The organism is Virgibacillus necropolis (genome assembly GCF_044793635.1).
In the GTDB taxonomy this organism is placed as follows: Bacteria; Bacillota; Bacilli; order Bacillales; family Amphibacillaceae; genus Virgibacillus_F; species Virgibacillus_F necropolis_A.
Map to the genome: position 1 here is coordinate 1,499,458 of NZ_CP084992.1, position 115,343 is coordinate 1,614,800.

The 115,343-nt window shown below is 37.1% G+C and carries 100 protein-coding genes (2 of these 100 only partly in view); 5 read left to right on the forward strand and 95 right to left on the reverse strand.

Annotation, left to right across the window (positions count from 1 at the left end; translation table 11 throughout):
* Both LG329_RS07235 and LG329_RS07240 read right to left on the reverse strand, forming a co-directional pair.
* Nucleotides 1–358, reverse strand: partial view of a LutB/LldF family L-lactate oxidation iron-sulfur protein gene (locus LG329_RS07235; RefSeq protein WP_404455268.1) — the start only. 1,073 nt of this gene lie to the left of the window's left edge; only the first 358 of its 1,431 coding nucleotides appear in the window; the start codon lies at nucleotides 356–358; the stop codon falls past the left edge of the window.
* A gap of 15 nt (nucleotides 359–373) precedes the next feature.
* Complete coding sequence (locus tag LG329_RS07240; protein ID WP_404455271.1) at nucleotides 374–1,093, reverse strand: (Fe-S)-binding protein; 720 nt, start codon at nucleotides 1,091–1,093, stop codon at nucleotides 374–376.
* A 352-nt stretch (nucleotides 1,094–1,445) separates the two neighbouring features.
* Here LG329_RS07240 and LG329_RS07245 point away from each other — a divergent pair, with 352 nt between their 5' ends.
* The gene (locus LG329_RS07245) at nucleotides 1,446–1,724 is read left to right on the forward strand and encodes a hypothetical protein (protein WP_404455274.1); all 279 of its coding nucleotides are present in this window, start codon (nucleotides 1,446–1,448) and stop codon (nucleotides 1,722–1,724) included.
* 217 nt (nucleotides 1,725–1,941) lie between these two features.
* Here the strand turns inward: LG329_RS07245 and LG329_RS07250 are convergent, their stop codons facing one another.
* The 25 genes from LG329_RS07250 to LG329_RS07370 form a co-directional block, all read right to left on the reverse strand.
* On the reverse strand, nucleotides 1,942–3,321 hold the full coding sequence (locus LG329_RS07250; protein ID WP_404455276.1) for a VWA domain-containing protein: 1,380 nt from the start codon (nucleotides 3,319–3,321) through the stop codon (nucleotides 1,942–1,944).
* Between the two features lie 178 nt (nucleotides 3,322–3,499).
* Nucleotides 3,500–4,804, reverse strand: coding sequence for a PTS ascorbate transporter subunit IIC (locus LG329_RS07255; RefSeq protein ID WP_404456472.1), 1,305 nt, complete (start codon nucleotides 4,802–4,804; stop codon nucleotides 3,500–3,502).
* Nucleotides 4,805–4,910: 106 nt separating this feature from the next.
* Nucleotides 4,911–5,186, reverse strand: a complete 276-nt coding sequence (locus tag LG329_RS07260; RefSeq protein WP_404455279.1) for a PTS sugar transporter subunit IIB — start codon at nucleotides 5,184–5,186, stop codon at nucleotides 4,911–4,913.
* Between the two features lie 12 nt (nucleotides 5,187–5,198).
* Nucleotides 5,199–7,322 (reverse strand): BglG family transcription antiterminator, encoded by a 2,124-nt coding sequence (locus LG329_RS07265; RefSeq protein ID WP_404455282.1) that lies wholly within the window; start codon nucleotides 7,320–7,322, stop codon nucleotides 5,199–5,201.
* Between the two features lie 226 nt (nucleotides 7,323–7,548).
* Nucleotides 7,549–10,059, reverse strand: a complete 2,511-nt coding sequence (locus LG329_RS07270) for an NEW3 domain-containing protein (protein ID WP_404455284.1) — start codon at nucleotides 10,057–10,059, stop codon at nucleotides 7,549–7,551.
* 108 nt (nucleotides 10,060–10,167) lie between these two features.
* Nucleotides 10,168–11,565 (reverse strand): argininosuccinate lyase, encoded by a 1,398-nt coding sequence (gene argH, locus LG329_RS07275; protein ID WP_404455286.1) that lies wholly within the window; start codon nucleotides 11,563–11,565, stop codon nucleotides 10,168–10,170.
* Between the two features lie 27 nt (nucleotides 11,566–11,592).
* Nucleotides 11,593–13,278 carry an ABC transporter permease gene (locus LG329_RS07280; RefSeq protein ID WP_404455289.1) on the reverse strand — a complete coding sequence of 562 codons (1,686 nt, stop codon included), beginning with the start codon at nucleotides 13,276–13,278 and terminating at the stop codon, nucleotides 11,593–11,595.
* A gap of 7 nt (nucleotides 13,279–13,285) precedes the next feature.
* Complete coding sequence (locus LG329_RS07285) at nucleotides 13,286–14,386, reverse strand: ABC transporter ATP-binding protein (RefSeq protein WP_404455292.1); 1,101 nt, start codon at nucleotides 14,384–14,386, stop codon at nucleotides 13,286–13,288.
* A 30-nt stretch (nucleotides 14,387–14,416) separates the two neighbouring features.
* Complete coding sequence (locus LG329_RS07290) at nucleotides 14,417–15,520, reverse strand: extracellular solute-binding protein (protein ID WP_404455295.1); 1,104 nt, start codon at nucleotides 15,518–15,520, stop codon at nucleotides 14,417–14,419.
* A 20-nt stretch (nucleotides 15,521–15,540) separates the two neighbouring features.
* Complete coding sequence (locus LG329_RS07295) at nucleotides 15,541–16,704, reverse strand: ROK family protein (protein WP_404455298.1); 1,164 nt, start codon at nucleotides 16,702–16,704, stop codon at nucleotides 15,541–15,543.
* 324 nt (nucleotides 16,705–17,028) lie between these two features.
* Entirely contained in the window at nucleotides 17,029–17,979 is a 951-nt protein-coding gene (locus LG329_RS07300) for an LCP family protein (protein WP_404455301.1), read from the reverse strand.
* 435 nt (nucleotides 17,980–18,414) lie between these two features.
* On the reverse strand, nucleotides 18,415–19,545 hold the full coding sequence (gene solA / locus LG329_RS07305) for an N-methyl-L-tryptophan oxidase (protein WP_404455304.1): 1,131 nt from the start codon (nucleotides 19,543–19,545) through the stop codon (nucleotides 18,415–18,417).
* Nucleotides 19,546–19,585: 40 nt separating this feature from the next.
* Nucleotides 19,586–21,013: a sodium:solute symporter gene (locus tag LG329_RS07310; RefSeq protein WP_404455307.1), complete on the reverse strand. Its 1,428-nt coding sequence runs from the start codon at nucleotides 21,011–21,013 to the stop codon at nucleotides 19,586–19,588.
* Between the two features lie 79 nt (nucleotides 21,014–21,092).
* Nucleotides 21,093–22,184 (reverse strand): NAD(P)/FAD-dependent oxidoreductase, encoded by a 1,092-nt coding sequence (locus LG329_RS07315; RefSeq protein WP_404455310.1) that lies wholly within the window; start codon nucleotides 22,182–22,184, stop codon nucleotides 21,093–21,095.
* A complete protein-coding gene (locus LG329_RS07320; RefSeq protein ID WP_404455313.1) occupies nucleotides 22,177–22,509 on the reverse strand; it encodes a (2Fe-2S)-binding protein in 333 nt (110 codons plus the stop codon). Before LG329_RS07320 ends, LG329_RS07315 begins: the two co-directional genes overlap by 8 nt.
* Complete coding sequence (locus tag LG329_RS07325) at nucleotides 22,510–23,622, reverse strand: NAD(P)/FAD-dependent oxidoreductase (RefSeq protein WP_404455316.1); 1,113 nt, start codon at nucleotides 23,620–23,622, stop codon at nucleotides 22,510–22,512. It abuts the gene before it with no gap.
* Nucleotides 23,612–23,935, reverse strand: a complete 324-nt coding sequence (locus LG329_RS07330; protein WP_404455319.1) for a (2Fe-2S)-binding protein — start codon at nucleotides 23,933–23,935, stop codon at nucleotides 23,612–23,614. Before LG329_RS07330 ends, LG329_RS07325 begins: the two co-directional genes overlap by 11 nt.
* Before the next feature lie 109 nt (nucleotides 23,936–24,044).
* The gene (locus tag LG329_RS07335; RefSeq protein ID WP_404455322.1) at nucleotides 24,045–25,157 is read right to left on the reverse strand and encodes an NAD(P)/FAD-dependent oxidoreductase; all 1,113 of its coding nucleotides are present in this window, start codon (nucleotides 25,155–25,157) and stop codon (nucleotides 24,045–24,047) included.
* 62 nt (nucleotides 25,158–25,219) lie between these two features.
* Complete coding sequence (locus tag LG329_RS07340; protein WP_404455325.1) at nucleotides 25,220–25,942, reverse strand: GntR family transcriptional regulator; 723 nt, start codon at nucleotides 25,940–25,942, stop codon at nucleotides 25,220–25,222.
* Nucleotides 25,943–26,045: 103 nt separating this feature from the next.
* The gene (locus LG329_RS07345) at nucleotides 26,046–27,074 is read right to left on the reverse strand and encodes an ABC transporter ATP-binding protein (RefSeq protein WP_404455327.1); all 1,029 of its coding nucleotides are present in this window, start codon (nucleotides 27,072–27,074) and stop codon (nucleotides 26,046–26,048) included.
* Nucleotides 27,074–28,063, reverse strand: a complete 990-nt coding sequence (locus LG329_RS07350) for an ABC transporter ATP-binding protein (protein ID WP_404455330.1) — start codon at nucleotides 28,061–28,063, stop codon at nucleotides 27,074–27,076. The genes LG329_RS07345 and LG329_RS07350 overlap by 1 nt, the downstream gene beginning before the upstream one ends.
* 21 nt (nucleotides 28,064–28,084) lie before the next feature.
* Nucleotides 28,085–29,005, reverse strand: coding sequence for an ABC transporter permease (locus LG329_RS07355; RefSeq protein WP_404455333.1), 921 nt, complete (start codon nucleotides 29,003–29,005; stop codon nucleotides 28,085–28,087).
* A gap of 34 nt (nucleotides 29,006–29,039) precedes the next feature.
* The gene (locus LG329_RS07360) at nucleotides 29,040–29,957 is read right to left on the reverse strand and encodes an ABC transporter permease (RefSeq protein WP_404455336.1); all 918 of its coding nucleotides are present in this window, start codon (nucleotides 29,955–29,957) and stop codon (nucleotides 29,040–29,042) included.
* An 81-nt stretch (nucleotides 29,958–30,038) separates the two neighbouring features.
* Entirely contained in the window at nucleotides 30,039–31,601 is a 1,563-nt protein-coding gene (locus tag LG329_RS07365; RefSeq protein WP_404455339.1) for an ABC transporter substrate-binding protein, read from the reverse strand.
* Between the two features lie 58 nt (nucleotides 31,602–31,659).
* Complete coding sequence (locus LG329_RS07370) at nucleotides 31,660–33,003, reverse strand: M20/M25/M40 family metallo-hydrolase (protein ID WP_404455342.1); 1,344 nt, start codon at nucleotides 33,001–33,003, stop codon at nucleotides 31,660–31,662.
* Nucleotides 33,004–33,607: 604 nt separating this feature from the next.
* Between LG329_RS07370 and LG329_RS07375 the strand changes: the two genes are divergently transcribed.
* Nucleotides 33,608–33,742, forward strand: a complete 135-nt coding sequence (locus tag LG329_RS07375; protein ID WP_404455345.1) for an asparaginase — start codon at nucleotides 33,608–33,610, stop codon at nucleotides 33,740–33,742.
* 52 nt (nucleotides 33,743–33,794) lie between these two features.
* On the forward strand, nucleotides 33,795–33,890 hold the full coding sequence (locus LG329_RS07380) for a hypothetical protein (protein WP_404456475.1): 96 nt from the start codon (nucleotides 33,795–33,797) through the stop codon (nucleotides 33,888–33,890).
* 109 nt (nucleotides 33,891–33,999) lie between these two features.
* On the opposite strand, the gene LG329_RS07385 is transcribed toward LG329_RS07380, so the two are convergent.
* From LG329_RS07385 to LG329_RS07525, 29 genes are all read right to left on the reverse strand, one after another.
* On the reverse strand, nucleotides 34,000–34,410 hold the full coding sequence (locus LG329_RS07385; protein WP_404455348.1) for a VanZ family protein: 411 nt from the start codon (nucleotides 34,408–34,410) through the stop codon (nucleotides 34,000–34,002).
* Nucleotides 34,411–34,505: 95 nt separating this feature from the next.
* On the reverse strand, nucleotides 34,506–35,045 hold the full coding sequence (locus LG329_RS07390; RefSeq protein ID WP_404455351.1) for an RNA polymerase sigma factor: 540 nt from the start codon (nucleotides 35,043–35,045) through the stop codon (nucleotides 34,506–34,508).
* 140 nt (nucleotides 35,046–35,185) lie between these two features.
* Entirely contained in the window at nucleotides 35,186–36,028 is an 843-nt protein-coding gene (locus LG329_RS07395) for a DnaD domain-containing protein (RefSeq protein ID WP_404455354.1), read from the reverse strand.
* A 531-nt stretch (nucleotides 36,029–36,559) separates the two neighbouring features.
* Nucleotides 36,560–38,335 (reverse strand): aminopeptidase, encoded by a 1,776-nt coding sequence (locus tag LG329_RS07400; protein WP_404455357.1) that lies wholly within the window; start codon nucleotides 38,333–38,335, stop codon nucleotides 36,560–36,562.
* Between the two features lie 47 nt (nucleotides 38,336–38,382).
* Nucleotides 38,383–39,051, reverse strand: coding sequence for an AroM family protein (locus LG329_RS07405; protein ID WP_404455359.1), 669 nt, complete (start codon nucleotides 39,049–39,051; stop codon nucleotides 38,383–38,385).
* A gap of 2 nt (nucleotides 39,052–39,053) precedes the next feature.
* A complete protein-coding gene (locus LG329_RS07410; protein ID WP_404455362.1) occupies nucleotides 39,054–39,989 on the reverse strand; it encodes a DUF1177 domain-containing protein in 936 nt (311 codons plus the stop codon).
* Between the two features lie 12 nt (nucleotides 39,990–40,001).
* The gene (locus tag LG329_RS07415) at nucleotides 40,002–41,051 is read right to left on the reverse strand and encodes a DUF917 domain-containing protein (protein WP_404455364.1); all 1,050 of its coding nucleotides are present in this window, start codon (nucleotides 41,049–41,051) and stop codon (nucleotides 40,002–40,004) included.
* A 14-nt stretch (nucleotides 41,052–41,065) separates the two neighbouring features.
* A complete protein-coding gene (locus tag LG329_RS07420; protein ID WP_404455366.1) occupies nucleotides 41,066–42,631 on the reverse strand; it encodes an OPT/YSL family transporter in 1,566 nt (521 codons plus the stop codon).
* Nucleotides 42,628–43,275 (reverse strand): aspartate/glutamate racemase family protein, encoded by a 648-nt coding sequence (locus LG329_RS07425; protein WP_404455369.1) that lies wholly within the window; start codon nucleotides 43,273–43,275, stop codon nucleotides 42,628–42,630. The genes LG329_RS07420 and LG329_RS07425 overlap by 4 nt, the downstream gene beginning before the upstream one ends.
* Nucleotides 43,276–43,400: 125 nt before the next feature.
* Nucleotides 43,401–44,990: a PucR family transcriptional regulator gene (locus LG329_RS07430; RefSeq protein WP_404455372.1), complete on the reverse strand. Its 1,590-nt coding sequence runs from the start codon at nucleotides 44,988–44,990 to the stop codon at nucleotides 43,401–43,403.
* A 317-nt stretch (nucleotides 44,991–45,307) separates the two neighbouring features.
* Nucleotides 45,308–46,072 carry a cyclase family protein gene (locus LG329_RS07435; RefSeq protein WP_404455375.1) on the reverse strand — a complete coding sequence of 255 codons (765 nt, stop codon included), beginning with the start codon at nucleotides 46,070–46,072 and terminating at the stop codon, nucleotides 45,308–45,310.
* 1,166 nt (nucleotides 46,073–47,238) lie between these two features.
* Nucleotides 47,239–48,042 carry a 3'(2'),5'-bisphosphate nucleotidase CysQ gene (gene cysQ, locus LG329_RS07440; protein ID WP_404455378.1) on the reverse strand — a complete coding sequence of 268 codons (804 nt, stop codon included), beginning with the start codon at nucleotides 48,040–48,042 and terminating at the stop codon, nucleotides 47,239–47,241.
* Nucleotides 48,039–48,644: an adenylyl-sulfate kinase gene (gene cysC / locus LG329_RS07445; RefSeq protein WP_404455380.1), complete on the reverse strand. Its 606-nt coding sequence runs from the start codon at nucleotides 48,642–48,644 to the stop codon at nucleotides 48,039–48,041. Before cysC ends, cysQ begins: the two co-directional genes overlap by 4 nt.
* Before the next feature lie 12 nt (nucleotides 48,645–48,656).
* Nucleotides 48,657–50,435 (reverse strand): SLC13 family permease, encoded by a 1,779-nt coding sequence (locus tag LG329_RS07450; protein WP_404455383.1) that lies wholly within the window; start codon nucleotides 50,433–50,435, stop codon nucleotides 48,657–48,659.
* Nucleotides 50,436–50,514: 79 nt separating this feature from the next.
* Nucleotides 50,515–51,678: a sulfate adenylyltransferase gene (gene sat, locus LG329_RS07455; protein WP_404455386.1), complete on the reverse strand. Its 1,164-nt coding sequence runs from the start codon at nucleotides 51,676–51,678 to the stop codon at nucleotides 50,515–50,517.
* Nucleotides 51,679–51,784: 106 nt separating this feature from the next.
* Nucleotides 51,785–52,921 (reverse strand): DegT/DnrJ/EryC1/StrS family aminotransferase, encoded by a 1,137-nt coding sequence (locus LG329_RS07460; RefSeq protein ID WP_404455389.1) that lies wholly within the window; start codon nucleotides 52,919–52,921, stop codon nucleotides 51,785–51,787.
* A 43-nt stretch (nucleotides 52,922–52,964) separates the two neighbouring features.
* Nucleotides 52,965–53,570: a sugar transferase gene (locus LG329_RS07465; RefSeq protein WP_404455392.1), complete on the reverse strand. Its 606-nt coding sequence runs from the start codon at nucleotides 53,568–53,570 to the stop codon at nucleotides 52,965–52,967.
* On the reverse strand, nucleotides 53,542–54,426 hold the full coding sequence (locus tag LG329_RS07470) for a sulfotransferase family protein (RefSeq protein ID WP_404455394.1): 885 nt from the start codon (nucleotides 54,424–54,426) through the stop codon (nucleotides 53,542–53,544). The genes LG329_RS07465 and LG329_RS07470 overlap by 29 nt, the downstream gene beginning before the upstream one ends.
* On the reverse strand, nucleotides 54,427–55,680 hold the full coding sequence (locus LG329_RS07475; RefSeq protein ID WP_404456478.1) for a glycosyltransferase family 4 protein: 1,254 nt from the start codon (nucleotides 55,678–55,680) through the stop codon (nucleotides 54,427–54,429).
* A 94-nt stretch (nucleotides 55,681–55,774) separates the two neighbouring features.
* The gene (locus LG329_RS07480; RefSeq protein WP_404456481.1) at nucleotides 55,775–56,986 is read right to left on the reverse strand and encodes a polysaccharide biosynthesis C-terminal domain-containing protein; all 1,212 of its coding nucleotides are present in this window, start codon (nucleotides 56,984–56,986) and stop codon (nucleotides 55,775–55,777) included.
* 79 nt (nucleotides 56,987–57,065) lie between these two features.
* Nucleotides 57,066–58,253 carry a hypothetical protein gene (locus tag LG329_RS07485; protein WP_404455396.1) on the reverse strand — a complete coding sequence of 396 codons (1,188 nt, stop codon included), beginning with the start codon at nucleotides 58,251–58,253 and terminating at the stop codon, nucleotides 57,066–57,068.
* Nucleotides 58,254–58,291: 38 nt separating this feature from the next.
* Nucleotides 58,292–59,206 (reverse strand): sulfotransferase family protein, encoded by a 915-nt coding sequence (locus LG329_RS07490; protein ID WP_404455398.1) that lies wholly within the window; start codon nucleotides 59,204–59,206, stop codon nucleotides 58,292–58,294.
* Nucleotides 59,207–59,242: 36 nt separating this feature from the next.
* Nucleotides 59,243–60,373 (reverse strand): non-hydrolyzing UDP-N-acetylglucosamine 2-epimerase, encoded by a 1,131-nt coding sequence (wecB, locus tag LG329_RS07495; RefSeq protein ID WP_404455401.1) that lies wholly within the window; start codon nucleotides 60,371–60,373, stop codon nucleotides 59,243–59,245.
* Nucleotides 60,374–60,376: 3 nt separating this feature from the next.
* A complete protein-coding gene (locus tag LG329_RS07500) occupies nucleotides 60,377–61,489 on the reverse strand; it encodes an NAD-dependent epimerase/dehydratase family protein (protein ID WP_404455404.1) in 1,113 nt (370 codons plus the stop codon).
* The gene (locus LG329_RS07505; RefSeq protein ID WP_404455407.1) at nucleotides 61,486–62,508 is read right to left on the reverse strand and encodes a polysaccharide biosynthesis protein; all 1,023 of its coding nucleotides are present in this window, start codon (nucleotides 62,506–62,508) and stop codon (nucleotides 61,486–61,488) included. The genes LG329_RS07500 and LG329_RS07505 overlap by 4 nt, the downstream gene beginning before the upstream one ends.
* Before the next feature lie 82 nt (nucleotides 62,509–62,590).
* The gene (locus tag LG329_RS07510; RefSeq protein WP_404455410.1) at nucleotides 62,591–64,411 is read right to left on the reverse strand and encodes a polysaccharide biosynthesis protein; all 1,821 of its coding nucleotides are present in this window, start codon (nucleotides 64,409–64,411) and stop codon (nucleotides 62,591–62,593) included.
* A 316-nt stretch (nucleotides 64,412–64,727) separates the two neighbouring features.
* Nucleotides 64,728–65,492, reverse strand: a complete 765-nt coding sequence (locus LG329_RS07515) for a tyrosine-protein phosphatase (protein ID WP_404455413.1) — start codon at nucleotides 65,490–65,492, stop codon at nucleotides 64,728–64,730.
* A gap of 258 nt (nucleotides 65,493–65,750) precedes the next feature.
* Complete coding sequence (locus LG329_RS07520) at nucleotides 65,751–66,449, reverse strand: CpsD/CapB family tyrosine-protein kinase (RefSeq protein WP_404455416.1); 699 nt, start codon at nucleotides 66,447–66,449, stop codon at nucleotides 65,751–65,753.
* Nucleotides 66,424–67,188, reverse strand: coding sequence for a YveK family protein (locus LG329_RS07525; RefSeq protein WP_404455419.1), 765 nt, complete (start codon nucleotides 67,186–67,188; stop codon nucleotides 66,424–66,426). Before LG329_RS07525 ends, LG329_RS07520 begins: the two co-directional genes overlap by 26 nt.
* Before the next feature lie 303 nt (nucleotides 67,189–67,491).
* On the opposite strand from LG329_RS07525, the gene LG329_RS07530 reads away from it, so the two are divergent.
* Together LG329_RS07530 and LG329_RS07535 are read left to right on the forward strand one after the other, a co-directional pair.
* Nucleotides 67,492–68,538 (forward strand): LysM peptidoglycan-binding domain-containing protein, encoded by a 1,047-nt coding sequence (locus LG329_RS07530; RefSeq protein ID WP_404455422.1) that lies wholly within the window; start codon nucleotides 67,492–67,494, stop codon nucleotides 68,536–68,538.
* Nucleotides 68,539–68,912: 374 nt separating this feature from the next.
* On the forward strand, nucleotides 68,913–69,683 hold the full coding sequence (locus tag LG329_RS07535; RefSeq protein ID WP_404455425.1) for a glycerophosphodiester phosphodiesterase: 771 nt from the start codon (nucleotides 68,913–68,915) through the stop codon (nucleotides 69,681–69,683).
* A 152-nt stretch (nucleotides 69,684–69,835) separates the two neighbouring features.
* On the opposite strand, the gene LG329_RS07540 is transcribed toward LG329_RS07535, so the two are convergent.
* From LG329_RS07540 to LG329_RS07730, 39 genes are all read right to left on the reverse strand, one after another.
* Nucleotides 69,836–70,636: an alpha/beta fold hydrolase gene (locus LG329_RS07540; protein ID WP_404455427.1), complete on the reverse strand. Its 801-nt coding sequence runs from the start codon at nucleotides 70,634–70,636 to the stop codon at nucleotides 69,836–69,838.
* A 138-nt stretch (nucleotides 70,637–70,774) separates the two neighbouring features.
* Complete coding sequence (locus LG329_RS07545) at nucleotides 70,775–70,912, reverse strand: YvrJ family protein (protein ID WP_089530719.1); 138 nt, start codon at nucleotides 70,910–70,912, stop codon at nucleotides 70,775–70,777.
* Nucleotides 70,913–70,984: 72 nt separating this feature from the next.
* Complete coding sequence (locus LG329_RS07550) at nucleotides 70,985–71,203, reverse strand: DUF2922 domain-containing protein (protein WP_404455430.1); 219 nt, start codon at nucleotides 71,201–71,203, stop codon at nucleotides 70,985–70,987.
* Between the two features lie 36 nt (nucleotides 71,204–71,239).
* Nucleotides 71,240–71,464, reverse strand: a complete 225-nt coding sequence (locus LG329_RS07555; protein WP_404455433.1) for a DUF1659 domain-containing protein — start codon at nucleotides 71,462–71,464, stop codon at nucleotides 71,240–71,242.
* A gap of 160 nt (nucleotides 71,465–71,624) precedes the next feature.
* Complete coding sequence (locus LG329_RS07560) at nucleotides 71,625–72,230, reverse strand: YesL family protein (RefSeq protein WP_404455436.1); 606 nt, start codon at nucleotides 72,228–72,230, stop codon at nucleotides 71,625–71,627.
* Between the two features lie 269 nt (nucleotides 72,231–72,499).
* Nucleotides 72,500–73,846 (reverse strand): GH1 family beta-glucosidase, encoded by a 1,347-nt coding sequence (locus LG329_RS07565; protein ID WP_404455438.1) that lies wholly within the window; start codon nucleotides 73,844–73,846, stop codon nucleotides 72,500–72,502.
* Between the two features lie 27 nt (nucleotides 73,847–73,873).
* Entirely contained in the window at nucleotides 73,874–74,908 is a 1,035-nt protein-coding gene (locus LG329_RS07570) for a LacI family DNA-binding transcriptional regulator (protein ID WP_404455441.1), read from the reverse strand.
* A gap of 96 nt (nucleotides 74,909–75,004) precedes the next feature.
* On the reverse strand, nucleotides 75,005–75,847 hold the full coding sequence (locus LG329_RS07575; RefSeq protein WP_404455444.1) for a carbohydrate ABC transporter permease: 843 nt from the start codon (nucleotides 75,845–75,847) through the stop codon (nucleotides 75,005–75,007).
* Nucleotides 75,844–76,794, reverse strand: coding sequence for a carbohydrate ABC transporter permease (locus LG329_RS07580; RefSeq protein WP_404455447.1), 951 nt, complete (start codon nucleotides 76,792–76,794; stop codon nucleotides 75,844–75,846). Before LG329_RS07580 ends, LG329_RS07575 begins: the two co-directional genes overlap by 4 nt.
* 84 nt (nucleotides 76,795–76,878) lie before the next feature.
* The gene (locus tag LG329_RS07585) at nucleotides 76,879–78,159 is read right to left on the reverse strand and encodes an ABC transporter substrate-binding protein (RefSeq protein WP_404455450.1); all 1,281 of its coding nucleotides are present in this window, start codon (nucleotides 78,157–78,159) and stop codon (nucleotides 76,879–76,881) included.
* Between the two features lie 794 nt (nucleotides 78,160–78,953).
* Nucleotides 78,954–79,493, reverse strand: a complete 540-nt coding sequence (locus tag LG329_RS07590) for a GNAT family N-acetyltransferase (RefSeq protein WP_404456484.1) — start codon at nucleotides 79,491–79,493, stop codon at nucleotides 78,954–78,956.
* A 313-nt stretch (nucleotides 79,494–79,806) separates the two neighbouring features.
* Nucleotides 79,807–79,914 carry a putative holin-like toxin gene (locus LG329_RS07595; protein WP_404455453.1) on the reverse strand — a complete coding sequence of 36 codons (108 nt, stop codon included), beginning with the start codon at nucleotides 79,912–79,914 and terminating at the stop codon, nucleotides 79,807–79,809.
* 373 nt (nucleotides 79,915–80,287) lie between these two features.
* The gene (locus LG329_RS07600; protein ID WP_404455456.1) at nucleotides 80,288–80,461 is read right to left on the reverse strand and encodes a putative holin-like toxin; all 174 of its coding nucleotides are present in this window, start codon (nucleotides 80,459–80,461) and stop codon (nucleotides 80,288–80,290) included.
* A 79-nt stretch (nucleotides 80,462–80,540) separates the two neighbouring features.
* Nucleotides 80,541–81,701, reverse strand: a complete 1,161-nt coding sequence (locus tag LG329_RS07605) for a mannitol-1-phosphate 5-dehydrogenase (protein WP_404455459.1) — start codon at nucleotides 81,699–81,701, stop codon at nucleotides 80,541–80,543.
* A complete protein-coding gene (locus LG329_RS07610) occupies nucleotides 81,702–82,139 on the reverse strand; it encodes a PTS sugar transporter subunit IIA (protein WP_404455462.1) in 438 nt (145 codons plus the stop codon). It lies immediately after the preceding gene.
* Nucleotides 82,140–82,154: 15 nt separating this feature from the next.
* Nucleotides 82,155–84,263 (reverse strand): BglG family transcription antiterminator, encoded by a 2,109-nt coding sequence (locus tag LG329_RS07615; protein WP_404455464.1) that lies wholly within the window; start codon nucleotides 84,261–84,263, stop codon nucleotides 82,155–82,157.
* A 466-nt stretch (nucleotides 84,264–84,729) separates the two neighbouring features.
* A complete protein-coding gene (locus tag LG329_RS07620) occupies nucleotides 84,730–86,148 on the reverse strand; it encodes a PTS mannitol transporter subunit IICB (RefSeq protein WP_404455467.1) in 1,419 nt (472 codons plus the stop codon).
* A gap of 750 nt (nucleotides 86,149–86,898) precedes the next feature.
* Nucleotides 86,899–88,200 carry an alpha-glucosidase/alpha-galactosidase gene (locus LG329_RS07625; protein ID WP_404455470.1) on the reverse strand — a complete coding sequence of 434 codons (1,302 nt, stop codon included), beginning with the start codon at nucleotides 88,198–88,200 and terminating at the stop codon, nucleotides 86,899–86,901.
* Nucleotides 88,201–88,223: 23 nt separating this feature from the next.
* Nucleotides 88,224–89,384, reverse strand: coding sequence for a family 43 glycosylhydrolase (locus LG329_RS07630; protein ID WP_404455473.1), 1,161 nt, complete (start codon nucleotides 89,382–89,384; stop codon nucleotides 88,224–88,226).
* Between the two features lie 21 nt (nucleotides 89,385–89,405).
* Nucleotides 89,406–90,608 (reverse strand): sn-glycerol-1-phosphate dehydrogenase, encoded by a 1,203-nt coding sequence (locus LG329_RS07635; protein ID WP_404455475.1) that lies wholly within the window; start codon nucleotides 90,606–90,608, stop codon nucleotides 89,406–89,408.
* Nucleotides 90,609–90,633: 25 nt separating this feature from the next.
* Complete coding sequence (locus LG329_RS07640; protein WP_404455477.1) at nucleotides 90,634–92,121, reverse strand: alpha-N-arabinofuranosidase; 1,488 nt, start codon at nucleotides 92,119–92,121, stop codon at nucleotides 90,634–90,636.
* A 2-nt stretch (nucleotides 92,122–92,123) separates the two neighbouring features.
* The gene (locus LG329_RS07645; RefSeq protein WP_404455479.1) at nucleotides 92,124–94,415 is read right to left on the reverse strand and encodes a beta-L-arabinofuranosidase domain-containing protein; all 2,292 of its coding nucleotides are present in this window, start codon (nucleotides 94,413–94,415) and stop codon (nucleotides 92,124–92,126) included.
* Nucleotides 94,416–94,458: 43 nt separating this feature from the next.
* Nucleotides 94,459–97,002 (reverse strand): LamG-like jellyroll fold domain-containing protein, encoded by a 2,544-nt coding sequence (locus LG329_RS07650; protein WP_404455482.1) that lies wholly within the window; start codon nucleotides 97,000–97,002, stop codon nucleotides 94,459–94,461.
* Between the two features lie 68 nt (nucleotides 97,003–97,070).
* Entirely contained in the window at nucleotides 97,071–97,691 is a 621-nt protein-coding gene (locus LG329_RS07655) for a YesL family protein (protein WP_404455485.1), read from the reverse strand.
* Nucleotides 97,692–97,727: 36 nt separating this feature from the next.
* Nucleotides 97,728–98,567, reverse strand: a complete 840-nt coding sequence (locus LG329_RS07660; protein ID WP_404455487.1) for a carbohydrate ABC transporter permease — start codon at nucleotides 98,565–98,567, stop codon at nucleotides 97,728–97,730.
* A 3-nt stretch (nucleotides 98,568–98,570) separates the two neighbouring features.
* Entirely contained in the window at nucleotides 98,571–99,482 is a 912-nt protein-coding gene (locus LG329_RS07665; RefSeq protein WP_404456487.1) for a carbohydrate ABC transporter permease, read from the reverse strand.
* A gap of 102 nt (nucleotides 99,483–99,584) precedes the next feature.
* A complete protein-coding gene (locus LG329_RS07670; RefSeq protein WP_404455490.1) occupies nucleotides 99,585–101,102 on the reverse strand; it encodes an alpha-N-arabinofuranosidase in 1,518 nt (505 codons plus the stop codon).
* A gap of 511 nt (nucleotides 101,103–101,613) precedes the next feature.
* Complete coding sequence (locus LG329_RS07675) at nucleotides 101,614–102,951, reverse strand: ABC transporter substrate-binding protein (RefSeq protein ID WP_404455492.1); 1,338 nt, start codon at nucleotides 102,949–102,951, stop codon at nucleotides 101,614–101,616.
* A gap of 469 nt (nucleotides 102,952–103,420) precedes the next feature.
* A complete protein-coding gene (locus LG329_RS07680; protein WP_404456489.1) occupies nucleotides 103,421–104,536 on the reverse strand; it encodes a GntR family transcriptional regulator in 1,116 nt (371 codons plus the stop codon).
* Between the two features lie 390 nt (nucleotides 104,537–104,926).
* Nucleotides 104,927–106,411: an L-arabinose isomerase gene (araA, locus tag LG329_RS07685; protein WP_404455495.1), complete on the reverse strand. Its 1,485-nt coding sequence runs from the start codon at nucleotides 106,409–106,411 to the stop codon at nucleotides 104,927–104,929.
* A 30-nt stretch (nucleotides 106,412–106,441) separates the two neighbouring features.
* Nucleotides 106,442–108,112, reverse strand: coding sequence for a ribulokinase (locus LG329_RS07690; RefSeq protein WP_404455498.1), 1,671 nt, complete (start codon nucleotides 108,110–108,112; stop codon nucleotides 106,442–106,444).
* Between the two features lie 13 nt (nucleotides 108,113–108,125).
* The gene (gene araD, locus LG329_RS07695; protein ID WP_404455500.1) at nucleotides 108,126–108,818 is read right to left on the reverse strand and encodes an L-ribulose-5-phosphate 4-epimerase; all 693 of its coding nucleotides are present in this window, start codon (nucleotides 108,816–108,818) and stop codon (nucleotides 108,126–108,128) included.
* 495 nt (nucleotides 108,819–109,313) lie between these two features.
* A complete protein-coding gene (locus tag LG329_RS07700; protein WP_404455503.1) occupies nucleotides 109,314–109,421 on the reverse strand; it encodes a putative holin-like toxin in 108 nt (35 codons plus the stop codon).
* Nucleotides 109,422–109,481: 60 nt separating this feature from the next.
* Complete coding sequence (locus LG329_RS07705; RefSeq protein ID WP_404455505.1) at nucleotides 109,482–110,270, reverse strand: SDR family oxidoreductase; 789 nt, start codon at nucleotides 110,268–110,270, stop codon at nucleotides 109,482–109,484.
* A 146-nt stretch (nucleotides 110,271–110,416) separates the two neighbouring features.
* Nucleotides 110,417–111,403, reverse strand: coding sequence for a tagatose 1,6-diphosphate aldolase (locus LG329_RS07710; RefSeq protein ID WP_404455508.1), 987 nt, complete (start codon nucleotides 111,401–111,403; stop codon nucleotides 110,417–110,419).
* Nucleotides 111,404–111,407: 4 nt separating this feature from the next.
* On the reverse strand, nucleotides 111,408–112,337 hold the full coding sequence (gene pfkB / locus LG329_RS07715) for a 1-phosphofructokinase (RefSeq protein ID WP_404455511.1): 930 nt from the start codon (nucleotides 112,335–112,337) through the stop codon (nucleotides 111,408–111,410).
* A gap of 5 nt (nucleotides 112,338–112,342) precedes the next feature.
* Nucleotides 112,343–113,503: an N-acetylglucosamine-6-phosphate deacetylase gene (gene nagA / locus LG329_RS07720; protein WP_404455514.1), complete on the reverse strand. Its 1,161-nt coding sequence runs from the start codon at nucleotides 113,501–113,503 to the stop codon at nucleotides 112,343–112,345.
* Nucleotides 113,490–114,662, reverse strand: a complete 1,173-nt coding sequence (locus LG329_RS07725; RefSeq protein ID WP_404455517.1) for an SIS domain-containing protein — start codon at nucleotides 114,660–114,662, stop codon at nucleotides 113,490–113,492. Before LG329_RS07725 ends, nagA begins: the two co-directional genes overlap by 14 nt.
* A gap of 141 nt (nucleotides 114,663–114,803) precedes the next feature.
* Nucleotides 114,804–115,343 carry the 3' portion of a GntR family transcriptional regulator gene (locus LG329_RS07730; RefSeq protein ID WP_404455520.1) on the reverse strand. The gene runs 177 nt beyond the window's last position, so 540 of the gene's 717 nt are visible here — the last part of the coding sequence; the start codon falls outside the window, past its right edge; it ends in the stop codon at nucleotides 114,804–114,806.

A 115,343-nucleotide genomic window follows, 5' to 3' on the forward strand; every position in this document is an offset into this window, starting at 1 on the left:
TAACCATTGATTTCGCTTTGGTCACATGTTTCGCATCTTTTTTCTTTGCAACTTCCTGAATATAGCGGTTAGCGTCTTCCGCCGTTTTAGCGAAATATACATGGCCGCCTTTCTTTGCAAAGTTTTCACTTAACTGATCAAGATAAAAGTCAAGGTTTTCCAAGGTATGCCGACGAATTTCTTCTCCAGCCTTTCGCCACTCTTCCCAATCACCAATCTGATCATCTCTTTCCGTAGCATCAAGCTTTTTATCACGCAATCTATCCTGAGCCGAAGCCATAGCATTACGCATAAAGTCATCATCCAACGCATCATCCACCCTATCGAAAAATGGCTTTTCCCCAATTTTCATTGGCATTCGTAATACCTCCCTTTACGCTCGCGAATTTAATATTTGAGCGATATGCTTCACTTCAATTGGTTTTCCCTTGCGATCAATCCGTCCTTTTATATTCATGAGACATCCGCCATCAGCTGCAATTAACACCTCTGCTGAAGATTCCTCAACATGCCTGACTTTTTCGTCCACCATCCGTTCGGAAATCGGTGCCATTTTCACTGCAAATGTCCCACCAAACCCACAACAATCATAGCTATTTTCAAGTGGAAGCAATTCAAGACCTTTTACATTTTTTAAAAGTTTAAATGGTGCTTCTGACTCTTGTAACAATCGAGTCATGTGACACGATGTATGGTAAGTTGCTCTCGTTGGATAAACTGCTCCTACATCCTCAACCCCCAAAACATTGACAATGAATTGGGTAAACTCGTATGTATTATCCGCGACCGCTTGGGCTCTTTTCCGCCATTCCTGATCTTCTTTAAACAGAGCAGGGTATTCCCTGAACATTGCTGCACAAGAACCGGAAGGGGTAACAATATACGTAGAGTCTTCAAAACTTGTAATCATCTGTTTTGCGGCTTTTTGTGCATCTTTTCTATAACCACTGTTATATGCTGGTTGTCCACAACATATCTGTCCTTTTGGTAAATCAATTTCACAGCCAAGTCTCTCCAGAATTTCCACAACATCTTTCGCAACGTCCTGATAAAATATTTCCCCGAGGCAAGTGACAAATAAGGATACTTTCATTATCATTCACACTTTCATTGTGTATTGGTATTTCACCCTATAAATCTATTAAAGAACAGGTTATTATATGTCTAGTTAAAAAAATGTAATTGGTTTAAATCCCACACGTTGTCCTCTTCAACTCACATAATCTTAATCTTTATTCTAATTCAAATAAACAGAATTTAAAAGATTGAAGTGTGGTAACTGACGTAAAGCTACCTATTTGTAAATGCAAAAGAGACCTATACATTACCAAATTGGTTTGTAGTAGGTTTTTTTAGGATTTAATCTAAAAGCCATTTCATATAAGGGCATGAGTTAATAAATGTTACCTGCTTTCTGTTAAAATAATCTAGGGAGGGGAGTTTTGATGAAGAAAACCTATTACATTTTACTAGGGATATGGGGCACTATCCTAGCATATGCAATCTACAAATACTCTCAGGGAATGGGGTATTGGGGAAACCCTTTAATGCTGTCAGTGGTATTTTATGTGTTAGCCATTATAGTGAATAAAAGATTCAATGTATTACTCATATTTATCGCTGTTTCTTATTTTTTAATGGCGATCTATATTGTTTATGATATGTTCATTATTCAATTCCCTTCATCACCAAGTAATAACTGCAACAATAAACCATGCGCCTAGCTTTCTTTATTGGTAAGAAGTGCATGTAATGTCTAGTGGTCACGGCATTGAAATACTAAAGTACAATGAAAAGTCAGACCCATGCGAACATTTATTTAGTTCGCATGGGTCATAAATCATTATAATTCTATCAATCTTATCAGTAGCCAAAATAAATAAGAGGCCGACCAAAGCAAGCTTTTTAGCGTACTTCCTGACAGCCTCAAATAATATTTATCTAATTATCATATTTATCCTTCATCTCATCGCCTTTTTCATTAATTTTCTCTTTTAATTTGTCCCCTTCAGTTTCAACGGTATCGAGAAGTGTATTGAATTCCTCCTCAAATGACGCCAGTATTTCTTGACGTTGCTCAATCATGCTAATGACTTCTTCGCTTACCTCATCACTGATCTGTTCATTACTTTCCAAGTAATAAACAGCATCTTTAAGATTGCCCTCTTCATCATAGGAAAGATTCATGAAATCCGTTCGTTCTCCGTACAATTCGTTCATTTTATCTGTTTGTTCACCGGATACTTCATTATAATTTTCAGCATTCCAAGAGCTCCACTCGTTGTACAAACGAACGCGTTCATCTTCCCATACTTCTTTAAAGTCATCTCCAGAGTCGACGGTTTTAAATTCTCCACCGCCCGCTTCGGCTACTTCCAATAGCTGTTTCTGTCCATTACTGTCTACATCAAAGCCAATAACATTCACAACGGCCTTGATATTGGAATCATGTAGACTTTTCGCAGCTTTAACTGGATTTCCACCACACGTTTCCACACCGTCACTTACAATATAAATAATGTTCTGGCTGGAGCTGTCCGCATTCTCAAAGTCCTTCTTCGCTTCAGTTATCGAGTTAGCTATCGGTGTCCATCCAGTCGGTTCAAATTTGCCCAAAGCATCTTTGAATTTGCCTTTGTTATACGGCTGGAGATCATAGACCAATTCTGTACTACCGCACGAAACTTTCTTATCACTGTCAGAGTTGCTCCCTTTATGTCCGTACACTCTCAAGGCAACATTTGCCCCTTCCGGCATAGAAGCAACGAAATTATTAACAGCTTCTTTTGCCAGCTCCATTTTTGTTTTGCCACCGACCTTTTGGGCCATACTTCCACTAGAATCAAGCAGAATCGCAATATTAGCAGTACCATTTACTTTCTTGCCGTCTTCAAGCTTCATACCCCCAGGCGCATCAGATACTGCCGTTTCAATGTGCGGATTGAACGCTTCGACAAATTTATAATATTCCTTGTACTGTCCCGACTCGCTCATCAAATCTAGTAAATTTGCATAGACTTGAAAACTGTCTTTATCTTGAAAGTTTTTTTCATCCAATGCACGATGGACAACGGCTTCATTATACGCAGCACCAGCATATTCCCCTGGTTCCTGCTCAATAATTTTTTCCATCGTCGTAGCAACTTCAAAATCTTTCTCAGGGCTTTCCTCTTTGGATGTTGCCTGTTCTTCCGTTTTTTCAGATTCTTTATCACTGGAGGCTTCCTTGTTCTTCGATGATGTTTTTTCATCTGAACTGCAAGCAACCAACATACCACATAGAAAAATTGTTAATAACACCAAATAAAAAATTCTTTTCATAAAAATTCTTCCCTTCCTGTTCTAAAAACGTATAATTTCAGTTAATTTAGCTTATTATTTTATACTACCAAACCAAGGAAACTTTTCAATAGGAAACATCCTTTTCTACTCTTCAGATTTTCCAGAAAAAAACCCATCAACCAAATGGTTAATGGGGCTTAATGTTTAATTATAAAACTTATTCACTTTCCTGTGCTTGTGCTTTTTTATCTTTAATCGAAACATAGCTTGCCAGGGTGATAAAAAGTCCAGAAACAATGATAACTGCTGCGTACATTCCACCAACACCTAGTTTAGCTATATAGCCCATAATAACTCCTACCCAAGCAAAATCACTGTCACCGAAAGTTGTGTTCGAGAGACCTAAAGATCCCAGAAATGACAATAAAATTGCCGGAAGTACGGTAATCAATATACCATTAATGAATGAACCAATAATGGCACCGCGTCTGCCACCAGTTGCATTTCCGAATACACCGGATGTTCCACCATCAAAGAAGTGAGGAACCATACCAGGAATAATCAATACTAATCCAAGAGGACCCATAATCGTCATACTAATTAGACCACCAATTAAACTCGATATAAATCCAACCAACACTGCAGTCGGAGCAAAAGTAAAAGTTGTTGGGGCATCAAGTGCTGGAAGTGCATTTGGTACAATTTTCGCAGCAATTCCCTGAAATGCAGGTACAATCTCTGCCAAAATCATTCGTACTCCCATCAAGATGATAGCAAGCCCTGCCCCAAAGGTCATCGCCTGAACGATCGCATACATAATATAATTGCTGCCACCTGCGAATTCCTTAAGCGACTCTGGACCCGCAACAATTGCAAGAATGACATACATGATAATCATTGTTAACGTGGTCATTACAATTGAGTCACGCAGAAAGTCTAGCTTCGGTGAAATTTTAATGTCTTCAGTAGACTTTTCTTTATTTCCAACTGTTTTTCCAGTTAATGATGAAACAATATAACCCAATGAATTAAAATGCCCTAATGCAAAGGGAGCATTACCCGTAATTTTTCTCATGAATGGATGTACCAAAGCTGGCATCATTGTAGCAATTGTTCCAAGAAGAACCCCACCTAAAATGGCTTGGTTTGTTCCTGTTACACCTGCACTTCCCAGTACCACCGCTAACAAGGTTGCCATAAAAAATAAATGATGTCCTGTTAAAAAGATAAATTTAGCGGGGGTTAAACGGGCTAAAATGATGTTTACTACAAATCCCAATGCCATAATGATTGCTGTTTGAGCACCAAATGCATCCTGTGCCACAGCGACAATTGCTTCATTTGTCGGAACTACCCCATGAAGGTTAAATCCATCTTTAACCATGGCGCTGAGGGGATCGAGAGCACCGACAAGGATACCGGCACCCCCAGTTAAAATTAGAAATCCTACAATCGTTTTTAACGTTCCGGATACGATATCAGTCAGTTCTTTCTTCAATGCTACTAGGCCAATGAGCGCCATCAAACCAACTAAAAAGGCAGGTTTGCTTAAGATCTCATCAACGATAAAATGTAATACAAACAAAGTTTATTCTCCTTCCCCGAACTAGATGAAACACTGCTCTCTATTAAAGATTTGCTAGAACAGGTTCAAGCTTTTCTTTCATTTCATCACGATCTACATAATTTTTCACTGTTACAATTGGTGCATCTACATTACCGGTCAACATATTTGAAAATTGTTCCGAGGTGACGATAATGTCCGTCTGTTCTGATTTAGCTGACCCAATATCGGCAGTTTTCACACTTGCTTTCATACCCAAATCTTTTAATACGGCTTCTGCTGTCATTTTTAATACCATGCTACTTCCTAATCCATTTCCACATACTGCTAAAATTTTCATATTAATTTCCTCCTAGATTGATACTTGATTTATCAAGTTTATTATGGTTTTTTTATCGGTAGCTTGAATTATCTCATCCACCCTGTTTTGATCTGAAATCAACTCTGTTAATTGCGACAATGCTTTTAAGTGAGTGTCATTATCCACTGCCGCAAGAACTATTACCATTTGCACAAAATGGTCTTCACTATCTGAAAAATAGACTCCCTCTTCAATTGTTAATAAACTCATAGCCATCTTCTGAACGCCTGCCTCAGGCCGGGCGTGTGGCACGGCTATTTTAGGGGCAATTACAATATAGGGTCCGCTTTCTTCCACATTTTCAATCATCGCTTTGATATAGGTGTCTTCAATATATTTCTGTTCTTTCAAAGGCTGTGCAGCAATTCTAATCGCGTCTTTCCAACTCTGTACCTTCTTCGTTTGTTGAATGCTATTTTCTGATAGAACTTCGTTAAGCATTGGCTTTCTGAACTCCCTTACACTTGTGTGATTGTGATTCAAAATTTGTTTTAAATCGAATGTTAATCCTTCTAAATTTTTTATATCTGCATGTTGTTGGACAACAGCTATTAAGTCCTCTGGTGAAAGAGGATAACTTCTCTTCTGGTCAGATTCCTGTTGAATCTGTTTAAATAATCGTTCTTTTTCTGCATCATCCAATATCGGGCTAACAGGAATTACTTTAGGATTGTCTGGTATCGGCTTTGTTGAAAAAACATAATCAATATCATCAAAGTTACCATTGATATAATTTCTATAAGAAACGCTTTGTACAATCTCAATTGATGAAAACAGCGTATCCAATTGGGATCTTAAGATATTAGAAGTACCCACACCGTTTTCGCAGACTACAATGCCTTTTTTCTTTGGAGTGATTTCTGTATTATGTTTTCTTAACCATCCCCCAAAGTGCATAGCAATGTAGGCTGTTTCATCATTATTCAACGATTGACCTACTAGTTTTTCAATGTGATGAACTACTTTTTTCGTAATATCAAAAACTTCCCCATAGTTTTGCCTGATTTCCGGAGTAAGCAGATTTTCCACAAAAACACCGTATTTCATTCGATAATACGTGGGTTTCAAATGGATAAACAACTGCTCTTCCATTTGGCTTCTATCCTCGAAGATGACGTAAGCGCGATTTTGAAATTCGGAAACCATTGCTCGGATAACCTGTTTTAATTGTCCGAGTTCCTGAACAGTATCGTCTGGCAATTTTGACGTATTTACTTTTGCACCCAACAAATTCATTGTTAAAAAACAAATTTCATCTTCCGGCCATGCAATGTCCATATGGATACTAAGCCGGTTTGCAATATGTCGGGCAACTTTATATTCCTCGGTTTGGCTCAGCACTTCCTTTTCCTCATCCTCAAGGGTAATCTGATCACCATTTTTTAACCGCTTACAAATAATCACCGATTTAATCGCTAAATTATCGTGCATTTCATCCGTATAGCTAACATGAATCAGTTTTTCCGCTTCTGTCACCCACTGCTTCACAATTGGGAACAAGAAAGGTAATGTGCCTGTAACCACCTGGATGTTGTTATCAATGGTCGGTCCATCCAACGATTCAACCACTTCAGATGACAGCCGCTCCCAACCCTGAAGCGTATACAATTCAGAATAATAACGTACGAATGCCTGCCGTTTGTCTTTCTCGCTTCCGGTGATCGTGTAGCCATCCCTCTTTGTAGACAACACATCGAGGCCAAGCGGCGAAAGCTCTTTTCTAAGTCTGGCAATGTCATGAGTAACAGTGCTTCTGCTAACCTCTAGCGTTTCTGCGAAGTCATTTGCAAAATACGTTTTCTTGTGGCTAAGCAATAAAACGGTAATCCATGCTAGACGCTCATCTGTCGACAGATGGTAATGCCGCCCCTCGATTTCGTAGAGAAAACGAGGCAACTGTTTTTTTGTTTTTTCATCAAGACTAATACCTTTACCGTAATGGTTAGTTATCGGATCCAACTGATGGTCTTCCAACCAGTCATTGATTTGCTGTACATCATAATAAACCGTCCGTTTGGATACCTGCAATTTAGTTTGCAGTTCCTCAGGGGTTACATGTGAAGGCGCATTCAACAGTTGGTTAAGGATAAAGATGCTTCTTTTACTTAAAGTCATTGGCATGCGCTCCTTAGTTTTTGCAAAAACTGAACACTTAAAGTATGTGCCTAACCTCATTTATTATAATAAACTCCTTAATTGAAGTTGTGAAGGCGTTTCCTTGTGTAGTTATTGTTAAATATAAATTTGCAAAACATTGCCTGACAAAAAATAACCCCTAAAGAAATTTCGCAAATAAAAAATCCCATAGATAGTAACTACCTATGGGATTGAATTTGCTATTTTATTCTTCATACAGTGGATAGCTTACTAGATTGCTGAAAATACGATATCCACCAGGTACTTGATTTTGAATTTGTCGGTACCAAACGAGATTTGTATACAAGTATGTTCCCTCGCCATAATCAGCCATCAAAATACCGCCGTTAAATGGCTCTTCATTCGGATCGGCCATGCTTACAAATGTTTCAAACCTGTCATCCCATTCCATTGGGAAATATAAACCACGTTCCTGAACCCAATTGGACCAGTCCTTTTCGGTTATATTGTTTGGATAATTAAACAATGGATGATTTGGCTTCAGTACGTTGACCTCGGCATCTTCCTGCGTTACCCGCCATTTTATGGAAGGCTGGCCAATGACGAGATTGTACGGGCTAGTCTTCTCAGGATCCCAATTGTCCCAAGGTTTATTATATTGAACAACAAGGTGTCCCCCATCTTCAACGTATTGTAATAAACGTTCATTATTGTTTCTCAAATCCTCACGAGAAAGATACGCTCTTACTCCGGTCACAATGGTATCGTATTTAGAGAGATCACCGGATTGGAGGTCTTCTTGCTCTAATTTAGTAACGTCCATTCCAATTCCCTGCAATCGTCCAGCCACTTTATCAAATCCACTATCGATATATCCTACCTTCAACGTTTCAGGCAAGTTTAAATCAAATGCAACCCCCTCAACTTTTGCAGGGTAGAGATAGTAGGAATTATCGATATGGTCATATTGAATTTTCTGTACGTAAGTGCTCAATGATTTTCCATTTGCATTTACGATTGGGTTGAGAGAAAATTCACCTTTGCTGACATCAGTTCCAGGAGACACAGTAAACGAAACGGTTTTGGTTTCACCCTCATTCTCAAATGTAACAGGTGCTGATTCCGGCTCAACCGTCCATCCTTCTGGAACATCAAGACTGACAGATGCATCAAGCTCTCCACTCGTGTTATTTTGGACCTCAGAATCTACGGTAATTTGTTTTGGTACATCTAACGTGTTAACTACTAATTTATTCGGTTGAACTTGTACGGAAACGTCCGGCATTACCGCAACAGTAGAATCAGTTTGATAACGCTGTTTAACCGCTGTTGGCCCTACCGAATAAGTTACTTCTGAATGAATTACAGGCTCATCATATGGTTTATAATAATCGGCATCAGCAGGAACATTAACTGTAAATTCAATGGTCCTTTTCTCCCCATCATTTAAACGAAATGGTTTTAGTGTATCGTCCGTTGTCCATCCTTCTGGAAGACTTAACATCACACTAACATCTTTCAGGGAATGCTTACCCTTATTTTCAAGCGAAACGGTAACCTTTGTTTGTCCATTTTGAACTAGTGTAGCGTCTTCTACTACAGTCTCAACTTTCAGGTTAGAAGCAACTTTACTTACATCAGTAAGTTGTTGTTGTTTTACATCTATCCGAAACAGAATGTCTTCTTTTACCTTCTCCTGTAATTCACTATGCGTTATTGTAGATTCCAGTTTTCTTGCTTCGTTAAGCGCTATATGTGCTTTTTTCATCGCCTTATCGCGACTTGGATATTGATCGATAACCTTCTCGAGTGTCTTTTGAAAATGATTAAGTTTTGCCCTTAATGGGTTAGAATTTAATTGACTTGCAATTTCCGTGAAATCATAAGCTAGTCCATCAAAAAGGTCTTCTTCGGCTGGAATGTCCTTAACTGACTTTGCAAGTCTTAAGTTAATTGCCTCAGGTCCTGCTGGAATGTCATTTCCCATTCCTTGACTTTTATGAAGATAGCGGGACTTTTCGCCAAGTTGCGGGTATGTCATTCCATAAATAGGATCATATATGCCAATTTCTATCGATGTAGTTGCATTTTCTGCTTCAGCTGGGAGGTACAATTTTTTCACTTGCCAAGTAGAAAGGCCTTCTTCTTCAAGCTGTTCTGGAAATACGGTTGGATCTGCCGCGTCTTCAAAAGCTTTTCTTGTAAGTTGATTAATTGCTCTGTGGTGTCCATGTTGTGTATCAACATCTAAAAAAGATGTAAAGAGGATATCAGGCTTATTAGTTCGTATCCTGTGAATAAAACGTTTGTAGGTAAGCTCCCTACCCCACTTTTCTAACGTTTCATCAGGGCTTTTTGAAAAACCAAAGTCATAAATTGGATCGCTGGTTATTTGGCTTAAGTGAAATACTTCTACACCAGTAACTTTTGACGCCTCAATCATTTCATTTGAGCGAATGATTCCCAGCGCATTTCCAAGTTCTTTCCCTATTTCATTTTGTCCACCCTCCCCGCGGTTTGCAATAAGACTTGCGGTTCTTATTCCAAGACCTCTTGAAAGGTATGCAAGCAGATGACTACGTTCATCATCGGGATGGGCACCTGTGTTTAAAAAACTTAAAGTAGTGTCAAGTGGTTGTAACGTGTTCCAAAGATCAACATCTTGCTCAACCTTTTCTTGTTTTTCAGGTTGCGCAGACGTCATTATTGGTACAAGCAAAAGTAGAACGAGAAACAAATACATAATTTTCTTCATGGTATTTCTCCCTTCCTAGTAGTTTAGTACAGTGACAGGATTGTTTACCAGAAACTATTTATAAGAATAGTCATATCCTTATTACGCTCACCTCCCTATAAGAACTTTCTACCTTCTAGCCTGAATCATCCTCCTAACAACATCCGGATTTGGACCGCCTGTGATGGTTCTTCTTTCTACAAAACATACTGGATCAATAATACGCTTCCAATCATGCTCTGTTAATTCCACATCACCTAGCCACAAATTAATTTGTTCAAAAGAAATGTCGTAAAGCTCTTTTTCCTTTTCAATTACCTTTCTTGCTATCACACTTGCTTTATGATGAGCTTTTCTGAAAGATACACCATAGTCTCTAGCGAGAACATCAGCTAGTTCAGTAATTGTGATCATATTCTCTCTTGCCTGCTGATGTGCCCTTTCTTTATTGAAATCCATGGTTATAATGACAGCTCGCATTAAACGTAAGACACGTATTCCTTTTCGATACCCTTCATAAATATGAGGCTGTAAGTCATCTTCTGTATCATTTATATCTCCATACGGTGTATTGTGAATCATGTGCAGTACAGCCATTCCTTCTGCGGCTGCACTACTAGCAATTGCTCTTGAATGTTCAATGGATACAGGATTTCTTTTTTGTGGCATAATACTACTAATTTGCACGTAAGCATCGGAAACCCTTAACAAACCTACTTCCTTTGATGCCATACGCAAGAATTCCTGAATCCATCTACCCATGTTAGTTGTCAGGCTTATTAGTGCTTGAGCTGCCTCCATCAAGTAATCACCAGCACCGATTGCGTCATAAGAATTTTCTACTAGACCATCAAACTCAAGCAACTCTACCATTCTTTCACGATTAATAGGAAACCCTGTAGTCGTAATTGCTGCAGCACCCATTGGTGATTGATTAACAGTTTTATAAGCCTGATCCAGCCTTTTTATATCGCGTTGCAAATTGTCATAGATGGCAACTAAATAGTGACCAAAAGTCGTTGGTTGGGCAGGTTGCGTGTGTGTATGTGCAGGCATAATTGACTCGACATGCTGTTCAGCCTGGGAAAGAATTGCTTCACTTAACTGCTTTGCATCACTTATCGCCTGTGTTATATACGCTCGTATCACTATTCGATACATAGCCTCGCCCATATCATTCCTGCTTTTAGCAATGTGCATCTTCCCAGCCAATTCCTCGCCAATGAGTTCTCCTATTTGAGATTCTACAAGGAAAAATAAATCCTCGTATTCTGTTGAATATTCGAGTTGCTTTCGATCAAGCAATTCCACCTGTTTAACACCAGCCAAGATTTGATCAGCTTCACCTTTGTTAAGAATCCCTTGTTCGGCCAACATAGTAGTATGTGCTTTATGAATCGTAAACATTGCGTCAAATAAATGTTCTTTTTGATCGTAAAACACTGGTTTCAACAATGATTCAACATAGGTTTTGCCAGGAAAACTGGCACCATCACTTGCCTCGTACTTTTCTTTATCAATTGTCATCAGAAACCCACCTTCATCCACTTTTGTCTACAATGTATTCTCCGTTTTAACACCGAAAAACTTGTATGCAATATACATAACTATTGCTATAAGACCAACCTGTATCATTCCAAATGCAGCCGCTTGACCAATGTTAAACATCCGTAGTTGATTCATGATTTCAATAGAAATCGGTCTGTTACCAATTGTATAAAGTAATACAGAGGTAGGGAATTCTCCTACAGCCTGAACAAAAGCGAGCAATGTACCACTTAACACCCCAGGCATGATTATTGGGATAACAACTCTTCTAAAAGTATAAAACCACTTCGCTCCCAGATTTTGTGCTGCTTCTTCGATAGAATCATCCATTTGTTCCAAAACAGCTGATGTAGACCTAACAACTAATGGAATAAACCGGATAAAGTAAGCTAATGGTAATATCCAGAATGTACCGACTAAAACTTGCCCAAATGAAAATGGAGAAGGTTTATTAAATGCTAAAATTAAATTCATTCCAACTACTGTAGCCGGTAATGCCCAAGGGATCATTACTAATATGTCTAATAGGTTTTTACCTATGAAACTACGCTTAACAAGTGCGTAGGATGTGATGATTCCAAATACAAATACACCAGCACAGGCGAGGACTGACATGATTAAACTATTTTTAACTGGGTCCCAAATATTTGGATCCTCAAACAATAACCTAAAGTTTTCTAGACTAAACGCTTGTGGATACGTTTGCCATGTCCAACCTCCTTCAGGAACCAACGATAATATGAGTAAAGTGAGATGCGGCAATAACAAGATAATCATCGCAATGATACCAAGCGTAACCATTACCCATTTCAATAACGGGTTATTCACTTCACTTCGATGAGCCCCTATACCTTTACTTGCCATGCGATAGTCTTTTCGCCCTTGGTACCAGCGCATAAACAGCAAGAAGGATATAGATACAACAGACAAGATAACAGACTGTGTTGCGGCCATCTCTAAATCACCATTAATTTTAGAAAAGTAAATTTGCAGACTTAGCACACGATATCCACCTGCGAGTAAAAATGGTGCACTGAACGATGCCATTGATACCATAAACACTAATAAGGATGCTGCAACCAGTCCTGGAGTTAATAAGGGGAACGTTACCTTCCAAAATACCTTTGATTTGCTGGAGCCCAAATTATAAGCTGCTTCTTCTAGTGATGGGTCAATATTGTTCAGTGCAGAAGATGTTGTCATATAGAAGTATGGGTACATCGTATAAGCGTGAACCAATAAGATCCCGGAAACACCACCAATGCTAAAAGGAACCTCAGAAAGATGTAAAACATCCTTAATAAAATTTGGTACTAACCCAGCTTCCCCATAGAGAAACATGAAGGCCATAACACCAACTAAAGATGGTAGAACAATTGGCATGATTGCAATATTAGAGAAAAACTGGCGCCCTGGAAAATCATAACGATTGAAAATATACGCCAGTGGAACACCTATTAAAGCGCTAAAGAAAACAGATAATAGTGATATATAAACCGAGTTCCATAAAGCCTGTAAATTTGCAGCAGCTTTAGAACCAAAAAAATCTGTATAATTATGAACCGAAAATCCACCATTCTTTTTGAAGCTTTCCAGTATCGTTTCAATTGAGGGATACAATACATAACCAATCAGCACCAACAAAACTGGTAGTAGTAGTAATAACGTTTTTCTTTTTTCTGCATTTAACATAAGCTTGTCACTCCCTTGCCTTTGGGATCACGCGTATTTGATCTTCTGGCATGTACACACTAACTTCTGTACCTTCTTTAAAATATGTACTTGGGCCACGGTTTAAATCGGTAGCTCTAATCGTTACATCTTCATTAATGGTTATATAGGTATGAACAGATGCACCAGTAAATTGCACGAGTGAAACGTGACCCTTACAGACATTTTTTTCACTGGTGATCTGATTATGATCAATTTGGATTGCTTCTGGTCTAATAGACATGACCAAATCATCATTTTCATCGTAGCTAGCTATGTTAAGTTCAGTATCTTTAACGTAAATGGAATCTCCCAATGTCTCTGAACGAAAAACCAGCTCATCCTCCGAAGTTTTGTCATACGTAATAGGCAACAATGTTGTCTCCCCTATAAATTCCGCGACAAAATCATTCAAAGGTTTATTATATATTTCTGTTGGGGTGCCTACCTGTTGGCACACACCATGGTTAAACACGGCGATTCGATCGCTCATGGTTAGGGCTTCCACCTGATCATGTGTAACGTAAATGGTTGTAATTCCATACTCGCGTTGTAACCGCAAGATTTCCGTACGCATTTCATCTCGTAATCTAGCATCTAAATTACTTAAGGGCTCATCCAAAAGTAAGATATCAGGTTCAATAACAAGCGCTCTTGCTAGAGCAACCCGTTGCTGTTGTCCACCACTTAACTGACTAACCTGCCGATCTATGTACTGATCCAGCCGAACTTTCTTAAGTACATCCCAAACCCTCTTCTTGGTATCTGATTTACTAATTTTTCTTACCTTTAATCCAAAGGCAACATTCTCAAATACCGTCATATGTGGAAAAAGGGCATAGTTTTGAAAAACCATGCCCGTATTCCTTTTTTCAGGTGGTACTGTTGTCATATCTTTTTCATTAAATTTAACTTTACCTTTAGTAGGGTAATAGAAACCGGCAATCATTCTAAGAGTTGTTGTTTTACCACATCCACTTGGACCTAAAAATGTAAAAAACTCGCCTTCTTCAATTAATAAATCTAAATCATTGACTGCCGTAACATTACCAAAACGCTTCGTTATTGTTGATAAGTTCACTGTTGACATGAGACAACAACTCCTCTTATGAAAAAAATTCTATTCTTCGCTCTTATCTTTTTCTGTGTTTTTAATTTTGTTATCCCAATACTCCATCCATTTTGGAGATTTCTCCTGGAATAAAGTCCAATCTATTTCCATTGGTTTAATCTCTGTTTCTGTAATCCATTCTGGTAGATCCTCAATATCCTCACGAGTAGGAATACGATAATACTTTTCGGCTAATAGTTTTGCAGCTTTCTTCGTATTTACAAACTCATAAAAGGCTTCTGCTGCCTTTGGATGTGGAGCATCTTTAACAATTGCAATACCCTCTGTTAGGACTGGTGTTCCGCTTTCCGGAATTACATAGTCAAAAGGATATCCCTTTTCTTCCGCCAACATTACGGTATCCGGCATATTCCAAACGGATAATGAGCCAACTCCTTTTGCTACCTGATTATACATAATTTCAGGATTTGCAGAGTATTCCTTGGTATTTTCATCAAGCTTTTGTAGCCACTCGTAACCTTCTTTAGGACTTTGTGTGTCTTGATATGTTCGATAAATCATAGATGAAAAGATAGTACGCATTGTTCCTGAAGCTAATGGATAACGAATAATAATTTCATCTTTCCATTTAGGATCAAGAAGGTCATCCCAGTCCTTCGGTGCTTCTTCGGCTGAAATTTCCTTTGTATTATAAAGGATTACTTCAGGTGTGATAGATGTTCCTGACCACATCCAGTCCTCATCATGATACATGTCATCTAATGCATCCGCATAAGTTGGTTTATACTCTGCAAGCAGGCCATCTTCCTTTGCCTGATCAAAGTTTACTTGAGGAGCTCCCCACCACACATCGGCCTGCGTATTATTTTTCTCTGAGCGTATACGATCCAATATCTCTTGAGAACCCATGTCTAAAAATTGCATGTCGACATCGTATTCTGCTTCAAATTGTTTTTCAAATTCGCTTAAAATGTCTTTACCATGCGGAGAATATACAACTACCTTTTCTTCCAGATCCTTACCGGAATCTGAATTCGAGGCACCATCACTGCCCTCTTCATCGGAACCACCTGCCATACACCCTGCCAGCGTAATACTTGCCAATGTAACTAGTAATAGTGAAAGTACCCATGATTTTTTAATAAAACGCATAAATCCTTTACCCCCTTGTTTTAAATATCAATTAATGTATCAAACTCCTTTAAAAATAATGCCACTGCCCCGATAACCCCTGCTTCCTTCTCAAACGTTGTTGGTACTACTTCACATTCTTTTGGAGTATATCTTTTCATGATGTCTACCATTTGTTTACGGAAAATGGAATATGACCCGCTGACACCACCCCCTAAAATAATTAGTTCAGGATCAAAAAGTGAAACATAATTCGCAATGCCTAAAGCCAAGTTTTCAATCGCGAAATTAACTACCTCCATAGCAGCTTGATCCTGTTGTTGATACAAATCAAAAGCCTCTTTTGCAGAGACATTTCTTCCTAATCGCTCTGATAACTGGTTTCCAATCGATGAACCACTAGCAACACTTTCCAGGAACCCATACCCAGCATAGACAGGATGATAATCCTTAGCATGAACCCTATCTGTTACGAGATAACCAATCTCACCAGCACTATAATTACTGCCACGATACAATTTCCCGTTTATCATAATTCCGCTGCCTATTCCCGTACCAATCGCAATGTAAATTAAATTCTTTTTATCTCTCCCTACACCTCTCCAATGTTCACCCAGTGCATTGATGTTCACATCATTATCGATGTATATTGGCAGATCAAAGATTTCTTTTAACCTTTCACGTATGGGAAAGTCCTTCCACTTTAATGCCGGTGCTTCTTTGACAGTTCCTTCCTTAACGTTTGTTATACCAGGAACCCCAGCACCCACACCCAAAATTTGTGAATCATCAATCCCTATTTCCCATTTCATAGACTCAACACTTTGTTTAATTTCCTCAAATAAATGATGTTCTAAATTTACTTGTGTTGGAAAATCTCGATAGGCATAGACCTTACCATTCAAATCAGTAATTCCTAATGCTACATTTGTGCCACCAATATCTATTCCGATAATATATCCTTTTTGAGGGTTAAACATTAAGTTAACAGGTTTCCTTCCACCACTCGTGGATGCTTCACCATTCCCAGTTTCAAATATCCAATTTTCTTCCAACAACTGATCAACAAGTGTGGAAACTGTCGGCTTACTAAGTGCTAGCTTTTTAGAAATAGTAGCACGCGAGGTAGATTGTTCATTCATAACGCATTTAAGTATCAACTTTTGATTCATTTTTTTTATGTAAGCAGCATTCCCTTTCTGCATTGAACAGGCCCCTTAATGTTATTTAACCATTTTATTTTTAAAGAAAAGTAGTAGAACGGATTAAGTTAGTAAAGTTTACTTACTAATCAAACATTTAATACAACATAATTGAAAGCCCTTTCATTGTAAACTCCAGAAATATACTGAATTTATAATTTTTCACTGGATTATCTTGTGTATTCTCGTTTATTCTTTAATTTTTATTGTTTTTTGATTTTTTAATATATTTATTTATACCTTTCAAAATAGAAAAAAGACCTGAACCAAAGTCCAGATCTTCCAAGAAAACACTTTAAATAACGCCCTTCAGTGCCTCCGTATATCTTATGATTTAACTTCCGATATCATCCCATGCACCTTCGCAACTTCCTCATCAGAAACAAGCAAATAGTACACGCCATCTATCTTCGTTCCATTACCTTTCATCATATAACTAACAACATTCTTACGAACATCGGCATAATTGAATAAAAGATTTTTCATATCATCAAAGTCCATATTTGTTGCCATATTATCGCCTAGCACGTCTATCATGCTATCAATCTTGTTAACAGATGCTACACTTGCACCTTTATCTATGACTGCTTGGATAACTTGACGCTGGCGTTTTGTTCGACCAAAGTCGCCATTTGGATCTAGATGGCGCATGCGTACATATCCCATTGTTTTAGGGCCATTAAGTTTTATCTCACCCTTTTGATAATGATAGCCCTTCTTATAGAACCCTTCATCATACCAATCAAGACTGTTATTTACGGTAATTCCGCCAACAGCATCTACCATTTCGGATAAGCCCTGCATGTTCATTTCAATATAGTAATCTAAATCTATATTTAGTAGATTCTCTACACTGGCTATAGACATATCAGTACCTCCAAATGCGTACGCGTGATTAATCTTATCCTTATAACCCTTACCAACCATCAGCGTACGTGTATCTCTAGGAATACTAATTATTTTCATTTTATTTTCTTTGGGATCTAGAGAAAGTACCATTAATGCATCGGAACGTCCACCATCCCCGGGGCGTTGGTCAACACCAAGCAACAAAATGTTAAGTGGTTTTTGTTCACTAATCTTTTTCTTACCAATTTCAGAATCTATAGTAGAAACCTTCTGATGGATTTCCTTATTAACTGTTTGTTTTGCATTATTATATATAGAAAACGCATAAGCTCCAACGCTGAGTGCCAGCACTAAAATTACTGCTATGCTTATCTTTAAGCCTAGTCGTTTTGGCTTTTTACGTTTATCTGATCGCTTTTGTACTGTCATTTTCACATACCTCAATCCGCATTAATCAATACTAAATACCTATGTAGTATAACATAAAATAACAGCGAATAAAGTCGTAGAATCAAATATTAACAGGAATGTAATCGAACGGAAATCATGACAATTTATATAACAGGATTTCGAATCTTACCAATTTCAGCAATTTCATTTCATCTCCCGTCTTTCATCATTTCAGCGCCAAGCGGACTGCCAGTTTCGCCCGGTTAGTGTCAACACGCCGTATAAGTATGCATTTAAAAATGACAGTATTAATAAATTTTATTTATAAAAACTGGGCGTTAAAAAAAACCGCCCAGTCCTTTTTTGCTAAGGAATCATCCAAAACTAATAGAAGGGTATCCATTTACAACTCCTAAAAATACGGTTCTCTATTACTATTTCGATTTTCTTGGTATGGGAATAAGTAGTATAACTTTAATGATTCGTAAACCTCTTTGGATTGAGATGTTCAATCTCATGGAACGTTTCCCCATCTATAATAAGATCTGCTGCAATCGATCCGATAATAGGGGCCATTTTAAATCCATGCCCAGAAAAGCCACTTATTAATAATGTATTTTCCATTCCTGGTGCAGCCCCAACAATTGAATGGTCATCTTGTGTGTAACCATCCATATAAACACTGGCTCGAACAGGATCAGGTATAAGATCAGGAATTAATTCCTTGACAGCATCACTAACTTCTATCATTTCTTCTAGAGAAACATCACGGTCAAGACTATCTGGTTCTGGGACAATCCCTGGATTCTTCGTATTTGAAGCTTTTACCATCGTTCCATCTAGTGTGGGCGCACCGGTCAATCTAAATTCTTTTCGCATGCGAGCAAATATCGGGAAATTATCAGGTTTAAAATCATCGATATTTTTTGCTGCAAACCATGTTAACACTAAACGTCTTGCCTTTATTTTGTTTTTCAATTTCGGAATAAGTTTTCCAGTCCATGCTCCTGTAGTAATCAATACTTTACCTACTCGATACTTTTTTCCATCAGCTAAGATAGTGACACCATTGTTATCTGGTAGGATCTCTTCTACTTTTGAATATCTGTGAATTTTTGCGCCATGAGCCTCTGCTTGATTCGCAGCAGAAATAGTTGCTAACTCAGGTCGTAAAAAACCTGCATTCTTATCTAGGATCATTATATCCTCAGGAAATAATCGGTGTTGAGGGTATCGATTTTTAGCCTCATTTCCCTGAATAACCTCATGTTCTAAACGAAAATCTTCTATCGACTTAAGCACATTCTTTATCACTTCCGTATTTGGATCACCAATCATTAATCCTCCATTAAGTGTTAATAAACTATTATGTGTTTCCTCTTCTAATTGTCTCCATAATTGACGGGCTTCTTGTAATAATGGCACATATTCCTTTCCTTCCATATACGCTGTTCGAAACAGACGCGATTCTCCACCGACAGCTGACCGATCATTCCCAACTCCAAATTGTTCAAATCCTAAAACAGAAACACCCCTTTTAGCTAGCTGCCAAAGGGCCATGCTTCCCATTGCCCCTACGCCAATAACTGCTACATCAGAATCCATACTCTCACCTCGAATTTTTTATTTATTCCGTTAATTTAGACTATGCCTCTTTCGTATTTCTTTCTAAATCATTTACTCGATTTTTATCTCTATACAAATAATTAAACAAAAAGAAGCCTACTAATGAACCGAGTATACCGAAAGCTACATAAGGTATATTGGTACCAATAATTTGTGCACCAGCTGCACAGGATATCCCTGATAACATACTTCCAATAGCACCTTTAGCATTTAATAGATTTGATTTTCTCATAATAAAACCTCCGAAAATCGGTACTAATAATCCCGATGCAGAATAGGCATACGTTGCAACCAACCACCCTAAAGCCTTCGGATAATATAACGCTAAAAGGACTGCCAATATTATTACGATAACGGACATCATTCGTGATAACTTCAATAACTTATTCTCACTAACCTTTGGGTTAATGTAGGATTGATAAATATCCGTTGTTATATTAACTACAACTGATTGAACAGCACTACTAACGGTTGACATAATAGTTGCAATAATAAATGATGCATAGATAGCCATAAACCAAAGTGGAATTTGAGTTAGGAACCACCCTGAAGCCATTTCCGGATCAGTTAAATTAGGATTCATAGAAAAAATGGCAATCCCCATAAATGATGCCCAAAAACCGCTGATTACTCCCACTATTGCAGCAATGATAAAACCCTTCTTAGCAACACTAGGACTACTTGCAGCATATATACGCTGGTAGGACATCTGATTCGTCAATGCCCCAGGGAAAATAGCCAAAACCCAAAAGATAATCGTCATCGTTCCAACTGCTCCGAATCCTTCTGGGAAACTAATCATAGATTCCGGTACTTTCGTTGTTATTTCAGACCAGCCTCCAGCAAGATCTAAAACATAAAATCCACTTACTATTGTCATGACTACCATTAAACAGCCAAAAATAAAATCAGTCCACGCAACAGAAGTCAATCCACCAGGCAATACAAATAATAGACTAATAGCAGCAAAGATTACTATCAGTGTGGTAAAACCAATACCTGTAATCTCTGAAAACAGACTTCCAAAAGCAACTAATTGTGTACATAACCATCCAAATGGAACAACAATAGCTAAAAAGGTAACGATACTCATCATTATTTTATGCTCACCGTATAGTTTTTTAAAAATATCCGGCATCGTAGTAAACTTATGCTCTTTTAGCCAATTAGCAAGTAATACTAGAATTACGATACCTATGGAATACAGCACATTATAGGTTACAGCCGACCAACCAGCACTATAGCCTATTCCTATATGAGCAACTAATACGCCGCCCCCCATACCTGTAGCAAATTGAGTTCCAGCTACTACATAAATAGGTAACGATCTACCCCCGACTGTCCAGTTTTCACTGCTTTTATCCCTTCTGCCGATCCAAAATGAGAAAATAGCTGCACATGATAAAACCACAATTGAACTTAAAACAATTACCAAAGTAGCGTTCATTTTTTACCTCCTAATAATTTATTAACCTATCTTTATAAATAATTAGTTTTAGTAAAAATCATGTTGTTTTATATCTTCTTTATACAGAAGCCTTAAATTCATTAAATCTATCGATTCTTAAACGCTTTAAATCGATAGATGTTTCCCCTTCCATTAAAAGTTCCGTCATTAGCGTTCCAACTAAAGGAGACAGTGTAATCCCACTATGCATAACCGCAAGAAATGCATTATCAACTGTAGGAATCTCACCTAATATTGGGAACCCATCATCTGGTATTACCCGAATCCCTGAAAAACAGCGTACTATATTTGCTTTTGCTAGATCAGGTAAATAGTCGACAGCCATTTTTGCTGTATCCTGAATTACATCCAGTGTAGTTCTTCGGTCATAGCCCACCTCTTCTTTTGAATATCCAATCAAAATTTCTCCATTGTCAGTTTGTCGCATCCCCCCTATTGTATGTTTGATTAGTGGTGCCAATGGTTCTGTAACTATTATTTGCCCTCGAACCTGCTTCACGGGGATATCTACACCTAAAAGCTCCCCCAACTCTTTCGTCCAAGGACCACCAGCTAAAATCAATTGTTCTGCAAAAAATGTACCTTCCTTAGTTTTGATCTTAAATTTTCCATTCTGTTTTTCAATATCAACAACCGGATTATAAAAAGAGAATTCAACATAATTTTTTTTTGCCGCTTTAATATAAAGTTCGACCAAGCGAAATGGATTCACATTTCCATCAATTTTGCTATACGTTGCCCCGGCAATATTTGGAGATAATGCAGGTTCTTTTTCTAATACTTGTTCGCGGTTTAATACTTCAATCTCAATTCCAACTTCCGCCTGCTTTTCCGCAAGCCTTAGTGCTTTCTCTCGGTCCGCTTCATTAAAAAATGGGGCGATACCTCCAGTACGTTTATATTCTACATCCCCAATTTTTCTTTCCAGAAAGGGATATAGTTCTGCACTATACATACTCAGTTCGCCATACCATGATGGTGTTTTATTATGAACCCAAACCCAAGCTTGAGTGGAGCCCGATGTTCCAGATAAAGGGAACCCTTTATCAATTACCAATATCTCTTTTTGCCTGCTTTCAGATAGGTGGTAAGCAATACTACTCCCTATTACGCCACTTCCAATAACTACAATATCGTACTGATTAGTCATTATTCGCTTCACCTTCTTTTGGGGCTGACTCATTAAAAACTGAAATTACACTTGAGGATTCCTTACCTCCGGCTAATGCACCGATACGTGTTATTCTTAACGGCATTCGCATTTTAGATGGCCCAATATCACTCAGCGGTTTGTTTGTTAATTCATTGATTATTCGTTGCATCAAATTTGTACATACCTTCGCTTGGCATGGTCCCATGCCACATCTAGTTATTCTTTTAATGTCGTCAAAAGTATGTGCTCCCATTTTTATCGCTGATTCGATTTCATCAATATTAATTTCTTCACATCTACAAACGATTGTTGACTTATCCATTTAAGATCCCTCCAAGCTCAAATCAAATAAAGATGATGATGGTAGGTTATTTTCTTCATGAAAACCTCTAACTAGATTCATTCGCGCACTATATGTCTCCTGTGTATTCACTGTTTCCAAATAATAAAGTTCCTTCCATAAAGATGCTCTTCTCTCTGTTGCTTGTTCCTCGCATAAAACACCTAAGGATTCTACCACACTGACTGCTGCAATTTCTCCCGTTAGTAAAATGGCACCTATAGTGGCGATTCCGGCTGCATTTCCAGCCACATAAATAGAAGGTTTGCTTGTTTCCATTAATATGGAATACTGGGGCACCCATCCCCCAAGGCCCGTTTGGTATGTAAAACTACAATTCATTATTTCAAAAGGTTCTAGAATTGGTGTCACACCTTTACCAATACAAACCAAGTCGATATCCATTTGTTCCTCCACACCGTTATGATTAAGAATTATCTTTTGCACCTCACCAACACCTGTTGCACTTACAATAAAACTATTCAAATAGATAGGGATATCGTATTCCTTTAATAATTGAATAGCTTTTTCATCATTACTATTTAATTCACTATCACTTTCAACAATTCCTTGTACAGATACACCAATTTCTATTAATTGTTTAACAACTTCTAACGAAAAAGTGTTCGATCCTAATATAAGTGCATTTTCCCCTGGTAGTACATATTCACGATTCATTAATATTTGGGCAGCTCCTATAGTCATAACCCCTGGTAATGTCCAACCTGGAAATACACTTGCCTCCTCGGCCGCACCAGTTGTAATAATAACTTTCTTAGCAGTGATGGGGATCGTTTTCATCCCATTTGAAACGCCAATTCGCCCATCCTTATAAGTTCCTATCATAGTATGCCTTAGTAAAAGCGTTACGTTTAAAGGTAAGAGTTTTTCAATTAATGACTGGGCAAGTGTTGTACCTCTTTGTTTTTCAAATTGCTTTGGAAGGTTATCCAAAATTTGCGTTTGTTGTCTTAATTGGCCACCAAGTGAAAATGATTCATCAACGACTACCGTTTTAACACCATTTGATGCCGCTTCATATGCAGCATTTAAACCTGCTGGGCCACCGCCAATTATTAATAAATCAGTCTCCACTTTTCACCCTCCTAACATTGGGGTCACTATTATTTGAATCAACATTCATGCCTTCTTTTACAAGATTCATGCAGCTAAGCACATGATCTAAACCATCTACAGATACAAAACAGCTACAACATCTACCGTTTGCACAAAACAATCCTCTAGACTGTTGCAGCTTTCTACTAACCCCAAATTTCTTAATACCATTTGCCATTAATGCAGCGGCTATCGTTTGACCTTTCTTAGCTTTAAGCAAATTTCCATTAAAATAAAAAGATACTTCCTTTTCAATGCGCTTCCCTAGAATCGGATGGTTGAAAGTGTTCACTCTAAAAAAACCTCCAAACATTATAATGTTATAATATTATAGAATTAAATCTACAAATTTGTTTGTTCTATTTTTGGGTGAATTTCGTATTCGGTTTAATAGTCATTTCTTATTTAATAGCACGATTTGGATTATATGCCACCAAATCTAGCCCTACTTCTTCGTCTTTTAAAATAGACGCAGCTAATTTTCCAACATACGGTCCCATTGTCAGTCCGGAAGCTCCTAAGCCTGTTGCTAATACGATACCCTTTAAACAATCCAGCCTTCCTAGTATAGGTAAAATATCGGGGCCCATCGGACGAAATCCAATTCGAACTTCCTGTATAGTTCCTTCAGCGAGACCAGGCGCAACGTTTAATGCCTCTGTTATAACTTCATTAACACCCCCAACAGTAGTCCGATAGTTGAATCCCGTTCCCGTTTCTCTTGTCGCACCAGCAACAACTCGGGAATCATCAAACGCTAGCATGTAATGACTACTTCCTGGCAACACTACTGGCCAATTAGAGGTGTCAGTATTTGGTAAATTAATGTGCGCAATTTGTCCACGTTGTGGCTCCACTTTAAGTTCAATACCAATAGGGGCTAATAATTCAGGCGACCAAGCTCCTGCTGTTATAAGAACCGTATCGGCATAAATTTTTTCATCATTAATCTTAACACCTGTTATCTTGTCACCCTCATGAATCAATGCCACCTCTCCATTCAAGAGTTTGGCCCCATGTTTTTGTGCGGCGCGTTTCATCGCATCCCTTAGTAATCTACCATCTACACGTGCAGCACCCGAAACGAAGACAGCTTCCCGTCCCTCTTTTAACGGAGGGAAAAGTTGACGGGCTTTTTCTGTAGATAATCTTTCAATATCACCTAATTCCGGCGCATCTATCTGTTTTGTACCTACTTCTTTTTCAATTCTTTCTAATTCTTCGGAATTAGCACCTAAACATATTGCTCCCACTTTTTTATAACCAACATTTTCTTCATTATCATTCTTTAATTGCGAAATTAACTCAGGGTAATATTGCGCGCCGCCTTTTGCAATTCTATACCAATCATCATCATCTACACTGGAAATCCATGGACAAACAATTCCTGCCCCAGCAGACGTTGCAGCCCCATGATGATCCTTATCAATCATAATTACTTCTGTATTATTTTTAACCAGATGATATGCAGCACTGGCCCCGACTATGCCACTACCAATTACTATAATCTTCATATCATAACTCCTTGTAAGTATATTTAGGCTCTAATTTTTTTGCCTACAATTTTTTACTATTTCTAAAGCTGAATTTCGAGAAAGTACCTAGATTGGTCTTGTTTAAGAATAAACTTAGAGTATTCAATCGTCTTATTGTTCGTTGCCACTGTGTATCTTTCAAGTACAAATAACTGTTCACCCTTTGGAATATTCAATAATTTTGCTTCATAATCATCCGCAATGATCGTTGAGAAAAAAATCTTTGACTTTTTTAATTTCTCACCATACTTTTTCACGAAAATATTATATAGCAAATCATCTTCAAAATCTGTGAGCTGTAAATCAGGAAATATTGTACTTGGTATGAACGAATGCTCAATTACTACCGGTCTATCATTCTCAATTTTCAGCCTTTTTATTTCGTAAACTTGACCATTAGGGTTAACTCCCAAGTGTGACCCAATTTTTTTACCAGCATAAATTTTATTAAAACTCAATGTCTTATGGGGATGAGCTTGATAATCAACTGTTTCATTTTGAAGAGACACCAATTTAGAAATATCTTGTTCTACCTTCTTTATAACAAATGTACCCTTACCACTTTGTCGGTGTAAAGCACCCTCACTAACAAGTTCAAGAATTGCTCTTTTCACTGTAATACTACTAACACCAAATTGAGATGCTAATTCCTTTTCAGGTTCTAACCTATACCCTGGTTCCCATTCACCAAGTGTGATCTTCTCCTTTAAATAATCCTTTACTTGATGATATAAAGGTGTAGATAAATTTTTATTAACTTTCATTCTCTTCTCCTTATCCGTCGAAACTTTTTATTTATTAAGTAAATGAACTATAACTTCATATTATTACTTCATCTAGTTATACTCAATACAAAAGGTAATACGACTACAAATTTCTATTATTATTTAAAGGATAATGACAAGAAACTTGATGGCCTGACTCTAGCTCTGTTAATTGTGGTTCTACCAATTTGCATTTCTCTGTGGCATAAGGACACCTTGTATGAAATCTACAACCCGAAGGCGGATCCACAGGACTTGGCATATCCCCCTCAAGAATTACTCTATTTTTATTACCTCTTAAGGTAGGATCGGGTATCGGTACAGCTGAAATAAGTCCCTCTGTATATGGGTGATGTGGATGTTGAAATAGTTGCTCTTTAGTCGCAACTTCAACTACCTTTCCTAAATACATTACTGCAATACGGTCACTAATGTACCTAATTGCAGGTATTCCATGGGCAATGAAAATATAGGTTAAGTCAAACTTTTTTTGTAAACGTGATAATAGGTTTAAAACTTGTGATTGTATTGATACGTCCAATGCGGAAACCGGCTCATCACAAATAATCAACTTCGGGTTTAAAGCAAGAGCCCTTGCTATACCAATACGTTGTCTTTGCCCCCCGCTAAATTCATGCGGGAATCTTTTTGAATAACTTCTATCTAGTTCAACGTTATCCATAAGTTCATATACACGTTTCTTCAACTCCCACCCCGTGGCAACATTATGTGTGCGTAGTGGCTCCGCGATAATATCAAAAACCCTCATTCTAGGATTTAAAGAAGAAACGGGGTCCTGGAAGATCATCTGTATATCGCTACGCTTCCTATGCATTTCTTTTTCAGTTAATTGGGTTATATCAACTCCCTCAAAAATTATCTTTCCTTGGGTTGATTCTAATAAACGCACTATTAAGTTTCCCGTTGTTGATTTTCCGCAACCTGACTCCCCAACTATCCCTAAGGTTTCACCCGCTTTCAATTTCAAGTCAATACCGTCTACAGCTCGCAAAAATTTTTTTTCTTTATTAAACCAACCTGATGAAACCGGAAAGTACTTTTTCAGCCCATCTAACTCCAATAAATATTCCGGCTTTTCCTTTATACCAATGCTTCCCTGATCAGTCGCCATTACCGAATCACCTCGTTTTCCTCGTATAACCAGCAACGAACTTCGTAATCATCTGTCTGTTTAATTAAAGGAGGCTCTTCATTTTCACACTTTTTCATCGCATACGGACAACGCGGATGGAACCGGCATCCTTTAGGCATGTTAAAAGGCGTTGGTACTGTTCCACTAATTGATTCCAATTGTTCATTTGTCCCCTGGATATTTGGTGTACTCTTTAATAACGCTTGTGTATATGGATGTTTAGCTTCCTCAAAAAGTCGAAACACGTCTCCTTGCTCTACCACCTGCCCTGCGTACATAACAATCACACGGTCAACCATCTCCGCTATTACTCCCAAGTCATGAGTAATTAACATGATCGCTGTATTATACTCATGACTTAATTCTTTCATTAATTTAAGAATTTGAACTTGGATTGTTACATCTAAGGCTGTCGTAGGCTCGTCAGCAATCAGAAGTTTTGGACTACATGATAAAGCCATAGCTATCATCACTCGCTGTCTCATGCCTCCACTTAACATATGAGGAAAGGATGAGTATACCTTATCCGCTCGCGGTATTCCCACCTTCTTAAATAAATTTATTGCTTTTTGTTTTGCCTCATCTTTTTTTTCTTTCTGATGCAAACGAATAGATTCAGCCACCTGATTACCTACAGTAAAAACTGGATTTAACGAGGTTAATGGCTCTTGAAAAATCATTGCTATTTCATTACCTCTTATTTTTCTCATCTCTTTGTTAGAAACTTTCATTAAGTCATTTCCATCAAACTGTATTTGACCGTCAATAATTTTACCACTGGCTCCAATCAATTGAAGAAGTGAAAGAGAGGTAACGCTTTTACCGCTTCCAGATTCTCCAACTATTCCAACAGTTTCTCCTTTATTAACCCGGAAGGAGACACCATTGACCGACTTGACAATGCCATCTTCGGTATAAAAATAAGTTTTTAAATCATTTACGTCTAACAATGTTGATTTTTCTTGCATAGTTCTTCCCCCCTTATTTTTTTAACTTCTACCTTGAAGCTTCGGATCCAAGACGTCACGCAACCAATCACCTAAAAATATAATACCTAGAACTGTAACTGTTATTGCAATCCCAGGGAATGTTGCAATCCACCAGTTCGTAGCCAGATAGTCCCTTCCTTCTGAAAGCATTCCTCCCCATGATACGGTTGGAGGCTGAATACCCAATCCAAGAAAACTTAGTGATGCCTCTAAGATAATCGCTGTTGCTACGCTCAAAGTTGAGATAACAATAAAGGAAGATATCACATTCGGTAATAGATGACGAATCATAACGGTTGTCTTTGAAGTACCAATTGTTTTAGCTGCCTTTACAAATTCAAGTTGTTTTAAACTTAATACTTCACCTCGAATAACGCGTGCATAAGTTATCCAATTTGTTACACCAATAACTAGTATCAGAGTAAGAATTCCCGGATCAAATACAGTTAACATAACCAAAATAAGTAAAATACTTGGCACAGCCAAAAATGTATCAACAATCCGCATAAAAATGTTGTCTATTAGACCACCGTAATAACCGGATACAATCCCGATAAACATTCCTATTATTCCAGCTACAACTACCGAGCATGCACCTACCAAAAGGGATATTCTTGTACCATATATGATTCTACTTAATATATCTCGACCTAAACTATCTGTACCTAAAAAGTGGTTGACTGTACCATTCCCAATCCACGCAGGAGGTTGCAAAGCTTTAAGCGGATTCATCTTCACCGGGTCATGCGGCGCCAAAAGTGGAGCAAAAATTGCAATAAGAACTACACTGGTAACAATCAATAATCCGACAGTTCCCGTTCTACTTCGTAATAATAACTTAAACCATTTTAATATAACTTTATTCCGGCTATCTCTAGTTTCTGGTTCAATAAATACAGTTGAATCAGTATTGGTGTTCATTTTGCCCTACCCCCATTTAAGCTTTGTCACCTTCTTATGAATATTTAATCCTTGGATCAAGAAAACGATACAACAGATCAGTTATTAAATTAATGAAAATCACTAAAACGGCGACTACAATTACCGTAGCTTGCACGATAGCCATATCTCTAGCATTTACCGCCTGAACAAGTAATTGACCTAAACCCGGCCAAGAAAAAACTGTTTCCGTAACAACGGCACCTCCAACAAGATAAGCCGTTTGTAGGGTCATAATCGTAACAACAGGGATGAGTGAATTACGAAAAGCATGTTTATATATTACAATACTCTCTTTTAACCCTTTACTCTCAGCTGTACGGATATAATCTTGATTCAATACTTCAAGCATGCTTGAACGCACTAACCGTGCCATTTCAGCTGCAACACCTGTGCCCAAGGTAATTGCTGGCAAGACTAAGTGGCTTAAAGTTCCACGCCCTGAAACAGGAAAAATTTGATTGTTAACAGCTAAGACTAAAATCAGCATAATTCCTAACCAGAAGTTCGGCATAGCTTTTCCAAGCCCTGCACCACCCGTTATAAAAATATCGATAAAAGAGTCCTTCTTTCTTGCTGACCATATACCCAAAGGTATTGAAATGATAATTGCTACTACCATTGAAGCAGCTACCAATTCCAATGTCGCCGGTAAATGATTTAGCACAATCGGTAAAGCTTCCCTATTGAAACGGTAGGATTCGCCAAAGTTTCCTTGCACTAAATCCAACATGAAATTGCCATATTGAACGATAAAGGATTCGTCCAAATGAAGCGCCTCTCGTAAAACCTGCCTATCTTCCTCTGAAGCACTTGGAGGAAGCATAAGATTAACAGGGTCACCAGCTACATAAACTAAAGCAAAAACGAAAGAAGAAATAATAATTAAAACTGGGATAATCTGCAGTAGTCGCTTAATTAGGTACTTTCTCATTTCCATCTCCCCCCTACCCTTTTATATCAAAAGAGATTAGAAGATATACTAATCTCTTTTGATTAATTAATAGAATCAATTTTACTTTCTAGTAATGGATGGAACATAAATTTGTTGATCAATTCTTGGTGAAAAATTGATGTCGTCGCTTATACCATAAATTGATTTTACTTGATACAGGTTGATATGTGGTCTTTCTTCAGCTACTATTTCCTGGATTTTTTGTAGCTGTTTTATACGTTCTTTTTTATTCATGTTATGGAGGGCCTCTTCATAAAGCTTCTGGACTTTAGGATTATAGTAATCTGTCTGCCCCTCTGCTCTCTCTTTCGTGTAATGTACAAGTGAGTAAGATGCATCCAAAAGTCCATCAGCTAAACCAATTAACAGTAGCTCTTTGTTTGAGTTGGAATTATACGTATTCAGGAAGTTACTCCATTCTGCTAAATCTAGATTAACTTTAATCCCAACCTTATCCAACATCCCTACAAGGGTTTGTGCAACTTCACTGTCCATTAAATATCTTCCGTTTGGAGCTGTCAAAGTTATATTCAACCCATCCTCGTATCCTGCCTCAGCTAAAAGTTTTTTTGCCTTTTCAGGATCGTAAACATACGTATTATATAAATCAGGATTATAACCTATAACTCCTTTGGGAGCCCGTGACCTTACTGGAACTCCTGCACCTTTAAGGAGTCCTTCAGCTAAAGCCTGATCATTGATTGCTAAATCAATTGCTTCTCGGACCCGAGGGTCGGAAGTTACTGACCCTTCCGTTGTACGAACAACGAGCAACATAACTCTCGTAGTATTCCCTTTAACGATTGATACACCTTTAGCATTATTTACACGTTCCCACTCATTCGGGGGAATTTGTTTTGCTATATCCACCCCTCCCGTCAACAACTCACCAACACGTGTTGAGGTTTCGGGAATCGGACGAAAAACAACCTTTTTCCATTCTTCAACTTTACCTTCAAAATAATTTTCAAAGGGTTCTAGTACAACACGAGAATTTGGTTTCCACTCTACAAATTTATATGGGCCTGAGCCGATTGGTTTTTTTAAAAAATGGTCCCAACCGTTTTCTTTAATATAATCTTTCGGCAAAATATCGGATCCAGATTTTGCAAGAAGCCGTGGCAATGTCGGTAATGGACCTTCTGTAACAATTTTAAAATGTAATTCATCAACTACCTTAACGCCTTTAATTGCTTTAAAATAAGGATATTCTTTTAATTTTTCATTTGTGGAAACCCTCTCAATGCTAAATTTAACATCTTCAGCTGTTAACGATTCACCATTATGAAATTTTATGCCTTCCTTTAATGTGAATTCCCAAGTAGTATCATTTACTATTTTATAATCTTGTAGCAACTCTGTTTCTGTTTCCATATTCGCACCACGTTTAAATAATCGATTATACGTGTTTCGAAATATATTTTCAGAAGGTGTTGCTAATGCATCTTGCGGATCCATCGTTGTTAAATCTGCTTTTTGTGCAATTACCAATACATCATCCTTTTTATCTTTTTCTTGCCCACTATCTCCTTCTTTTGTTGTTCCAGTTTCATTGCTGCAAGCAACCAACATCAATGAAAACAATAAGGTTATAGCAATAATCATATAGGGAAAACGTTTCATCTAAGAACCTCCAGTATTTTATAGATTTAAATATAATGCTTTGAAAAATTTAATTAAACTAAGACTTAACCTTAGCAAATTCATGCATTACAGTAGCTGTCATTTTTATACCGTCCATATAATCTTTTACAAAGATATTTTCATTCGGTGCATGGTAGTTAGATTGATCATTTGCTACACCTATTTGTACAGCAGGTATATTATCTTTTTTACAAAGTTTATACATAGGGCTTGAACCAGCCAAATTCACTAATACCTTTGGAGGCTTGTCATATACTTTTTGAACATTATTTAACACCGTTTCCGCCAAAGGATCACCTGGATCTGTTTTAAATGGTTGTATACCATTTAGAAAATCAATTTCAATATCCTCATAACCTTGTTGGTTAAGATGGTTGCGAAGCAATTGGAGAATCTCTTCAGGTTCTTGGTCGGGAACTAATCTAAAATCAAGTTTAACTTTTGCTATTGAAGGCAGAACGGTTTTCGATCCAACATCGGTATATCCTGAATCGATCCCACAGATCGTGCAAGTCGGTTGAAATAATAATTTATTTTTTAGTTCTTGGCCTGATAGGTTAAGTAAAAAATTTTTAAGCCCATACTTTTCTAATAGTTCTTCTTCTTTATAATCCATCAGGTTCAGGTACTCATTTTCCAAAATTGATGACGGTTTAATGTTGTCGTAAAAGCCATCAATCAAGATCACTTCGTCATCATTTTTTATTGTGTTTAATGCCCATATCAGACGCCAAGCTGGATTTTCTATAACAGCCGCTTCGGAAGAGTGTAAATCACTATTCGCACCCTTTGCGGTTAGTTCGACGTAACACATTCCCTTCACCCCCAAACCGACATGTAGCTTACCATCGAAAACCCCCTTCGTTCCACCTTCCCAGATAATTCCGTCGGTGCTCATTTTTTCTGGATGTTGGTCTGCGAATTGCTCTAGATGAGGACTACCAATTTCCTCCTCCCCTTCAAATATGAATTTAATATTCAGTGGCAAGTTACCATAGACCTGTTGATAGGCGTGTATAGCACAAATACGAGCCATTAGGTTCCCTTTATTATCAGCAACTCCCCGTGCGAAGATTAAACCATCTCTAAATTCTGTTTTAAAAGGATCGCTCTCCCATAGATCAATCGGATCCTCTGGTTGTACATCATAATGATTGTAAAAAGTTAAGGTTCTTTCCCTTCTCCCATCAATCTCTCCAAATATAACAGGGTACCCATCCGTTTCTATCTCTACTATTTCGGCACTAGTTGTTTTTAAATGCTTCTTAACTAATTCAATCATTTCTTTCATTCCACGGTTTTGTGTAGAAACACTAGGTTGATTACATACTTCTTGTAACCAACTCAAATACATAGACTTATTTTTTTTCAATATAATCATAAACTTTATCCACTGGTTTCCTCCTTTTAAGAATAATTTATTTTACTCAACTAGCTCCACTGTCCGGACTGGATTTTAAATGCTTAATAAGACTGAAATCGAAGTAAAGATTATAATGTTATAATCTTTACTTTTAAAAAAAGAAATCTTTAACTTTTTTTACCAACCCCTCGTTGAATTAATTCTTTATTTAACCCTTAGCCGTTTTATACAGCGAAGAAGTTTTTGAGTTTTGTGATTTATTTAAAAACATGTTACACCCTTCTAAATTTAAAGTCAATGGTGAAATTTTAGAATTTTCCGTCTTAACACATGCAGAAAGTTTTAAATTAAAACAAGTCTTTGAAAAAGAGGATCTGCTTCCAAGTTAGAAGATAATCGTCTGATCGTGCGTTGTCCTTCCCTAGTTTAAATGAATCTCATGCAGTATCTATATTACAATGGGTCATCTTTTATTACATTTATTAGTTTTATTAACCTCTCTATATAATTTCAGGATATCGTTCGACAATAATAGACATGAATCAGGCAAGAACCCCAAAACTAGGAGTGGGACGATAGAAGAGCCAAAAATGAAAAACTTTCTAGAACATATAGTAATGCATTGGTAAATTTCCCTGAGAAGGTTGCAGGTACAGATCGATTTGACATCGATTTAATGAGAGAATACCAAGGTAGAATAGTAGCAAAAGGAGGGGCAGAAGGGGTTCGCTGTTTTGGTGATAGAATGACGTGGTAGTTATACGAAAACAAATAAAGAGGTTCTGTATTTAGTCATTAATAATTATGAGATTGTAACACTCAGAAAGATCATCGAAGATATTGATGCGAATGCTTATGTTACAGAGCATAACGTACTGGGGGAATTTAGGAAAGGGTATATATAAGGGAAGATGATTTGGATTCAAATTGGTATATGAAAAAGCTCAACATTGAGGTTTCTCGAATTGAAAGTTGAGCTACATTTCATATCTATTATTTATATAATATTTTAAACTATTTAAACGGTAGGGGCCGATTCCAAAGTCTCACCATCCCGTACAACACCACACATAAAAAAATACCCAACCCGTTTGCCAACACATCGTAAAAATCCGCACCTCTACCAAAATAAGGCTGGAAGAATTCAATCGTTATTCCAATTAAAAATGCAATCACAACAGGGCCTACTATTCTTTTACATGCAATAATTAAAAGTCCAGATAATATAAAAAACAATATAAAATGACCAACAAATTCAAGTTTACTTATCTCACTCACTGTGGATATAAATGTAAAAAAATCAGTTTCTCTATAAGGACGGGGTGTTATAACAAAGTCAAACTCCCCAATCAATGTCTGATAAACATTATTTGTGCACGTTAATATGAAAATAAGAATAACCCATGATACTATGAAAAACCCCATCCTGACCACCACCTACTTTTCTCAATATAGTGTGGTCAGGCTGGAGTAACTTAATACTTTCTCACACACGGAGAAGGAGGGAGGCATTCAACCACTCATCCTTCCCCTAGTATTGCCCGCAGCTTCTTCCTAGCCTCACGTCCCCAGCCCTTCACTGCGTCACACGTTACCCCTTCTTGTTCAGCGATCTCCTTGATTGACTTCCCTTCTACAATATAAAGCTGCAGCCATTTCCGTTGACTGTCTGACAATAGTGATTTTCCCCTTTCCAACAGATCATTGTAATCCGGTGAATTCTCAGCAATCATAATTGGATAAGAGGTTTCACTTCTAATATAGTAATTACCGTCTTCAAGCTTCTCCCTTTGCACCTTGATATAGGACTTCTCGACATTTTCTATCCTTTTTTGCTTTCGCATTTGATCAATTAGTCGATTACGAATCGAGTAATTAAAGTACGTTGCAAGTGGCCCCTTATCAGGTTGATAATTTTCATAGGCGTTCCACATAGCAAATAATCCCTCGTAAAAATACTCTTTGTGCGGATCTCGCAAATTCAATTTATGGATGTAATAGTGAATCCGACGCTCGTTTTGTTTAACAATTTCATCAAATGATACCATCTCTTTGTTCATCATTTTCCTCCTGATTAACCACTAAAATCTATTAAATTTCGCTAATGGTTAAAATGATTATAGAATTTTAGTTGGATAAAGTAAAGCGGTTTCATCCGACAAAGTTCGACAGATGCCCGTCCTTCCCGTATTTTGTGCCGTTATTTCACTCGTAATCCTGCCAACATCCGCTCCATATCTTCTTTCTCAGCAACAAGACAATCCGGCACTTCAGTCACAGCTGCGGTTTGATTTCGCTTCAACTTTTCCTTTCGCTTTTGTTCCCTGAACCAATCTGGAATCACTTCTCCAGTTACAGTCCCACCGCTAAACGGCCGTACTTTCTTTTCTCTACTAACACGGAATTCCGCCCCTTCTGCCTGTGCCGCTTCAACCCCAGTAATTCCCTTTTTTGCCCAAGCCTGCAGAATGCCTTTCACATATCCCCAATTTCCTTTCCCCTGTTCCAAAGCCCGCTTCATCGCATGCAAAACTAAAGGTTCACCTAAATCGGTAATCCAATGAATAATGTCATCAGCAACATAAGAATTGATCACACCAAAATTATCCTGAAAAAATGCAATCGCGTCTGTAGTAGTTGTTTTATTGTTTTGTTTACTTTTTTGTTTCTGTTTAATTAATGGGTCCACATTGTCGTCCATTTTGTGGGTCACTTTTTGCGCATGCTGTTGATCAGAATCATGCTTTTTATCAACTACATTCGAATACAAGCAAACCATCTTGTACATCGCAGACTGATTTCCACCCCTAGAAGTCACAATAATAAACCCATTCTCCACTAATTCCGTACGTGCACGTTTAAAACCACTATCCGTTAGTCCAGCTTTATCAGTCAATTTTGACGCTGCAACCGTAAATTCTTCGCGCCAGCATAATTTGTTATTGATATCCGTTAACGTATACCAAAGCGATCGTGCATTTACAGAAATCGGCTCCAAATCAATTTTAAAATGAAATTCGTTCAGTTGTTTAATATAATTCATCGTCATCCACCCTTAAGGTTAAAATTTATCTCTACAACTTATAATCGAATAAAGTTTCTATTTGGTGGCATGAAAATAAAAAAAATTAAAAAATATTTTTTTAGGAAAAACGCTCACGTAAAATTCCGTACGAGGTCTCCCCCTACTGTCCTAATTATGTAGAAAACCGCATACAAATTAATCAGAGGTGATATTATTATTGAACCATTAAAAAACAACCGTGTTACAACTAATCGTTATTAAGGCAGCTAAAGAAACACCCAAAAGAAACAATGTTAGGTTAATTGACCGTGAAGGAATAGTATTACTAATAAGATTTTAACAACAATACTGAAACAAAAAATAAGTAACTATCCCCTTTACAAAGGAATAATTACTTACTTATTTATTATTATCAAAACCTCTAAGTTATCGAATAATGGTAAGCACCGGAATTTCATAAAAAGTAAATGAAAAATGCAAACATTTGAATCTTATCCTGGTTTATTAACTAAATCCTCGGAATATCTATCACCCTCTTTCCTTAAGCACTCAGTACTCCCACTCTACTATCGGCTCTTTTGTTACACAATCAATATGTACATCGGTTTTAATATTACCGCCAAATGTGTGGTTCGAGCCAAACGCAATGTGAATTGTGTTATATGCTTTTTCATCCTCTAAAATATTTCCGGTTAAACGTGCGGCGTGATTGGTTCCAATACCAAGTTCACAAAGAAGCCTTCCGTCTCCATCACCAAGAATGGATAATAGTTTTTCCCCCATTACCCCAGTAGCATCTATTAACCTTCCTTGTTCAATCGTTAAAATTACTGGTTCATCTACTAATCCAATACCAGCAATAGATCCACTAATTTCTATTTTTCCTTCTGACTTACTTTCGATTGGTGCGATGTATGCCTCGCCAGAAGGAAGGTTCCCAGATGCTGCTCTATCATGAAATACACCTGTACTAGGGATCCCTTCTCTACTCTCAATTGGAATTGTTAGCATGTAACCATCGCCTGTACTAATTCTTACTTTCATGGCCTTAGTAAGTTTATCTGTCATTTCATTAGTTTCCTTCTCAACAATTCTGTAGTCTGCACTCATCGCGCCATTTAAAAACATATCCTCCGTTATGCCTGGCATTGTTATGACACTAACCCCATTAGCGTTTGCTTTTTTTCGAGCGACTGTATGTGTTAAAGAATGTTTTGTAAGGCAGAATACTAGGTTATAGTTAAGCATTTCCTCAGCTGATTCTGCCGGAGGCTCTTCTCCAGATTTTGTTCGATCTTCCATTAGGTATATATCTGTATTCCATCCCTCTTTTTCTAAAGCACTTCTAAATTTCCTACCTAACTTTTCTGTACTAGAATCTGTTAGAACAAGAATCGTAACAGACTTATCTACAGAAAAATTATTCTTCATTAATTTAGCAACAACATTTTGAAATTTATCCATTTTACTTCCTCCCTTTTTCTGTGTGAAATAAACACTTGTTAAAACAAATATCAATGCGACTATAGTTCCGAATCCCAATGATTCATCTAACAGCAAAACTCCTAATAATATTGTCGTTATTGGCATTAGATAGGTTATTAGAAGCGCGAAGATGGCTCCTCCAGATTTCACTAAATAAAAATAGAGGACATTCCCTAGACCCGAATTGAACATACCTAACATGATAAACCATCCAATATTTTTAAAGTTATCCATTGACTGAAAGCTTAAAGGATCAAACCAAAGCATCATGATTCCTGAGAAAGCACTTCCTACTAACATAGTAGTGAAGGACAGCGTAAAAACGGAAACATGATTTAAAAACTTTCCTGCTAATACCGCTGATAAAGCATACAAACTCACCGCAAAAAGCAATAACCCAGCGCTGGTTAAACGGAATCCTACTTCTGAAGAAAAGCCCATGATAAATGATAAAAGAATACCTGAAAAACCTAAAAATACACTAACCAATTCCTGTTTAGTTACCCTTAACTTTAATAAAACGATGCTATATATAAGCCCGAAAATTGGCCCGGTTGCGTTTAATACAGCACCAATTGTTGTATCTAAGCCTCGCAAACTCAAACTCATAAACACCCACGGAATTCCTGCACTCAATAAGGTAATTAAAATTAATGATGGTATTTTCTCAAAGTCTTTCTTCGTCTTTTTCCAAAGAAAAAAAGGGAATAGAATAATACCACCAAAAAGGCATCGATAAAAAACGATTGCTACAGGATGAAAATCAGGCAACAACATTTTTGTGAAATAAAAGGTAGATCCCCAAAGTAAACTCAAGCCAAATAAAGCAAGTACAGGCATGTTACATCCCCCTGTTCAAAAAACAGATCCGGAAAATCCCGGATCCGTTAAAATAGGTATTCTGCAGCAATACGAGCCGTTAAAGTTCGTGGAAGGATTACTGGCAAGTTACTTCCTTTGATTGCCTTTTGCTTGTGCAGTTCGTTATACCCCATGCAATCTAATACAATCAAATCGGCTCCCTGGTTTTTTAAAGACTTCGCTGCCCCGGTTACATCACTTTCTTCGTACGGAGAAGCTACCTCTGTTATTATTTGCAAATTTGGGTGATCCCATTTTTCAACCAATGTGTCCCGTTGTTCTTCCAAAGGGATAATCAATCCTAGTGCACCCGATGGAAGAATTGCTTTAACAGTATTGTTCAAAACCTTATCAGGATAAATAATTGGCATTCCCGTTTCTAATGTGGGGAAATCCCCAGTACATAGCATAATAACAACTTCTACTTTTTCTTCTAATTTCTTCAATTCCTTTTGTAACAAGGGAAGAAGCTTACTTTTGCCAATCTTGATTGAATTGCCGCTTCTTAGTTTAGAAATATATGTCGTCTCATCGTCTTCTGGAGCGATAAAACCAATCTTCTCATCGGCAATACTATCCAACCCTCCACTTTCAATAATAACAATCTCTTTCCCCAATATTGACTGTATGGAAGGTGTTACATCAGTACGCGGGGACTGTCCAATTGTTAAGACACCAACACTACTCCTTACCATACTTACGCATTTCCTAACGTTTGTAAGTGTTTCATAGATCCATACAACTTTTCTAGACGTTTAAATTCATCCTCATCATAGAATTTGAACTGGTTTTGTGTGTATTCCTTTGCAACTTCTATGGAAAAACGGACTGCTTGCGCAACATCAACCTCATGACTTGCTCCTGTGCCACTGCCAGGGACTGCAGTTCTGGCGGTTATTGCAACTCCAATTACCGGTGCATCGGTTGCTACTGCGGGCTGTAGAATGCTATTTATATGGAAAACATCATTTCCATATGGCGTAATGTCTTGTGTAGTTACGGTAAATGTAAAAGGCAATTCTCCTGTGGTCATTTCCATGATTCTTAACATGTCATCATTGAATTTTAAAACATAACCTGATTTGACCGTAGGAGATAAAGCAATTCCACGATGATTAAATACTTTATTACCTTTTGTAGTGTCAATTGATAAAACTGCATCCATTTCAGGCACTACCTCGTACTCATTCATAGTCAAAATATCTACAGGTGAACCCATAAAATCAACAGGTTCATGTGGCTGGGTTGGAGCAGTTGGACAAATATGCGTCGTCACGTAAACGTCCCCGGGAAGTCGGTCCCCTTTCGCAGCCATTTTCGCTAATTTTAAAGCAACAGTTACTGCCGCTGCAGCACCATCACCATCTGATACAAATCCAATACGATTTGGTCGTGCCCCTAATCCTCCAAGTCTACCAACTATTCCGAGTGAAGGTGCCTTCCCACCACTAATCTTACCTTGTGTACCCTTAATTACTATTTTCACAAAATCTGTAGATCCTTGTTCACCTTTAACTGTTTCGTACGTCGCTTCACAATGATCAATATCTTTAAATAATTGTGTTACACATTCTCCATTTGCATTTGCATCATCAAGCAGTTCCATAACTTCTATAGTATATTTTAAAGACATCTAAACCATCTCCTAAATTATTTTCTTTTGAATAATAGGTTCTATTGCTTTTAAAAGTTTTTTATTGGACATTGTAGTACTTAATTTCAAGTTTTCCTTTGGGACCGATATAACAGCAATCTTAAGACCTTCTTTAATTTCTGCACTCACAATTGGATCACCGGTCTCAGCATCGAAAGTCATAATAAGATCAGGGAATGTTCCTTTCCTTTGTCCATTAACTGCGGCAGTCATATACTCATTCCAGAAACTTAATTCCAAATCATCTATACGAACACATCCAACATCAAAACCACCAGTCTCATTTAACTCGAAATGATTTACCTTTCCAGAGTGAATTACTCTTCCTTTTAAATAAGAGGCAACAGCTTCAATACGTTCGGGTCCTTCTGAAATGGAGAAAAATACATCCCCCAATTCAATTGCCTGTGTAATTCCTCCAACAGCTGCATTTTTTTTAACATAGTTCATATTGACCGGATTTCTGCAAACCCCAACCATTCCTCCAGCTTGAACTGAAGCAAATCTTACTGCGTCTGATGAAAGGTCAAGAGTAGCTGAAATAGAACCTTCTACCTTCTTACGACCGTATCCACCAGCAAAGGTTTGAATGGAATTATAACTATCAATTTCAGATAAATTCATAGAACCCATTGAACCAGTAGGGTGAGCCCTTCCATTGGACGGTGCGTCTAGAACAGGCAGGCCGGTTGCCGCAGATTGTAGCCAACCATTTACCGTTGTTTCAGCTCCATTTTCATTTGTCATTAATGCTTTAATTGGTTTATTAAATTCCTTTTGCATACGCTTTACTGTATCGATTAAATGTTGTGATTCCACATAAGCATCCTTGGCAGAAGGCGCCCCAACTAAAGAAACACACGCTACGAAGTCTTCTGCTTGTAAATCATCAACCGAGGCTAACTTAGGACTCCCTATCGAAAAGGCTTGTTTATAATTTTCAATTCCCTTTTCAATCCAACCGCCACCGCCTCCTCCTAATATGCAGCCACCATACACTGCTTTTTTTGCATCCTCCAACGTTAAAATTCTTGCCGTCATCTTATTACCCCCTGTTATCTTGCTTTCCAAATAGATGTAAAGAAACTATATAATGCATCACCAGCAATGAACCCTGCAGCTGTTGTATACATTGTGCTCTCTGCTTCAGGACCCCTCACTTTAAGAATTATTACTCGGATTAATATACCTGAAAGTACAGCCCATCCGGCAATCGGATTAATTATTAATAGGCCGGTTGCGAAAAGAATTCCCATTTGCCTTTTAGGTCCCCCGATAAGTTGGATAAGGGCACCAGGAATAGCCCACAACAATATAAGCAACCCTACATTTCCAGCTAGTCCAGATTCAATGGTTGTTGCATATACTTTATCCACCGGAGGAATTAAGTCTCTTTCAAAAAAGTTATTGGCAAAAAGGAATACCATTACAATTGCAACACCAAACCCAATGAAAGCACTTTTTAACTGTTGTTTTCGTCCAAATAATTCTTGTGTTATTGTTGAACCATTTCGAATAATTACGCCCGATTTGAAATCATAACCTAAATCAGCAAATGCTGGCCCTGTTGCCGCTGTGTAACCAGTTAACAAAGCAAGTGCAACTGGAGGAAAACCAAGCAACATACCAATCAATAATGAAATGAGGGTAACCGCAAATGCTGGAAACCAACCAGAGTGCATAGCTGCAATACCAACAATAATTTCACTCACTAAAGCTGCAAAGGCTGCAAATAATACAAACAATATCAATTGCCATATTGGCATATCACCAAGGATGCCCCCGACTACAGCCACAATCACAGCTCCAATTGAGTAGAATAAGTAACCGTACCCAAATGCACTTTTTATATCTTTATCTGTTCTGGTGTATTCACGTTCTGTACTCTTTACCTTTTTTGCATTTTCCTTTTTGGATTTTCTTAAGGTTATTATAAATTGCAATAAGGCTACCATTCCTGCACCAATCATCATGCCATGAGGAACATAGTATTGATTTAAATCCATTCCAAATAACTGGACCGAATAACCTCTTAATAACAACCCTATTCCAAACATTGATAGAGCCCAGATATTACCTATAAAAGCTACCCCGAAAGCTGACATTGAAATGCCAAGGTGTGATCCAATCATTCCTCCAAAAATACCGAGTCCTAAAAATTTCGCTTTTGAACCACCTTCGTCACCAGCCTTTAAAGCCTCTGCAGTAGCAACTCCGGGTGGCCATGTTTCATCAGCACCGAAAAGTTTTGTGTCAAATACTTTATAAAGAATCAATGAATCGATTAGCAATGCTATTCCTGCACCAATCAGCATCGGTATAATAAGTTCTGGCATACCCATTACGTAAGGAAGTCCTATTGGAATCAATAAGCTATTTGCTGCACCAAACGTCGCAGCAGAAATGGTTGTCTGAACTAAGTTCTGATTTTCCAATGAACGATATTTATAAAACATCTGCATTGGAATTCTGGCAATTAAAATGGCGACTAGTGCACCAATAATAGATGTATTTGGTGTAATTCCCAGTGTAGTAATAAGTTGCATTCCAATAATCGCACCAAATATCGCTATTAAAATGGAAAAAATAATAAACGCTGGATCAAATGTTTTATTTTTCATCGCTGTTTTCTCCCTTCTATCAACTGATACGCAATAGCCTGCGCTTCTACCAAGTCAATAACAGGAACATCAATTTTCCCTACAAAAAAATCCTTAAGCCGTATAGTTGAAAACCCCGTACAGGCAAATAAAATCACATCTGCGCCCGATTGTTTGACTTTATTAGCGATCTCTAGCAACTCAACTTTTGCCCCTTCTGAAAACAAGTCAGTCGTTTTTCTCAAATTCGGTGAAAAAGAATAGGAGTGGAACCGGTTCCCAAGCTCCTCTTTCAACCGAATTGGAGGTTCTCCACCAATTCCAATAACGCCAACGCTATTTCCTACCATACTTGCTGCATGAGCCCCAGACACTCCCGCACCCAAAACAGGAACTCCAACCACTTCACGAGCTTCGTTCAGAGCTGGATCTGCAGCACAACTTATTGTAATAGCATCTAATGATTCGCCTTTCACCATTTCCTGAACTAGATTGACTATCTTAGGAATCGCTTTTTTTTCAGATTCAGCATCATAGATACCATTTGGTTGTGCAGGTATACATCTTGTAATTGACTTGATTTGATAAGACTCCTCCATTTTCTTACTGTGTTCTTGCAAAATGTTATCCTGTTCCGTCGTTAATACTCGAATAATTCCTAACATCTGCTCACCCCTTTTTTTGAGTATAAGTATTTTTATAATTCTTGAGAATGCAAAAAGTGTGAAATATATATTAACTAAAATTTCTCACTTTATTTTACATAAAAAAAAAGACGGATATCCGCCATCTAAGAAAGATCTTTTATCTTCAAACAAAACCTCAAGATAAATCGATTATTAGAATCATTTAAATCCATATTTAACAATTCTTGAATTCTTTGTATTCTGTAAGTCATTGTGCGTCGGTGGACAAACAGCTTTTCTGAAGCCTTTGACACATTACCGTTTTCATTTAAATAAACTTCAAGAGTGTCCATTAAATCATTCGATTCAACTTGAGACAGGGGGAACAATACATTTTCAGTATATTTATTAACGAATTCATTTGATGTTAAATTTATAAGAATTTCATATATACCTAATTTGTCATCGGTATAAACAGTTTCTTCAGGTTTTACTCTACACCCTATTTTCATAGTTTTTGTAGCAGATTGAACTCTACTCTCGAAGGATTTTGCATTGTTCATATCCGAGCTTATAGCAACTCGAAGAAGATCGGGATTAGTTCCATTATAATTATTAATTAACTCATGCCACTTTCTAACTACTGATGGATAATCCTGTCTATTACAATACATAAAAGCATAGAAATTATGTTGCTTTTCGAAAATAAGTGTTTTACAAATACTAAACTGTTTGACAACATCATTTAATTTCCTTCTGATTATAGATGAATGATCAATTAAATAAAGAGATGAACAATTGGATATATCCAACCATTTTGCCCTGAAATGAACAACAGTCACAACTTTATTTGTTTCCATGTTTTCTAATTCTCCTAAATACTGTTCCATTGATTCCATATCATCAAGTCGTTGCTTTTGAAGAAGTAATTGTTCATTTATGAAAAGTTCACTTAACTTATTTCCTATTTTTATCATATGAGAAGTAGATATATCTTTGTATTTTAGATCCTTATTTTGAATATGGACAACGGCAAAAACTTTATCCTTGGAAATAAGAGGAAGAATAATTCGATCCCGAAAGCCCTGCATCTTAAATACAGTATAACTTTGATTTAAAAACTCGGTTTTCCATTCCTCAAGCTTCTCTGTAAAAGAAGGATAGTCTGGTTTTGAAAAGAGCGACGATGATTTCCTCCAGCCATCAGATTGGAAGCTTTCGGACACATACAGGAGTCTTCCTTCTGAATCCTCAATGTATACTGGAGAATCTGCAATCTCGCTTATTTTTTCAATTGCGTCTGATAAAAAGGGGAAATTTGATTTTTCAAATTCATAAAAAGGATGATGAATCCCTTTCTTACCTTTTTCCTTCTCCTCATATAAGTTTTCATATAGTGGTGTTAATACATTAATATAAGAAACATTCTTGGGTAAAGTTATGATAGGAAATGCATGTTTATTAGCAAGTTCAATCATTTCATCGGGTATGGTATTAATAAATCTCCCTAGTTTAATAACAATCCCTGAAGCATCTTTATCTATCAATGTTTGAACAATATTAGTTTGTTTATTAGGGTCATCCTTAATTGAATAAAAGACAGTCATTACTAGAATACCTGGCGTCACCCAACTTAATACTTCAGGAACCTCCATAACTTCTATAGAAGATATTTCACGGGTTATGCCTTTGTTGCCAGCTATGACTTTTCCAGCTTTTAAATCTCCTATCATTAAAGCTTCTTTTATATTCATTAATAAACCTCCTAGGGGATAAATTATCTGCATTTACTTATAAAGGGTTCAAAGTCTATTTTTTTATTTCGTACAGTATACCACTCTTTCATAATTCCAATGAACTATTTCCTATATTGGATTATTTTACTTCAGATATATCAGGTAAGTCCTTTACGATCACATAAGACATGTCGGATTCCACCGAATGCCACCTATGCTTTCTTATCAGCAAATTCCTTGCCAATAATAAAAACCCACGCATCCCAAATTGGTCTGCGTAGGTTCTATGAACTATCATATTAATAAACACCGATTTATAACTCATCAATATCCCATTATTCTATAATTGCTACAGGCCTAGCCCAGCCAGCACTTGCCTTTTCAACTTTCACTGGAAAACAAGCTACCTTAAACCCGTAAGGCTTCGGAATTTGATCAAGGTTAGCTAACTTCTCTATTTGACAATATTCCTTTTCCTGTCCCACAAAGTGGGCTGCCCATAAAACACCATCTCTTGGATTCTTTTTATAATCTTCGGCTTGTAAATAGATAGGTATGTCCCAACCCCACCCGTCAATTCCCATAACTTTTATCCCTTGATCTATTAACCAATGGGTAGCTTCAGCGGAAACTCCTGCATGAGCATTGAAATACCCCTCTTCAAAAATCTTTTTGTCTGCGTCAGTTCGAATTAAAACAATATCATACGGCTTTAGCTCATAATCCATCTCTTTAAGTTTTTGCTTTAGGTCTTCAGTCGTAATCTCATAACCTGGCGCCTTGTCATGAAAATCAAACAAAACGCCAGACCCGTAAAACCATTCAAGTGGAAGTTCATCAATTGTTCTCGATGGTTTTCCTCCTGATGTGGGCCAATAATGCCATGGTGCATCAACATGTGTACCTGAATGCGTACTTAATGTTACGGTTTCTACTGCCCATGCTTTACTTTCCGGAAAGTCTTCTGGTTTTAAATCAAGCAACCCCGCAGCTTGCTTAGCTCCTTGTTCATGTTTATAATAATCAACTTTAGCAGGAAGTGGTTCTTTAACCCTCTCAGTTATCGGTACACTTAAATCAATGATTTGAAAACTACTCATTAGACGTCCTCCTAAATTTTAGTTAAGCCCTAGGATTTTTTGCGTTTCAATTAAATCTACTAGCCCCTCCTATTTCTTCAGAAATACAAACAATTCTATCGAAAATTAGTCTCTAATTCATTATCCTCTTTTAAGCTGTCTACTCCTCGTTTTGTTTTCACACAATTGACTGAGTATTGCGGATAGATTGAGCCAGCAGTGCGAAGTTTTGAGCCACTGTTTGCGGATGTCTGAGCCAGTAGTGACAAAGGTGATCCAATCCACAGCTATATCCACTTCTTAACCACAGCTTTAGCTGCTTGCCCTTGACCGCCGTGCCACTTCTTAGTGATCGCTGGAAGGGGTCGGGGCCCCACCAGCGGAACTTAGAAGTGATTGTCTGTGGTACGCTATTGATGCGAATGAGCCTCAAAGGCTTAACTTTTGCCATTCGCCCTCAAAACCACTACCACGGACACAAACAAGGTCAAGGGTGGTGGCGGTTGTTGCTAAACACAAAAGTATGTATACTGGTCCTCACTTGGCAATGGTGGATCAAAATTGTGTCCTAAGCGGGTCAAAAACATGGCAGAGGTGGAGCTAACCTATGTCTTTCTCCAAAATACAAATTTAAGAAACTTTGAAAAACAATTTATCAAGTGCTGCCAACAATTTACTACATAGTAAAAGAGCCACTCTACCTTTCCTAAAGCAGTGCATATTCAGTAGTCCGCACCATTGACTTAACTTTGTCAGTGTTGTGGAACTATCGCAGGTTCGTCCTAAATAATGCCTAAGAGACACACCTGCTCACTCAAACATGATAAACACGGACAAATCGATTCTAAGCATTCAATGGCAAACAGCTTCGCTGTGGCTCTGGCTCTATTCCATAAAAGGAGTAGTTCTACTAGTGATTGTAGTTCGCAATGAATGGCTCAATTCATCCGCAATAATCAATTTGACCTCTAAATTTATTTATACTACCCTGGTAGTTATTTAGAACTTCACCTTAACAATAATAGAGTTTTAAACCTTAAAAATAACAAATTACAAATAAAAAGATCCACGCGAACATTTATTTCAAGTTCGCGTAGATCTTAAATCATCTTTTTGGCTATTATCATATGAATCTTTCTCAATCATCAATAAACAACAATTCATGAATGTATTGTTTTGTATAGGCCTTAACCTCTTTCTACCAAAAACCAACCATTTTTCAAGTTCTCTCTATTGTAATAGAATCGTTCTTTATCCTCATGGCGTATTACCTTCCCACCAGCGGCTTCAACAAGTGCTTGGCCCGCACCAGTATCCCATTCCATGGTAGGCGCAAAACGTGGATAGTAGTCCGCTTTTCCTTCAGCGACAAGGCAAAACTTCAATGAGCTTCCTGCTGATACTACATCAACCGGTTGACCATTCATTTGAAGACCATCGATAAACGCTTGTGTATCATCAGACATATGTGAACGACTTGCAACGACATTTATTGTTTCACTTTTTTTCTCAATGGGAAGCTTGGTACTTTTATCGATTAAATCTGATTCGTCATTAATTTCAGATTTGGATGCCTGCTCCAACCTGTATGCACCCGAATCCTTACTTCCAAAATAGAACACATCCAAATCTGGTGCATAAATAACGCCCATCACTGGGTAATGGTCCTCGATTACTGCGATATTTACTGTGAATTCACCATTTTTCTTGATGAATTCCTTCGTTCCGTCTAATGGATCAACTAAAAAGAACTGATTCCACGCTTTACGTTCTTCGTAAGAAATATCTCTTCCTTCTTCACTTAGTACAGAAATGTCAGGATATTGCTTAGACAACCCATCCATTATTACGTTGTGGGAACGTTGGTCCGCAATGGTTAACGGAGAATCATCCTGTTTTGTTTCCACTTCAATGTCTTTACTGTATACGTCCATTATTTCTTTTCCAGCGGCTAATGAGATGTCAAATAACTTTTTCAGGTCTATATTCATTTCTCAAGATATCCTTTTTCTTTTAGGTACGTAACAATAGCTTGTACAGATTCTTCTAGGGAAAGCTTATCTGTATCCACAACTACCTCTGCCTCATTTGGCTCTTCATATGGCGCATCTATTCCTGTGAATCCTTTGATTTCACCAGCACGCGCTTTTTTGTAAAGCCCTTTTGGATCACGTGATTCACATGTCGCAACACTTGCCTTTACATATACTTCAATGAATTCACCTTCATCAAGAATCGCGCGTACTTTATCGCGGTCCGCACGATAAGGTGAAATAAACGCAGTCAATGTAAACAAGCCTGCATCAACCATTAATTTTGATACTTCGCCAATGCGACGAATGTTTTCTGTACGATCTTCCGGGCTAAACCCAAGGTTATTGTTTAAACCATGGCGTACATTATCACCATCTAAACGGTACGTATGAATGCCCATTGTATGAAGTTCTTTTTCAAGCTCAACAGAAACAGTTGATTTACCTGATCCAGATAATCCAGTAAACCACAGAACTGCACTCTTATGTTTGTTTAAATCCTGTCTATTTTTTTTTGATACTTTTGAATCGTGCCATACGATGTTTGTTGATTTTGTCATGTTAAATTCCTCCTAGAACCATATCGTGTTTATTAATGTAACTGCTGTAATCATAACTAAAATACTGAGTGGTGTTCCAACCTTTATATAATCGGAAAACTTGTACCCACCTGGGCCATAAACAATTAAATTCGTCTGATAGCCTATTGGTGTGATGAAACTTGAAGATGCCGCAATTGCGACAAGTGCCGCAAAGCCCATCGGATCCAGCTCCAATGCTTGGGCCATCGATAGGCCAATCGGCAACATTAAAGCTGCGGCTGCACTATTGGTGATTAATTCGGTAAAGATATTGGTTAAAATATACATGATAACTAAAATGGCAATGAGCCCGATTGGTTGTCCAAACGCCATTAACTGATCAGCAATCCAGCTTGCTAATCCCGTTTTTGTCATTGCAGTTCCGATACCAAGTGAACTAGCAATCAATAAAAGAACATTAAATTGCACATACTGTTTTGCCTCGGTAACCGAAATAAGTCGTGCTATTAACATAATCATAACGGCTAAAGTCATTGCCTTAAACATGCTCAATACACCAAATGTAACGAGTAGTATCATCGAAACCAATATTCCAACAGAGAAAAAACCCTTTTTGGCATCTTGACTTAATGACTCAGGCGCATCAAGTGATGATACAACATAAAAATCATTCGATAGTTTGTTCTTCTCAATAAAATCGGAACCAGCGAGCAACAGTAATGTATCACCAGGTCTAAGGGTAATATCGCCTACTTTACTTTTAATTCGTTCATTATTTCGATGTACGGCAATAACACCTGCATCATACTTCGAACGAAACTGGCTTTGCTTAATTGATTTGGTTAGTAAGGATGATTGATGGGATACGACGGCTTCAACTAGATCCGTTGTTCCATTTTTCAAGTGATCCAATTTTAAATCGGTTCCCGTTTCCAAGCTTAGGCCTTTAATTTTCTGTAGATCTGCAATCGTAGAAATTAATCCTGTAAATATTAACCTGTCCCCTGCAAAAATCTTGGTTGTGGAACGAACAGGTGATATTCTTTCTTTTTCACGAATGATTTCAATTAAATACAACCCTTTCAGATCACGGAGACCTGCATCTTTTACACTCGCATTAACATGTTTAAATGTTTCTTCTACTTGCATTTCCGCAATGTACTCTTTTGAGTTTTCCTGCATTTGTTGACTAAACCCTTTATTATCGGGGAGTAGATGGCGACCGATGAAAAAGATATAGAGTAAACCGACAATAGCTACTGGAATCCCTACAGGCGCTAGTGTGAACAAAGAAAATCCTTCGTACCCCGAATCCAACAACAAACCATGAACTACTAAATTTGTTGAAGTACCCATTAAGGTTATCGTCCCACCTAGAATGGTCACGTACGATAATGGGATTAAAAACTTGGAAGGAGCGATATTTCTTTCCTCACACCACTTTTTAATAATTGGGGTAAACGTAACAACGATTGGTGTATTATTCAAAAACGCTGAAAATGCGGATGTCGGAATATAAAATCGTATCATTGATCCAAGTTGCGAATTACTGTTACGTAACCATTTCGTCATTAACTGATCAACCAATCCGCTTTTCTGGACTGCTCCTGCGACAATAAATAACAGCGCAACGGTCAGCATCCCTTGGTTGGAAAAGCCACTTAATGCTTCATCAGTCGTTAATATACCCGACAGTAAAAAAATCACTAATACTGAAAAAACAACCATGTCTGGTCGGGCTACTTCAAAAAGTAACCCAATCAGCATGGCTATAATCATGACTAACACAAAAATCATTTCAAATGACATGGGAATATATCCCCTTTTTAGTTATCTACCTTCAACGCCTAGTCCCGTGGGGTTTTAAGGTCGGGGCTGATCAAGGCGCTTACGCTTTTTCTAGTTTTTGTTGCATGCCTTTGATGAGAATATCTGCCACTTCTGGACGTGAAAATTCTTTTGGAGGACGTTCTCCATTACGTAATTTTTCACGAACTTTTGTACCACTCAAATGTACATGAAATTCTTTATCGTGCGGGCACGTTTTTGCAGTACCCATGTTGCCACATTCGGTACAGAAGAACGCATGTTCAAATTTAAAGATTTGAATACCTAACTCACCTTCAAATTGTGAAATGAATTCTTGTGCTTCGTACGTTCCATAATAATCACCAACACCTGCGTGGTCACGACCAACAATGAAGTGTGTACAGCCAAAGTTTTTACGTACAATCGCATGCAGTACAGATTCCTTTGGTCCAGCATAGCGCATCGCTGCAGGATAAATTGCAAGACGTGTACGATCTTCAGGATAATAATGCTTCAAGATTGTTTGATAGCTTTCCATGCGAATATCTGCAGGAATATCATCCGATTTTGTTTCCCCTACCAATGGATTTAAAAGCAATCCATCAACAGCTTCTAGCGCACATTTTTGAATGTATTCGTGTGCACGGTGAACTGGATTACGCGTTTGGAATCCTACAACTGTTTTCCATCCTAAGTCAGCAAACATTTTTCTTGTTTCACTTGGATCCATATAAAATTTATTAAACTCTCCATGATCCGGACGCTGTAACAACGTAATCGGACCAGCAAGATAAACGTCGCCACGTTCGTATAACTTTTTAACGCCTGGGTGTTTGTCTTCTGTCGTACCGTAGATATTTTGTGCTTCCAATTCTTTATCATAGGTGTACTTTTCTTTTAATTCTAACGTTCCATAAGTAATTCCATCTTCTCCTTGAAGTGCAATTTCTTCACCAATTTGATACTTGTCCGCTTGTTCGTTAGATACAGATAATGTAATTGGAATGCTCCAGATTGTACCATCTGCAAGACGGTAGTTATTTACAACACTATCATAATCAGCTTGTCCCATGAAACCTGTAAGTGGGCTGAATCCACCAATACCGATTAGTTCTATATCAGAAATACCCCACGCATTCAATGTAAGTGTATTTAAGGATTTTACTTCATTTAGTTTATTTTCTTTCTCTTTACCTGTTAGCTCACGATTAACTAGTTCGCCACCGTGTGGTTGGTTTGACATTTTATTACCTCCAAGTTCTGTTTTCTTACACCTTAATAGTATAGCTTTGTATTTCGACATTTTCTAACATATATAAATTACATAACTAAAAAGCAAGTAATTCTCCTTATTTCAACAAATTTTTAATAATACGTATAACATTCTCTTGCTGTTCAACACTCATATTTGACCCACTTGGCAAGCATAGCCCATATTCAAATAAATAGTCAGATACACTATTTCCTTCTTCATGTGGATAATAGTGTGCTTTTTCATACAGTGGTTGTAAATGCATAGGCTTCCATACGGGGCGAGCTTCAATGTTATATTTACCAAGTTCTGCAATGATTTCATGATGAGTTATACCAGTTTGAGCTGGATTGATTGTTAATGCAGTTAACCATCGATTAGACTTTGTGTCTTTTAATTCGGGTTGGAAATCTATACCTTTAATGCTTCCAAAAGCTTCATAATAACGTTCGAAAACAGCGCGTCGTTGTTGCACACGATCATTCAACACTTCTAATTGTCCCCGTCCGATTCCTGCGACCACATTGCTCATTCGATAATTATAGCCTAACTCACTATGTTGATAATGAACTGCTTGATCACGAGCCTGTGTAGATAAGAATCTGGCTTTTTGCAATGCATCTTCATCATTGGAAACTAAGGCGCCTCCACCCGAAGTGGTAATAATCTTATTCCCATTAAATGAATAAATTCCGTAATTACCAAATGTACCACTCTTTTTACCTTTGTATAGACTACCCAAAGATTCAGCTGCATCTTCAATAACTGGCACATCATTACGATTACATATAGCAACTAATTCATCTATTTTGGCACTTTGTCCATATAAATTAACAATAATTACAGCTTTTGGCATCTTAGTATTTAATTTTGCATCTTCTAAAGCACGCTCTAAAGCTTTTGGTGACATGTTCCAGGTATCCAATTCTGAATCAATCAAGACTGGCTGAGCATCTTGATACAATATCGGATTCGCACTTGCAACAAATGTCAATGAGGAACATAAAACTGAGTCCCCTGCACCTACTCCTAATAAATTTAGTGCCAAATGAATAGCGGCCGTTCCTGATGTTACAACAGTTGCCCCACCAATATTGTTATAAGTAGCCAGTTCTTTTTCTAGACCATCAACATTATTCCCTAGCGGTGCTATCCAGTTTAAATCAAATGCCTCTTGTATATATTTCTGTTCATTTCCACTCATGTGGGGTGATGATAAATATAATCGTTCCATTCTATGAACCTCTTCCTTTCACAGGTAATAGTGTAAAAATCTATTAAAATATAGTTCTAAAAATATATACAATATCCTTTAAAAATGAATAATTATATATATAATTTTTATTCATCACTGTTTTGTGTGGGAAAATCACTTCCCGATTATATCTCTCTGGATTTTGTTGTTTAGCTAAGATTTCTTCCTCATTTTTATAATGCAGTGTAGCTGGTCCAGTTATTCCGGGTCTGATAGTTAAGACAATTTGATCTTCATTTTTTAGTTTATCGGCAAATCCAGCTACATCAGGTCTTGGACCAACAAAGCTCATATCTCCCTTTAATACATTTATTAACTGAGGAAGTTCATCCATTTTTAGTTTCCGTAATATCTTTCCGCTTTTTGTTATTCTTATATCATTTGACGCTGTAACAGTGGAGTTGAACTTCGATACTGTTTTCATGGTTTTAATTTTTATTACCGAAAATTGCTTACCCCATCTACCAATTCTTTTTTGTAAAAAGAATCCATTACTTTTTGTATCAATACTAGCAATAATAAAAGCTATGAGGATTAACCAGCTAAAGACTATTAGACCAATTAGTGAAAATAAGAAATCAAAAGCTCTTTTTATTACTCTATTTAGTAATGGTATCTTCGGTTTCATAATGATGTTTCTCCATTGTATTTTTGATAATCGAATTTACTTTATCTAGTATATTTCTTTCACTTAATTTGCTCTTACCTTTACCTACGCTTTTGTTATTAATTTCACTTGTAATACTACTCAAAAGTTCATTTGTATAATCAATATTTAAAAAGTCACAAATAGACTTTAGGTACCTAATAGGTTCCTTTGTCAAATCTTCATAGTAGACTGTATAGACTTGATCTTTCGGGATAGTTTCAAAAGCCTCGGTTGCTCTATCAACAGATTGTTTCCATTGATGTGCACACACTTCCTCCAATGTAACATTTTGCCTTAATAGCTCTTCTAAGCCATTAAAATTTGGACCCCAATACGCTAATCGGTTTTCTTTTGAAAATAATTTGTAGATTCTATTTGTAAAATACTTAAAACCATAATAGGGTAGATCACTCTTTGGAACATATTTTACCTTTTGTGAAATGTATGAAGGTTCTAGTGATGCTGTCCATCTTTTTTTGGCTGATTCTACCACATCTCTCCCATCGCGAATGATGTGTATATACTTAGCGCTAGGATAGATTTCATGAACGAACCCAGCTCTCAATGAATTAGCACAGGTTTTTTCAAGAAGATGACTAGTATTCGATTCACTTGCCATTTTATCAAACTCATGTTGGATGTAGTTCTTAACTTTCTTTGTAGCCATTTCTCTCGTGAACTCATCAGTTGGATGACTAACGTTGTAATGACGCCAAATATAATTAATTTCATCACATGGCCATGTATTAACTCCATCAATCTTCGTCAGAGTATCCCGTAGCATATTGGTACCTGAACGACCAGCACCAATAATAATAACTGGAGTATACGTCATTTATTTCACTCCTACTTTTTCTTCATGTAATTTCTCAAACAAACTTATTATTTGGGATGTAGTTTCTTGTCTTGAAATATTATTTTCTACATATTTCAATCCATTCCGACCCATTTCTTCTATAAGTGTTCTGTTGTTATAAATTTCTAGGATGGCAGTCTTTAAAGATTGACTATCTTCAGGAGGAACTGCAATACCTGCATCGTGATCTCTTATTATATCAGTCAGCTCACTATCGAAATCAAAAGAACTTACAACTGGTCTTGATGCAGACATAATGCTCCAAGTTTTACTTGGGAACCCATTCTCAGACGTTCCTTTTTGTCCGATCACTATACTTACGTCACCTATACTATAAGCCAACGATGCTTTATCTAATGGAACAAGAGGATGCATTTTTACATTCTTGGCATCTAACTTTTCTCTATAATTTTGGATGGCAGTCTTTCTAGAACCATCCCCGAAAATCAGGAATTCAATGTCATTATACTCCTCCAGCTTTTTGGCTGTGTCGATTAATGTTTCTAAATTGTGAGGATATCCTATATTTCCACAATAGGTTACATAAAACTTATTTTTATCTAGCTTTAAGTCCTGAAACAATTTATTACTTTCCCTAGGAATATAGTTAACTTGACTTGAATCAATCCAATTATAAATGGTAGATATCTTACTTGGATCTAAATTATCATCTTTAAGGTGATAGTTTCTAAATTTATTAGAAATAGTAACTGTGTGCGTGCTTTTTCTCACTGATATTGTCTCAAGTATTTTTATTACCTTTTTCATCAAACTTTTAACAATCCGGTTTCCCATTTTACTATTCTTTTTAATAGACTTCGATATAATATCTTGTTCCCAATAAACTACAGGCACTTTCTTAATTTTGCTTAATATTGAACCTAATGGACCAATAAAAGGAGGCATAGAAATAGTCATAATTAGATCCACTTCTTTAGAAGACAGCCCCTTTCGAAACATACCTACTAATACGAACACAGATTTTACTATTCTCAACAAAAAGTTCTTTTCTTCAATCGGAACATAGATCCTTCTAATGACTAAAGAACCGTCTTGATCACTTTCGTTTTTTTTCGTTTTATATTCTTTTTTCACGTGGTCTTCTACCTTAACGGGAAACGGAGTAATCATTTCGACTTTGTGACCAACCTTAATCAAATCGTCAACTAAATCTTTTGCAAGCCTAGTTCCTCCAGCAATTTCAGGATAATAATTCGGTCTTAACACGAGCACTTTCAATTTTATCTTCCTTCCTATAAAGTACTATTAATAATACACTCATTTACCATCCTGATAAAAGAATAAAATAATTAGAAGCAATTTGTAATTAAATATATCTGAAAACCTTAACGTTAAATTTTTTACTAACAATTGAATATCCTACAAGGTTAGTAAAAATAATAGTTATCATACTAGCAAAAGCTGCACCATCAATTCCATACTTTGGAATTAGTATAAAGTTTAATATTATATTAATAAAAAAGGCTACCACATGTGCATACATCTGGAATTTCGGTTCACCTGTCATTGACAACATTAACCAAACCCCACCAACTGCTATATTAACAAATTGGGCTATAGTTCTAAGTACTAGTGCATTTTGTCCTAAAATAAATTCTTCACCAAAAATTGATAAGAAGAACTCGCTACCTAATAATATTATTGTAGATATAACAAATGAAAAAACAAATAATATTCTGGTTGCTTTCACATATAGTGCTTTTAATTCATCATGTTTACCTTCATGGAACATTTTAGCAATTTGTGGGGCGAATACGGTATTGAAAACCATTAACACGAGAGATACCGCTTGTGAAATTTGTACGGTAATCGCATAAATACCTACATCCGTATCAGTAGTCATGATACCCAACATAATGATGTCTATTTTATTAATTAATACAGCCATCGAGGATGCTAAGATAAGTGTCATAGAATAATAAAGATAATTTTTATCAAAAATAATTCTTATAAAACGATTTTTATACCTTATTATGTATAAAATATTAGAAAATATAAATGAAACATATACACCTAACGCTATCCCATAGGGAGATTGACCAAATAGAAAATAGAATACAATAATAGCAAATACTCTTAAAATCATAGTCAAGAAGCCATTGATAAAAAAATATTGTTTGATTTTTCCGTCTGATCTATAAATCCCAAAAAACAAGTGTTCCACTGAAAAGAGCCAAATTATCGGTAGCATGAATTTTATGTAATTATCATTTACAAAAAACCACATAATAACAATTATAATCATTGACACTATAAAATTTATAAGAAAACTAAAACTAACGTGTTTGTTACCGTTTTTTGGCAAAGAATACATCATGCCTTGATCTAGACCAGATTTTGCAAATGTCATCAAAATAGAAATCAATGTAAATGCGTATGTAAACTCTCCAAAAGTTTCTGCACCATACAATTTCGTACAAACATAAGAAAATAAAAGAGTGAATACTACAAATGATCCTCTTCCAAAAAACGATTCAATTATTTTAATCACAAATTCATTTTTAAATACATTTTTCATTTTCAACTCATACTACCTTCTATCATTTTATAATGCATGTATTTTAATTAAGATTAATGTAACATTTCTAATTCAATTTTCATTGCTTCTCGTCGTGTTTAATAAATTTCATTTGATTATCTATATTCGAATTATAATATTTAACAATCCCATAAAAAAACCAAAATTTAGAATCAAAAAAAGATGGTGAATTAAAAAAAGTACTTACAAACAGACCAACAAATACAAGCTTAAACCAGTACAAATTATTATTATTATATTGAGATATGTTATTTTTAAAGAATATCTCTTTAACAAAGAAATAATATATTAATATTGTAAAAATTATTCCGTACACTAAAGTATATCCTATTGGAGTAAAATGTGAAAAATGTCGGTATAAACCGTCGGTGATTTTAACTGTTGATCCAAAACCACCTCCAAAAATCCAAAGAAAAATATTTTCATTTAAATAATTTATAATTTGTAGTACTTCTCTACTTCTCCCTCCAGTAGCAACAAGCATGGAATCCATATCACTAAAATTAAATTTTAAGATTAATTTAAATCTATCAAGTATATTTGTTTTTACATATAAATATGTGAAAAACAAAATTGTTAAAGTGGACAGGATAACTGCACTAAAAAGGTATTTTTTATTTTTCTTTATCAACATCAGCATATAATATAATACTACTGTAATAGTTATTAATATTAGAAACCTTTTACCTGCAATTGCTATAAAGGTTAATCCTATAAAAGCTTTTACAAAGCTTTTATTATATATAAAATATACCGTTGCAGTGAATAAACCAAATGCCTCTATTGCACCATAACTCATAATACCTTTTGATACGGCTATACGAAAAAATAATACTGTAATAATACTGTAGTAGTAGATAAAGTTCATACATTTATATATCAATTTACTATTGTCTTTAGTAGATAGTTGATTTGCAATATTATAACCTAACGACATTACAAATATTGGCATAACAAATGTAAATGTGTGTGAAAGGAAATTCATGTTAAAATTGTTTAACAGTATACCTATCACAAATGAAATAAAGGCAAATATTAAAAACAAATAACTTTCACTAAACATTGTCAGTTTATCTTTTTTTAATGCGTACAAAACGGATATGAAAAATATAAATGAAAAAGAAATCATTGCAAAAGTTCTTATGTTACTTTCTATATTGTATAAATGGTAAAATTCTGAGGTAATATCTATAACAAAGTGTGCAATTAGTAAGGTTATTACTAATTTTGAAATTGTAATCTTCATATACTTTCCTTTCATAAACTTTTACCATGTTTTTCTTATTATTTTCTCCATGCACTTAAATCAACTTTTATAAGTTCCTCTAATTTTAATATGTCTTCCTTATAATAATCCAATAAGTACTTTCTCTCAGATTCTTTCATTTCATCCTTTTTCAATGATCTACTAAGAATCTCATGATAAAAACGATAAGAAATATTTTTTAATAGCTTTGGTGTATTTGGACCCTTTATAATATCTTTAAATTTGTTTTGTTTTATAAAATAACCTAGAAGTTTATTCTTAGTTACTCCTGATGTGTTGTAAACTTTACCTATATCTTCGAATTTGAACTCTTTACTTATTTGTAGAAAATCACAAATATATATCAATGTTTCAAGAGTATTGTTCTTTATTTCATCATATAAAACAATTTCCACATTTTCTTTTCCAAATTCTTGGATATATTGTTTAACTTGATTATAATATAATCCAACTTGTTTATAGTGCCATAAGAAAGGATAATTTTCAGTTATCCGCTGTTCCTCATTTTTCAGCGCTTCTTCAAATGATAACTTTTCATAGCCAGACCTTATGTTATGCATATAGGCAGAATATGCCCTGTCAATTGGGTTTCTAAGACAAATTATTATTTTTGAATTCGGAAATTCATTTTTAATACTTTCAGCAACATTCGTGTAGTATAAATATTGGACAGATGCCTCTCCGATTACTTTTTCATTATTAACATTCTTAAATAAAGAGTAGTAATTTTCTTCTGTCTTAATAAATGATTTATCGTACATTTCCCCATTTGGTCCTCCATGGGGAATGTTTACATATCTATACGATAAATACCTGGGTTCTTTTGGGTCAGAAAAATAGACCTGAGGGTGCTTTTTTAAATAATTATATAGCGAAGTTGTTGCAGATTTAGCGGCACCCACTATAAAAAAATTGGGTTGCTTATTATTCATACTCATATTAATCTCCTTTGAAAAGTATTGCTATATTCACTTGTTTTTCTTCCAATTTACTCTATTCACTATATCTATATAACTCTGTATTATTTTCACTACTTTTACAGATACATTATTATCATTATAATCATTCGCAAGAACAGTTTTTTCATGATTATCCCACATAGATCGGCTTATCTCAACTGCCTGAACAATTTCGTTTTCAGTAATTCCACCAATAACTACTGTTCCTTTATCTAAAACTTCAGGTCGTTCTGTTGATGTTCTAATTAATACTCCTGGAAAGCCCAGAATAGCCGACTCCTCGGATAAAGTACCGCTATCAGATAATGTAACATATGAATTTAACTGCAATGCATTATAGTCAAAAAAACCAAACGGCTTCATTTGTTTTACCAGTGGATGAAATTTAAAGTTACGTTCCTCTATTTTTTTCCAGCTACGTGGGTGAGTGGAATATATTACCGGATATTGATACTTCTCCGCAATTTGATTTATTGCATTCATTAAAGAGTTAAAGTTCTTCTCATTATCAATATTTTCTTCTCTATGTGCAGAAACTAAAAAGTACTTGTTTTGAGAAACTCCTAGTTTTTCTAATACTTTGCTGTTGTCAATTTTTTCCCTATGTTTATTTAAAACTTCGGTCATAGGAGATCCCGTAACAAATGTATGCTCTTTTTTTATTCCTTCATCATGAAGATAACGGCGGCTATGCTCCGTATATGCTAGATTTACGTCTGACACATGGTCTACAATTCTTCTATTTATTTCTTCTGGGACATTAAAGTCAAAACATCTATTTCCGGCTTCCATGTGAAAAACAGGTATTTTTAACCTTTTAGCAGATATTGAGCTCAGGCAGCTATTTGTATCACCCAAAATAAGAAGAGCGTCTGGTTTTATTTCTTCCAATACATTATAAGTTGATTCAATAATTTTACCCATTGTTTCGCCAAGGTTTTTACCCGCTACTCCTAAGAAGTAATCTGGTTGTCTTAACTCCAATTCCTCAAAAAATACCTCATTTAATGTATAATCCCAATTTTGTCCTGTATGCACCAAAGTGTGATCAAAATACCGATCGCAAGCCTTTATTACTTCGGACAATCTTATTATTTCTGGTCTTGTGCCGACTATAGTCATCACTTTTTTCTTGTTCATAATCTAAACCTCCAAGTAATTAGTATCTGGATTTTTCGGATTAAAAAGTTCATTTGCCCACATGATAGTTATTAAGTCTGTCTCCCCAACATTAACTATAGAATGAGTGTATCCAACCGGAATATCGACTACTTCCAACTTTTCACCACTGACTTGATATTCAATGATGTCATCCTCATCTATTTTTCGAAAACGGATAATTCCTGTTCCACTTACAACTAAAAATTTTTCGTTTTTAGTGTGATGCCAGTGATTTCCTTTAGTAATCCCTGGTTTGGATACATTCACAGATACTTGACCCCTATCTAAAGTCCTCAATATTTCTGTAAATGATCCACGTTCATCTACATTCATCTTTAAATCATATGAAAATTGATCTTCCGGCAAATAACTCAAATAAGTACTATATAATTTTTTAATTAATGGGCTGTTCATATTAGGTACTAATAGATCTGTTCTACTATTTCTAAAATCGCGAATTATATTCGCAAGATCTTGCAACGTAATTTGATGCACAGGCTCAACAGAACAAAATTCCCCTAACTTATTCGGACAATGTATTAGTGCATTTTTAAATTCTTCTAAAACATCATCAATATAAGCCAAAGTTAGAACTGCGTCTGGGTTATTAACCTGAATATCTTTATCTCTAGCAATGTTATAACAAAAAGTAGATACCACACTATTGTAATTTGGTTTTGACCATTTACCAAAAAGGTTAGGAAGTCGATATACATAGGCATTGCCATTTATTTCTTTAAAATAGTTAAAAACACTTTCTTCAGCTTCTTTTTTACTTTGTCCATACGGATTATCTTTCTCTGCTTGTATAGTAGAAGATAATAAAAGTGAAGTCTCTATTTTATTGTTCTTTTTCAAAAAAGAAATAATACTTTGGGTTAAATCACGGTTACCTTCAAAAAACTCCGATTCATTTTTAGGACGGTTAACACCAGCAAGGTGGAATATAAAGTCAGCCTTTTCTACCATTTGTTCCAAATCTTGTTCAGTATTTCCCTTTGTGTAAGGAAGTATTGTATATTCATTGTTCTTACCCAATTCTGCAACTAAATTCTTACCTAAGAAACCATTCGCACCTGTCACTAAAATATTCACTGCTTATTCCAACTTTCCAACTCGTTTTGAATATAATCTAGCTCAAGTAATTTTTCTTTTATCTGCTCTACGTTTAAACGTTCTGTATTATGTGAATTATATTCTGAGTCTGTTGATAATTTTTCGTCACCTTCCCCAAAATACTTATCGTAATTCAGATCCCTTTTATCAGCAGGAACCCGGTAAAAATTATTCATATCAATTGAAGTAACATTCTCTTCTTTAGTAAGCAAAGTCTCATAAAGTTTTTCACCATGGCGGGTTCCTATTACTTTAATTTCATTTTCTGCTTGAAATAATTCTTTTACTGCAGTTGCTAAATCACCGATAGTACATCCCGGAGCCTTTTGAACCATAATATCCCCTGCTTCAGCATTTTGAAAAGCAAATTCGACCAGTTCAACTGCCTCTTCTAAACTCATTAAGAATCTAGTCATGTTAGGATCTGTAACAGTAATTGGTTGGCTGTTTTTAATTTGATTGATGAACAAAGGAATAACTGATCCTCGAGAAGCCATCACATTACCATATCTTGTCCCACAAATTAATGTTCTTTCCGGTTCAACAGTTTTTGATTTAGCAACAAATACTTTTTCCATCATAGCTTTTGAAATTCCCATTGCATTTATAGGGTAAGCAGCCTTGTCTGTCGAAAGACAAATCACTTTCATAACTTCTCTTTCAATTGCTGCATTCAATACATTTTCTGTTCCTAAAATATTAGTTTTAACTGCTTCTAAAGGGAAAAACTCTGCCGATGGAACCTGTTTCAAAGCAGCAGCATGAAAAATATAGTCTACACCGTACATTGCATTCTTCACACTATCCACATCACGAACATCACCAATATGGAATTTCAATTTATCATTATTATATTTTTTTCTCATGTCATCTTGCTTTTTCTCATCTCGTGAAAAAATACGAATTTCTTTTATATCTGTATTTAAAAACTTCTTCATTACTGCATTTCCAAAAGAACCTGTTCCACCTGTAATTAGTAATGTTTTGTTGTTAAACATAGTTAATATCTCCCTTGGTAATTATAATTCCATATCTATTTTGTTATATATCACTTAAATTTATTGATAAATAAATCTTCTATCACTTAACTGCTAACATAGTCTTCTCCATAAACACAATCTTCATCAACTCATCCTTCAAATCAACAGTAGAGTAATCATCAAATCTATCAATCAATTCATAAAATAAACTTGAGTCAACCTCAACTGTTCTTCCAACATAAATCTTCTCATAAACCTCACCAGGAAGAACTTCATCTTCTCCAAGCAATTCTTCATACATCTTCTCCCCAGGCCTAATCCCAGCATACTCAATCGGAATCTCGTCTTCTGTATAACCTGAAAGATTGATAAGGTTTTTAGCTAGATCGACAATTTTCACAGGTTCTCCCATATCAAGGACAAATATTTCGCCACCCTGTGCAAGTGTACCCGCTTGGATTACCAATCTTGATGCTTCAGGAATTGTCATGAAATAACGTGTCATTTCTGGATGAGTAACTGTAACTGGTCCACCTTTTTCAATTTGCTTTTTAAACAACGGAATAACACTTCCGCGGCTTCCTAGTACATTTCCGAATCGGACTGCTACAAAGTTTGTCTTACTGCGTTGTGCCATGTCTTGGACAACCATTTCAGCAACACGTTTTGTTGCACCCATAACATTGGTGGGGTTTACCGCTTTATCGGTTGATACCATGACAAATGTACTTACACAAAATGCATCCGCAGCTTCGGCGACATTTTTCGTACCAATTACATTGTTCTTAACCGCTTCGTGCGGATTATATTCCATTAATGGTACGTGCTTGTGCGCTGCAGCATGGTAGATAATTGTCGGTTTATGTTTTTTCACAACCTCAAAAATCCGATCACGGTCTTGCACATCTGCAATTACAGGAACAATTTCGATATCCAAGTCACCATATTTCCCTCTAAGTTCCATATCAATTGTATAAATACTGAATTCACCATGTCCCAATAGTACAATTTTCTTTGGTGTGAAACGCATGAGCTGGCGGCATAGTTCCGATCCAATCGAACCACCTGCTCCGGTTACCATTACCGTGTTGCCCGTGACGTATTCAGATATGGCATTAATATCAAGTTCAACTGGTTCACGTCCAAGAAGGTCCTCTACCTCGACATTTTTCAGCTGATTTACGGATACTTTTCCAGTCATTAAATCCTCAATTTTCGGTATCATTTGCGTTTTAGCGTTTGTTTTATTACATTCTACGACAAGTTTATTCAATGCACCATTACGTAATGATGGAATTGCAATAACGATATGTTCAATATTATTGTTTTTAACAACTGTTTCGATATCTTTTGCTTGGCCTAAAACAGGTAAATTGTATAATTGCATTTTTTGTTTTTTAGGGTCATCATCGATAAACGCTACTGGTAAGAGGTCAGAATTATTTTGATTTTTTAGTTGCCTTACGATCATCGCCCCAGCTGAACCGGCGCCAATGATCAACGTGGGTTTTTTGTCATCTGTATTATTGATGTATTGATCGCGGTAGACACGCCAGATGAATCGGGATCCTCCAATCAAGATGATATGTAACATCCATGTTACGATTAGGGCTCGCCTATAAATTGAAAAATCATTTGTTAAATATTGAACAATTCCTGCCGATATAATAGATAGAGTAATGGCTTTTACAATGGCCATCAATTCTCCAACACTAGCATAGGACCAAACTTTATTATATAAATTGTAAACAATCGCAAAAATATGATGAAAAACGAGTAATGCTATTGCACTTATAATTAATGCTGGCATATTGAATACAGATACATATGGATAGACGGTCCACGAGGCAATAAATATGGCAGTACTAACAATGACTGAATCCATCATGATTAATAATGTAAGGCGGGTACGATATGTCACAAGGTCAACTCCTTTCTTCTTGGTTTTGGAAAATGTTTACACTACTATATTAATAGTATTTCTTTTTGGATAAGTATACGCTTATTAGCACATACTTAACATAATCATATAAGACTATTTTTCTTCTTATAGAGACGTTTATATTCTTTTTTCGCCAATAATCGACAGTAATAAATCATAAAAAAATCACACTAAAGTACCGGTAAATTGTCACTGGTACTTTATAGGATATATAGGTAGATTTTTACATAATCAACGTTTTTCCATTGTATACGATAGCATTCACATAAATTTGTACATCCCAGTGAGACTGTGTTTAAAACAGTCCCATAAACTTTTTCTTCCTAATCATCGAAGGTTCCATCTTATTAACGTTTTGGTTATCTGCAAGTAATTGGCAGTTTTCCATAAACATATAAAACAGATCATTTCCGAATTCACTTCGTAGTTCTTGATATGCTTCATTCATACAAAAACCTCGTGTGGCCGTGTTATGAGCATCCGAAGCAATGAAATGCGTTAGGTTTGCATCTACTATTTGTTTGGTGAACTTTTGAATGTTTTTTCCAAACTTTCCTACAAAACTAGCAGCAGTAATTTGTGTTAATGCTCCCTTACGTACGAATTCATAGAGTTTAGCAGGATTTTGAATGAGTTCTGAATTTCGCTCTGGATGGACAATAACCGGTGTGTAGCCGGAAACTTGCAAATCAAACAGCATCTGTTTCGCATAACGCGGCACACTACTAGCTGGAAATTCGACAAACATATATTTTGTATGATTCAGTGATAATAATTCACCTTTATCTATATCATCAATCATGTCACCGTTAATGCGAATTTCTTGCCCGGGTAATAGAGTTAATGGAATATCCTCATTCACAAGAAGTTCGCTTAATACTTCAACACTTTTAATAATACTGTCTTTTGTATTATCGTACTTACCATTATTGTGATGTGGTGTAGCGATTATCGTATGGATACCTTCTTGAACTGCAGCCCGAGCCATAGCTATACTATCAGCTTCAGTCACTGCACCATCATCAATTCCAGGTAATATATGGCAATGTATATCTATCATTGTCTCACTTCCTAATTTAGTTCGGATTACGTAATATTTTTTCAGAATTTTATAACTAATGTACATAGTAACAGAAAACGACTTGAAGTTACAATACCCTATATTACATAGAGATAAACCAGGGAACTAGTTATTTTGACTCAATTATTAAGTCTAGATTTTATTTATTTCAAAAACAATATGATGTTACAGACAATAGAGTAATTGTTTTCCAGTCCAAGAAATAACTCCTTACCAAAATTGGTAAAGAGTTATCGTTTAGTTGACCCCATAATAATAATAGTAATTTGACGCTTTCTTTTCCCTATCATTCAAGATGGCACCGAGAAGTTTCGCTTTCGCAGGCTCTAATGCTTCTTTTGCTCTGGTTGCCGCTTCATTTTCTGTGTTATTACTTCTGACCACGAGCAAGGATCCGTCGACAATATTAGCGAGGATCTGTGCATCTGTTACCGCAAGTACTGGTGGCGTGTCAAAGATAATGACATCATATTGTAGACTTGCTTCTTGTACCAATGTCTGCATTTTTTTTGAACCAAGTAGTTCAGATGGGTTCGGTGGAATTGGACCACATGCTATAATATTCAAGTTATCGACATCACTAGTAGAAATGGATTCTTTTAGCGTCGCCTCACCAACTAGAATATTACTTAAACCACTCAGGTTATCTAAACGAAACGTATAATGAACGGTAGGTTTACGCATATCTGCGTCAATTAGTAATACTTTTTTTCCTTGTTGCGCATAAACTACGGCAAGGTTTGCAGTAGTGATTGATTTCCCCGCACTAGGACCTGGTGAGGTTACAAGCATCGTTTTTAATTCATCATCAACAGATGCAAACTGTAGATTTGTACGTATAGTACGGTATTGTTCAGAAATTGGTGAACGAGGATTAAGTTTTGTTATTAAGTGTCTGATTTTGCTTGCTCTAGACTGATTTTTTTTGCGCGCCACTGTATCCACCTCGCTTCGTTTGCTTTGATTGAATTGCCATGTGTTCTCCACGAACATCACTATCATTGATATGAGTAATTACTCCAAGTACAGGCAATCCAAGTTGTTTTTCAACATCGTCTTCTGTCGTAATTGTGTTATCCAAGTATTCAAGTAGAAACGCAAGACCAACACCTACCATTGCACCAAGCACAATTGCGATAGCGATGTTTAATAATGGATTGGGACTAACTTGACTCGGATTTTCCGAAAGTTCTGCTTCTGCAAGGACACTAACATTATCCACACTCATGATATCCGGAATTTTTTCCTGGAATGTTTCCACTGTTGAGTTTGCGATTTTAACTGCAGTTGCAGGATCAGTGTCTGTTGCAGTTACCGTAACAACCTGAGATTTTTCTTCACTTGCCACTTGTAATTTTGACTTCAATTGATCAGCAGAGTATGGTAAATCTAGTTCTTTGACAACATCCTCTAGGATTGCAGGACTCTTAATAATGATATTATACGTATTGATAAGTTGGATGTTTGTCTGTATGTCACCGGTGTTATATTGAACCTCTGGATCTTGTTTTTCCTGACTTACAATAAACTGTGAACTAGCTTGATAGGTTGGTGTTAGGATGAAATAGCTAACAACCGCTGCTATTAGTGCCGCCCCTATTATTAAGGAAACAATTAATAATAGACGCTCTTTAATAACCCCAAAGATTTCCTTGAGGGAAATAGTTTCTTCCATAAATAAACCTCCAAATATTTCTCTTATAATTATTATTTCTGTATTTTTCTATCATAATTATTTCTTTATTGACAACACAAACGAAATTATAACATATATATTTTGGTTAGATAGTCTTTTTAAATAAAAATCGACCTAATTTATTGGTTCTAATTACAAATAGTGGGTAGTATTACTGAAATATTACAAACTCAAGGACTATTTCACTATATTTTGTCACATTTTCTACAATTCTAGTGATTTCATGATATAATGATAGGAATTTGTAAGATATATTTTTCTTGTGGGGAGGAAAGCTTTTAAATGGCTAATAAGAAGATTATTATGTCGGTCACAGCAAGTGCATTCCTAGCTTCAGCTTTTGCAGCTACAGAGGCAGAGGCAGCGTCATATAAAGTGGAAAGTGGAGATTCACTATGGGGCATAGCACAACAGTTTAACACAAGCGTCGCACAACTGAAATCGGTAAATGGTTTATCTAGTAATCTTATTTATCCTAATCAAATCATAGAAACAGATAACAAACAATCACAACAAATTACTAAACCTACTGATACATCGACTAATACAAATTCTACATATACAGTAAAACGTGGCGATACACTAAGTGTAATCGCATCAAGACATAACATATCATTATCTCAATTAATGAATTGGAATGACTTGGATACTTATTTGATTTATCCAGGCGATAAATTTGTCGTTTCTAAGGATGGAAGTGTTGATAGCTCTCCGGCTCCTGAAACTGAACCAAGCGTAGATCAGGATGAGCAAGTAGCATCATCTACCGTTTATACAGTGCGTTCCGGCGATACATTAAGTGGGATTGCCTATCGTAATAATGTAACAGTAGCTGCACTTAAAAAATGGAATGGATTAACATCTAACTTAATCTTAGTTGGACAGAAGTTGAATATTGGTGAGAAGTCTACTCCATCTGACGGTGGTGAAACAGTAGTCGAAACTCCTAGTGCAGACGTAGATTACAACGCTAATAAAGTTGTCAGTGTGGCTAAAAGTTTGCTAGACGTTGGGTATTCGTGGGGTGGAACCACACCAGCAGGATTTGACTGCAGTGGATTCATCTATTACGTGTACAAGCAAGCTGGCATGGATATTTCTCGCACATCCAGCGAAGGTTACTTTAACCGTTCATACTATGTAAACAATCCACAAGTTGGAGATTTAGTATTCTTTGAGAATACATACAAGAGCGGAATCTCACACATGGGAATCTACCTTGGGAACGGTAAATTCATCCATGCAGGGTCAGACGGCGTAGAAATTGATGACGTTAACGGAAAATACTATTGGGGCAAACACTTCGATAGTTATAAGCGTTTCTACTAGAATTGATAAGGGGGTTTTCTGCTGACGCAGAAAACCCCCTTTTTTTGTTGAGTAGCGAAGGTACTTCTAGTGTGGCAATTGCTCGGTTATTTTACATCACCTGATCGATTAAACACTTGATTCAATCGGTTAGTTGTCCCTTTATTATAAATTTCTACTCCCATTCTACAACTCCTTGTAACTTTTTCCAGAACTTGTCGTAGCTTGAAAGTGGGGCCGCGAACCTTTTAACTTTTCCCTTGAAACGGAACCTCTAAATATTTACAAAAGATTTACCTTCTATTAATACTCATTTAACAAACAGAATCTATACTGAAAATTAAGAAGAAATGGTTCACAAAAATCACTTATTAAATAAGAGGAGCGTGAACAAAATGATACTGAACTTTGCACACAGAGGTTCCTTAACAGAAGCACCTGAAAATACGTTACCCGCAATGGAAAAAGCAATTCAGCATAACGTCAAAGCAATAGAACTTGATGTTCAACTTACGAAAGACAATCATTTAATAGTAATTCATGATCAAAACCTGTCACGTTTTAACAGACAAACACAAGGATTTATTAAGGATTACACACTTGAGGATATCAAAAAAGTAGACGTAGGATCTTCTTTTTCAAAAGGATATAAAGGAGTTACGTTAGCTACACTTGAGGAAGTCCTACAAATGCTGCCCCAAGACATATTATTAAATATCGAGATTAAAAATAAGCCAATTGTATATGAAGGAATTGAAGATATTCTTATAGAATGCTTGCAACAATCTAACCGAATCGACAATGTCTTAATCTCTTCATTCGACCACGCGGCATTAGAAACAGTACAAAAAAGAGTACCGAACATAAAAATAGGACTACTTTTGCATCATAGATTTCATAAACCATTGGAATACGCTAGAAAATGCGGCATGACTATTACCAGCATACACCCGCACGTAAAGTCTACAAATCGAAAACTGATTGCCAATGCCCACAAGCTGGGTTATAAGGTTTATCCTTACACAGTCAACAAGCTCAAAACTTATAACCGTTTAATGAACATTGGGGTCGATGGCGTCTTTTCAAACAACCCCGAAATATTCGCACAGTCTAGTAAAACCAATAAGAATGTTAATCAAACCCCAGCCACAGCTGGAGTTCGATGAAATTATTTTTAGTGACTTTAGATTAAAAGTGCTGTCCAACCAATCGACCTTATAGCTTAAGCGATTGACATCGTGGTTTATCCAATCGAGAATATGCCGTATCCGATCGATCTTGAAATTGAGCCATATTAAAATCTGGATCTATTATATCCCTATAAACTACTAAAAAACGCATCCAATTCTCGATTAAATTTATCCGTTTCCTCCAAGAACAACAAATGACTACTATTATCAAAGGCTACTAATTTTGAACCAGGAATTCGCTGCTGAATATACTCACCCGCTTCGATTGGGAAAAATCCGACAGTGCCGAAGCATATTAATGTTGGAACATCTACATTTGAAACCGACTCACGGTAATCTACTGCCGTCTGATTAAATACAATTGCACTTTCAATTGATGCTGGTAGATTATTCATTTCAGCTAAGATCCATTCATGTTCTTTAGGATCTGGCTTTTGCTTAAACATACCGTAGATGAATTCACTGTTGAAGCCATTTTGATCTTCCTGGATTACCTGCATGACACCTTTAATCGCCTCGAAATCAAATGCTCCATATTCCCATCCCGGCCAAATATAGTCCGATGGAGATTGGTCAACAATCGTTAACGCTTTTATATTTTCCGATCCAAACTGGTTCACGTAATCCCATAACACGAACGCACCCATTGACCACCCAACTAAAATAACATCCTTTACATTTAGCTCTTCTATAAACCGCTTCAGATCCCTAGCGTACCGGGATACTGTATGACCATGCTCAACCTTAGTAGACTGACCATGCCCACGCAGGTCCAGTGTTATGGTGCGATATTTTTCGCTAAAATAAGGAACTTGTTTATGAAAAAACTTACTGCTCATCATCACGCCATGTACGAAAATAACAGTCTGTCCTTCACCTTTATCTTCATAATAGAGCTTTGTTTCGGAATCAATCTCAGCGTATGGCATTACTATCTCTCCCCTAACTGATTTATTTTCTTTATGTTATGTTTGAGCATAGTGGTTATTACTGAATATTATAATTTTTATTTTTGCCAACCATTCAATAATACAGAAAAACTCCAGCCACAGCTGAAGTTTCTCTTATTAGCCACCCATCTTATCAGGTAATGTGTGGATTGATTCGATTAAGTCGTTAAGCTTTCCTTCAATGCGGTGTAACAAATAAAACGTCACCACTATTGGGAAGCCAACCTCTGTAACGAATGACATCCAGGTTTCCATTTGATTTCCTCCTCTCTACGATACTAGTAAGGACCAGCGCCAGAATACTATTCTTGTCGCTGGTCCAATTAATTAAGCTAATTCAATATCCAATACATTACGCTCAACGATACGTGCGCTTTTCACAGCTACTAGATCGCCGCCAGATGAAGTGAATGCGTTTTGGGTGATGATTTCATCCATTGCAGCTTGCACTGCGATTGCATCAACTGGTTCAACCGGGCTATCAAGTGTGTATGTCACCACTTTGCCGTCCTGGTTTTCAAATTTCATTTCTAATTTTTTCGCCATCGAAATCCCTCCTTTCTTCTAAATTGGACATTACTGTTACGCCTGACTTAACTCAGAGCTGTCATTACGTAGCACGTTGTAAAGTGTACGTTGCTGTAATGGCTCAAGTGAAATTGAGATTGCGTATAACTGATCCGGTGTTGCTTCTATTTTCACATTATTGAAGCTTTTCGTTTTATAAAGCTCTTTACCTGAGATAGCGTCAATTCCGTCATTGAAAACTAAACGAAGCGTTGAGTTGACCATTTGTGAAGTTGCCATGTGTCTCACCTCCTTTCACCATTACAATCGAATGGCAGTCGGAAAAGGTGGCACGTAATTTAAAATAAAAAATATCGCCACCGGGTTGTGTTCGGTGACGATAGTAGTATTATATAGAAGGTTTTCTCGATCGCTTGGCGAATTTCCGGGCACCAGGCACTTAAATGCCATTATTCCTTCCCATCCATAACCCTTGATTTAAGTTACTGATAATCGTATAAACAAAGAATGCAGCTGTGCTCCCAACTATCCACAATAGAAATGGGATGAAATAACAAATTATTACTATACTAGCTATAACCATTACACATAAAACCGTTGTACCAATTTTTCCTATCGTAAAGAATAACGCATTTTTAATGATTTCCTTTGTAGATAGGTGGAAGTTTACAGTAATAGGCAACATGTAGATACTCATACCAACATAAATAAACGTGCAAAAAATCAGTAGTCCTATCACAGCACTTTTTCCTGAAAATGAAAGATTCATTAGTAAATAAAAATCCATGGTCATTAAAGCACCAATTACCGACCAGATAATTCCCAGCAGGAAACTTTTTTTAAAGTTCTCTTTAAACAAGGAAATAAAATTACTTCTGATTTCATAATCAATTCCCTCTATCTTCCACTTTCTCACTATCCCAAACATTGCAGCTGTTGAAGGATAGATAGTTACAATAGGTAAACAAAAAATGAACCAAAGTAAATTAAGAAAAATGAATGCAGTAGTAACTTCTAAAAGTCTTTGCAATTTGTTGCGTATCATTTACATTTTTCGCCTCCCTAAATTCATATAAGAATAATGACCCCTTTAAGAAAAGCGCAAGCGCCCGTTAAGCGACGTATGGACTGGTCTGAACCGAAGGAGATTAGATGAACTTGACTTATCGCCCACAAAGGCGAAAGTCAAAGTGAATCTTATGCTGTGATGAAGTGAAAAGGAAACACGGTGAGCTAAAGCGAACCGATGTTGACTTATCGTACGGAGGTGAAGGAAGTCCACTAGGCGCTGGAGCTAGACAGACCTAAAAGGTATCATTCCTTATCAAACCAGCCGTTTCCAATCATTTGTTTATACCAGTAATAGCTGTCTTTTTTCGTTCTTTCCAATGTGTTAAAATTTACATGAATTAGACCAAAGCGTTTATCGTAACCTTCTGCCCACTCAAAATTATCAAGCAGTGACCATGTTAAATATCCTTTAATGTTCACTCCTGAATCCATGCTTCTTTTTAATGAGGTTAAATGCTGCTTTATGTATTCAATACGTCTTTGGTCCTTGACACTGCCATTCTCAACTTCATCGTTATAACAGGCACCATTTTCAGTAATATAGATTGGAATGGAACCATATTGATCTTTTATTTTTAATAATACTTTGAAGAAGCCTTCCGGGTATATATTCCAATTTAAATCCGTTTTTTCATATCCAATATCAACCTTTTCCAGATCAAACAAATCTTCATCCTTCTTATATCTGCCAACACTTCCCGTATAGTAGTTAATACCAACAAAGTCAATTGGTTGGCTAATCGTTTCCATGTCACCATCTTCTATTGTAAGCATGACACCTTTTTTCTCAAACCAATTTACCATAAACTCAGGATAGCTACCTTTAAACACAGGATCAAAGAACCATTCAATGAAAAATCCCATACCTCGATCGCAGGCATCGATGTCTTCTTGCTTACTACTGAAGGGTTCAAGCCACTCTAAATTTGGCGCATAACCGATTTCGCCTTCTACACCCAGTGCCCTAAAACGTGTTACTGCTTTGCCATGGGCAAGCAATAAATGATGGGAAATAGTTGTTGCTAGTTGCGGGTCTTGGTTACCCGGCGCATGAATTCCCATAAAGTTGGATAAAAATGATGCACACCACGGCTCATTAATGGTAATCCAGCTTTTAATTTTTCCACTAAATTCTTTAAACATATATTCGGAGTAGTTTGCGAATGCTTCAACTGTTTCTCGATTATTCCAACCACCTTTATCCTGGAGAGCCTGCGGAAGATCCCAATGATAAAGCGTACACATAGGTTCAATCCCGTTTTCTACTAATGCATCGACTACGTTATGGTAGTACTGAAGACCTTCCTTATTTACCTCACCAGTTCCAGTTGGAAAAATGCGTGACCATGAAACGGAGAAGCGATAAACATCAATACCCAGTTCTTTCATTAACTTGATGTCTTCTTCATAACGATGATAGCTATCACAAGCGACATCCCCATTATCTCCGTTTAAGACTTTGCCTGGTGTATGTGAAAATGTATCCCAAATTGATGGGCCTCTACCACCTTCAAAAGCAGCACCTTCAATCTGGTAAGAAGCTGTAGCAGCTCCCCATTTCATATCTTTTGGAAATTCGATAATAGCCATTTACTTTCCCCCATCTTAATTAAGAATTTATAATACTTTTGAGGTAGTCATAGAACTACCACATGACTCTCTCACTATTAATTCGGAATCAATAAAAGCCGGATCCAATTGGGATTTGCCGTTTATTAAATCGTTCAGCATGTAAGCTGCTAATTTTCCCAATCTATCCTTATCCTGTTTGATTGTAGTAAGCTGCGGTTCAATGTAACGACATGCATCAATATCATCACAACCCACCAGACGAATGTCCTCAGGTACGCTCAATCCAGATTCCTTGATTGCTCTTATTGCTCCAATTGCCATCAAATCCGATGTCGCATAAACTGCTTTAGGATAAGGCTTACTTTCCAGAATTCGTTGCATCGCATTGTATCCACTTTCTTCATGAAAATCTCCGTACGCCACCCATTCTTTCTTCACTTCCAGGCCCAGTTGGTTCATAGCTTGTAAATAACCTTTCTCACGAAACATCGCAATAGCTGAATCCTTTTTTCCACCTATAAAACCAATATCTTTAATTGAATGTAGATAAAGATGCTGTACGACCTTCCTTGATAAATTTACGTTATCCGTCATTACAAAACTCGAACGGGGTCCATTTATTTCTAAATCAATTCCAATACAAGGTATATCACTTTCTACTAATTCATAAATTGCATCTTCTATTTCCTCACCTGCGATAATCAAACAACCATCCACATGAAAATGTCTGCATCGAGCCAGATAGCTGCCATTATCCTGGTTAAAATGTTCATTCGAAAACATGATAATGTCATAACCTAATAGTCCAATAGCCTTTTTTAATGCCGTAACTACTTCATTGAAAAAGGGATGAGTAAAGTCTACATTTACTTTACCAGCATAGATTAAACCAATTAAATTTGATTTCTTTGTCGTTAGTGTCTTGGCTGAAAAGGTAGGTTGGTATCCCGTACTCGCAATAACATCACTAACCTTTTTTATCGTTTTGGTACTAACCCCATTATAATTATTAATTACTTTTGAAACGGTAGCTGGGGATACCCCCGCTTTTTTTGCTATATCTTTTATTGTTAGATTCATAGTCAACCCTTCTATGCCATCAGAATTTTGTTATATACTCTCGTTAGACTACTAAAAATCGGATGAGCAATCAATTTTCTATTCCAAAGAATAAGCCTATTTAACAGCTCCATCCGTAATACTTGAAATAAACAACCGGTTAAAGCATAGGAAGATTATAATCAGTGGGACTGTCGCCCAAAAAACACCAGATAAAATCATTCCAAAATCTACATTAAATGTATTACTTAAGGTTGCCAAAGCTACTTGTATCGTATAATTTTCAGGATCTCTTAATATGGTAAACTGCCATAAGAACTCTCCCCAAACAGCAGTAAAGACAATTATTCCTAGAGTTGCAAATGCCGGTAAGATAATTGGCAATACAATTTTACGGTAGGTAGTAATATTGTTACATCCGTCTAATTTAGCAGCCTCAATCAGCTCATCCGGCACAGATCCGCTTACATATTGTCTCATTAAGAATATCCCCAACGGATTTAGGAAAAATAGAACCATTACCCCAGGTAACGTATCTAGCAATCCAGCTTTAGCTATTAAGAAATATTGGGGAATTAAGCCTAACTGCGGCGGAATAACCATTGTTAACAGGATTGCTATAAATAGAATGTTTTTTCCTGGAAATTTAAATTTCGCAAATGCAAAACCTGCTAATGAACTGATAAGCAATACAACAACTGTAACCGTTGTACACAGGATAATTGTATTCAACATTGCTTGAAAGAAATCAATTGCTCCTAAAACCTTTTGAAAATTTTCAACCAATAGCGTTCCGGGTGTGATTGTAGGCGGAATTGAATTATATGCCGCACTTGGTTGTGTCGCCATAACAAACATCCAATAAAAGGGAAAAAGAGAAAATAATGCTGTCAGCGACAAAAACGAATAAACAAACAATGTACTTAGTGAAAACTTCTTCGTTCCAGCTATTTTACTCATTTTCCCACACTCCTTTTCTTCTGCTTCCTACCAGCACCCGAAGCCAATAATGTATTAATCGCTGAAAATACGATGATAATAATCAGCAGAATTACAGCTGTCGCAGAAGCCGTTCCAAAAGACTGCAATTTAAACGCATCACGATATAAGTACATAACAACAGTCATTGCCTCATCCCTTGTAAAGGCTGAAGTACCCAAAAATACAGTTGGTTCCGCAAATAATTGCAGCGCCCCCACGGTAGAGAAAAACACAGTTAACAGAATAAACGGTTTCAGCAGTGGCATTGTTATGTAAAGAAGCTGTTGAAATTTGTTTGCTCCATCAATCGTTGCCGCTTCATATAAATCATTTGGAATACTTTGGATTCCGGCAAGATATATAATCGTGTTATACCCAAGCCATCTCCAGAACACCATAATCGAAATGGCTATCTTTGCACCCCACTCGGATGTCTCCCAGTTGACTGGGTCGAAGCCAAAAATACCTAATACATAGTTTGCTAGTGCTGTTTCATTATTACTGAATAGAACACTAAAAATGAGAGCTACCGCAACCATTGACGTAATATAAGGCATGAAAATCGTAACTCGAAAGAAATTTCTAAAACGAAGAAACGATAAATTTAATAAGAAAGCTAGTACAATTCCAATAACTAATTGAGGGGCAGTCCCCATTAATCCGATAACAATCGTGTTATAAACTGATTTCCAAAACAAAGGATCTGCTAAAACTACCCTGAAATTGTCTAACCCTACAAAAATCATTGGACTTAATCCATTCCAATCCTGAAAAGCCAAATACATACTAAACAATGTTGGATAAAGCCCGATAGCGCCAAATATAATGAAAAAGGGTGCAATATATAAGTAACCCGAGATCATGTCTTTCTTTTCTTCTGACACGAACCTTTTCTTTTTAATTGCTTTTTCATTTGTAGAAACCATTTTTATTCCCCGCTCCCCGTAACCTGGTAAAGGTTGGATATGATGCCTGGAGCACCATATCCAATAGAATTATTAAACGAATTATTAGCGGCTAACTAAATCTTTAGCACGTTGAACAGCAGCGTCCCATTCTTCTTCTGGGTCTCCACCAGCTTGTACGTTTTGTAAGGCACTAAGAATTTCCTGGTGAATAGGAAAGTACTTTTCACCTTTGTAAACAGCACCTTCAATATCTTGTGCAGCCTGAGCAAAAACAGATGATGTTACTTGTCCGCCAAAGAACTTATCTTCATTAGTTTTGAATTCTTCCATTTCATATACAGCTGGAGCAGACGGGAATAATCCATTGCTTTTGAATGACTTCAATTGATTTTCAGGAGATACTAACCATTCAGCAAAGTCATAAGCTGCTTGGGCATTCTCGGTTTCATTCGGAATTGCAATATAAGATCCACCCCAGTTTGCAGCAAATTCAGTTGGTAATGTCGCCACTCTAAATTTACCTACAGCGTCTGGAGCATTTCCTTCCATCCACCCTTTCAACCATGAAGCACCTAGTTCAGCAGCAAATCCACCAGTGTTTACGGCGCTTGCCCACTCAGGGGACCACAATTTGAAATCACCTACAAGACCAGCTTCATTTAATTCTACTGCATAGTCGTACGCTTTCTTAACAGCATTACCTTCTTCATCAATCAACAATTCTCCCTCAGGATTTAAATATGTTTCAACTGCAGGATCTAAATATGCTCTGTATGCCATTTCTATACTATCAACAAAAGGCTTTTTAGTTTTCTCTTTGACTTGCAATCCAGCTTCTTTAAATGCTTCTGGAGAATCAATCAGTGCTGCAACTTCAACTGGGTCAGTTGGTAATCCAGCAGCTTTAAATACATCTGTACGATAATATAAAGCCTTTGGACCAATATCGGTAGGAAGTCCGAACAAGAAATCACCTTCAGCGTTTTCACCAACATTCCATTTCCACTCTAAGTATTTATCTTGAACATCCTTAGCACCAAGGTCATACAAGTTTGTAAATCTATCTTGCGCTACTTTAAAACGATCAAGTTGGTCAACTTCTAACATTGTAAGGTCAGGTGCCCCACTTCCAGCAGATAAAGCTGTGAATAATGCATCATGATGGGCTGCAGTTTCAGAGGTTTTTACTTTAATCGTTACATTTGGATTCTGTTTTTCATACTCTTTTGCTAACTCTTCATAACCAGTGGCGCCAAACGTCCAAAAGTTTAACTCTACCTTTTCATTCCCTGAAGCCTCTCCACCCTCTTCACTACATGCAACAAGTGAAAATGCCATGATTAATGTAAACCCTAATACAAGCCATTTTTTCATGTTTTTCATCCTAAAATTTCCCCCTTCAGATTTTGAATTACCCAACTGTTTCAAGCGTGACCCTAGTTATGTATTCACCACCTTGGAATATAAAGTAGTTAAGCTATTATTCATATGATGGAAACCGGTTTCGAAAATAGTTATACGAAACCGCTTTCAATGAAGATTATAAACCTTAGCTTTTGAAAATGCAACAGACTTTTCAAATAATTATTAATAATTTAATAAATGGAAATTCACTAGATTTTAAAAATATAATCTGCCTTAAAACGTTGTTAAGTAAGGGTATTTAGTTCCTTCAGAGTGTTAATTTGTTTCGCGCACACGCCGAAATTGCGATGGAAGAAGGTTAATAGAAACAGTAGTAGAGAAAGGTGATCTAACAAAATTGTTTAATTTTATAGAAACCGATTTCTAAACCGTGGAGAGCGGATAACATGGAATTAAAAAGAGGTTATTCTGTCTGATAATAACGGGTACCGTTACCTATCATAAACATTAAAGAAAGACCTTGAACAATGAAATTATTTTCGCGGACATCAGATACGTTATTTATAGAAAACAATTAATATTAAGGTGTTAATCGGACACCAGGTTCCTTATTTGGAGGGAATGACCCTATTTTACTTTGATATATGTTAAATAAGTGATTGTAAGTCCGCATAACTCCTCATAATCACTGGATTAATAGAAATAGCGAACCGTATGTCCGCCAGTTCCGGCTAACGAGGTTTTTAATTAGCAATTAAAGTCGATAGTTTTCCCACCCCTTCACACAGTTTTTTTAAAACGTGATTGCAGATTTAATCGCCAGGATTTATTATTGCTAACATTTGATGGTCTTGCCATTTTCCGTTAATCTTTATATTCTTCTTTGCAATTCCTTCTTGATGGAACCCGGATTTCTTTAATACCCTTATCGAGCCAAGGTTGTGTGGCATTACACCCGCTTCAATTCGATGGAGACTCAATGTGTCAAACGCATAGTTAACAATTAATTTAATTGCTTCTGTCATATACCCATTTCCATTGTGACCTTTATCAAGAGAGTATCCAACCATACCACTTTGCGCAGGACCTCTTTCTATTTTAAACAAACCAATTTCGCCGATTAATTCCCGGCTTTCTTTTGTGAAAATTCCAAAGTGATAACTCTTGCCCTGTTCCCTATATTCTTTCTTTTCTTGTATTCTTTCCGCCTGGCCTTCCAGTGTATAAAAATCATTATCCCTCTCAATGGAATATTGCTCGAAAAATTCACGATTTCTTATTTCTAATTCCAGAGTAGCTTCGACATGGCTGTCATCAAGTGGTTTCAAAAATATCTGACTACCTTCAATTATCATCTTTTATCCAACCTTTCTTGACCTAATAATACCTAATCTCGGAAATTGATATCACTGTATTGGGTGAAGCATTGAAAAAGATTTGGGGGTCAAGGAGTAGGGCAGGTCAGTTTTCACATATTTTGTAACGACCATATAATCCAAACACATTGACAGTATAATTATTTGAAATTATAATATACTTATAATAAGGTACCGAGTAGCGATAACTACTCGGCCACCAGCAACTACAAACTGCATTAAGAGCAGTTGGCCAACGATCTAGCTGACTTACCTAAAAGAAGTAAACGCGACCTGGTCAGGGGGGCGGTTACTTCTTTTGCTTTAGGTAAACGACAAAAGTTACAATTAGAGTAATAGTAGCTATTTGAACTAAACCAAATTGTGCTACCAGACTTAATGCTTCGAATGTCGTCATCCCACCACCTCCCATCTTAAGGGACTTAAGAAATAAGGAAGATGGCCAACCGCCCACAATACCTATGTAGTTACTAGATTTATTTTATCATAACTATTTATAGAATAGTAGCATGAAGGGAATAAACGTTCGGTTATTTTTCGTTTTTTCACACTTTCAACGTAATTTTTCTGACAACTTATACTTCATGTTTACTTCCAATAAGCAAACACATTGACAGATAATTAATATGAAATATAATATACTTATAATAAGGTACCGGGTAGCGTCAACTACTCGGCCACCAGCAACTACAAACTGCATAATAGCAGTTGGCCAACAATCTAGCTGACTTACCTAAAAAGAAGTAAACGCGACCTGGTCAGTGGGGCGATTACTTCTTTTGCTTTAGGTAAACGACAAAAGTCACAATAAGAGTAATAGTAGCTATTTGAACCAGACCAAATTGTGCTACCAGACTTAATGCTTCGAAAACTCGGGAGACAAACACAAGAACACTAACACAAATCCCATCTAAAATAGAAAAAGACCAGCGCCAGAATACCATTCATGTCGCTGATCCATTATTATGCTAAGTACCTAGTTAATTAAAAGCCTCTAAAACCCCCAAATCCTAGGAGGTTCCATCAACCTTTCAATTCCTTAATCTCATTCAATTCCTTTAATACAACCTCAATTAGCGGAGCCTCATCATCCAATCCAGAAACGGTCTGCAAGGTTTTCCTATAACCGTTTTCAGCAATCATTTGTTGTAACTTAACCGCTTCTTCATCTTGTTCGTTTATATATTCTAAAGCGGCAGCTATTGTTTTTGCAAGATAGGTGGCTGGTTTATCTGCAACTTTCATATAAAGGCTAGCTGGACGAATTAAACGATCCTGTGGTCCTAACTTACGAATCGGTCCCCTTCCTACTCGGGTAACCTCATCGGAAATGTGTGGATTCATAAACCGTTGAATAATTTTATTCACATATGCTTGGTGTTCTTCTCTGTTGAAATCGTACGTTTGGATTAGGGCTTCACCGGATTCACTTAACGCACCTTTGATGATTTTTTGCACAGTTTGATCTTTCATTGCATCGTTTATTGTCTCGTAACCCATATAACGGCCAATATATGCAGGGATTGTATGACCAGTATTGACAGTAAATAACTTCCGTTCAATATATGGCGTGAGGTCTGTTACATATGTAACACCATCGATAGCTGGTTTTTCGCCTTTGATTGCCGGCTCTTCCACGACCCATTCATAGTATGGTTCAACGGAAACCTCCAAGAGATCATCATTTACCTGGTTTGGAACAATCCTGTCGACAGCTGCGTTAGGGAAACCGAAGAGATTATTAAAGGATGCCAACTCTTCTTCTGTTAAATTTTCTACTATCTTTTCTTTTAAAAGCGCGCTTCCGCCTACCATGTTTTCACAGGCAATAAGGTTTAACGGCTGCGGGTTTACTTTCACCCGTTCGCGTAACCCTTTTGCGATTAATCCGGAAATCACCGGTAAAATATTTGGTCCTACAGCGGTTGTCACAATATCCGCCTCGACAATAGCTTGGATAACTTGATCTGGATTTGTCACACTATTAATTCCTGACACATTTTTCACGGTTAGCTGTTCACTGTTTTCAGCAGCTAATACAACGTTGTATTGCTGCTTTTCGTTTAATTCCTGAATAACCGCGTCATTTACATCAACAAATGTTGTATGGTAATTTGCTTGGTATAACAGAGCCCCAATAAATCCCCGGCCTATGTTCCCTGCGCCAAAATGCACTGCTAACATTTAGTTCACCTCATCAAAAAGACGTATGATTTCTTCTTTTGATTTTGTATCCAGTATTTTCTGGATGTTTTCTTCTTCGGACAGAACGATCGCAATTTTAGATAGAACTTCTAAATGCTCGTCACCTTTTCCTGCGATACCAATTAACACTTTAACAATATTTTCATCACCAAAATCAACACCATCTGGAACCGTTACAACAGAAAGTCCAGTTTCAATAACCGACCCTTTGGAATCCTCTGTACCATGTGGGATTGCGACATTATTACCCATAAATGTAGAGGTTAATTCTTCTCTTTCCAGCATTTTATCAACATAGGACGCTTCAACATAACCATTATTCACAAGGATTTCGCCCGTATAACGAACCGCTTCCTCTTTTCCGCTTAACGTTACATTTAAATCAATATTATCTTTGCTTAATACTTCTTTTGTCATGACTAGATGCACTCCTCATAATAGATTTTTTTCATGTAAAAATGTATGAAACTGTTCAGATAGAAAATTTCTAATTTGAGCTTCGTTACCTGACTCAAACAATTTCATGCTTTCTTGACTCTGGATAATTAAACTACTGAGAAAACTTAGCACTTCCAACACTTCTGCCTGTGTATCTTCAGGCGCCAGCATGATCAACACCTTTTCCATTACTACCTCATCGCCGTCCATACCTTGAACGGTTAATGGATGGTCAAGTGAATAAATCGTAAAGCTTGGTTTAACCACATCATTGGAACGTGTATGGTAAAGTGCAAGTGAGGTATTCGGAATTCCAAGACCACTTATTTGTTCCCTTTTCAGCAGTTTTTCAAAAACGTTTTCCTTATTTATGACCACTTGGCTTTCTTCTGATTCTGTGCAAATCTCGCGCAAAATAGATTCCATCGTTTGTTTTCCAGATATTTGCCTAACGTAAAAAGCCTTCAGCAACTCCACTATTATTTTTGAATTAATCTGCGTTGCTTCTAGTTGTGAAAGGAAATCCGTACGTGCTACTTCTTCCTGTTTCTGCTTTCCAGCAACCCTCGGATTCCTCACAAGCTTCTTTTGTCGTATTGCCTTCTCCACCTGTTGAACCTCCGCTTGCGTTAACATTGGCGACGCTACAATATATTCCCGGTCGAAGCCCTTTAAAGGAACAGTCGAAACAATGATGTCATATGCAACTGTATCTGCCTTATTCAAATCAAACATCGACTTATTTTCCACATATTTGATCTCAGAAACATTTTGCATGAGCTTCGTAGCGAGAATTTTCGCTGTACCTATCCCACTCGAACAGATAACGAGCGCCTGTATATCTGATTCTTTTTCATCATGCAATAAAGCAGCTGCAAAATGTAGTACGAGATAACCGATTTCATCATCCGGAAAATCCATATCAGGAAACGTTTCGCGAACACCTTCCTTTATCAATTGAAAAAGGTCATCGTAATTACGCTTAATTTCCTCAATCATTGGATTTTTAATCGTCATGCCCTGCTTCAGCCGGTAAATCGTTGGTTTTAAATGTGCGACCAAATCCTTCAGTAAAGTGGCATTTTCGGTTACATCGGTGTCCAACTCTGTGCTGATAAAATTAATTAATTGTTTTGCTTTGTAAGCAATATCTATACTGGAGTCTTCTATTAAATAATGTTGATCAATCCGCAATTTGGCTCCCATCAGGTGCATCGTAATATACCCTATTTCATCTTCTGGGATAGTCATATTTAGGGATACTTCCAGATCTCGAATCACCTTTTCTGCGATTTCGTATTCCTTCGTTCCTTCTATTTGCTTCAAATACGCTTGATCAAATGTAATGTTTTCTCCTTTTCGAAGTCGTTCCATAGCGAGTGCAAGGTGAACAACCAATCCAATATAAGCACTATCTGCCAAATCATGCGGCAATTCATCTCTTGCTTCGTCCACTCTTTTTTCAATGATGCTTAACTTTTCTGGATTAACCAAACCGAGTAGCCGATTGGAAATAGCATTTAACGGATGTTCCGATTTTTTCTGGATGTTTTCTTTTAACAGGGAAACGAATTCAAATGGATCCACGTACTTGGTAATCAACTGACTGATTGCAGATCGTTTATCCGTTTCATTTCCTTCTATTTTGACGCCATATCCTCTTCTTCTAATAAGTTCAAGGTGATAAGTCGCTAATTCTTCTTCTAATTGATCCAGATCATTGCTAATAGTTGCTATTGTTACATGTAATTCATTTGCAAGTGCGAACAGTTTGATTGGCTCGTTCGTTTCAAAAAGTGATGATAGAATCAGCGACTGACGTTCTTCTGGTGTGAATTCAGAAGTTATCCTGCTTACAAGTTGTGACTCCAATTGCTGTTTGTCACGTTCATCGCCAATGATGCGAAGTCCCACTCCGGCCTTTTTCACAAGCTCCAGGTTATGATCAAAAATAAGCTGTTCAACACTTTTCAAATCCCTGTGGATGGTTCGTTCACTTACACCAAGCATTTCGGCGACTTTTTTTACAGATATATCTTCTTGCGCATGCAGTAAATGCTCTATCACCTTTCGCACGCGGGCCGCTATATACAAACTGTTCACCTCCCTTGCAAAGCTGTTGGGATTAATTTTGGATCTTGTTGCTATTTAATACTTGTTTAAAATTGTGTCCTAACATACCGCTCCGGAAATACACTACGCTTTCCGCGGGCTTGCGCTGAGCCTCCTCGCAAGCAAAAACCGCTTACTGCGGGGTCTCATCGTCTTCGCTTTTCCCGCAGGAGTCTACGTGTATTTCCTCCGCTGGGGTGGTGTCCAATAATGGAATGATAATAATCACTTTATTGCTTAGAGCATGAATTCCCACTATTATGGCTGTTGATTGGAGCGGAGGACAGTTGACTCCTGCGGGAACAGCACGAGTCTGAAGACCCCGCAGCGGCGCTCTTCCGCGAGGAGGCTGAAGCCGTGCCCGCGGAAAGCAACTGTCCGCAGTGGAAATCAACATAGCACTTACGTTACAGTCATATATATTTTGTAACAAAAACAACATTTTTAGAAAATAACCTTAATTTTTAAGACGTTCCACTAACTCGTCATACTTCGGACTGTTCAAGAAGTTTTCCACAGATATGTGCTCAGCAGCTGGTATCTTAGCCTTTGCACGATCGGTTAAATCCTTATGGGTAATAACAATATCCGCATCATCCGGGATTTCATTGATTGCTTTATTGGTAACAAAAACATCAATATCCGCTTTTTTAAACTTATTTTTTAACAATGAAGAACCCATCGCACTTGAACCCATACCCGCATCACAGGCAAATATAACTTTATTCACTTCATCTGGATTCTTTTCTTCTACAGGTGTTTCTTTATCATGTTGATTTAGCGCGTCAGATACAGAACTTTTCTTCCCTTTCATTTCTTCCATTTTGCTAGTCGCTTCAGACATATCTTCGTCTTTCACTTTACTGGTTTTCAAAATTAATGATGCGATCAGGAAAGAAACTACTGTTGCTACAACAACACCTGCGATAACACCAAGATAACCGCCTTGTGGTGTCAGTGCCAATATGGCAAAAATACTTCCTGGTGACGCTGCTGCTACTAACCCTGCATCAAAGAGTGTGAACATGAACACTCCACTTACGCCACCACCGATTGCTGCTAAAATCAATGAAGGTTTCATCAAAACATATGGGAAATAAATCTCGTGTATCCCACCAAAAAATTGAATAATCGCCGCACCTGGTGCAGAGCTTCTTGATGCCCCTTTTCCAAAGACAGCAAACGCAAGCAGAATACCGAATCCAGGACCTGGGTTTGTTTCTAATAGAAATAGAATAGATTGGCCAATATCTGCTGACTGTTCCACTCCAATTGGACTTAATATTCCATGATTAATAGCATTATTTAAAAATAAGATCTTAGCTGGTTCGATAATGATATTTGCGAGTGGCAAGAGTCCAGCATTAATAATTGCTTCAACACCAGAAGCGAGTACATTATTCAATGCCTCTACTACAGGCCCAATAATTTTCAAGGCAAAACCTGCCAAGATTGCCGCTAAAATACCCGCTGAGAAGTTGTTATAAAGCATTTCAAATCCAGAACGAATTTTATCCTGAAATAATTCATCAACCTTTTTCATCAAATACCCAGCAAGCGGGCCCATTACCATCGCTCCAAGGAACATTGGGATATCTGCCCCAACAATAACACCCATTGTAGCCGTAGCACCTACAACTCCACCACGTAAACCGTGAATCATGCGTCCACCAGTGAAACCAATTAACAGCGGCAATAAATACTTGATCATTGGATCTACCAGTTTTGCCAAATCCTCATTTGGCAACCAACCATCCGGGATAAATAAAGCAGTAATAATACCCCAGGCAATAAACGCACCAATATTCGGCATAATCATACCGCTTAAATAACTACCAAAACGCTGTACTTTAGCGCGAAATCCTTTATTAGCCATATTATAAATTCTCCTTTTGTGATAATTCTCTATACCCTTATAGTACAGCGCTTACAAAGCTATTATCAATCACTTCTAAACAGCATTTTGTCAAAGAAGATGTTGACACAATTTAATAATAGGCTTTGTAGAAGTGAGTGAATGATACAAGAAAGTTGGAGTTGTATGGTTGTTGGGAGTTCAATCGGTTATCCCCCGGGGTCGATCGATTGGGGGGAACTTGAATTTGTTGTCATGTTCCTTTTTTATTGTGAGGGAGTGTGTCCGGGGTTTGGGTTGCTCCCTTGAGTTGACAGTATAATTAATAAGAAATATAATACACTTATAATAAGGTACCGAGTAGCGCTAACTACTCGGTACTAGCAACGACAAACTGCATTAAGAGCAGTTGGCCAACTTAATTTGTGTTGTTTACGTTAAAGAAGTAATCGCTGACCTTGCTCGGGGCGGTTACTTCTTTAGGTTTTGGTAAACGACAAAAGTAACAACTAGTAGCTATTTGAACTAGAATAAACGTTCGGTTATTTTCAAGACTAATTATATAATTCTTCTGATAGCTTTACACTTCATGTTCACTCCAACAAACAAACACATCATCATAACAGTGACCCGGCACCATCGATAAATAATTCTGTTCCAGTAAAGTCAGCAACTCAAGAGAGGATTACGCATTCCCGGACCAGAAATAACAAAAACAAGCCCATCAACAACCAAGTGAATGATGGGCTTAACGATTAACTTATAATAAATCTACTTATACTCTGGCAACCAGTCTCCATGCGCTTCAATCAAATCGTCACACAAGGCAACAATGTCATCAATGGACAACTCTGCTGAAGTGTGTGGATCTAACATCGCCGCCTGGTAAATGTGTTCTTTTTTTCCAGACATTGCAGCTTCAATGGTAAGTAACTGTGTATTAATATTGGTACGGTTTAAAGCCGCTAGTTGTTCGGGTAACTCACCTACATAAGTAGGTGTTACACCACTGGCATCTACCAGACATGGGACTTCTACGCATGCTTTTTCTGGCAAATTGCTAATTAAACCACCTGTATTTAACACGTTTCCACCAATTTTAATCGGATTATTTGTTTCCATTGCTTCTATAATATAGGAACCATATTCATGCGTACGGCTATGTGTCACACTTTTGTCATTAACCAAATCCTGGCGCATATTTTTCCAACCTTCAATCTGATTCACACAACGTCGTGGGTATTCATCCAATGGAATATTGAAACGGTCGACTAATTCTGGGTACTTACTTTTGATAAAGTAAGGATGATACTCCGCATTGTGCTCAGAGGATTCTGTTACATAATAACCAAATCGCAGCATTAATTCGTATCGAATCATATCATCATGCTTTTCCTTTTGTTTTTCCATTGCTCTTTTTTTAATTTCTGGGTACAAGTCTTTTCCGTTCCGGTTAATTTCTAGTAACCAGGCTAAATGATTAATCCCAGCAATTTTCCACTGTATATTGTCTGTTGGCATATTCAAATCTTTTAACAAATGATCTGCACAATTTTGTACACTGTGACATAAACCTACCGTCTTTATTCCAGTATGCCGAAGCATTGTTCCCGTAAGAGCGGCCATCGGATTAGTATAATTTAAGAACCAGGCATCCGGACTGACCTCCTGCATATCTTTTGCAAAGTCCATCATAACGGGGATTGTTCTAAGACTTCTAAACAAGCCGCCAATGCCAATTGTATCTGCAATAGTTTGGCGGAGACCGTATTTTTTAGGAATCTCAAAGTCAACAATCGTACTTGGATCATAGCCGCCAACCTGAATTGCATTAATCACATATTTCGCGCCTTTTAAAGCTTCTTTCCGATCTGTATATGCCACGATGTTTACGGTAGAGTCCAGATTCTCTTTTAAATTTTTTAACATATTTTCTGAATCTCTTAATCTCTCATGGTCTATATCAAATAAGGCGAATTCAAAATCTTGTAAAGCATCCACTGTCATGCAATCTCCAAGTACATTTTTTGCAAAAACTGTACTACCTGCTCCTAAAAATGTAATTTTAGACATTTAAACCCTCCACTTAGAATATGCTATTTTACGCTAATTCTAGCCAGAACTTTTTGACCTGCCGTATTAATAATTTGACCGGGAGAACCAAAATAAGGAGTTCCATCCTTTTTCCAAAACAGTTGTTGTACCCGTGCATGACGATTGTGGTCGTATAATGGATTTCCTTCAATTTTTTTATAAGGACGGGCATGATAAACAAGTATGTCGGTAATACCATCTTCAGCAACTGTAAAGCTATTATGACCTGGTCCGAATTCATTTGTTTCTTCATCTGAAGTAAACACGGGATCTTTTGACTTTGACCATGAATATGGATTTAATAAATCACTATCTTCAGCAGCAGTTAACAGGCCCATTGCATAACGGTCATCCGTTGCACTAGCAGAATAGGAAATAAAAATTCTTCCATTTCTCTTGATAACAGCTGCACCTTCATTCACATAAAACCCTTCTTGTTCCCATGTAAATTCTGGCGTCGATAGTAGTACCTGTTTTTTTATCGTCCATGGATTACTCATTTCGGCAATATAAAGGTTTGAGATTGTATCATTATCAACCTTTTGAGCCCATACCAAATACCGTTTTCTGTTATGCTCAAAGGTAGTTGCATCTAATGAAAAACTTTGAAATTCTGTGTTAATTTGTCCTTTTTCAATCCATTCTCCCTCAAAGGGATTCTCGGAACTATTTTCCAAAACATACGGCCGAATTGCCCATATATCATCTTTATCTCCTGCTGCATAATGAACATACCATTTATTATCAATGAAATGGATTTCAGGTGCCCATATGTGAATGGACATAATTCCGCTATCACGTTTTGTCCATAAAACTGACTCTTCAGCGTTTGAAAGGTCCTTTATTGTTTTTGCTCTTCGTAGGACGATACGATCATATTCAGGATGAGATCCAGTGAAATAATAGTAGCCATCGGTATGTTTATACATATATGGATCTGCCCTTTGCTCAACTAATGGATTTGGATACGTTTGCATTTGAAGTTTACCACCTACAGTGAATTTGCCAGGTTCTTCATATTGTTCACAATTGATTGTATCCCATTTTACATCTAGGTCTGCGTTTATACCATTATTGAATTCAACATTTACTTTCTTAGGTAGAAGTGGGACTTTGTTTATCACCGTCGTTACTTCTACACTTTCAACTTTAGTAATATTCATATGTAACGTCTCTCCTAATTTTCATATTGAAATTTTCTTTATAGGATATTTAATATCTTCCTGCTTGAATTGATTGATTAAAAATAAGCCTGTACATCGTTTCCTTAAATGGAAAGCTTCATTTAAGCTACGGGTAATTAATGTGTTATCAATCTCTAAATCTGCTGGTGTTCCAGCTCCTCCAACCTTTCTAAGCATATTTCTAATTTGTGAGGAACTAGGCAATTCTTCTATTAAACTTTTTATTTGCCCGAAATTTTCACTGAACTTTTTTAAGTTAGGTGAAAGTTTATTATCATCCAAATCTACGACCATTTGTTTATATAAATCAATTATGATAGTTGTTGCTATTCCTACCTTTGCTCCATGTAGAAGCTGTTTAGCATCCTTTTTTAACAATTCCATTTCCCAGTAATGGGATAAATGATGCTCGCCCCCTGATGCGGGTCTAGAATGGTCTAACACTAACATGACCAGCCCTGATTCTATTAAAGATTGCATCAATATTTTTATTCCATTGTCTTCTTTTTTTGCTATTTCTCCTGCACTGTTTACGCAAGCTTCTAAAGATTCCCTTGTCAAATCTGCTGCCAGTTGATTGTATGGCTCATTTCCCACCAAATATGAAATCTTCCAATCTAACAGAGACGTGTATTTACCAATTATGTCGCCAAACCCCGCTGCAGTCATTTCCTGTGGCGCTTTTTTAAGAATATCAATATCCGCAAATACAGCAACAGGCGATGCAGTTTGGATTGTCTTTTTTACACCACGCAAGATTAAAGGAGCCCCTTTAGATGTAAAACCATCGACAGAAGCAGCAGTAGGAACTGAAATAAATGGGATAGTCATTTTAAATCCCGTAAAACGCACTACATCATGAATCGTTCCGGATCCTACAGCTAAAATGACATCCGCATTGTTTGGCATTTCAACAATTAGTTGCATTAAAGTTTGCTCATCAGCAATCACTTCACCGTGTCTATTTGGACTTAATTCTATAGTGGTAACCTGAAAATTCCCATCTGATAGCAACTGTTCAATTTGATTGCCCGCTGCTTTTCTCGTATTTCCATCAAAAACGAGGACTATATTTTTAAACTTATTTGCGACTAAGTATGATGGGACCAATCCGACAGCGTTCTTTTCAACTCTTATTTTTGGGAACTTAATATTTTGTACATCTACTTCATTTGCTAGCTTTGTAAGATCTTCAATGGTCATCATATACCTCCACATTCAGTTTCTTTTATGATTCAATAGAAATTACTGTTACTGATTTTGATGGTAATGAAATATCTAGTTTATGCCCATTTATTTTATAATCTTCAAATACAGTTGGCTTAACAGTTTCCGGTTCTTCGAAAGTATTACGAGCATTCATTTGTTTAGAGGTTAATATTCTTCCTTCTACTTTTATTTGATCTACAATTCCTCGTAAGTCCAGGTTAATAGTTGCTTCAGAATCTTTATCCATATTGCACAAGCTAATGTTTACCTTGCCTTTTTTGTCCTTGGAAGCTGAAACACTAACCTGCGGAAGAAATTGGTCTCCATGTTTGATTGAATTTACCTTTACATCTATTGCCAGTTTCTTCGCATCCTGATGGACTTTATACATTTCAAATACATGGTATGTTGGTGTTAAGAGCATTTTATCTCCTTCAGTTAAAACCATCGCCTGCAATACATTGACCGTTTGAGCAATATTTGCCATTTGGACGCGATCACTATGATTATTAAAGATATTCAAAGATACACCTGCAACCAGAGCATCACGGATCGTATTCTGCTGGAAAAGGAAACCTGGATTAGTCCCAGGTTCCACATCAAACCAAGTTCCCCACTCATCAACAATCATTCCTACTCGTTTTTCTGGATCATATTTATCCATAATGGTACTGTGCTTAGTGATTAATTCTTCGATATGCAAAGCTTTTTGCATCGTAATCGTCCATTCGTCTTCTGTAAAATCAGTAGCCGAACCCTTACCCTTCCAAAAATCTCCCGGAATTGCGTAATAGTGCAGGCTTAATCCATCCATCAGATGGGCAGCTTCCCGCATTAACACTTCTGTCCAATTGAAATTATCTACATTGGCACCACCAGCAATTTTGTATACTTTGTTATCGCCATAATTACGGACATATGTCTGAAAACGTCGGTATAAATCAGCATAATATTGAGGACGCATGTTACCGCCACATCCCCAATTCTCGTTACCGACACCAAAGTACGTAAGGTTCCACGCCTCTTCTCTACCATTTTCCTGTCTCCATTTTGCCATTGGGGATTCACCATCAAATGTCATATATTCTACCCATTCAGACATTTCCTGGACTGTACCACTCCCAACGTTCCCACATATATACGGTTCAGTTTCCAATAACTCGCAGAGCAGCATAAATTCATGTGTACCAAAATGATTATTCTCTACCATGCCACCCCAATGTGTGTTTACCATCCGTTTACGATTTTCCCTGGGACCTACACCGTCCTTCCAGTGGTATTCATCAGCAAAACAACCACCAGGCCAACGAAGTACTGGAATATCGAGTTCTTTAAGAGCACCCAATACGTCGTTTCGAATCCCCTTTGTGTTTGGAATAGAAGAATCCTCGCCAACCCAAATCCCTTCATAAATACATCTACCAAGATGCTCTGCAAAATGTCCATAAATATTCTTGTTTATTGTTCCTTGAACTCCATCCGCATTAACAACAACATTGTTTTCCATTATTACACCTCATTTAAATAAATTTTTTCATTAATAGTCCTGACACCGTATACTCCACCCGCTACTTTTCCTACTTTTGATGTAAACTTTACTTCAACCTTTGATTTTCCTTTTATCAATTCTTCTGGAATTTCATAACAAACATCAAAAAGGCTGCCGGGTTTATTTTCATTTAGTTTCTGATTTGCAATTACAGACCCATCTACTAAAATACTAAATTCTCTTTCATATGTTTTTCCATTAACATGTAAATGCTTATCATTACCAAAGTAAGTAACAAGTAGATACATCGGCATATCCGGTTGGACTGCCATCTCATAACTGAAAAAACCACCATCTCGGCTATCACGCCAACCTTTATGAACTAGGTTTAAATAACCTGATGTCGAATTTTGTGTTTGGATATTATGGTCAACTTCTGGCTGCTGCTCATTAGGGTTAACAACATCAACCGTAATCCTTCTTGTTCTTTCCAGTTCCTCTTTTTCTTTATCCCTAAAATTCTTGTAATCTGTTTGACTCATGATATTCCAATATAAGGTGTACCGTTGGTGATGTAGCTCATAAAACGGAATGAGTCTAACTTTAACATCTCCTGGTTGACCAATTGCTTCCGTTTCAAATGTCAGCGGTAATTCTTTAACTGGTTTTATCCAACTATTTAAATCCTTCTCATTCGTAACAAGCACGGGAACATCAATTAACGGGTGGTTGTTAAGCTCCAAGTGGTCTGCCAAAATGTCTGTTTTTGGAAACTTTTCCGTTCCTAATGCACCCGCCATCACTATAGGTCCATACATAATAGCTATCTTTTTCGGATCATCTTTAGCTGCATACGTGTGGAGACCCATTGGAAGGTCTATTTCAATACTATCTCCAGCTACCCACTCTTTGGTAATTGTCAAATACCCGTTTTCCGATTGTGAGAATGTTTCTTTTCCATTTACAGTAGCAGTGACTGTTCCTGCTACCCAGTGAGGAACTCGAATACGAATAGCTAGTTGTTCACCATTTGCTTCAGTAAAAGTAAGCCTCGATCTATTAGACTTCGGAAATGATGTTTCCTGGCTAATCTTAATCTCTTTATCTTCTAATTTAGCTTCTGAAGAAATAAATAAATTCACATACAATTGATCCTGATCTCGATAATAGATATTTCTTGTGTATCGGGCTGGATTCTCCATGCCAGTCCCTGTACAACACCAAAACGAATCATCTGGTGAACAATATACTTTTAAATGACCAGGTTGAGTTGATACAAAGTATGTTTTCATTCCAGAATCTGGATCTTGGGAGGCAAGAATATGGTTATAGAGTGCTCTTTCATAGAAATCCATATATTCTGCTTTATGGGACCAATGAAAGAGGTGCTCAGTAAGCTTGAGCATGTTGTAGGTGTTACATGTTTCTGTTGTCAAAACCCCTAACTCTTCAGCATTTTCTATTCCAAAATGCTCACCTATACTATTTCCCCCAATTACATAAGAGCGATAATTGGTTACTTGGTTCCAGAAAAAGTCAGCCATATCTTTGTATTCTTCAACTCCAGTTATTTCATAAAGCTTGGCAGCTCCAATTACTTTCGGGATTTGTGTGTTCGCATGTTTTCCCTCAAGTTTGTCAGACCTTTTAGATAAAGGTTCTAGGATAGTTTGATGGCAAAATCGTTCGGCGAGCTCAAGGTAGTCTTCATTTTTCGTTATTACATACAGGTCGGCCATCGCTTCATTCATACCACCATGTTCACACGTTAGCATTTTTTGAAATTGCTCATCTGTCAGGTTTTCCAATCCTTTTTTAGCCCAATTTGCTAATTTAATGACTACCTCTAAAGCTTTTTCACTTTCGGTATAGTTATAGGTGTCAATAAGTCCTGCATAAATCTTGTGGGTGCTGTACCAAGGAACCCAGGACCCTCCTAAACTAAAGTTATCAACCTGGAATTCCCCAGTAAATACGTTATCAAAGCAAGTCCTTGGGAAACCACTTACATATCCGTCTTCATCGAAGTGTTGAATATACTCTAACTCATCAATAGCATAATCAAGCTTCTTTTTAAGTAAATGATTATTTGTTACAGACACCAGTACAGCAGCCGCGGATAACCAGTGACCAATTGAGTGTCCTGCAATTCCTTTTGATTCCCAACCACCATAGCGGGGTTTTTTAGGAGTTTGTGACACAGCTTCATAACATGGAGCAACGAGTCGATCGACATCCAGGTAAAGTAAGTATTCTTTTCCTCTTTCTTGTGAGTCCATGAACATCCCATTTAAAAGACTTACATTTTCCAATTTGCGCCCTCCTCTTCGATTTCGAAGTTTAACGTATAAACTGTTAGTTGTTTGGCTGTGCTAAGTTAGCAATTTGTGATGGTGATAATGCTCCTTCATAGATGCGCAATTCATCCATTAATCCCTTAAATGGAGGATCCCACCAGTTAACACCTAAACTAAAGCTGGCACCGGTAGTAGTAAATATATTTGGGAAGTCCGTTCCTGTAAATTTTTCTTCACCATTCACATAAACACTAATTACACTGTTATCAACAGTGAAAGCCAAATGCGTCCACTCGTCAGTATTAATTGTCATACCAGTAGGGGCATCATACCATCTTTCACTACCCGACCAGACCTTGGTACTCCCCCCTCCTGGAACAAGACTAACCCAGTTATTACTATCTCTAGCTCCAAAGAACGTGGTTGTATAATTCGTTAATTGTTCAGGATTTAACCAAAGTGATACCGAGTACGTGCTACTTGAGATAAGCCCGTTTGGTAAGCGGACACCTGATGAACCGTCGAATACCGCAGCATTCCCAAATTTACCATCTGTGTAAGTTATAGTACCGCCCGTATTATCAATTCTATTACCAGTTACAGTACCTGCTCCAAAATTATTTGTTTCTTCACCTAGATTATTTTCAAATGCATAGTGAGCAACTAAACCAGCCTTTTTATACGGTAATACAGTAATGTTAAAGCTTTTTGTTTCAGTAATATCACCTTTTGTTATTGTGGCAGTGAGTGTAGCAGTTAATTCCTCAGAACCAGCCTCTGGTCGATTAACTTCCCCTTCAGCAGTGACTACACTAGAATCTGAAGTCTTCCATGAAATTTCTGTGTGTCGAGTTCCTTCTGTTGGAAGTGTCAAATTGGAAATAACATGGTCTGTGTCACCAAGACTCAAATCATTTACAACATCCTCTACAATCTCCTCATCAGTTTTATCAAGTTGTTTACTTCCCCAAACTGATACTCCTTCTTTTGATACAGCTGTAAATGTCATTACATAACGTTCTGATGTTGGATTCCATTGACGTATGAACACTCCGTTATAGGTATCTCCATCCACCGTTATTTTTGCTTGATTATGGCTCGTTTTTTTCCATGTACCAGTAACATCACCGGAAATGGTATTGTCTTTATTTAAATGAATCAATACAGAATTTTTGATAATCCCAGAAATATCTTTACCATGGTTAATAAACTTATATGCACCAATTAAATCTTGTCTGTTTACCTTTTCTAACGTTTCATCTGCATAGCGGTATGGCGCAACCACTGGCCATCCTTCTTTATTCATAAATATTTGATGAACGCGAAGCTCGTGCATCTCACCTGTTTCTGGAAAGCGTGTATGGAAAACCAAAAACTTCTGACCAGTATCAGAGTCATAGAAAACTGAATTATGTCCTGGGGAAACATATCCGTAGCCAATTCCTGTACCGGGGTCTCCCACTTTTCTTTCAAATAAGAAGTTACCCATAAGTTTATTGCCATAGCGAGAATGGTCTACTTCCCCTGGTAAAACAGCATTTTTTCCTTTTCCATCTAAATAAGGACCACCTGGATTTTTTGATCTGAACACTCTCATATTATATCCACCATCTGCACCAAGCCACCCATAGGATATATATAAGTAATAATATTCAGTATTCTTATCGTATACAACATAAGGACCTTCTCCAGATTTCCCAAACCCACCTGCAATTTTGGTTCCAAAATATCGATCAACAAGTCTACCGTCAGCAGTAGTTCCATCTTTACCTGGATAAATTGCTTTACCTGTGGTTTTATTGATTTCCAGCATAAAAATCCCACCGGACCAGGAACCATATGTCATCCACAGTTTCCCATTCTTGTCATAGAACAAATTAGCATCTATAGCGTTAGGGAAGGTGCTATTATTATAAGATCCACCGCTATTAAACCAATCAGCGTTTTTACCATTTAATGTACCGTTATCGATAAGTTGTTTAATATTTGTATTTGTCCATTTCTTATTAACGTCACTATCTTCATCATACGCTTCTTCTTCGGTAAAACCTGAATATACAATGGTATCTACATACTTATATGGCCCCTCTATATCTTGTGATACCGCAAAACCAATAGCGGAACGGATATAAGTAGAAGATGCACTATAATAAATCATATAAGCACCTTTGGATCCATCCTCATTGACATAGTCTTCACTCCAGAAAACTTCAGGAGCCCATACAGCATAACCACCTTTACTATCAGCATCGTCTTCACCGGCCCAAGCAAAAGAACCAGCTAGATTTTGTGATAAATCTCCATAGATCTCATTACCAGGTGTAGTGTAACCATTAGTGAACCTAGTCCAGTTTTTTAAATCTGTTGACTTAGCAGCCTCGATATGAGAGCCAAACACGTAATACGTATCACCATCTTTTATAATAGAAGGATCGTGAACAGATACATCCGTAAATTCAGGTGCTTCGCCTTGATCAATGCCAGGCTTGTTACTATTTTCATTAGGTTGACTAGCTGGTTTGTCGTTACCAAGTATTGTACTTGGTATAATAAATATAAGCATTAAGAAAACAAGCATAAATCCTAACAAGCTTTTACTCATTTAATTATCTCCTCTCTTTTTTAAACATAATTGAAGGGGCATATAACATATGCCCCCAAAACTATTTATCAGGAAGGTCTGTTATCCATTTTCTTAAAAATTTGCATGGAAAACCACATACATCCTACTGTCATAATACTAATTGAAAAAAATGGGAGAACACCGGGGTATTCTAGAGAAAAGTATGTTACACCAATAACAAACACACCCGAGGCAATCGTATAATGAATTTTTGTCAATCCGATTATTAATGCATTTCTAATATGGTGAAACCAATTTGCTTGATAATGTGCTAGTAATGGAAAACACCATATAACAATAATGGTATAGAGAAATACTACAAGATAAAATGCGAATGGAATGACAAAAAATATTTCACCCGCTGAACTCGCAATCACTCTATAATTTGCATAAAGCAAACCTCCACCGATTGATAGTAACCATCCCAGGATATTAGCACTAATGAAATCTTGGCGATATATATGCTTAAAAGTTTGCCATATCTTAATCTCCTGATCTCCCATTATCCATTTTCTGGACACCCCTAGCGCCGCTACTGTAGCAGGAAAAACTCCACCTACTATTAGCCCTAGTAAAGAAAATAAGATCCATAATAAATTAACAATTGCCAGACGCATAATCCATTGAAGTATAAAATCAAGTGATGATACTACTCCTTTACCATTCATGTTCCTCGTCACCTCTTATTCTATTAATGCTATATTTTACCCTTTTACTCCTCCAACCGTAAGCCCTGCAACAAAGTAACGTTGGAAGAATATAAATAGAATAATGATTGGAATAATCGTCATTATAGATCCGGCAATTAATACATCATAATTATTTCCGTATGGTGTTAGTAAAGTAGCTAAGCCAACCGGTAAAGTGAACATATCGTTAGATCGTAATACAATTAACGGCCAAAGAAAATTATTCCAGCTACCAAGTCCTTGTAGAATCGCCATTGCAGCTAAAGATGGTACCATTAATGGCAACATAATTTTGAAAAATATGCCATATTCAGTAGATCCATCAATTCTTGCAGCATCCATCAATTCCTTAGGTAGACCTAAAGCATATTGTCTAAAGAAAAAGACAGCAATCGGTGCCACAATCATAGGGAGTACAACACCTGTATAGGTATTTATCAAATGCATGCTAATCATTAATTGGAAGAGAGGCAACATTAATATTTCAAATGGAATCATCAATATAAACAAAACAAGTACAAAGAAAAAGTTTCTACCTTTAAAATCATATATGGCTAATGCATACCCAACCATAGATGAGAAAAATAGGGATAGGACAATGGTAATTGCTGAAATCATTAAGCTATTTCCGTACCATGTCCAGTAGTCGCTTGCCTGAGTAAATATGTAGATATAATTATCTAAATTTAATGTACTGGGATCAAAGGTTAAACTAATACCATTACGCATCAACACTTTTGATGATCTAAATGAAGAAATCAGCAAACTAAAAAGTGGAAATAGCGCTATAAAGGATATTACACAGAAACTAAGATTTATTATCCATTTTAATGAAGTATTTTTTTTCTCTTTCATTTATTAATCCTCCCTTTTAAAGGCCCCTGTTAGAATTAGTTGAACAAAGCTAATAACTAGGATTATTAACATTAATACAACACCTATTGCTGCTCCAAAACCCATGTCGTTTTGTTGAATCCCTTGTTGATACAGATAACCAACGACTGTCAAACCTATATTACCCGGTGAACCAGCCGTCCAGAAAACAAAACTTTCCTCAAACATTCGGAATCCGTTTATAATTGAAATAGTAGAAACAAAGATAGTTACGGGTTTTAGAAATGGAAGCGTAACAAATCTAAACTTCTGGAACATTGTAGCCCCATCAATTTCTGCCGCTTCATATAACTCCTTTGGTACATTCTGTAAAGCAGCGAGAAAATATAAAATATTTACACCCATCCAACGCCAAGAACAAAGCAAAACCATTAAAAACATTCCCGACCAGGCATTGTATCTCCAATTTACAGGATCAAAGCCCAGCCAATTAAGGATTTGGTTTGCTGCCGCAGTATCAGTTTCACCAAACATTAGTCGGAAAATCATACCAGCAACAATCGTTGAAGTTAACGCTGGAATAAATAAAGAGGCTCGAAAAATCGTTTTATTTTTCGTAAACTTAGAGTCTAATAAAACGGATAATAAAATTGGAATCGCTACCAAAATGATCACTGTTAAAATCACATAAATAGTAGTATTAGATAGTGCTTTGTAAAAAGTAGGGTTAAAGACTCTTGAGTAATTATCTAATCCAATAAAAGTAATCTGGCCCGGTAATACACTTTGAAAACTCATAATAATCGCTTTGATTGCTGGGTATAGAGATAAAATCAAAAATGAAATAATAAACGGTGCGACAAAAATATATGGCACTACCTTTTTCGAATTTAGAAACCTTAAAAACTTATTAGGTTCCTTTGTTGCTGATTCCAGTCTATTACTATTGGATATTTTCGACACCCAAAACCCTCCTCAGAAAATAGTTTTAGCCTAAGGGACAGAAAAAGTCCTGTCCTGATATGCTACTTGGCAGTACTAATATTTTTTTAGACGAATTACATTCCAAGAAGTTTTTGATAGTCTAACCTCTAAAGTACCGTCTTCCAAGGAAGAACTTCCATTTCCGTGAGGCGCTACTGTTTGACGACTTGCTGTATTTACAGCTTTCAAATCATCATTTTCTAGAACAATGTGTTCAACAAGGCTATATCCTTCAAAACTTCTAACATCGCAAGATACAGTTATGGACTCTTCTAGGTTTTTATTAATCATAAAGATTGTTACTTCACCTTCGCCATTCTCCTCATTGTAAACAGCTGCACTATCAATATAAGGTACGTCCGTGAAATCTTTGCTATCATACTTTGGTGATGAAAGAATTGGTTTTAACGAAACTCCTCTTCCATAAATAGATGCGTGCATATATGGATAGAAAATTGTTTGCTTCCAGGACCGGCCGTTATTTTCAGTCATAATTGGCGCAATAACATTTACCAATTGTGCCAAACATGCCATTTTAACTCTATCTGCATGCTGTAAAAACGTAATTAGCATACTACCAACCAATAGGGCATCTTCAAAGTTATAATGATCTTCTAGCTGTGGAGGTGCAATTGACCATGGTTCAATCTCCTTGTCTGCATCTTTAGAATGATACCAAACATTCCACTCATCAAAACTTAAATTAATCGTCTTCTTACTACGATGTTTTGCCTTGATATAATCGCAGGTTGAGGTAACAGTCTTAATAAAGTGATCCATATCCATATTTTTCGCTAAGTAGTTTGCTGGATCGTTTGTACGGTTTCCATAATATTGATGAAGTGAGATGTAATCTACCTGTTCATATGCAATATCAAGAGTTGTTGCCTCATACTCCGGAAAAGTCGGCATTCCTGTATTTGAACTCCCACACGCGACAAGTTCGATGGTCGGATCTACTAGCTTCATAGCTTTGGCAGTTTCCTGCGCTATCCTTCCATATTCATGTGCCGTCTTATGACCAACTTGCCAAGGGCCATCCATCTCGTTACCAAGGCACCAAGTTTTTATGTTATGTGGAGCATCATACCCATGCGATTTTCTTAAATCGCTCCAGTATGTTCCACCTGGATGGTTCGTATATTCCAGTAAATTCCTTGCTGCATCAATTCCTCTAGTCCCTAAGTTAACTGCCATCATAACATCGGTATTAACTTTCTTTGCCCAGTCAGCAAATTCATTCGTTCCTACTTCATTCGTCTCAACCGTTCTCCAAGCTAATTCCAAACGACTAGGTCGGTCTTCCTTCGGCCCCACACCATCCTCCCAGTTGTAAGCAGATACCATATTCCCACCGGGATACCTTACAATAGGAACTTGTAATTCTTTAACTAGTTCCATAACATCTTTACGAAAACCTTGCTCATCCGCTTCTGGATGACCTGGTTCATAAATTCCTCCATATACTGCACGACCAAGGTGTTCAATAAATGAGCCATATATTCGCTCGTCCACCTTAGCAATTTCATAACTTTTGTCTAATACCATTTTTGCTTTTAATTGGTTCACCATTAATTAACACTCCTTTATAAAAATTTCATTCAACTTTCACCATCTAATAAGTTATCGGGTTAAGTGCAAGGAAGTTCGTTACTAAGCCCTTTCTGTGTATCCGCTTTCAATAAGTATGAAAAATCGCTAACGAGATCACGGAATACTTATGTAAACCTATAATTCAAGTCTATTAGTTGTACGTATAAGTTATGTTAGTTAGATTATATATAAATATTCTATTTATTTCAACAGCTTTTTTAATATTTTACTAAGAATATAATTATATACCTAGGAATAATGATCTGTATCCCTGTATGGATTCAATTCATTGATTAAATATGAGCGTGATATACTTTAGCAAATATTTGTATAACCCTTAATCAGCAGCTATTTAATTGTACGTATAAATAATTCCCGTTCACTTCTTAAGAGATCAAGAAGCCCTTTCATTATTATTCTCATCTCAGATTTTCTAGGTATACAAAAATAGATTGCAAGGCACAAAGATATATACCCTGCAATCTATCTTTTATTGAATGTTAGCTTCTATTGTCTCCTGTGCTTGTTTAAGTGCCTCCTCGGCGGTTGCAGATTGTTGTCTAAGAACACTATTAAATACGTTCGTATTAATCTCCGTCGCTACATCCGGTGTATACTCTGTAACATTCACCGCATTAATTTCATCTTTAACAGCTAGGAATGTATCAAAGATATCGTCACCAAAATATTCATAATACTTATTATCTGCTTTGATTGCTTCACTTTCCCAAACATCATGACGTGGAGGAACAAAGCCTAATACTGTCCATATTTTTTTATTTGCTTCTTTAGTTAGTTTCGCAAAGGCTAAAAATTCTTTTGCTAGTTCAGCATGTTCTGTTTGGTTTGTAACAACAGTTCCCGTACCACCCATACCAGCTGAACGGTTACCACCAGCTTCCCAAGCAGGCATTGGACGAATTGCCATCTTACCTTTTAGATCTGGCATGTAGTCTAAAAATCTCCCCATATACCATGCAGGCATAGAAACAGATGCAGCTCCACCGTCATTCATATAAGCATAAAATTCTTCTGCGTGTGGATCACCTCCAGGAGTTAGTTCAGCAATTTCATACTTGTAAATCATGTCATGTAAGAATTCTAAGGTCTTAACATTTGCTTCATTATAAACTGTCAGTTCCCCTTCATCATTAAAGAAATCAGAACCCCGTTGACTAATCATTTGAAAATAAGTCATGTAATCTCCTGAATGAGCTGTTGTCATCATAGCATCCGTGTTGGCGACAACTTTTTTCCCAGCCTCAACGTAGTCATCCCACGTTTTAATGGAATCTATATCCACTCCGGCTGCGTCCATAATTTCCTTGTTGTAATACATTACTGAAGTACCAACGTGGGTTGGCATGCCATAATATTTACCATCTTTTCCATATATTTCAAAACGCGACTTGACGAATTTATCTATAACAGGGTCAACATATTCGTTCATCGGTAACAACTGTGGTTCACCTTGTAAATAATTGGGGAAGCGCCCAATCTCTATATCGGCAATATCAGGAGCACCTGTACCAGATTGTAATGCTAATAATAAATTGTTATGCATTTGATCAAATGGGAACGTCTCTGCAACTAATTTAATCGGCCTGTCAGGATTTGCCTCATTCCAACGAGGCACTGCATCTTTAAAAAAGTCCATGTGCAATTCAACAAATGTCCAATACGTCAATTCTGTTGCATTTTCAACATCGCTACCAATCACTTCTGATTCAGTGGCTTCCCCTGAACTGGACTCACTATCACCACTACAGGCCACTAAAAATAATGCCATTATTCCAAAAATTAAAGCTAGCAGGTTTTTCTTCTTCATTATTCTACCCCCTGTTTTTTAATATGGATTTATAAAGCGCTTTCAATTACTGAAAAGCCAAGCAATGAATTTTCACCCCCTATGCTGATTAAAACATAAAATTTTGAGATAACTTGGTCGCACATCCAAATTAAAGTGATTATAGAAACCCAAAGCTGATATAATGAACTAGCAAATTGAAAAAGGACTAGAATTCCTATAGTCACGTAATGTTGATGTACGAACATGTTACCCCGCTTCAAAAAGTAAGACAATTTAGAAGGATGTTATTAATGTAAATATTAACACTACTATAAATCATAGTCAATAAGTTTCCCACTAAAATCACATCAACTTATACGTATGTGGAATGAGTATCATGAAACAATCCAAATTGGACATACGTTGCCAGTAAGCCATACACCCGTGTATCGGCTTTTCAGTTTTAATTCAATGCCCACAAAAATAGGTTATCCATATGCGGATAACCTTAAGGATTGAGTTTTTTCGAGGAATTTCGTACAACAAGTTTAGGTTCGAACACAACAGATTTCACCTGATCAAGAGATTTTTTTTGATTACCGCTTTTTTCTTTTATTAAATCTAAAATCACCTTTGCTGCAGTCTGTCCTATTACGCTTTTTGGGTGTTCCACAGTAGTTAACTTTACTTCAGATACTTTTGCTAGGAAGGAATCATCATAACCAACTAAGGAAATGTCACCTGGTACATTTAAATTCTTTTCCCGCAAAACATCCAGCAACTCAATAGCAAGTTCGTCATTGTAACAGGCAATAGCCGTTGGTTTATCCCCATTCGATTTAGCCAACAATTTTTTTAATTCATCTACTGTCTTCGATGCTTTTTCATGTGTGGAATATGATACTAAATTGTTAGGGTTAATTGGAACTTGATTTGTACGATGTGCCTTTAAATATCCTTTCATCCGCTTTTTCCCCTGAATATCATCTGTTTTAAAAAAGCCAATGATATTTTTATGGCCAAGGCTGATAAGGTGTTCCGTTTGAATAAATCCACCTTTTTCGTCATCCATTGTGATACTCAATGGTTCTAATGCATCATAATCTGCATTAATCATTATGTAAGGTATATTTTGGCTCTCTAAATTTAAATAGTAATTAATATTAGGATTTGATATAGCACTTTTTGTTGGTTCAACAATTACACCATCAAAATTTTGAGAAAGGATCTTTTCTAGGACATTTTTTTCAGTTTCATGATTATTATTGGTACTAAACAAACTAACATTATATCCATTTTTACTTAAGATTTCCTCGGCACCTCTAATTATTGATGGAAAAATATAATCAGATATATAGGTGGTTATTATAGCAATATCTTTTGAGTTGTTACTTATTGTTTGGTCAATTTCTGTTCGATCAGCACAAAATGTACCAGAACCCTGTTCTCTATACAGCCACCCTTCCGTAACCATATCCCCGATTGCCAACCTAACCGTATGACGACTAACACCGAATTCTTTCATTAATTCACTTTCAGAGCTGATCTTCTCATTTGGAAGGTAGGATCCATCTAATATTTTTGATTTAATTGCTTGTTTTACAGTATTATATTTTGTCATAATTAACACCTCTACCTTAAAACATATAAGTTATTTTGAACAAAAGCGCAAGCGCCCGGTTATTGCCGTATGGCCTGGACGGAGCCGTATGAGATAAAGGAAACACGAAGAGCGTAAGCGATTCGATGTTAACTTATCGTAAGGAGGAGCCGGAAGGGCACTAGGCAATGTGCACTAGGCAATGGGCACTGGAGCTGGACGTGGCCCTACATAGTGACCAAAATATTCAATGTCACATTTTATGTTTTCCTTACGTGTAAATAAAAAGTCAAACGTATAAGTGACTTAATAATATCACGTAAAATATATTAGAGCCAATAACAGGTGTGAAACTCGAACATAAAACAGAGATCTGCTAGAAAGCAGACCCCTGAACAAATTTTATTTAATCTCTTACTTCCAAACCATCTGACTTATCTTCAACTCATTCCGCAACTTCCTCGGATTTGTGTCTTTATCAATCACAACACATTCAATATTCGCCATATCTGCAAAATCATATAACTGGTCAGTCGTCACTTCAAATGAAAATACGGTGTGATGTGCTCCACCTGCATAAATCCATGATTCAGTTGCTTCACTTAAGGATGGTTCGGGCTTCCACAGGACTTTGGCAACCGGTAAGTTCGGTGTTTCGATGGTAGGCTGTTCTGCTTTTACTTCATTAATTACAAAACGGAACCTTCCACCAAGCTCAATAAGTGATACATTTACTGCGTCTCCACCTTTACCATCAAACACTAAACGAGCAGGGTCGTTCTTCCCCCCCATTCCAAGTGGATTCACGACAATTTTTGGTTTCGTCGCTGCTATTGTTGGACATATTTCCAGCATATGTGATCCTAATACCTTTTCATCGCCCGGCTCCAGGTGGTACGTATAATCTTCCATAAAGGAGGTACCTTTGTTACTAGAGATAATTTTCATCATCCGAAGTAGTGCTGCTGTTCTCCAGTCACCTTCACCCGCAAAACCATACCCTTCTGCCATTAAGCGTTGAGCTGCTAGACCTGGTAACTGCTTCATGCCATGTAAATCTTCAAAATTAGTAGTAAAGGCATTATAATTACCTTTTGACAAAAATGCTTTTAATCCTAATTCAATACGCCCTTGCTCTAAAATAGATTCTCTAACTGCACCAGGTTCACTTGCTTCTGCTGGCAAGTTATATAATTCACTATATTCTCCGTAAAGGTTCTCAAGTTCTTCATCCGAAACCTTACTCATTTCTTCTACTAGGTCACCAATTCCGTAATAATCAACCGTCCAACCAAACTTAATTTGGGCTTCTACCTTATCTCCATCAGTAACCGCAACGTTTCTCATATTATCCCCGAAGCGAGCAACACGGATATTGGTTCCTTCCGTGACAGCTACCGCGGTTTGCATCCAGCTTCCAATTTTCACTGTAACATCCGTGTTTTCCCAATGACCGACAACTACTTTACGCGGAATATTCATACGCGTTCCGATAAAACCATATTCACGATCGCCATGTGCAGATTGATTTAAATTCATAAAGTCCATATCAATATCTTTCCATGGAATGTCACGGTTAAACTGTGTATGCAAATGCATCAATGGTTTTTGTAATGCATTAAGTCCAGAAATCCACATCTTTGCAGGTGAAAAAGTATGCATCCATGTGATTAACCCCGCGCAATTTTCATCACTATTTGCATCTAACATTAATTTCCGTATGTCATTTGCATTGGTTAAAATTGTTTTGAAAACAATCTTAAATGGTAAATTGCCATTTTCATTTAGTTTATCCGTAATATGCTCTGAATGGTCTTTCACTTCCTGAAGTACATCCTCGCCATAAAGGTGCTGACTACCGGTAACGAACCAAAATTCATATGGTCTTATAGTTAACATATGTGTTCCTCCTAATATAGTAATCTAGTATTATTCCGCAGCACTTCTAAGCGCCCGCAATCTCTTCATAACATCATTTTCACCGCGGCCAAAATAAGTATGAAGTGTTGCATATTCTTTATATAGTTTTTCATAGATAGCTACATTTTCTGGAATAGGTTTAATGACTTCGTCTTTAATCCGCGCCATTTTCTGAGTAGCGTCTATTATCGTGTCATACCCTCCATTAACCGCGCCTGCAGCGACTGCACCAAACATTGCTGCTCCTAAAGCCGGTGTTTGGATAGAATCTGCAACCTTGATAGGACGGTTCGTAACATCAGCATATATTTGTATCAACAGCTTGTTTTTATGAGGCAATCCACCACAAACATACAGTTCATTTACTTCTACTCCATTAGTATGAAATGCATCCACAATTTCACGTGTACCAAAAGCAGTTGATTCGAGTAAAGCCCGATATATTTCTTCAGGTTTTGTTTGTAGAGTCATACCTACTAATAGTCCACTTAAGTCTGTATCTACCAGTACGGAACGGTTACCATTCCACCAATCAAGTGCCAGTAATCCCGTTTCACCTGGTTTATATGATGCTGCTTTTCTCTCCAGTAGTTGGTGTACATCTATACCTTCAATATCAGCCTCTTTTTTTACATACTCCGGTACAGCTTGATCAACATACCACGCAAATATATCGCCTACTGCTGGCTGACCTGCTTCATAACCATAAAAGCCAGGTATAATTCCATCTTCAACAACCCCACACATTCCTTCTACTTCTTCTTCCTTTTCACCTAAAAGCATAGAACAAATGGAGGTTCCCATAGTCATTACTAATTTACCAGGTTCTGTGACTCCCATAGCTGGAACAGATACATGGGCGTCCACATTTCCTACTGCTACTGCTGTACCTGCATTTAATCCAGTAAGTTTAGCCATTTCTTCTGTTAGTTCACCGGCCCTTGTTCCAATTGACACAACGTCACCGCGGAGCTTCGTTTCGGTCAAGTTTTCTAACCTACTATCAAGTGCTTTGAAAAACTCTTTACTTGGATACCCATCCCTTTTATGCCAGATAGACTTATACCCAGCCGTACAACTATTTCGGACAAAACTGTTTGTCAGTTTTGATGTAACCCAGTCCGTTGCCTCTACAAAGCGATCAGTTTTTTCATAAATATCAGGGGCTTCATTCAGAATCTGCCACACCTTAGCAATCATCCATTCCGAAGAAATTTTCCCTCCGTATCTCGGTAAAAACTTTTCTCCCATTTGTTCAGCAATTTCATTTAGTTTGTTCGCTTCATCCTGCGCAGCATGATGTTTCCACAACTTTATCCAGCTATGTGGATTACTTTTCCATTCAGGGTTATTGGAAAGTGGCTCTCCATTTTCATCAATAGGCAACATCGTACAAGCAGTGAAATCAATACCCATTCCAATTACATCATCTGGGTTTACTCCCGACTTCTGTAGGACGCTTGGTATTGAGTTCTCTAACACCTCTATATAATCCTGAGGATGTTGCAAGGCCCATTCATAACCTAAATCTATTTCGGTACCCGGTAACTTTTCATCGATAACTCCGTGTCTGTATGGCGTTACTTGATCAGCAATCTCCTTACCATTTTCTAATGAAACCAGCACCGCACGACCTGACTCAGTACCATAATCCACACCAATTGTATATTTTTCTGTCATATTATCATCCCCCTTATTTCTGTTGCCCGTAATAAGCGTTTAATCCATGTTTTCTTAAATAATGCTTATCCAACAGAACCTGATCCATATCTGAAACGTTTGCATTTAATTGATACGTTTGTAACGCCATTTTTGCTACTTCTTCCAAAACAACTGAATTATGAACAGCCTCATTAGGATCTTTTCCCCAGGTAAAAGGGGCATGGCTATGAACAAGAACACCTGGTACATCGCTTGGACTCATCTCCTGAAAAGTCTCGACAATAACATTTCCTGTTTCATGCTCATACTTACCATTTATTTCAATATCACTCATAGGTCTAGTACAAGGAACCGTTCCGTAAAAATAGTCAGCGTGTGTTGTGCCCAGTGCTGGCAAGCTTTTCCCGGCCTGTGCCCAACTTGTTGACCATGGTGCATGCGTATGTACGACACCTCCAATATCCGGAAACTTTTTGTATAAAACGATGTGTGTTGGTGTATCTGACGAGGGATTTAAACTACCTTCAACAATGTTGCCATCAAAATCAACGACGACCATATCTTCTTTTTTTAATTCATCATAGGGAACTCCACTAGGTTTAATAACTATTAATTCTTCCTCTCTACTGATACCGCTTACATTACCCCACGTAAAAGTCACTAAATTATGCTTTGGCAAAGCTAAGTTTGCATCTAACACTTTTTGTTTTAAACCTTCTAACATTTTTTACTCACTCCCTTTCTTGCTTAAATAACACCTTATACGTATAAGTTTTAATCGTTAATTCTATATTAATATAATTCGTACGTACAATCAATTAAATAATACAAGAATTGTTAAAAAATTTGAAATAAAAAAATCGCCACCGGCTAATCTTCGGTGACGATAGTAGTATTATATAGAAGAATTTCTCGATCGGATGGATTGGTTTCGTAGAGAAGTCGATTGGTTACCCAACCAAGATGATTGATTACCATCGTTTCGTTACCCCTCTACAGCACATAATTGGTGATTTTAAAAGTAGCCATGTGATATTTATTTAAACCAACCAAACACATTGACAGTATAATTATTTGAAATTATAATATACTTATAATAAGGTACCGAGTAGAGCTAACTACTCGGCCACCAGCAACTACAAACTGCATGAAGAGCAGTTGGCCAACTTAAATTGTGTCTATACTAAAAAGAAGTAATCGCGACCATGTAGGGGGGCGGTTACTTCTTTTTGTTTAGGTAAACGACAAAAGTTACAATTAAAGTAATAGTAGCTATTTGTGCTAAACCAAATTGTGCTACCAGACTTAATGCTTCGAATGTCGTCATCTTAAGGGACTTAAGAAATAATGTTCGGTTATTTTTAAGTCTGATTATTTCAAACTACCATCATAACAATGACTCGGCACCATCGATAAATAGTTCTGTTCCAGTTATATGGCTTGATTGCTCAGAAGCTAAAAAATAAATTAAATCTGCTACCTGTTCAGGACTGCCAGGACCATGTTCAAGTGGCTGACTTCCTTCAGGGTGCTCTACAGGAATCTTAACTTTCTTTAGATTTTTCTCATCTGGATGGGTGTTCTCACCAATATTAGTTTGAATTGCACCAGGACAGATAATATTAACTCTAATGTGATACTCCGCCAATTCCAATGCTGCCATTTTCCCGAAAGCCATCTGGCCAGCCTTTGAGGAGCTGTAGGCAGACATACCAAAACTGGAGAAGGTTCTATTTCCATTGATTGAGCTAGTTATCGCAATGCTTCCACCTTTATCTTTCATATGTGGGATTGAATATTTCACGGTAAGAAACGTGCTTTTTAGATTGGTGGTCAAGGTTTGGTCCCAATCTTCAGCCGTAAGATCTTCAATAGGAGCTACACGCCCGTTAATACCCGCGTTAGCAAAAACAAAGTCTAAACGCCCCCACTTATCAACAACCTCTTTAATGGATGCCTCCACTTCTTGAGGATTTGATACATCTGTATCTAAAACGATTGCTTGTCCACCTTCATTTTCAATTTCTTTCTGTACATTGGCCGCATTTTCCTCTTTCAAATCGACAAGCCCTAATTTCGCACCTGACCTCGCCAACCGTAATGCCGCAGCTCTACCAATACCAGAAGCTGACCCGGTCACTATTGCCACTTTATTTTCCATCGTCTGATTTACCATGACATTCCCTCCTATTTTTATTTGATAGTATGTACTTTTAACACGATGCTATGTAGGAAATAGAACAGTGGTGTTAAGATTTAGGGACACCAAAAATAAAAAGCTTGCAGAGAAAAAATTGTTTCCTCCACAAGCTTAAGCTCTACTTAAAACTCACTCCAAGGTGTTGCTGTTTCCTCAACAGTTGTTTTAACCTTGTTCAGGTTATCCGTGCCCTTAGTTTCAAGCCATTTATAATATGCATCCTTACCTTCTTCAGCAAAGGCGTTCACACCATTTTTCCACGTTGCTCGTCCGCAAAGAACTCCACTAAACTTGGACTTTGCTTCTTTTGCAAAATGAAGGGTTTCAACAAACTGTTCGTTGGTCACACCGCCGCTTAGATAAATGAATGGCAAACGGCTTTCCTCTGAACAACTAAAATAGTACTGTGCCGCTTTTTCTCGACTAAAAACAGGCTGATAGTTATCGTATTGATCGTAGCCTTCGATATGAAAAATAGATACAGGAACTTCGACTTTTAATAAATCAACGCCATACTCCTCTTTTGAGAATTCCTTCATAAAGAATTCAACTATCTCTGGTTTTGCTTTAGCGAATTCCGCGCTCTTTCCCGAAAGACCCTCCGCACTATAGGAAACCGGCTCTAATATAAACAAAAGATCATTTTGCTTACATTCATCGCCAACTCTTTTAATTAGTGCATTTTTTATACTATTATATTTCGCTGCTTCTTTATGGTCGTAATATACTAATAACTTAAGTGCACTGGCCCCTTCTCTCACAAGATCCTGCACGGCATAATCATCAACCAAATTAGGAAGTCGTCCTTTTTCCGTTGCATCGTATCCGGTTTTTTCATATGCCATGATCAATCCAATATCTTTATTTAATTTCTTGGCTGCGTCCCATCCGTATTCCGGGTCAAGAAGCAAGGAAGAAGATTGATTTCCAAGAACCTCACTGACACCTTCTTTGAATTTGCGCAAACCATCTTCGTACGTGATATTATTATTTAATGATTGAATCATTTTACCTAAAGAGCCACGTTGATCCATTGCTGTAGCAAAGATTAGATTGTTTTCATCCGAAATTAGTTCTAATCCACGTTGTTTTCCTGGTGATAGATTCATAGTTTCATCCTCCAATTCTTTCTACATTTATCTGTTTGATACACCAATCTATTTTTTCTGGATTTACATAACCTGTTTGTTCTTCCATTGCATTTAACACACCCATAGCCAGTCCAAATTTAATCAGTTCCACACCTGATAAACCACGGGACATCCCGGAGGCAAACCCCGCTATTACAGAGTCACCAGATCCCACTGGATTAACTGCCTTAATCTGAGGTGCTCTCACTCGGTAAATGTAACTTCCATTTTTAACAAGTGCACCATCTGAACCGAGTGTAACAACTACCCATTCGATACCCACAAACAAAACGGATTCCAATGCATCAATAATATCCGTCTCATTAGCTAAACTCTTACCTAGTAAGCCAGCGAGTTCATCCTGATTTGGTTTTATTAAATAAGGTGCACTTTCCAAGGCTTTTCCCAATAGCTCACCCCTTGTATCAAGCAATACAGGGACATCATAAGATCCAGCTATCTTGATTAATTTTTCATAAAAATCATCTGCCAAACCATTTGGCAAGCTTCCAGAGATCGTGACAATATCAACCTTCTGTACATATTCAGAAAAACTTCTCAAAAATGTCGCAGCCTCATCCTCTGTAATAACTGGACCACTCTCCAAGATTTCGGTCTGTTGACCACCATGAATCAAGGCAATACAATTCCGTGTTTCACCTTGTATTTTTTCAAAGAAATCCTGTATCCCTACCGTAAAAAGCTCACAACGAATGAAACCTCCTAAACTACCACCTAAAAATCCTGTAGCAGCAACTTCTTCTCCAAGCTGCTGCAACACTCTAGAAACGTTCAATCCTTTTCCACCAGCAGTTTTAGAAACATCGTTCACACGATTGACGGTATCAAGCGAGAACTCGTTAAGCTTATAACTAATATCAACAGCAGGGTTTAATGTTACGGTTAAAATCATCAAATTCACCTCTCCACTTGATAGATAACTTCCCCTTCAACAGCTGTAGCTTGAACGTTTAACTCATTATCTAGGACAACATAATCCGCCAACTTGCCGTTTTGGATGCTACCTAAATCTGAATCTCTACCAATACTTTTTGCTGGGGAAAGAGATGCTAAATGCCAAACTTCCCGCAGAGATCGATTACTCCAAGCTTGCAAATTTTTGACGCCATCAATTAACCCCAATGTACTTCCAGCTAATGACCCAGTCTCGGTCCGCGCTACACCATCTTGTAACACGACAGGAAACTCACCTAGATGATAGTTTCCATCAGGTAGTAGTCCAGCCCGCATGCAATCAGTTATTAGATTAGTCTTATCTTCTTTTATTCCTACCACCATCGAAGCAATATCCGGATGTACATGATGACCATCACAAATTAACTCTGCGAAAGCATCCTTATAAATCAGCGCAGCTCCGACAACGCCAGGTTCCCGGTGATGCACGCCTGACATCCCATTAAATAAATGCACAAAATTACGTGCGCCAGCATCTATAGCATCTTTGCAGCAATCATAGCCTGCGTCTGAGTGTGCAATACTCGTCAATACACCTTCATCACTGACTTTACGAATGAAATCTATTGCGTCATTTCGTTCAGGAGCAAGAGCGATTTTTACAATTGTATTCTCAGATAGCTTTTGCCATTGCTTAAATTCCTCAAAGTCAGGGTCACGAAAATAACTCGGGTTTTGCGCACCTTTATGTTTCTCAGTGAAATATGGTCCTTCTAAAAAAATCCCCTCTGATTGTGCACCTCGAAGTCCAGATTTAACTGCTTCAGCAACTGCACGAATGGAATTATTCAAATCCGTTTTAGACGATGTCAATGTTGTTGGTAAAAACCTTGTAACACCAAGAGTTGGTAAAGCATCTGAAATTCCTTGAACTGCTTCAACAGTTCCATCCATGATGTCATGGCCGTTTATTCCATGAATGTGCGTATCAAATAGACCGGGTGTTATCGTGTATCCGCTCCAGTCAACGATATCTGCATGAGCTGGAACTGTATCTATAAACTCACCAAACCTACCATTTTCCACAAGTAAATAAACCCCATGTCTTTCATCATTTTCAAGTAAAAATCGATCTGCTTTCATATAATATTTATTCGTAGTCATAAATCGTCACACCCTGAACAACACGATTCACTCGCCCATCTGGACTTGGATTATCTGGTGTAATACCTAGTTGTAATGATTTTTTTAATGCTATGATTTGGGCGAAAATAATGTATAATAATGCAAGTTGAAAATCATTACCGAGAGTTTCCTCATTGTTGTTTACGGTTATAGTAAAGTCTGCAAGGTCTTCCACTTCCTGATCTTTTTTCTCCGTAAGTGCAACAGTTTTCATCCCTGAATCATCGGCTGCTAGTTCGCGTAAAATATCCATATCATATTTCCTTGTGTACGGATCTCGCGACATGAACAAGACCGTTACAGACTTTTCATTCAAGATGGACTTCGGACCATGCCTGAAACCGAGCGATGATTCATGAATCGCAGCGACCTGCCCTGCAGAAAGCTCCAACATTTTTAAAGCAGCCTCATGCGAAAGCTGACTGAGCAACCCAGAACCAAGATATACAATTCGTTCAAAATCAAATTTTAATACGTCATCAACTGTGTCTGCCAGGCGATCACGTAATGCCTTAGAGCTTTCCAAAAGCTGATCTGCTTCACTAATTGTAAAATCTTTTTCAGCAAACAATGTGTAAGCCGCAATAATCATACTTGTAAAACTACTTGTCATCGCGAATCCTTGATCGTGTGCATTTTCCGGCATTACAACTGTTTTACTATTGCTATCATTTGCCACATTTTTAGCAAGCTGCCCATCCTGGTTACATGTAATAACTACTTGATAAAAATCAGCAATTAACTTTTCACCTAACGAAACTGCTGCAACGCTTTCCGGACTATTACCAGACCGTGCAAACGACACCATGATAGTTGGCACTTCGTTAAACAAATATGTAGTTGGATTTGACACAATATCTGTTGTTGGAATTGATTCAAATTGAACTTTGCTTTGATTCTGTCTACGCAATTCCGGCACAACTGTATCCCCCGCAAACGCAGAAGTACCTGCACCAGTAAAAATCACACGAACCTGGTCATGCTTCTTGTAAATAGAATCAATAAATCCAGTTAATGACTCTTTTTGCTCGGAAAGTAATGTGAGTAATTCCAGCCAAACCTCTGGCTGTTGATGAATCTCCTTAGCGGTATGCACCGCTTTCTTCATTTCTAGCTCTTCAGTAGTTAAATTAAACATTTGTCATCCTCCATGTGTTAAATTTAGCATTAGTAGTGGTTATGTTGTCATAACCACTTTAATTGTTGAGAAGCCGTGGATTGAACTCGATTGCTTCTCTTCCAGCTTCGATCGGTTGTTGGCCAAACCAAACTGACTCTTTTAGGTTAATTCAACCGTATAATCAAATTTGTCACCACGGGCCACGCTAATCGTATATTCAATCAATTCATCGTTATGATAAGCAAAACGCTTTATCAGCATCGCAGGTTGATCTGTTATCATACGCAAATGTTCCGCTTCTTCTTTTCTAATCATCGTTGCGGAAAATCGTTCAATGGCCTTCGTTACATTCACTTGATATTCCTCATAGAAAACATCATACATGGGCCTTTGTTCCAGATCATTCTTTGTTAAATTAGGAAATAACTTTTTAGGTAAATAAGAAGTTTCATACATTAAAGGCTCATCATCCGCTAGTCGCAGGCGGCTAACCTGTAAAACCTCATCTAGTGGACCAAGATTCATTTTACTAGCTAATCGTTCATCCACCGCAATTTCCTCAAATGACATCACCTTTGTTGTTGGTTTCTTGCCAATTGCTTTCATTTCTTCCGTAAAACTATATAACTTAACTAAATTTTGATTATATGACTTTGGCGCAACAAACGTACCTTTACCATGTAATTTATAAATAAAACC

What these genes read in the sequence shown, in the direction of transcription:
- LG329_RS07240 (WP_404455271.1), bottom strand. Translation starts at nt 1,093, where the DNA reads ATGAAAGTATCCTTATTTGTCACTTGCCTCGGGGAAATATTTTATCAG.
- LG329_RS07245 (WP_404455274.1), top strand. Translation starts at nt 1,446, where the DNA reads ATGAAGAAAACCTATTACATTTTACTAGGGATATGGGGCACTATCCTA.
- LG329_RS07250 (WP_404455276.1), bottom strand. Translation starts at nt 3,321, where the DNA reads ATGAAAAGAATTTTTTATTTGGTGTTATTAACAATTTTTCTATGTGGT.
- LG329_RS07255 (WP_404456472.1), bottom strand. Translation starts at nt 4,804, where the DNA reads ATGGCGCTCATTGGCCTAGTAGCATTGAAGAAAGAACTGACTGATATC.
- LG329_RS07260 (WP_404455279.1), bottom strand. Translation starts at nt 5,186, where the DNA reads ATGAAAATTTTAGCAGTATGTGGAAATGGATTAGGAAGTAGCATGGTA.
- LG329_RS07265 (WP_404455282.1), bottom strand. Translation starts at nt 7,322, where the DNA reads ATGACTTTAAGTAAAAGAAGCATCTTTATCCTTAACCAACTGTTGAAT.
- LG329_RS07270 (WP_404455284.1), bottom strand. Translation starts at nt 10,059, where the DNA reads ATGAAGAAAATTATGTATTTGTTTCTCGTTCTACTTTTGCTTGTACCA.
- argH (WP_404455286.1), bottom strand. Translation starts at nt 11,565, where the DNA reads ATGACAATTGATAAAGAAAAGTACGAGGCAAGTGATGGTGCCAGTTTT.
- LG329_RS07280 (WP_404455289.1), bottom strand. Translation starts at nt 13,278, where the DNA reads ATGTTAAATGCAGAAAAAAGAAAAACGTTATTACTACTACTACCAGTT.
- LG329_RS07285 (WP_404455292.1), bottom strand. Translation starts at nt 14,386, where the DNA reads ATGTCAACAGTGAACTTATCAACAATAACGAAGCGTTTTGGTAATGTT.
- LG329_RS07290 (WP_404455295.1), bottom strand. Translation starts at nt 15,520, where the DNA reads ATGCGTTTTATTAAAAAATCATGGGTACTTTCACTATTACTAGTTACA.
- LG329_RS07295 (WP_404455298.1), bottom strand. Translation starts at nt 16,704, where the DNA reads ATGCAGAAAGGGAATGCTGCTTACATAAAAAAAATGAATCAAAAGTTG.
- LG329_RS07300 (WP_404455301.1), bottom strand. Translation starts at nt 17,979, where the DNA reads ATGACAGTACAAAAGCGATCAGATAAACGTAAAAAGCCAAAACGACTA.
- solA (WP_404455304.1), bottom strand. Translation starts at nt 19,545, where the DNA reads ATGGATTCTGATGTAGCAGTTATTGGCGTAGGGGCAATGGGAAGCATG.
- LG329_RS07310 (WP_404455307.1), bottom strand. Translation starts at nt 21,013, where the DNA reads ATGAACGCTACTTTGGTAATTGTTTTAAGTTCAATTGTGGTTTTATCA.
- LG329_RS07315 (WP_404455310.1), bottom strand. Translation starts at nt 22,184, where the DNA reads ATGACTAATCAGTACGATATTGTAGTTATTGGAAGTGGCGTAATAGGG.
- LG329_RS07320 (WP_404455313.1), bottom strand. Translation starts at nt 22,509, where the DNA reads ATGGATAAGTCAACAATCGTTTGTAGATGTGAAGAAATTAATATTGAT.
- LG329_RS07335 (WP_404455322.1), bottom strand. Translation starts at nt 25,157, where the DNA reads ATGAAGATTATAGTAATTGGTAGTGGCATAGTCGGGGCCAGTGCTGCA.
- LG329_RS07340 (WP_404455325.1), bottom strand. Translation starts at nt 25,942, where the DNA reads ATGAAAGTTAATAAAAATTTATCTACACCTTTATATCATCAAGTAAAG.
- LG329_RS07345 (WP_404455327.1), bottom strand. Translation starts at nt 27,074, where the DNA reads ATGGCGACTGATCAGGGAAGCATTGGTATAAAGGAAAAGCCGGAATAT.
- LG329_RS07350 (WP_404455330.1), bottom strand. Translation starts at nt 28,063, where the DNA reads ATGCAAGAAAAATCAACATTGTTAGACGTAAATGATTTAAAAACTTAT.
- LG329_RS07355 (WP_404455333.1), bottom strand. Translation starts at nt 29,005, where the DNA reads ATGAACACCAATACTGATTCAACTGTATTTATTGAACCAGAAACTAGA.
- LG329_RS07360 (WP_404455336.1), bottom strand. Translation starts at nt 29,957, where the DNA reads ATGAGAAAGTACCTAATTAAGCGACTACTGCAGATTATCCCAGTTTTA.
- LG329_RS07365 (WP_404455339.1), bottom strand. Translation starts at nt 31,601, where the DNA reads ATGAAACGTTTTCCCTATATGATTATTGCTATAACCTTATTGTTTTCA.
- LG329_RS07370 (WP_404455342.1), bottom strand. Translation starts at nt 33,003, where the DNA reads ATGATTATATTGAAAAAAAATAAGTCTATGTATTTGAGTTGGTTACAA.
- LG329_RS07385 (WP_404455348.1), bottom strand. Translation starts at nt 34,410, where the DNA reads ATGGGGTTTTTCATAGTATCATGGGTTATTCTTATTTTCATATTAACG.
- LG329_RS07390 (WP_404455351.1), bottom strand. Translation starts at nt 35,045, where the DNA reads ATGAACAAAGAGATGGTATCATTTGATGAAATTGTTAAACAAAACGAG.
- LG329_RS07395 (WP_404455354.1), bottom strand. Translation starts at nt 36,028, where the DNA reads ATGAATTATATTAAACAACTGAACGAATTTCATTTTAAAATTGATTTG.
- LG329_RS07400 (WP_404455357.1), bottom strand. Translation starts at nt 38,335, where the DNA reads ATGCCTGTACTTGCTTTATTTGGCTTGAGTTTACTTTGGGGATCTACC.
- LG329_RS07405 (WP_404455359.1), bottom strand. Translation starts at nt 39,051, where the DNA reads ATGGTAAGGAGTAGTGTTGGTGTCTTAACAATTGGACAGTCCCCGCGT.
- LG329_RS07410 (WP_404455362.1), bottom strand. Translation starts at nt 39,989, where the DNA reads ATGTCTTTAAAATATACTATAGAAGTTATGGAACTGCTTGATGATGCA.
- LG329_RS07415 (WP_404455364.1), bottom strand. Translation starts at nt 41,051, where the DNA reads ATGACGGCAAGAATTTTAACGTTGGAGGATGCAAAAAAAGCAGTGTAT.
- LG329_RS07420 (WP_404455366.1), bottom strand. Translation starts at nt 42,631, where the DNA reads ATGAAAAATAAAACATTTGATCCAGCGTTTATTATTTTTTCCATTTTA.
- LG329_RS07425 (WP_404455369.1), bottom strand. Translation starts at nt 43,275, where the DNA reads ATGTTAGGAATTATTCGAGTATTAACGACGGAACAGGATAACATTTTG.
- LG329_RS07430 (WP_404455372.1), bottom strand. Translation starts at nt 44,990, where the DNA reads ATGAATATAAAAGAAGCTTTAATGATAGGAGATTTAAAAGCTGGAAAA.
- LG329_RS07435 (WP_404455375.1), bottom strand. Translation starts at nt 46,072, where the DNA reads ATGAGTAGTTTTCAAATCATTGATTTAAGTGTACCGATAACTGAGAGG.
- cysQ (WP_404455378.1), bottom strand. Translation starts at nt 48,042, where the DNA reads ATGAATATAGACCTGAAAAAGTTATTTGACATCTCATTAGCCGCTGGA.
- cysC (WP_404455380.1), bottom strand. Translation starts at nt 48,644, where the DNA reads ATGACAAAATCAACAAACATCGTATGGCACGATTCAAAAGTATCAAAA.
- LG329_RS07450 (WP_404455383.1), bottom strand. Translation starts at nt 50,435, where the DNA reads ATGTCATTTGAAATGATTTTTGTGTTAGTCATGATTATAGCCATGCTG.
- sat (WP_404455386.1), bottom strand. Translation starts at nt 51,678, where the DNA reads ATGTCAAACCAACCACACGGTGGCGAACTAGTTAATCGTGAGCTAACA.
- LG329_RS07460 (WP_404455389.1), bottom strand. Translation starts at nt 52,921, where the DNA reads ATGGAACGATTATATTTATCATCACCCCACATGAGTGGAAATGAACAG.
- LG329_RS07465 (WP_404455392.1), bottom strand. Translation starts at nt 53,570, where the DNA reads ATGAAACCGAAGATACCATTACTAAATAGAGTAATAAAAAGAGCTTTT.
- LG329_RS07470 (WP_404455394.1), bottom strand. Translation starts at nt 54,426, where the DNA reads ATGACGTATACTCCAGTTATTATTATTGGTGCTGGTCGTTCAGGTACC.
- LG329_RS07480 (WP_404456481.1), bottom strand. Translation starts at nt 56,986, where the DNA reads ATGAAAAATGTATTTAAAAATGAATTTGTGATTAAAATAATTGAATCG.
- LG329_RS07485 (WP_404455396.1), bottom strand. Translation starts at nt 58,253, where the DNA reads ATGAAGATTACAATTTCAAAATTAGTAATAACCTTACTAATTGCACAC.
- LG329_RS07490 (WP_404455398.1), bottom strand. Translation starts at nt 59,206, where the DNA reads ATGAATAATAAGCAACCCAATTTTTTTATAGTGGGTGCCGCTAAATCT.
- wecB (WP_404455401.1), bottom strand. Translation starts at nt 60,373, where the DNA reads ATGAACAAGAAAAAAGTGATGACTATAGTCGGCACAAGACCAGAAATA.
- LG329_RS07505 (WP_404455407.1), bottom strand. Translation starts at nt 62,508, where the DNA reads ATGTTTAACAACAAAACATTACTAATTACAGGTGGAACAGGTTCTTTT.
- LG329_RS07515 (WP_404455413.1), bottom strand. Translation starts at nt 65,492, where the DNA reads ATGATAGATATACATTGCCATATATTACCTGGAATTGATGATGGTGCA.
- LG329_RS07525 (WP_404455419.1), bottom strand. Translation starts at nt 67,188, where the DNA reads ATGGAAGAAACTATTTCCCTCAAGGAAATCTTTGGGGTTATTAAAGAG.
- LG329_RS07530 (WP_404455422.1), top strand. Translation starts at nt 67,492, where the DNA reads ATGGCTAATAAGAAGATTATTATGTCGGTCACAGCAAGTGCATTCCTA.
- LG329_RS07535 (WP_404455425.1), top strand. Translation starts at nt 68,913, where the DNA reads ATGATACTGAACTTTGCACACAGAGGTTCCTTAACAGAAGCACCTGAA.
- LG329_RS07540 (WP_404455427.1), bottom strand. Translation starts at nt 70,636, where the DNA reads ATGCCATACGCTGAGATTGATTCCGAAACAAAGCTCTATTATGAAGAT.
- LG329_RS07545 (WP_089530719.1), bottom strand. Translation starts at nt 70,912, where the DNA reads ATGGAAACCTGGATGTCATTCGTTACAGAGGTTGGCTTCCCAATAGTG.
- LG329_RS07550 (WP_404455430.1), bottom strand. Translation starts at nt 71,203, where the DNA reads ATGGCGAAAAAATTAGAAATGAAATTTGAAAACCAGGACGGCAAAGTG.
- LG329_RS07555 (WP_404455433.1), bottom strand. Translation starts at nt 71,464, where the DNA reads ATGGCAACTTCACAAATGGTCAACTCAACGCTTCGTTTAGTTTTCAAT.
- LG329_RS07560 (WP_404455436.1), bottom strand. Translation starts at nt 72,230, where the DNA reads ATGATACGCAACAAATTGCAAAGACTTTTAGAAGTTACTACTGCATTC.
- LG329_RS07565 (WP_404455438.1), bottom strand. Translation starts at nt 73,846, where the DNA reads ATGGCTATTATCGAATTTCCAAAAGATATGAAATGGGGAGCTGCTACA.
- LG329_RS07570 (WP_404455441.1), bottom strand. Translation starts at nt 74,908, where the DNA reads ATGAATCTAACAATAAAAGATATAGCAAAAAAAGCGGGGGTATCCCCA.
- LG329_RS07575 (WP_404455444.1), bottom strand. Translation starts at nt 75,847, where the DNA reads ATGAGTAAAATAGCTGGAACGAAGAAGTTTTCACTAAGTACATTGTTT.
- LG329_RS07580 (WP_404455447.1), bottom strand. Translation starts at nt 76,794, where the DNA reads ATGGTTTCTACAAATGAAAAAGCAATTAAAAAGAAAAGGTTCGTGTCA.
- LG329_RS07585 (WP_404455450.1), bottom strand. Translation starts at nt 78,159, where the DNA reads ATGAAAAACATGAAAAAATGGCTTGTATTAGGGTTTACATTAATCATG.
- LG329_RS07595 (WP_404455453.1), bottom strand. Translation starts at nt 79,914, where the DNA reads ATGACGACATTCGAAGCATTAAGTCTGGTAGCACAATTTGGTTTAGTT.
- LG329_RS07600 (WP_404455456.1), bottom strand. Translation starts at nt 80,461, where the DNA reads ATGGTATTCTGGCGCTGGTCTTTTTCTATTTTAGATGGGATTTGTGTT.
- LG329_RS07605 (WP_404455459.1), bottom strand. Translation starts at nt 81,701, where the DNA reads ATGTTAGCAGTGCATTTTGGCGCAGGGAACATAGGCCGGGGATTTATT.
- LG329_RS07610 (WP_404455462.1), bottom strand. Translation starts at nt 82,139, where the DNA reads ATGACAAAAGAAGTATTAAGCAAAGATAATATTGATTTAAATGTAACG.
- LG329_RS07620 (WP_404455467.1), bottom strand. Translation starts at nt 86,148, where the DNA reads ATGGCTAATAAAGGATTTCGCGCTAAAGTACAGCGTTTTGGTAGTTAT.
- LG329_RS07625 (WP_404455470.1), bottom strand. Translation starts at nt 88,200, where the DNA reads ATGTCTAAAATTACATTTTTAGGAGCAGGTAGTACAGTTTTTGCAAAA.
- LG329_RS07630 (WP_404455473.1), bottom strand. Translation starts at nt 89,384, where the DNA reads ATGAATATTACTAAAGTTGAAAGTGTAGAAGTAACGACGGTGATAAAC.
- LG329_RS07635 (WP_404455475.1), bottom strand. Translation starts at nt 90,608, where the DNA reads ATGACCATTGAAGATCTTACAAAGCTAGCAAATGAAGTAGATGTACAA.
- LG329_RS07640 (WP_404455477.1), bottom strand. Translation starts at nt 92,121, where the DNA reads ATGGAAAACAATGTTGTTGTTAATGCGGATGGAGTTCAAGGAACAATA.
- LG329_RS07650 (WP_404455482.1), bottom strand. Translation starts at nt 97,002, where the DNA reads ATGAGTAAAAGCTTGTTAGGATTTATGCTTGTTTTCTTAATGCTTATA.
- LG329_RS07655 (WP_404455485.1), bottom strand. Translation starts at nt 97,691, where the DNA reads ATGAATGGTAAAGGAGTAGTATCATCACTTGATTTTATACTTCAATGG.
- LG329_RS07660 (WP_404455487.1), bottom strand. Translation starts at nt 98,567, where the DNA reads ATGAAAGAGAAAAAAAATACTTCATTAAAATGGATAATAAATCTTAGT.
- LG329_RS07670 (WP_404455490.1), bottom strand. Translation starts at nt 101,102, where the DNA reads ATGGTGAACCAATTAAAAGCAAAAATGGTATTAGACAAAAGTTATGAA.
- LG329_RS07675 (WP_404455492.1), bottom strand. Translation starts at nt 102,951, where the DNA reads ATGAAGAAGAAAAACCTGCTAGCTTTAATTTTTGGAATAATGGCATTA.
- araA (WP_404455495.1), bottom strand. Translation starts at nt 106,411, where the DNA reads ATGTTAACTATAAGACCATATGAATTTTGGTTCGTTACCGGTAGTCAG.
- LG329_RS07690 (WP_404455498.1), bottom strand. Translation starts at nt 108,112, where the DNA reads ATGACAGAAAAATATACAATTGGTGTGGATTATGGTACTGAGTCAGGT.
- araD (WP_404455500.1), bottom strand. Translation starts at nt 108,818, where the DNA reads ATGTTAGAAGGTTTAAAACAAAAAGTGTTAGATGCAAACTTAGCTTTG.
- LG329_RS07700 (WP_404455503.1), bottom strand. Translation starts at nt 109,421, where the DNA reads ATGACGACATTCGAAGCATTAAGTCTGGTAGCACAATTTGGTTTAGCA.
- LG329_RS07705 (WP_404455505.1), bottom strand. Translation starts at nt 110,270, where the DNA reads ATGGTAAATCAGACGATGGAAAATAAAGTGGCAATAGTGACCGGGTCA.
- LG329_RS07710 (WP_404455508.1), bottom strand. Translation starts at nt 111,403, where the DNA reads ATGAATCTATCACCAGGAAAACAACGTGGATTAGAACTAATTTCGGAT.
- pfkB (WP_404455511.1), bottom strand. Translation starts at nt 112,337, where the DNA reads ATGATTTTAACCGTAACATTAAACCCTGCTGTTGATATTAGTTATAAG.
- nagA (WP_404455514.1), bottom strand. Translation starts at nt 113,503, where the DNA reads ATGACTACGAATAAATATTATATGAAAGCAGATCGATTTTTACTTGAA.
- LG329_RS07725 (WP_404455517.1), bottom strand. Translation starts at nt 114,662, where the DNA reads ATGTTTAATTTAACTACTGAAGAGCTAGAAATGAAGAAAGCGGTGCAT.